The 115,343-nt window shown below is 60.9% G+C and carries 91 protein-coding genes, 2 tRNA genes and 1 pseudogene (2 of these 94 only partly in view); 36 read left to right on the top strand and 58 right to left on the bottom strand.

Features of this window, described 5'->3' with window-relative positions:
* Positions 1–1,291: the 3' portion of an L-lysine 6-transaminase gene (lat, locus tag RIE53_04330; GenBank protein ID MEQ9103902.1), read on the top strand. The gene continues 125 nt to the left of window position 1, outside the view; only the last 1,291 of its 1,416 coding nucleotides appear in the window; its start codon lies beyond the left edge, outside the window; its stop codon occupies positions 1,289–1,291.
* A gap of 152 nt (positions 1,292–1,443) precedes the next feature.
* Here lat and RIE53_04325 read toward each other — a convergent pair whose 3' ends face one another.
* Complete coding sequence (locus RIE53_04325) at positions 1,444–2,214, bottom strand: hypothetical protein (GenBank protein ID MEQ9103901.1); 771 nt, start codon at positions 2,212–2,214, stop codon at positions 1,444–1,446.
* A gap of 87 nt (positions 2,215–2,301) precedes the next feature.
* Positions 2,302–4,863, bottom strand: a complete 2,562-nt coding sequence (gyrA, locus tag RIE53_04320) for a DNA gyrase subunit A (GenBank protein ID MEQ9103900.1) — start codon at positions 4,861–4,863, stop codon at positions 2,302–2,304.
* Between the two features lie 232 nt (positions 4,864–5,095).
* Here gyrA and RIE53_04315 point away from each other — a divergent pair, with 232 nt between their 5' ends.
* The 6 genes from RIE53_04315 to RIE53_04290 all read left to right on the top strand — a co-directional run bounded on the left by RIE53_04315 (position 5,096) and on the right by RIE53_04290 (position 19,054).
* On the top strand, positions 5,096–5,947 hold the full coding sequence (locus RIE53_04315) for a glycerophosphodiester phosphodiesterase family protein (GenBank protein ID MEQ9103899.1): 852 nt from the start codon (positions 5,096–5,098) through the stop codon (positions 5,945–5,947).
* Positions 5,937–8,213, top strand: a complete 2,277-nt coding sequence (locus RIE53_04310) for a TonB-dependent receptor (protein MEQ9103898.1) — start codon at positions 5,937–5,939, stop codon at positions 8,211–8,213. The genes RIE53_04315 and RIE53_04310 overlap by 11 nt, the downstream gene beginning before the upstream one ends.
* 14 nt (positions 8,214–8,227) lie before the next feature.
* Positions 8,228–9,148, top strand: a complete 921-nt coding sequence (locus RIE53_04305; protein MEQ9103897.1) for a DUF4249 family protein — start codon at positions 8,228–8,230, stop codon at positions 9,146–9,148.
* A gap of 136 nt (positions 9,149–9,284) precedes the next feature.
* Complete coding sequence (locus RIE53_04300) at positions 9,285–16,349, top strand: carboxypeptidase-like regulatory domain-containing protein (GenBank protein ID MEQ9103896.1); 7,065 nt, start codon at positions 9,285–9,287, stop codon at positions 16,347–16,349.
* An 81-nt stretch (positions 16,350–16,430) separates the two neighbouring features.
* Positions 16,431–17,384 carry a hypothetical protein gene (locus tag RIE53_04295; GenBank protein ID MEQ9103895.1) on the top strand — a complete coding sequence of 318 codons (954 nt, stop codon included), beginning with the start codon at positions 16,431–16,433 and terminating at the stop codon, positions 17,382–17,384.
* Positions 17,381–19,054 (top strand): hypothetical protein, encoded by a 1,674-nt coding sequence (locus RIE53_04290; GenBank protein MEQ9103894.1) that lies wholly within the window; start codon positions 17,381–17,383, stop codon positions 19,052–19,054. Before RIE53_04295 ends, RIE53_04290 begins: the two co-directional genes overlap by 4 nt.
* Here RIE53_04290 and RIE53_04285 read toward each other — a convergent pair.
* On the bottom strand, positions 19,042–19,518 hold the full coding sequence (locus RIE53_04285) for a GAF domain-containing protein (protein ID MEQ9103893.1): 477 nt from the start codon (positions 19,516–19,518) through the stop codon (positions 19,042–19,044). The two genes, RIE53_04290 and RIE53_04285, sit on opposite strands and share 13 nt — an antisense overlap.
* A gap of 162 nt (positions 19,519–19,680) precedes the next feature.
* On the opposite strand from RIE53_04285, the gene RIE53_04280 reads away from it, so the two are divergent.
* On the top strand, positions 19,681–20,022 hold the full coding sequence (locus RIE53_04280; GenBank protein MEQ9103892.1) for an LPD29 domain-containing protein: 342 nt from the start codon (positions 19,681–19,683) through the stop codon (positions 20,020–20,022).
* A 21-nt stretch (positions 20,023–20,043) separates the two neighbouring features.
* Here the strand turns inward: RIE53_04280 and RIE53_04275 are convergent, their stop codons facing one another.
* The 3 genes from RIE53_04275 to RIE53_04265 are packed head-to-tail and all read right to left on the bottom strand — an operon-like array spanning position 20,044 to position 22,236.
* On the bottom strand, positions 20,044–20,535 hold the full coding sequence (locus RIE53_04275) for an N-acetyltransferase family protein (GenBank protein ID MEQ9103891.1): 492 nt from the start codon (positions 20,533–20,535) through the stop codon (positions 20,044–20,046).
* Entirely contained in the window at positions 20,532–22,016 is a 1,485-nt protein-coding gene (locus RIE53_04270) for a S8 family serine peptidase (protein ID MEQ9103890.1), read from the bottom strand. Before RIE53_04270 ends, RIE53_04275 begins: the two co-directional genes overlap by 4 nt.
* Position 22,017: 1 nt before the next feature.
* Positions 22,018–22,236, bottom strand: coding sequence for a hypothetical protein (locus tag RIE53_04265; GenBank protein ID MEQ9103889.1), 219 nt, complete (start codon positions 22,234–22,236; stop codon positions 22,018–22,020).
* 81 nt (positions 22,237–22,317) lie between these two features.
* On the opposite strand from RIE53_04265, the gene dnaG reads away from it, so the two are divergent.
* Positions 22,318–24,225 (top strand): DNA primase, encoded by a 1,908-nt coding sequence (gene dnaG / locus RIE53_04260; GenBank protein MEQ9103888.1) that lies wholly within the window; start codon positions 22,318–22,320, stop codon positions 24,223–24,225.
* 10 nt (positions 24,226–24,235) lie between these two features.
* Entirely contained in the window at positions 24,236–26,422 is a 2,187-nt protein-coding gene (gene ppk1 / locus RIE53_04255) for a polyphosphate kinase 1 (protein MEQ9103887.1), read from the top strand.
* 8 nt (positions 26,423–26,430) lie between these two features.
* On the opposite strand, the gene RIE53_04250 is transcribed toward ppk1, so the two are convergent.
* On the bottom strand, positions 26,431–26,859 hold the full coding sequence (locus RIE53_04250) for an SxtJ family membrane protein (protein ID MEQ9103886.1): 429 nt from the start codon (positions 26,857–26,859) through the stop codon (positions 26,431–26,433).
* A gap of 85 nt (positions 26,860–26,944) precedes the next feature.
* Between RIE53_04250 and RIE53_04245 the strand changes: the two genes are divergently transcribed.
* Both RIE53_04245 and RIE53_04240 read left to right on the top strand, forming a co-directional pair.
* Positions 26,945–27,448 carry a sulfurase gene (locus tag RIE53_04245; GenBank protein MEQ9103885.1) on the top strand — a complete coding sequence of 168 codons (504 nt, stop codon included), beginning with the start codon at positions 26,945–26,947 and terminating at the stop codon, positions 27,446–27,448.
* A gap of 23 nt (positions 27,449–27,471) precedes the next feature.
* Positions 27,472–27,951, top strand: a complete 480-nt coding sequence (locus RIE53_04240) for a cytochrome c (GenBank protein MEQ9103884.1) — start codon at positions 27,472–27,474, stop codon at positions 27,949–27,951.
* Positions 27,952–27,959: 8 nt separating this feature from the next.
* On the opposite strand, the gene RIE53_04235 is transcribed toward RIE53_04240, so the two are convergent.
* A complete protein-coding gene (locus RIE53_04235; protein MEQ9103883.1) occupies positions 27,960–29,156 on the bottom strand; it encodes a CaiB/BaiF CoA-transferase family protein in 1,197 nt (398 codons plus the stop codon).
* Positions 29,157–29,159: 3 nt separating this feature from the next.
* Positions 29,160–30,560: a class II fumarate hydratase gene (locus RIE53_04230; GenBank protein ID MEQ9103882.1), complete on the bottom strand. Its 1,401-nt coding sequence runs from the start codon at positions 30,558–30,560 to the stop codon at positions 29,160–29,162.
* Positions 30,561–30,639: 79 nt separating this feature from the next.
* Between RIE53_04230 and panC the strand changes: the two genes are divergently transcribed.
* The gene (panC, locus tag RIE53_04225; protein MEQ9103881.1) at positions 30,640–31,491 is read left to right on the top strand and encodes a pantoate--beta-alanine ligase; all 852 of its coding nucleotides are present in this window, start codon (positions 30,640–30,642) and stop codon (positions 31,489–31,491) included.
* Positions 31,492–31,601: 110 nt separating this feature from the next.
* Positions 31,602–31,994, top strand: a complete 393-nt coding sequence (locus tag RIE53_04220; GenBank protein MEQ9103880.1) for an aspartate 1-decarboxylase — start codon at positions 31,602–31,604, stop codon at positions 31,992–31,994.
* Positions 31,995–32,014: 20 nt separating this feature from the next.
* Here RIE53_04220 and RIE53_04215 read toward each other — a convergent pair whose 3' ends face one another.
* Entirely contained in the window at positions 32,015–32,992 is a 978-nt protein-coding gene (locus tag RIE53_04215; GenBank protein MEQ9103879.1) for a PhoH family protein, read from the bottom strand.
* A 68-nt stretch (positions 32,993–33,060) separates the two neighbouring features.
* Between RIE53_04215 and dapF the strand changes: the two genes are divergently transcribed.
* On the top strand, positions 33,061–33,912 hold the full coding sequence (gene dapF / locus RIE53_04210) for a diaminopimelate epimerase (GenBank protein MEQ9103878.1): 852 nt from the start codon (positions 33,061–33,063) through the stop codon (positions 33,910–33,912).
* A gap of 29 nt (positions 33,913–33,941) precedes the next feature.
* On the opposite strand, the gene RIE53_04205 is transcribed toward dapF, so the two are convergent.
* The 9 genes from RIE53_04205 to rplU all read right to left on the bottom strand — a co-directional run bounded on the left by RIE53_04205 (position 33,942) and on the right by rplU (position 42,114).
* Positions 33,942–36,020: a peptidyl-prolyl cis-trans isomerase gene (locus tag RIE53_04205; protein MEQ9103877.1), complete on the bottom strand. Its 2,079-nt coding sequence runs from the start codon at positions 36,018–36,020 to the stop codon at positions 33,942–33,944.
* Positions 36,021–36,159: 139 nt separating this feature from the next.
* Positions 36,160–36,927, bottom strand: a complete 768-nt coding sequence (locus tag RIE53_04200; protein ID MEQ9103876.1) for a FliA/WhiG family RNA polymerase sigma factor — start codon at positions 36,925–36,927, stop codon at positions 36,160–36,162.
* Between the two features lie 35 nt (positions 36,928–36,962).
* Positions 36,963–37,232 carry a hypothetical protein gene (locus tag RIE53_04195; GenBank protein MEQ9103875.1) on the bottom strand — a complete coding sequence of 90 codons (270 nt, stop codon included), beginning with the start codon at positions 37,230–37,232 and terminating at the stop codon, positions 36,963–36,965.
* Positions 37,233–37,476: 244 nt separating this feature from the next.
* A complete protein-coding gene (locus RIE53_04190) occupies positions 37,477–38,880 on the bottom strand; it encodes a sigma-54 dependent transcriptional regulator (protein ID MEQ9103874.1) in 1,404 nt (467 codons plus the stop codon).
* A gap of 57 nt (positions 38,881–38,937) precedes the next feature.
* Positions 38,938–39,672 (bottom strand): HAMP domain-containing sensor histidine kinase, encoded by a 735-nt coding sequence (locus RIE53_04185; protein MEQ9103873.1) that lies wholly within the window; start codon positions 39,670–39,672, stop codon positions 38,938–38,940.
* Entirely contained in the window at positions 39,662–40,372 is a 711-nt protein-coding gene (locus RIE53_04180) for an HDOD domain-containing protein (protein ID MEQ9103872.1), read from the bottom strand. The genes RIE53_04185 and RIE53_04180 overlap by 11 nt, the downstream gene beginning before the upstream one ends.
* An 8-nt stretch (positions 40,373–40,380) precedes the next feature.
* On the bottom strand, positions 40,381–41,223 hold the full coding sequence (locus RIE53_04175; GenBank protein ID MEQ9103871.1) for a hypothetical protein: 843 nt from the start codon (positions 41,221–41,223) through the stop codon (positions 40,381–40,383).
* A 282-nt stretch (positions 41,224–41,505) separates the two neighbouring features.
* Positions 41,506–41,760 (bottom strand): 50S ribosomal protein L27, encoded by a 255-nt coding sequence (gene rpmA, locus RIE53_04170; protein ID MEQ9103870.1) that lies wholly within the window; start codon positions 41,758–41,760, stop codon positions 41,506–41,508.
* A gap of 39 nt (positions 41,761–41,799) precedes the next feature.
* A complete protein-coding gene (gene rplU / locus RIE53_04165; protein ID MEQ9103869.1) occupies positions 41,800–42,114 on the bottom strand; it encodes a 50S ribosomal protein L21 in 315 nt (104 codons plus the stop codon).
* A 163-nt stretch (positions 42,115–42,277) separates the two neighbouring features.
* Here rplU and RIE53_04160 point away from each other — a divergent pair, with 163 nt between their 5' ends.
* Positions 42,278–42,952, top strand: coding sequence for a fumarylacetoacetate hydrolase family protein (locus tag RIE53_04160; protein MEQ9103868.1), 675 nt, complete (start codon positions 42,278–42,280; stop codon positions 42,950–42,952).
* Here the strand turns inward: RIE53_04160 and lysA are convergent.
* Both lysA and RIE53_04150 read right to left on the bottom strand, forming a co-directional pair.
* Positions 42,932–44,167, bottom strand: a complete 1,236-nt coding sequence (lysA, locus tag RIE53_04155; protein MEQ9103867.1) for a diaminopimelate decarboxylase — start codon at positions 44,165–44,167, stop codon at positions 42,932–42,934. The genes RIE53_04160 and lysA overlap by 21 nt on opposite strands.
* A gap of 36 nt (positions 44,168–44,203) precedes the next feature.
* Complete coding sequence (locus tag RIE53_04150; protein MEQ9103866.1) at positions 44,204–44,983, bottom strand: lysophospholipid acyltransferase family protein; 780 nt, start codon at positions 44,981–44,983, stop codon at positions 44,204–44,206.
* Between the two features lie 75 nt (positions 44,984–45,058).
* Here RIE53_04150 and RIE53_04145 point away from each other — a divergent pair, with 75 nt between their 5' ends.
* Positions 45,059–45,424, top strand: a complete 366-nt coding sequence (locus RIE53_04145; GenBank protein MEQ9103865.1) for a cupin domain-containing protein — start codon at positions 45,059–45,061, stop codon at positions 45,422–45,424.
* Here RIE53_04145 and RIE53_04140 read toward each other — a convergent pair.
* Genes RIE53_04140 through RIE53_04130 form a run of 3 tightly spaced genes read right to left on the bottom strand, consistent with a single transcriptional unit; the run spans position 45,369 to position 48,065 of the window.
* Positions 45,369–46,082: a TlpA disulfide reductase family protein gene (locus tag RIE53_04140; GenBank protein ID MEQ9103864.1), complete on the bottom strand. Its 714-nt coding sequence runs from the start codon at positions 46,080–46,082 to the stop codon at positions 45,369–45,371. The genes RIE53_04145 and RIE53_04140 overlap by 56 nt on opposite strands.
* Before the next feature lie 3 nt (positions 46,083–46,085).
* On the bottom strand, positions 46,086–47,258 hold the full coding sequence (locus RIE53_04135) for a galactokinase family protein (GenBank protein ID MEQ9103863.1): 1,173 nt from the start codon (positions 47,256–47,258) through the stop codon (positions 46,086–46,088).
* A complete protein-coding gene (locus RIE53_04130; GenBank protein MEQ9103862.1) occupies positions 47,259–48,065 on the bottom strand; it encodes an MBL fold metallo-hydrolase in 807 nt (268 codons plus the stop codon).
* A gap of 75 nt (positions 48,066–48,140) precedes the next feature.
* On the opposite strand from RIE53_04130, the gene RIE53_04125 reads away from it, so the two are divergent.
* The gene (locus tag RIE53_04125) at positions 48,141–48,935 is read left to right on the top strand and encodes an alpha/beta fold hydrolase (protein ID MEQ9103861.1); all 795 of its coding nucleotides are present in this window, start codon (positions 48,141–48,143) and stop codon (positions 48,933–48,935) included.
* Here RIE53_04125 and RIE53_04120 read toward each other — a convergent pair.
* The 3 genes from RIE53_04120 to RIE53_04110 are packed head-to-tail and all read right to left on the bottom strand — an operon-like array spanning position 48,919 to position 51,834.
* Positions 48,919–49,887 (bottom strand): polyprenyl synthetase family protein, encoded by a 969-nt coding sequence (locus RIE53_04120; protein ID MEQ9103860.1) that lies wholly within the window; start codon positions 49,885–49,887, stop codon positions 48,919–48,921. The genes RIE53_04125 and RIE53_04120 overlap by 17 nt on opposite strands.
* A 2-nt stretch (positions 49,888–49,889) precedes the next feature.
* Positions 49,890–50,915, bottom strand: coding sequence for an iron ABC transporter permease (locus tag RIE53_04115; GenBank protein ID MEQ9103859.1), 1,026 nt, complete (start codon positions 50,913–50,915; stop codon positions 49,890–49,892).
* Between the two features lie 4 nt (positions 50,916–50,919).
* Entirely contained in the window at positions 50,920–51,834 is a 915-nt protein-coding gene (locus RIE53_04110) for an ABC transporter substrate-binding protein (GenBank protein ID MEQ9103858.1), read from the bottom strand.
* A 40-nt stretch (positions 51,835–51,874) separates the two neighbouring features.
* Between RIE53_04110 and RIE53_04105 the strand changes: the two genes are divergently transcribed.
* Genes RIE53_04105 through RIE53_04095 form a run of 3 tightly spaced genes read left to right on the top strand, consistent with a single transcriptional unit; the run spans position 51,875 to position 54,215 of the window.
* Positions 51,875–52,819, top strand: coding sequence for a diacylglycerol kinase family protein (locus tag RIE53_04105; protein MEQ9103857.1), 945 nt, complete (start codon positions 51,875–51,877; stop codon positions 52,817–52,819).
* Positions 52,816–53,685 (top strand): deoxyribose-phosphate aldolase, encoded by an 870-nt coding sequence (gene deoC / locus RIE53_04100; protein MEQ9103856.1) that lies wholly within the window; start codon positions 52,816–52,818, stop codon positions 53,683–53,685. The genes RIE53_04105 and deoC overlap by 4 nt, the downstream gene beginning before the upstream one ends.
* 2 nt (positions 53,686–53,687) lie before the next feature.
* Positions 53,688–54,215 carry an SPOR domain-containing protein gene (locus RIE53_04095; protein ID MEQ9103855.1) on the top strand — a complete coding sequence of 176 codons (528 nt, stop codon included), beginning with the start codon at positions 53,688–53,690 and terminating at the stop codon, positions 54,213–54,215.
* On the opposite strand, the gene RIE53_04090 is transcribed toward RIE53_04095, so the two are convergent.
* A complete protein-coding gene (locus RIE53_04090) occupies positions 54,199–54,939 on the bottom strand; it encodes an ROK family protein (GenBank protein ID MEQ9103854.1) in 741 nt (246 codons plus the stop codon). The genes RIE53_04095 and RIE53_04090 overlap by 17 nt on opposite strands.
* A 54-nt stretch (positions 54,940–54,993) precedes the next feature.
* On the opposite strand from RIE53_04090, the gene pgm reads away from it, so the two are divergent.
* Positions 54,994–56,667: a phosphoglucomutase (alpha-D-glucose-1,6-bisphosphate-dependent) gene (gene pgm, locus RIE53_04085; protein ID MEQ9103853.1), complete on the top strand. Its 1,674-nt coding sequence runs from the start codon at positions 54,994–54,996 to the stop codon at positions 56,665–56,667.
* A gap of 33 nt (positions 56,668–56,700) precedes the next feature.
* On the opposite strand, the gene RIE53_04080 is transcribed toward pgm, so the two are convergent.
* Complete coding sequence (locus RIE53_04080) at positions 56,701–57,807, bottom strand: hypothetical protein (GenBank protein MEQ9103852.1); 1,107 nt, start codon at positions 57,805–57,807, stop codon at positions 56,701–56,703.
* A gap of 221 nt (positions 57,808–58,028) precedes the next feature.
* Between RIE53_04080 and RIE53_04075 the strand changes: the two genes are divergently transcribed.
* Positions 58,029–63,485 carry a FlgD immunoglobulin-like domain containing protein gene (locus RIE53_04075; protein ID MEQ9103851.1) on the top strand — a complete coding sequence of 1,819 codons (5,457 nt, stop codon included), beginning with the start codon at positions 58,029–58,031 and terminating at the stop codon, positions 63,483–63,485.
* Positions 63,486–63,603: 118 nt separating this feature from the next.
* On the opposite strand, the gene kbl is transcribed toward RIE53_04075, so the two are convergent.
* Together kbl and RIE53_04065 are read right to left on the bottom strand one after the other, a co-directional pair.
* Positions 63,604–64,794 (bottom strand): glycine C-acetyltransferase, encoded by a 1,191-nt coding sequence (kbl, locus tag RIE53_04070; protein ID MEQ9103850.1) that lies wholly within the window; start codon positions 64,792–64,794, stop codon positions 63,604–63,606.
* 58 nt (positions 64,795–64,852) lie between these two features.
* Positions 64,853–65,821, bottom strand: a complete 969-nt coding sequence (locus RIE53_04065) for an NAD-dependent epimerase/dehydratase family protein (GenBank protein ID MEQ9103849.1) — start codon at positions 65,819–65,821, stop codon at positions 64,853–64,855.
* Between the two features lie 138 nt (positions 65,822–65,959).
* On the opposite strand from RIE53_04065, the gene RIE53_04060 reads away from it, so the two are divergent.
* On the top strand, positions 65,960–67,042 hold the full coding sequence (locus RIE53_04060) for a YncE family protein (protein ID MEQ9103848.1): 1,083 nt from the start codon (positions 65,960–65,962) through the stop codon (positions 67,040–67,042).
* Positions 67,043–67,046: 4 nt separating this feature from the next.
* Positions 67,047–68,882 carry a VCBS repeat-containing protein gene (locus tag RIE53_04055; GenBank protein MEQ9103847.1) on the top strand — a complete coding sequence of 612 codons (1,836 nt, stop codon included), beginning with the start codon at positions 67,047–67,049 and terminating at the stop codon, positions 68,880–68,882.
* A gap of 8 nt (positions 68,883–68,890) precedes the next feature.
* Here the strand turns inward: RIE53_04055 and RIE53_04050 are convergent, their stop codons facing one another.
* The 7 genes from RIE53_04050 to RIE53_04020 are packed head-to-tail and all read right to left on the bottom strand — an operon-like array spanning position 68,891 to position 76,026.
* Complete coding sequence (locus RIE53_04050) at positions 68,891–70,510, bottom strand: sterol desaturase family protein (GenBank protein ID MEQ9103846.1); 1,620 nt, start codon at positions 70,508–70,510, stop codon at positions 68,891–68,893.
* A 25-nt stretch (positions 70,511–70,535) separates the two neighbouring features.
* Positions 70,536–70,958 carry a hypothetical protein gene (locus tag RIE53_04045; GenBank protein ID MEQ9103845.1) on the bottom strand — a complete coding sequence of 141 codons (423 nt, stop codon included), beginning with the start codon at positions 70,956–70,958 and terminating at the stop codon, positions 70,536–70,538.
* A gap of 7 nt (positions 70,959–70,965) precedes the next feature.
* The gene (locus RIE53_04040) at positions 70,966–71,976 is read right to left on the bottom strand and encodes an agmatine deiminase family protein (protein MEQ9103844.1); all 1,011 of its coding nucleotides are present in this window, start codon (positions 71,974–71,976) and stop codon (positions 70,966–70,968) included.
* A 1-nt stretch (position 71,977) separates the two neighbouring features.
* Complete coding sequence (locus RIE53_04035) at positions 71,978–72,895, bottom strand: carbon-nitrogen hydrolase (GenBank protein ID MEQ9103843.1); 918 nt, start codon at positions 72,893–72,895, stop codon at positions 71,978–71,980.
* On the bottom strand, positions 72,892–74,847 hold the full coding sequence (gene speA / locus RIE53_04030) for a biosynthetic arginine decarboxylase (GenBank protein ID MEQ9103842.1): 1,956 nt from the start codon (positions 74,845–74,847) through the stop codon (positions 72,892–72,894). The genes RIE53_04035 and speA overlap by 4 nt, the downstream gene beginning before the upstream one ends.
* Positions 74,844–75,839, bottom strand: coding sequence for a deoxyhypusine synthase family protein (locus RIE53_04025; GenBank protein MEQ9103841.1), 996 nt, complete (start codon positions 75,837–75,839; stop codon positions 74,844–74,846). The genes speA and RIE53_04025 overlap by 4 nt, the downstream gene beginning before the upstream one ends.
* Before the next feature lie 7 nt (positions 75,840–75,846).
* The gene (locus RIE53_04020) at positions 75,847–76,026 is read right to left on the bottom strand and encodes a hypothetical protein (GenBank protein MEQ9103840.1); all 180 of its coding nucleotides are present in this window, start codon (positions 76,024–76,026) and stop codon (positions 75,847–75,849) included.
* A 181-nt stretch (positions 76,027–76,207) separates the two neighbouring features.
* Between RIE53_04020 and RIE53_04015 the strand changes: the two genes are divergently transcribed.
* Complete coding sequence (locus tag RIE53_04015) at positions 76,208–77,440, top strand: GAF domain-containing sensor histidine kinase (protein ID MEQ9103839.1); 1,233 nt, start codon at positions 76,208–76,210, stop codon at positions 77,438–77,440.
* Here RIE53_04015 and RIE53_04010 read toward each other — a convergent pair.
* Both RIE53_04010 and RIE53_04005 read right to left on the bottom strand, forming a co-directional pair.
* A complete protein-coding gene (locus tag RIE53_04010; protein ID MEQ9103838.1) occupies positions 77,412–78,557 on the bottom strand; it encodes a DUF3095 domain-containing protein in 1,146 nt (381 codons plus the stop codon). The genes RIE53_04015 and RIE53_04010 overlap by 29 nt on opposite strands.
* Before the next feature lie 111 nt (positions 78,558–78,668).
* The gene (locus RIE53_04005) at positions 78,669–79,274 is read right to left on the bottom strand and encodes an NAD(P)H-dependent oxidoreductase (protein ID MEQ9103837.1); all 606 of its coding nucleotides are present in this window, start codon (positions 79,272–79,274) and stop codon (positions 78,669–78,671) included.
* 51 nt (positions 79,275–79,325) lie between these two features.
* Here RIE53_04005 and RIE53_04000 point away from each other — a divergent pair, with 51 nt between their 5' ends.
* Entirely contained in the window at positions 79,326–80,165 is an 840-nt protein-coding gene (locus RIE53_04000; GenBank protein MEQ9103836.1) for a sulfite exporter TauE/SafE family protein, read from the top strand.
* A gap of 279 nt (positions 80,166–80,444) precedes the next feature.
* On the opposite strand, the gene RIE53_03995 is transcribed toward RIE53_04000, so the two are convergent.
* From RIE53_03995 to RIE53_03985, 3 genes are all read right to left on the bottom strand, one after another.
* Positions 80,445–80,516, bottom strand: a tRNA-Asn gene (locus tag RIE53_03995).
* Between the two features lie 76 nt (positions 80,517–80,592).
* Entirely contained in the window at positions 80,593–82,500 is a 1,908-nt protein-coding gene (locus RIE53_03990) for a M1 family metallopeptidase (protein MEQ9103835.1), read from the bottom strand.
* 92 nt (positions 82,501–82,592) lie between these two features.
* Positions 82,593–84,803 carry a DUF5916 domain-containing protein gene (locus RIE53_03985; GenBank protein ID MEQ9103834.1) on the bottom strand — a complete coding sequence of 737 codons (2,211 nt, stop codon included), beginning with the start codon at positions 84,801–84,803 and terminating at the stop codon, positions 82,593–82,595.
* Positions 84,804–84,961: 158 nt separating this feature from the next.
* On the opposite strand from RIE53_03985, the gene RIE53_03980 reads away from it, so the two are divergent.
* A tRNA-Leu gene (locus tag RIE53_03980) sits at positions 84,962–85,046 on the top strand.
* A gap of 477 nt (positions 85,047–85,523) precedes the next feature.
* On the opposite strand, the gene RIE53_03975 is transcribed toward RIE53_03980, so the two are convergent.
* Positions 85,524–85,778, bottom strand: coding sequence for a hypothetical protein (locus RIE53_03975; protein ID MEQ9103833.1), 255 nt, complete (start codon positions 85,776–85,778; stop codon positions 85,524–85,526).
* Positions 85,779–85,794: 16 nt separating this feature from the next.
* Complete coding sequence (locus RIE53_03970) at positions 85,795–86,244, bottom strand: hypothetical protein (protein ID MEQ9103832.1); 450 nt, start codon at positions 86,242–86,244, stop codon at positions 85,795–85,797.
* A 573-nt stretch (positions 86,245–86,817) separates the two neighbouring features.
* Between RIE53_03970 and RIE53_03965 the strand changes: the two genes are divergently transcribed.
* Positions 86,818–88,290 (top strand): protein kinase, encoded by a 1,473-nt coding sequence (locus RIE53_03965; GenBank protein ID MEQ9103831.1) that lies wholly within the window; start codon positions 86,818–86,820, stop codon positions 88,288–88,290.
* A gap of 183 nt (positions 88,291–88,473) precedes the next feature.
* Here RIE53_03965 and RIE53_03960 read toward each other — a convergent pair whose 3' ends face one another.
* Positions 88,474–88,824 carry a hypothetical protein gene (locus tag RIE53_03960; GenBank protein MEQ9103830.1) on the bottom strand — a complete coding sequence of 117 codons (351 nt, stop codon included), beginning with the start codon at positions 88,822–88,824 and terminating at the stop codon, positions 88,474–88,476.
* Positions 88,825–89,244: 420 nt separating this feature from the next.
* Positions 89,245–90,702, bottom strand: coding sequence for a hypothetical protein (locus RIE53_03955; protein MEQ9103829.1), 1,458 nt, complete (start codon positions 90,700–90,702; stop codon positions 89,245–89,247).
* A 377-nt stretch (positions 90,703–91,079) separates the two neighbouring features.
* Here RIE53_03955 and RIE53_03950 point away from each other — a divergent pair.
* A pseudogene (locus RIE53_03950) lies at positions 91,080–92,232 on the top strand (IS3 family transposase).
* Between the two features lie 55 nt (positions 92,233–92,287).
* On the opposite strand, the gene RIE53_03945 reads toward RIE53_03950, so the two are convergent.
* The 3 genes from RIE53_03945 to RIE53_03935 form a co-directional block, all read right to left on the bottom strand.
* On the bottom strand, positions 92,288–94,693 hold the full coding sequence (locus RIE53_03945; protein MEQ9103828.1) for an ABC transporter permease: 2,406 nt from the start codon (positions 94,691–94,693) through the stop codon (positions 92,288–92,290).
* Positions 94,694–94,858: 165 nt separating this feature from the next.
* Positions 94,859–96,145: a site-specific integrase gene (locus RIE53_03940; GenBank protein MEQ9103827.1), complete on the bottom strand. Its 1,287-nt coding sequence runs from the start codon at positions 96,143–96,145 to the stop codon at positions 94,859–94,861.
* Between the two features lie 311 nt (positions 96,146–96,456).
* On the bottom strand, positions 96,457–96,981 hold the full coding sequence (locus RIE53_03935) for a GreA/GreB family elongation factor (GenBank protein ID MEQ9103826.1): 525 nt from the start codon (positions 96,979–96,981) through the stop codon (positions 96,457–96,459).
* A gap of 100 nt (positions 96,982–97,081) precedes the next feature.
* Here RIE53_03935 and RIE53_03930 point away from each other — a divergent pair, with 100 nt between their 5' ends.
* The 3 genes from RIE53_03930 to RIE53_03920 all read left to right on the top strand — a co-directional run bounded on the left by RIE53_03930 (position 97,082) and on the right by RIE53_03920 (position 101,204).
* Positions 97,082–97,432 (top strand): helix-turn-helix transcriptional regulator, encoded by a 351-nt coding sequence (locus tag RIE53_03930; GenBank protein MEQ9103825.1) that lies wholly within the window; start codon positions 97,082–97,084, stop codon positions 97,430–97,432.
* Between the two features lie 44 nt (positions 97,433–97,476).
* The gene (locus RIE53_03925; GenBank protein MEQ9103824.1) at positions 97,477–100,176 is read left to right on the top strand and encodes an FtsX-like permease family protein; all 2,700 of its coding nucleotides are present in this window, start codon (positions 97,477–97,479) and stop codon (positions 100,174–100,176) included.
* A 131-nt stretch (positions 100,177–100,307) separates the two neighbouring features.
* Complete coding sequence (locus RIE53_03920) at positions 100,308–101,204, top strand: universal stress protein (GenBank protein ID MEQ9103823.1); 897 nt, start codon at positions 100,308–100,310, stop codon at positions 101,202–101,204.
* Here RIE53_03920 and RIE53_03915 read toward each other — a convergent pair.
* Complete coding sequence (locus RIE53_03915; protein ID MEQ9103822.1) at positions 101,182–102,678, bottom strand: MFS transporter; 1,497 nt, start codon at positions 102,676–102,678, stop codon at positions 101,182–101,184. The genes RIE53_03920 and RIE53_03915 overlap by 23 nt on opposite strands.
* 74 nt (positions 102,679–102,752) lie before the next feature.
* Here RIE53_03915 and RIE53_03910 point away from each other — a divergent pair, with 74 nt between their 5' ends.
* The gene (locus RIE53_03910; GenBank protein MEQ9103821.1) at positions 102,753–104,219 is read left to right on the top strand and encodes a calcineurin-like phosphoesterase family protein; all 1,467 of its coding nucleotides are present in this window, start codon (positions 102,753–102,755) and stop codon (positions 104,217–104,219) included.
* On the opposite strand, the gene RIE53_03905 is transcribed toward RIE53_03910, so the two are convergent.
* The 6 genes from RIE53_03905 to RIE53_03880 all read right to left on the bottom strand — a co-directional run bounded on the left by RIE53_03905 (position 104,192) and on the right by RIE53_03880 (position 108,987).
* Positions 104,192–105,859, bottom strand: coding sequence for a DUF885 family protein (locus RIE53_03905; GenBank protein ID MEQ9103820.1), 1,668 nt, complete (start codon positions 105,857–105,859; stop codon positions 104,192–104,194). The genes RIE53_03910 and RIE53_03905 overlap by 28 nt on opposite strands.
* A 29-nt stretch (positions 105,860–105,888) precedes the next feature.
* The gene (locus RIE53_03900) at positions 105,889–106,374 is read right to left on the bottom strand and encodes a cupin domain-containing protein (protein MEQ9103819.1); all 486 of its coding nucleotides are present in this window, start codon (positions 106,372–106,374) and stop codon (positions 105,889–105,891) included.
* On the bottom strand, positions 106,367–106,846 hold the full coding sequence (locus tag RIE53_03895; protein MEQ9103818.1) for a YdeI/OmpD-associated family protein: 480 nt from the start codon (positions 106,844–106,846) through the stop codon (positions 106,367–106,369). Before RIE53_03895 ends, RIE53_03900 begins: the two co-directional genes overlap by 8 nt.
* Before the next feature lie 4 nt (positions 106,847–106,850).
* Entirely contained in the window at positions 106,851–107,681 is an 831-nt protein-coding gene (locus tag RIE53_03890; GenBank protein MEQ9103817.1) for a S1/P1 nuclease, read from the bottom strand.
* Positions 107,682–107,696: 15 nt separating this feature from the next.
* Positions 107,697–108,116, bottom strand: a complete 420-nt coding sequence (locus tag RIE53_03885) for a DUF1761 domain-containing protein (protein MEQ9103816.1) — start codon at positions 108,114–108,116, stop codon at positions 107,697–107,699.
* A gap of 64 nt (positions 108,117–108,180) precedes the next feature.
* A complete protein-coding gene (locus RIE53_03880; protein ID MEQ9103815.1) occupies positions 108,181–108,987 on the bottom strand; it encodes a 3'-5' exonuclease in 807 nt (268 codons plus the stop codon).
* A gap of 15 nt (positions 108,988–109,002) precedes the next feature.
* On the opposite strand from RIE53_03880, the gene RIE53_03875 reads away from it, so the two are divergent.
* Entirely contained in the window at positions 109,003–111,753 is a 2,751-nt protein-coding gene (locus tag RIE53_03875) for a PD-(D/E)XK nuclease family protein (GenBank protein ID MEQ9103814.1), read from the top strand.
* Positions 111,754–111,761: 8 nt separating this feature from the next.
* Positions 111,762–114,917 carry a UvrD-helicase domain-containing protein gene (locus tag RIE53_03870; GenBank protein ID MEQ9103813.1) on the top strand — a complete coding sequence of 1,052 codons (3,156 nt, stop codon included), beginning with the start codon at positions 111,762–111,764 and terminating at the stop codon, positions 114,915–114,917.
* Positions 114,918–114,923: 6 nt separating this feature from the next.
* On the opposite strand, the gene RIE53_03865 is transcribed toward RIE53_03870, so the two are convergent.
* Positions 114,924–115,343, bottom strand: the end of a protein-coding gene (locus RIE53_03865) for a fatty acid desaturase (protein ID MEQ9103812.1). 759 nt of this gene lie beyond the right edge of the window; 420 of the gene's 1,179 nt are visible here — the last part of the coding sequence; its start codon lies off the right edge, out of view; the stop codon is at positions 114,924–114,926.

The following is a 115,343-nucleotide window of genomic DNA, read 5'->3' as shown; positions in this document are numbered from 1 at the left end:
GAGTGGCGGCATCCGGCTCCATGATGAGCAGTCCGGACGGATGTTCATGGATTTCTTCGGCTTCTACGCGTCGAATGCCATCGGAATGAACCACCCGAAATTGACGCAGGATGCCGAGTTCAAGGAGCGTCTCCTGGACGCCGCCCTAAACAAGGTCACCAACTCGGATATCCGGACCATCCACATGGCGCGGTTCCTGGAGACGTTCGGTCGGGTGGCCATGCCCGCCCATCTGCCACATGCGTTCTTCGTTTCAGGTGGTGCCCTGGCCGTCGAGAACGCCCTGAAGACGGCATTCGACTGGAAAGTCCGGAAGAACTTCCAGAAAGGCTACCGGAAGGAGGTGGGCCACAAGGTCCTGCACTTCGACCAGGCCTTCCACGGTCGCAGCGGATACACATTGACGCTGACGAATACGGCTGACCCCCGCAAGACCATGTACTTCCCCAAATTCGATTGGCCCCGTGTATCCAATCCGAAGATGGTCTTCCCGGTGGACAAGCACATGGAGGATATTACCCGTCGCGAGGAGGTATCCCTCCAGCAGGCGAAGCATTATTTCCGCACCATGCCGGACGAGATTGCCTGCATCATCATCGAACCCATCCAGGGTGAAGGCGGGGACAACCACTTCCGGAAAGAATACCTGCAGGCCCTGAAGGACCTGGCCGTTGAAAACGATGCCCTCCTCATTTTTGATGAGGTCCAGACGGGCGTCGGGGCCACGGGTGCATTCTGGGCGCATGAGGCCATTGGCGTTGAACCTGATATCATCTCGTTCGGCAAGAAGACGCAGGTTTGTGGCATCCTGGCTGGAAACCGGTTGGATGAGGTCGAGAATCACGTGTTCGTGATGGGCAGCCGGATCAATTCCACGTGGGGAGGGAATCTGGTCGACATGGTCCGGTTCGATCGGATCCTGGAGGTCATTGAGGAGGACAATCTGGTCGAGAACGCCACCACCGTCGGGGCACATTTGATGACGCGGCTCCACGGAATGGCCGCCGATATGCCCTTCGTGTCGAATGTGCGCGGCCGGGGTCTTTTCTGCGCCATCGATGTCCCGACGGGTGAGTTCCGTGACCGGGTCCTGGATGCCTGCTACGAGGATGGCATGGTCATTCTGGGATGCGGCGATCGTTCCATCCGGTTCCGCAGCCCGCTGACCATAACGGCCGATGAGATCGACGAAGGACTCCAGATCCTGGGCACTGCGCTGCGCAAGGTCGAACAGGAATACCGTCCCTTCCGGTCCAACCACGGGCTGATGGATGCCTTGACGGATGGCTGAACGACCGGACCGTTCCGGTGAAAACCCCCGTGAAGGGATCCGGAAAGGGTCGCGAAAAAAGAAAGGGGCGGGCGCCGGATGGCGCCCGCCCCTTTTCCGTATGGATCGGTTTTCCGGTTGGATTCAGCTTGGATCCAACCGGTCCCGGTGATCTATTCGATGGACGTCTTCGGCTGCGACATCACCCGGATGTCCCGTGACGTGAGTCCCGTGTTGACTTCCAGGGTCTCCAGTTCCACGGTCTGCGTTCCCGCCTGACCCATGTCCCCGGACTGCTTGAAGGCGAAGACCAGGCCATCGCCGACATCCCGGTGGTCCGTGCTGGTCATGACGAACGTACCCATCTGGTTGCTCGTTTCGACGCCCACCTGATACAGGGTGGTGGTATCGTAGAACAGGGTATTGTCCTGTCCGAGTACATTCACAACCACCTCGTACGCCGTCGTCCCACCGTCCAGTTCGCGGGTTCCGACCAGCGTCAGCGATGAATCGGGGTAGGTCACATACGTCAACTCCGGCTTGGCCAGGAACTGGTTGCGGATGCTGGCCTGGGCCGCTTCCGGCATGTCGTTCAGATCCTGCTGGCCCTGGGCGGTTTTGATCCAGCCACCGTCGGGCGTGATGTAGACCGTCTGCTCAATGGCTTCGGCCGGAATGCCGTCCGGTCCTTCCACGAATTTGATTTCAGCGTAGATGTGACCATCCATGGTCGCATGGGACTCCAGCGATAATTTGATGAGTCCCATCATCATGTCGATGCTGACATTGGCTTTCTGATGGATGTCCGAGACGCTCTCCCAAGCGGCCTGGCCACCCGTGGCCTCAATGTTGGCCTCTATGACCGCGCGGGCCGAGGTCAGGTCCTGCGCCTGAAGCTGGGGAGCGAAGCACAGGAGGAAAAGGAATGGAATGAACCGCTTCATGGGTGTCTGGATTGGTTTCAAGTAAAGGGGGGTAGGATTTCCGCCATGGCCTACGCCCTGTCGCCCAAAAAAGTTTGGGGCGGAATATCAGGAGGGTGAATCCGTGTCGGGATCGGCGTCCTCGACATCATCCTCGATGACGATCCGCGTGACATCGGCAATGGAGTCGTCATCCTTCATCTTGATGACGCGGACGCCCTGTGTGTTGCGGCTTATCCGTGAGATGGAAGCAATCTCCATACGGATCATGATGCCCTTGACCGTCGATATCATGAGGTCATTGTGCTCGAATACGCCCTTGAGTGCTACGAGCGGACCCGTCTTGGACGTCGTCTTCATGGTCAGGATGCCCTTCCCGCCACGGGTTTGTACCCGGTACTCGGACAGGGGAGAGCGCTTGCCGTAGCCGTTGGCACTGATGGACAGGATGTCACGGGATTCGTCCTCAATGACCACCATGCCCACGACGCGTTCATTGGACCCCATGGAGATGCCCCGGACACCGCGGGTGTCCCGACCGGTGGAGCGCACATCACTTTCGGGGAATCGGATGGCCTTTCCGCCCGAAGATGCCAGTACGATCTGGGCATCCCCGTTGGTGATGGCTGCATCTATCAACTCATCCCCTTCATCAATCGAAATGGCAATGATGCCGTTCACGCGGGGACGGGAGAAGGCTTCCAGTTGAGTCTTCTTGACCGTGCCGCGCAGCGTGGACATGACCACGAAGTGGTTGTTCAGGTAGTCCTCGTCGCGGAAATGGTCCTTCGCGACCGGAAGCACGGCCCGGATACGGTCGTCGGGACCGATCTGGATGACATTCCGGATGGATCGGCCCTTCGTGGTCCGGGTCCCTTCCGGGATTTCGTAGATGCGAAGCCAATAGCATTGCCCCTGATCCGTGAAGAACAGGAGGTAGTCGTGGTTGTTGCCCACGAACAAGTGTTCGATGAAATCCTCATCGCGCATGGCACTGCCGCGCCGCCCCGTCCCACCACGGCCCTGGGCCTGGTACTCCGACGATGCGGTCCGCTTGATCAGGCCCTGATGCGAAATGGAAACGACCATCTGGTCGTCCTCAATCAGGTCCTCGATGAAAATGTCACCGCCACCCGTGTAGTCGATTTCGGTCCGGCGGGCGTCCGCATATTTCTCGCGCATCTCGAGCAGTTCGCTCTTGATGATGGCCATGCGGACTTCCTTGCTGCCCAGGATTTCCTGGAGGCGCGCGATTTCGGCCAGGACGGCATTGTATTCCTCCTCGATCTTCTGCCGTTCCAGACCCGTGAGCCGGTTCAGGCGCAGTTCCAGGATGGCTTTGGCCTGGATTTCCGACAAGGTGAACAGGGAATTGCCGTGGGTAGGCAGTCCCAGTTTGACCAATTGGTCCGTGGTCAGCTTGGACGGGAAATGACCGGCCATGAGGTTCGCCCGCGCTTCTTCCGTGTCCGCCGAGTGGCGGATGATGGATATCACCGCATCCAGGTTGTCGAGGGCGATGGTCAGGCCTTCCAGCACGTGGGCCCGCTCCTCGGCCTTGCGAAGATCAAAGGTGGTCCGGCGGAACACGACATCATGCCGGTGATCCACATAGTGCCCGATGATTTCCTTCAGGTTCAGGGTCTTCGGACGCCCCTGGACGAGGGCGACCATGTTGACGCCGAAGGTCCACTGCAGCTGCGTGAATTTGAACAGCTGGTTCTGGACGACCATGGGGAGCGCATCTTTCTTGAGCTCGATGACAATGCGCATGCCGTCCCGATCGCTCTCATCCCGCAGGTCGGAGATGCCTTCGATCTTTTTGTCGCGGGCCAACATGGCGATCTTCTCGATCAGCGAGGCCTTGTTGACCTGGTAGGGGATTTCGGTGGCGATCAGGGCATACTTGCCCGGCCGGACTTCCTCTTCATGGATCTTGGCGCGCATGACCACCCGGCCACGACCGGTGTGGTAGGCCTGGCGGACTTCCGTGTGCCCGTAGATGATGCCCCCCGTCGGGAAGTCCGGGGCCGGCATGATGTTGACCAGTTCATCGATGCCCACGTCCGGATTATCGATGTACGCCACGGTGGCATCGATGGCCTCACCGATGTTGTGCGGCGGAATCTTGGTGGCCATGCCGACGGCAATACCGTCGGTGCCGTTGATGAGCAGATTCGGAACGGCCGCAGGGAGGACCGTCGGCTCCTCGAGTGATCCGTCGAAATTCTCCTGGAAATCGACGGTTTCCTTGTTCAGGTCCCGGAGCATGTCCTCGGACAGGCGCATCATGCGGGCTTCTGTATACCGCATGGCGGCCGCCGAATCCCCATCGACCGATCCGAAGTTGCCCTGGCCATCTACAAGAGGGTACCGCATGGAAAACTCCTGTGCCATCCGGACCATCGTGTCATACACGGCGGAATCGCCATGGGGATGGTACTTTCCGAGCACCTCACCGACAATACGGGCGCTCTTTTTGTACGAGGCGCCCGCACTCAGATTCAACTCGTTCATGCCGTAGAGCACCCGCCGATGGACGGGTTTCAGGCCATCCCGGACGTCGGGAAGTGCACGGCTGACAATCACCGACATGGAGTAGTCGATGTAGGAGGACTTCATTTCCTCCTCGATATTGATCGGGATAATGCGGAGTTTATCCTGTTCCATGTGGTTGCGGGGCGACGGGGTCTGGTTGCGGGAAGGGACAGCACTCCAAGATACAAAACCGGGGCCCCGTCTTCCAGTTTTCGCGGTGGCTGAATTGAATCCGTAACCCTATGGGCGCCAGATGCTTATGCTATCAAATGAAACCTTCTTCCAGCACACGCGGAAAACCGCCATTGCGTGCTGTGCCGGTGTGCTCTGCCTGCTGTTCGGATCGGCTTGTGGAGATCCGGTCATGACGCCACTCCGGGTACCGTCCGACTTGGACATCCAGGGCCACAGGGGTGCCCGGGGCCTGTTGCCGGAGAACAGTATTCCTGGCTTTATCCGGGCCCTGGACCTGGGCGTCACGACCCTGGAACTGGACGTGGTGATCTCGGCCGACGGGCAGGTCGTGGTCTCGCATGATCTTGTAATGTCTCCGGTCATCTGCAGGCATCCGGATGGTCGGCCCGTGGAGGATGATGAGGTCATCCGACTGTATGACCTGGACTTCACCGAAATCTCAGGGTACGATTGCGGCTCCCGGGCGCATCCGTCCTTTCCGGACCAGGCGCTCATGTCGGTGGGCAAACCGTTGCTCCGGGACGTCATCAGGGCGGCCGAGCGGCATGCCCGGGACACGGGTCGGGAAGCACCCCGGTACAACGTGGAAACGAAATCCCGACCGGACGGAGACGGCGTCAACCACCCGGATCCAGGGACCTTCGCGGGGTACGTCTTGCTGGTGCTGCAGGGGGAGGGTGCAGCAGAGCGGAGTACATTGCAGTCGTTCGATCCCAGGACGTTGGCCGCTGCCGCGGCTTCCGGCTGGATGCATGACCTGGCCATCCTGGTGGGTGAGGATGAGGCCGCGATCCTGGATGTACCTGACGAGCAATGGAGGGAGCGGCTCGGCTTCCATCCCACCATCCTGAGCCCGAACTGGAAACTGGTCAATGAACGGTTGGTGGCTCGGGCGCATGAACATGGAATGAAAGTCATCCCGTGGACCGTGAACAATCCGTTGGACATGCAACGAATGATGTCGCTGGACGTGGACGGGCTGATTACCGATTATCCCGACCGGATTGTCCATGACCGTTGACTCGTTCCGATTGTTTGTCCTGAAGTCCCTCCTGGTGCTGGCTGTCGCGTCCACGGTTTCGGCGGTCCCTGTCCGCGCTCAGACGACGGCCACGATATCGGGCTTCGTTCGCGATGCGGAGACAAGGGAGACCCTGCTCCTGGCCAATGTCGTCCTGATGGGTACGGGCATCGGCTCGGCGACCAACAACAGCGGATACTATGCGATTACCGGGGTCCGCCCCGGACGCTACATGCTGTCGGTTTCGTACCTCGGATATACGACGTTCAGCAGGGAACTTGACCTCGTTGCCGGACAGGAACTCCGTCTGGACGTGGAATTGTCCCCGGTCGGATTCGAAACCGAAGAGGTCGTCGTGAGCGCCGACCGCGACACCGAGGCCGAACAGCGGCAATTGGGCGCCACGCGCATGAATACCGCGCTCATCAAGGAGCTGCCCACCGTCCTCGAACCGGATGTCTTCCGCTCCCTGCAACTGTTGCCCGGCGTCAAAGCGGCATCCGACTATTCCAGCGGTCTGTATATCCGGGGCGGTTCGCCCGATCAGACCTTGATCCTCCTTGACGGGACGACCGTCTACAATCCCAGCCATTTCTTCGGATTCTTCTCCACGTTCAATCCGGACGCCATCAAGGATGTCCGGTTGTACAAAGGGGCCTATCCGGCGCGTTTCGGAGGACGGATAGGCTCGGTCGTGGATATATACAACAAGGATGGAAACCGCAAGGAGACCAAAGCCACGGCATCCCTTGGCCTGTTGGCGTCCCGCGCCATGGTGGAGGGCCCCCATGGTCGGGGTTCCTGGATGCTCGCGGTGCGTCGTTCGACGCTCGAGCCCCTGTTGTCGTTCGCCCGGTCTCAGGACGTCGAGGGACTTCCGGACATGTTCTATTTCGTGGATGCGAACGGCAAGGTCAACGTGGACGTCAGTGCGAATGATTTCGTGAGCGTCTCTTTCTACGCCGGGCAGGACGTCCTGCGTCTGCCCCTGGCCAACTCGTTCGATGTCGGCCTGCGCTACGGCAACCGGACGGTCAGTGTGAATTGGACGCATCTGTTCTCGGACCGGCTGTTCTCGGACTTCACGGCCACCCGCTCTTCCTATTTTTCAGTTCCGCAATTCAATGCGGCCGGAACCGCCAGTCAACGGGACAACCAGGTGCGGGACTGGTCCGTCAAGGCGGATCTGGAGTATTTTCCCTCCAGCCGACGGACCGTCTCGGGAGGCGTCTGGGCCGGATTGTTTACGCTCCGCCTGAATGACACGTTCGACAGCCAGGACGTGCTGTCCCTGGAGGAAGCATCGCCCTATGTATCGGCATTCGTGGAAGAAAAGCGACGATTGGGTCTGCTCTGGACGGTTACCGGTGGCTTACGGGCCAGTTGGTTTGCCCGTGGGGACTACCTGCGGATTGAACCGCGTCTTTCTGTCGAACGACAATTGGCTCCGGGTCTGTTCGGCCAGCTTGGCTACGGGCGCTACAGCCAATACCTGACGCTCATCTCCAATGAAGCATTCAGTGGATTGGACGTCTGGCTGACGAGCGCGAATGGCGTTCCTCCGGCTTGGGGGGATCAGGTGGTCGCAGGTCTGAAATGGGACTCCGGCCGGGGAATCCGGGTTGAAGGAGAGACCTATTGGCGCACCATGAAGGACCTGTTCCAACTCGATCCGTTCGTGCCCGATGTGGCCGGTCTGGACTACGAGGAGTTCTTCCACTTCGGCGAAGGCTATGCCTACGGCGCAGAACTGTTTGTGGAAAAGCAGGTCGGACGACTGTCGGGTTTCCTCGGATACACGTTCGGGATTACGCGCCGCCGGTTCGAGACGATTGACGAGAACGCCTGGTATGCGCCGAAATATGACCGGACACACGACCTGAACATGACCGCGTCGGTGGATGTGACGCGAAAGTGGCGGTTCACGTCCGTGTTTTCGTACGCCACCGGGCAAGCCTATACGGAACCCGCCTCACAGTACCGCTTGTCCCACTCCCCGTTCACACGGACCAGTGTCGACGTTCTCGTCAGCCCGTTCAACCGGGCCCGATTGCCCGCCTATCACCGCCTGGACATTGGTGCGACCCGACGCGGGAAGGTGTTCGGCGCCGATCTTGAACTGCTGCTGCAGGTGGTCAACGTTTATGCGCGCCGCAATATCTGGTTCTACTTGTTCGAGTTCGAGGATGACGGAACCGTGACCCGCGATGTGGTCCCTCAGATTCCGGTTCCGATTCCCAATATCTCGGTCACGCTGACGCTGTGAGGTGGAATGACGCCATGAAGAATTACGCTGTTGCCTTACTCTTTATCGTACTGCTCGCCGGTTGCGATTCCACACAGCCATCGGACCACGTGGAGGACGTGGTCGTGGAAGCCTACCTGATTGCCGGAGAGCCGCTGCCGGATGTCTGGCTGTCTCGGTCCATTCCCGTGAACGGTGTCTTCGATGCCGACCGGGGCGGTTTTCCGGGCGCTGACGTCCGGATCCATTTATTGGGATCGGATGGGCAGCCCGAATCCACATGGTCCTATGAGGCCGTGTTCGGTGCGGCCGGGCAGTACACGCCTCCTTCATCCGATGCACGGATCCTGCCCGGTCGCAGGTACCGGCTGGAAGCGGTAATTCCGGACCGGGATCCAGTGACGGCAGAGACCACGGTTCCCGGCGATTACCGATTGGTCGAGGTCGGTCCGCTGGAGTTGGCTTACCGACAGGCCGACCAGTTGGAGTTCGTGGTGACGCCCATTGAGCGCGGGAATCGCGCCCCGGTCTACATTTTTTCCATCGAAAGCCTCGACCCGCGGCCATCCAACCTGACCCCGTTGTATCTGGATTTCATCTATGACCTGGGTGACGGGGATCCGGTCGTGGACGAAGAACTCGACCCCTCGGAAATGGACGCCGTGCTGTTCAACAGCTCCCCACCCATCAATGAAGGCAATTACGAACAGCGACCGGACGGTCTGCTGAGTGTACGCCTGCCGTGGTTTGCCGTGGCGTTCTATGGACCGACCCGCGTCATCATGTCGGCCCTGGATGACAACGTGTACGATTTCGTCCGCTACCAGCAGGTCCAGGCCGGAGGTTCAACGCTGTCTCCCGGCGAAATCCCGAATGTCCTGGACCGAGTGGAAAACGGAAGGGGATTGTTCGGCAGTGTGACGCGTGTGGAGGCGACAGTCACCATCCAGCGGTAGCCGCGGGCAGGACCGGAAATGGTGTCCAGACGACCGCACGTCCCGTCGTGGTCCACTCGGAGTTGAAACCCCTAAAAAGCGGGATTCCATCGTACTATACGGGTGTATGAACCCGTTTTTGAATACTCGTTACCGTATGGCTTCCGGAGGACGTCGGCCGTTCGGCCAGGTCGCGTTCGTCGTACTCTTCGTGGTTGTCCAGATGGCGGTCAGCCTGGATGGCATGGCGCAGACCATATCGCTCCGGTCGCCGACGGTCCAACGGGGCGCATCCACGCTCACGACGGCCCTTATCCGGGCATCGGATACGGTCACGTTGAAGTGGGACCGGAACATCCCGGCCAGTCGCTTGAAGATCGGTACCCGGCCCGGTGAGTATGTCTTCCGGAATGTACCCTTGCCTGCCGGGCGGGAGGCCACGTTCACACCGGAGGTCGTAGGATTGCCGGTGGGTGTCTACCATGGCGTGATCACGACGTCATCCGCCAATACACTCGTGGAAATCCAGCTGGATGCCTCGACCGACAATTCGATCGAATATTCCGCCGAATTCCAGTTCGTGGTGGAGTCGCAGACGACGCCCAGGATTGTCGGGCCACGCTCGCAGGTGGCCAGCAGAACGCCCCTCTTTGAATGGGAGCCGGTATCCGGCGTCCCGGCGTATGCCCTGGTCCTTTCGTCTGCCCCGTTCACCATAGGCAGCAACCCGTCCACGGGGGAATTATCCATCGAGGGCATAAACCTCACGTGGGCATTGCTGACCACGGGTACATCGGCACTCTACGGCGAAAAAGCCACGGCGAATCCGGTCATCAGCTTCGAGGCCCAGCCCCTCGTACCGGGTCGGACGTACTACTATACCATCCTGAATGCCTACAGCACGACCGATACGTCGCTGCTGAGCCCGGTGACCGGGACCATCGTTTCCTTCAGTATACAGGATACCGGAGGCCTGCCAGCCGCGGAGCTTATTTCGCCCCGTGGCAATGTGTTGTTCCAGGACCCGGAAGTCATTGATCTGCAGTGGAATGCCGTTCCGGGTGCCACGTCCTACGACGTTTCCGTCTTCGAACGTCAGGTTACCGGTTCGACGACGGCCGATGTTCTTGTGTTTTCGGAACGTACGACGGACCGACGGGTGGCCATGCCCGCCCGGCAGACGCTCCGGTCCGGACGTCATTCGTGGTTCGTCATTGCCAACGACGGCAACGGTGCCGGAAGCGTGAGCGAGACCGCGTTCTTCCGGAACAAGGTTCCGATGGGTACCTTCACATTCCGGACGTCATCCGGACCGGAACGGTCGGATCTGCTGGGGGTCACGGTCACGGTCCGGTCGACGGATGGCGGCTACAGTCCTCCGAATCCGTTGGTGAATGCAACCAGTCTGTCTTATTCGGACAGTCTGCGTGCAGGACGGTATGTATTCCAGGCTCAGAAAGTCGGATTCGCCGACTCGAGTTTCGCCGTCCAAATACGGACGGGTGCCCAGACGGACGTGGACATCAATCTGCGTCAGCTTTCGGCACGGGTTTCGGGTCGGGTAGTCGATGAGGGCGGACAACCGCTGTCGGGTGTCCGCATTGCTGCCAGACATGTGGCCACCAGCCTGGTTCGGACGACTCTTACGACACTGGACGGGGGCTTTTCCCTGGCTTTGGCTCCGGGCACCTATGAGTTCACGGCGACACGGGAGGGCTACCGGCCTTCCACACCCATTGTCCTCACGTTGTCCCGGAATGCATTCATTGTGCTGCCCCAACCCATTCCCCTGGTCGAGGACAACATCCCCGTTTCCGGGCGCGTCTTGACGTCAACCGGCAGCCCCGTTGCCCTGGCAGACGTTTCTGCCCGTTCGGGGACCCAGCGTATCGTGACGACGACGAATGCGGACGGCGTATATACCATGTCCTTGTCGGAGGGTGAATGGACGCTCGAAGCCACGCGTCAAGGGCTCCTTTCATCCGGCTTCCGCAAGCTGACGGTTGCCAGGGGCGACGTCGTCTCCAATTTTGACTTCATCCTTGGAAGCGCATCGGCCAGTCTTTCCGGGACGGTTCTGGTACAATCGGTGGATACGGACGGCGCGATCGTGCAGACGCCGTTGGAGGGGGGGCTCGTCAAGGCTGTTCCGGCATCCGGTACGGTCGTGCAGACGGCCACCGATTCAAAAGGACGATTTTCCATGGACGTGTCCGAGGGGGGATATTCCCTGATGGTGGAAAAGGAAGGGGTAGTGCCCGGACGGCGCCTGGACCTGCACGTCCGGACCGGTGATCGGGTGGCCGACATCCTGCTGATGGTCGATCGAGCGACTGCTGTCGTGGAAGGTCGGGTCATTTCAACGTCCGGACAAGGTTTGACTGACCTGACGGTGGTTTCCTCATCGGGCGCCCATACCCGGACCACGTCCGGAGGGGGATTCCGGCTGCAGACGGATCCCGGACCGCAGGTCCTCCGGGTGGAAGGGCATTCCCGCTTCCTGCCGCGCACACTGCATGTATCGCTGGAGGAAGATCGCGTTGCACGCGTACCGGACATGGTTCTCGGCCCCAATGCGCTGAGGCTTGTCGGCCACGTCCGGTCGAATGACGGCCCGGCAGCCATGGTCCCAGTCCAGGCGGTAGCAGCCGCCGACACGTTCCGGACCGTATCGCTCTCGGACGGGGCTTTTGCGCTCGCGCTTCCCCCGGGACAATGGGAATTGCGGGCGGCGTCACCGCTGTACGGGACGTCGGAAGCGGTCGTGGTAAATGGGGCCGGGGGCCAAACGATCTCCGATCTGCGGTTGGCGCTGCCCGGCCAGGTTCGCATTTTTTCCGGGCATGTCCTGTCCGGCCCCCGGCCCGTCATGTTGGCATCGGTCCGTGTTGCGACGCCCCATGGAACGCTGCAGACGCAAAGCCGGTCGGATGGTTTTTTCTCCATGCTGGTTCCGGACGGCAAGGATCTCCAAGCAGAAACGTTGGCCGACGGTTTCCTGCGGGACGTGCGGCTGGTCTCGCTTGCCTCCACGGCCAAGGAAGTCATTGATCTCGTGCCCCACGCCGCCGTTCTCGGGGGGCGGGTGGTCGATCGCTCCGGTCGTGGCGTCCGGGACGCCACGATCCGGATTTCATCGACCACCCGCCCGGACACCGTCATCGTTCCGGATGGATTGGGAGAATTCCGGGTGGGACTCCCGCCCGGGTCGCTGGATATCGAGGTCGACGGTCCCGGATGGTTGCAAGCCTCCAGATCCGTGGATCTGGAGGCGGGTCAAACCAGGACCATTGCGCCGATTGTCCTGACGCGGACGGATGGATCGCTCATCGTGGACATCCGGACCGACGACAACGAGCCCTTTGACGGCGCGCGCATCCGGGCCGTCGGACACACCACCCGCGAGCGGACCACGGCTTCCAACGGGCAGGCGTCCATCGGGGGATTGGCGGCAGGAACCTGGTCTGTGACGGTGGAAGCAGCCGGGTACCGGACGGAGACGGGACAGGTCACCGTGCAGGCCGGGGAGGCGTCGGAAATCTCGTTTGTCATGAGCCCCCACGCCGGCAGCGTCGGTGGGCGCGTCACCGGAACCGATGGCACGCCCGTGCGGGGCGCCACCGTGACGTTGGACCAGGGGACGGAGCGGTTCCTGACAGAAACGGATGCCGATGGCACGTTCGGCCTTGCATCGGTTCCGCCCGGATCATGGACGCTTCACGTGTTCCGCGACGGGTATGCCACGTTCACGGAGGCCGCCATTCAGGTGGATTCGACCGGCGTGGACCGTTCCATTGTCCTGACGCCGTTTTCGGGCAGCCTGGCTGCTCTCGTGATTGATGCATCGAGTTCCGACGGAGTGTGGAACGCCCAAGTCGAGGTGCGGAGTTCATTGGGCATGTCAACGGCCCTTTCAGGGGCCGATGGGCGCGTTCAGTTGGGCGGGCTTCCTGACGGCCCGGCCGTCATCCGTACGACGCATCCCTCCTACAACGCAGCAGAACAGCAGGTGACGATTCCCATCCAGGATGAAGCCCAGATCACCGCGGTCCTCCGGCCGCTGCAGGCCGGTCTCACAGGAAGAGTGGTCTCGGATGCCGGCACACCGCTGCCGTTCAGCACGACGGTCGTCGTCGAAACCGCTACCACCCGCCGGGAAGTCCAAACGGACGCCGACGGTGCTTGGGCCGTGGACCGACTTCCCGAAGCCGTGCCCATCCGGGTCCTGACCCGAACGGGGCGGCCGGGATATACGGATGCGTCGCTGACCCTGACCATCCCGCCCGGAACGGTCCAGGTCCCGGTGGCCGATCTGGTTGTTCAACAACGGAATGCCACAATATCCGGATTCGTACAACTGGAAGAGGTCACCGTGGACGTGGCGAACGGGCGACTGGAGGCCCGGACCCTGAGTCTCTCGGACGGATCGTTCCGCCTGGACGGTTTGCCCGCAGGCACGTGGCGCGTCGTTCCTTCAAAGCCTGGATACACCTTCACACCGACGGAGCGAACCGTAGAAACCGGACGTTCCGGAACGGTATCGGCCTCCTTCGTTCCTGCGTCGGATATCGCCGCAGTGGAAATCCGCATTCGCGACGAGGCAGGTCTCCCCATTGAGGATGTCCCCCTCTCCATTACCAGTCTGGATCGTCGCATAGAGCGGCAGGCCGAGACCGGTGTCGGGGGGGTGGTCACGCCCGCCGGACTTCCGGGTGGTTTCGTATACCGGGTGGAGCCGGCAGAACCGCTGGCCCGGTTCGAGCCTCCATCCGCCCTGGTGGACGTGCAGACGGCCAGGCAAGCGACGGTCTCGTTCGTGCGGGTACCGGCAACGGCCCGGCTCTCCGGGCCCTTGCGCGACGAAGCGGGCACTACGGTGTTGAACGCTATTGTGGAGCTGTTCGACGACCGGGGCGATCTCGTCCAGACCCTGTCGACGGGCACCGGTTTGTTTTCATTGGGTCCGGTGCCTGCCGGTGCATATGTTTTACGCATACGAAGCTCAGGTCACCTGGATGTTGAGCGTTCCGTTGTCCTGGTGGCCGGGGCCGAACAGGTGTTGAACAACATCATCCTTTTCCGGCGGAACGTGCGTATTTCGGGGCGGGTCCTGCGGGCCGGAATGCCAGTGGAGGGGCAGGTAGTTGCCTTGCCGGGCATCGGGACTGCCGTGGTCCGGACGGGCATGGACGGGCGTTTCGCCATTCCGGACGTGCCGCTGGGATTGGCCGGCTCGGTGGTATTGGAACTGGTCATTCCACGATCCGGGCAGCCGGATGTCCGGCGGAATGTGGTGGTCGGCGAGTCGGATATCCAGACCGGCGTGGTCGTGCCGGATATCGTGCTGTCTTCGGGTCAGATCCGGATCCGTGCAACGCGGAACGGGCAACCCCTTGCGGGACTGCAACTTGCGGTCGGCGGTCCATCGCTCGCCCGATTGGATCTGGTAACCGACGCGTCGGGCTCTGCCGCGACACCCCGCCGTCTGGACGCAGGCGCCTACGCCATCACCACGTTGGCCGATACGTTGCTTCGGCCGGTTCCGTCTCCGGATGTACGGATTCCCACCGACACCAGCACCGTACAGATGGCGCTCGAGCTTCCGTACACGCATACGCCTGTCCCTGAGTCCGTCACGAGTATCGACAGCCTGGTGTTCCGGATCCGTGGTGTTCCGCGTCCCGGGGACCGGGCCTACCTGTTGATGAACGGCCAGGCCGTCGGCATCGCAATGACACCGGATGCGTCGGGATGGCACCTGGAACGTCCGCCTCCGGGTCCGGCGGCGTTCACTTATCGCCTGGAGGTGGCGGATTCCACGGGCCGCGTCGCCTACGCATCGCCGGACCATGAACGGGTGCCGCAGGTGGCCGGTCGCCTGGCCACCATCCGCCTGGAGCCCGATGTGTCGGGTCGGGTCCTCCGTCTGGGAGGGACCTACCGTACCCTCCTCGTGGTCCGGGATGAAACCGGACGGGACCTGGATTCCAGATTTCTTCCTGGATTGCCCGGCGCATCGGTCACCTGGAGCGCGGATGGACCCGCCGTGCAGGTTCAGCCCGATCCGGCAACGAGTGGCCTGTCCAGCGTACTCGTGGCATCGGCCATCGGGGAATCGCAGCTGGACGTACGGGTCCGGGTGGATGGCGTGGAGAGGCATTTGACGGTGCCGGTCGAAGTCAAGGATGTGACCGTGACCGACGTAGCCGTCAATGTGGACCGGCAACGCGTTTTCAACGACGGAGGGCGCGTCCAATTCACGGTGGCTGGAAAGGCCTCGTCCGGAGAGGACATCCTACTGGGCTCCGGATTCGGAATCCGGTTGGAGCCCGAAGGCGTGGGCACATTGGTCGGAAATACACTTCAGATGAATGCACCGGACTTCATTGGTCCGCTGACGGTCATGGTGAAAGACAATGAGTCGGGCCTGGAACGGGCGGTGGAATTGTCCGCTTTTGCCCGGGTCGACAACCGGTCGTCCATGGATTTCAGGGATCGGGAAGATGTGCGATTCCAGGTGCCACGGTACGCCTTTACGGAAGCGGGGGAATTGAGCTTGCGTCGGGATGCGGTTCCGGCCGGAAAACGGTTTGCCAACGGGGCCTCGGCCGTGCCGACGGCTCCGGCGGTCTCGGTGGCGGACAGGAGTGTGCGCTTCCTGTTCCGGAGCGAACGGGCATTGATCGGCGATTCACTCGCCGTGCCGGCGACGCTCAGCCTGTCGAACCGGTCCGGGCTTCGATTGCAGGAAGGGGCGGGCGAGATTGTCCGTTTCGACGACCGGAACCTGAAATGGTCCAGGCTGCCGTCGGAGGACACAGGATTCCAGGTCCGCTCGGATGATGTGACCCGTCTGGGGGAATATGCGATCGCGGTTTCGTCGCGGCCACTGGCCATCCGGCATGCGGCTCTCCTGCCCACACCGTTCTCGCCCCAGGATGGCAGCATGCGCATAGGATATCTCCTCGAATCCACGTCGCCGCCGGCAAGCGTCTCCATTTACATTGTGAACCTGCGTGGCGAGCGGATCCGCACGCTGTTGTCCCGTACTCCGCAGTGGCCGGGTCGGTACGGTTCGGATTCCGGATTGCTGCGCGTGGAGTGGGATGGACGGACCGATTCCGGCAAATGGGCGAGAAATGGACGTTACCTGGTATACATCGAAGCCGAGGATGACTCCGGGACAGCCCGGGAAGTCCTTCAGGCCGTCCTGGTCAAATAACGCATGCACGCATCGTCCACATATCCATCACTGCATTCAGGACCGTCCCCGCAAAGGCGGTCGGGGATGGGTAAACGGCTCATGCTCTTGGTGCTCATAGGGCTCATGCCATCAGGGCTCCTTGTGGGGCAGACGTCCCGTCAGGCCGGGGGATTCGTGGAAGTGGGTCTGGATGCATCGATTGCGGGTGTCGGATACGCGGGTGCCGGATCGGCGACCGGCGTCCGCGCGCTGGCATTCAATGTCGCCGGTCTGGCGCATGCCACATCGCTGGAACTCATGTTGTCCCACGTGGATCAGTTGGAGCAGGTTGCCTACGATCACCTGGCCGTGGCGGTCCCGTTCATTCGCGGCACGTCCGTGATCGGCGGTGCCGTGTCGGTCAGTGGGGACGATGCCTATACGGAATGGACGGCCCAGTTGGCCTATGCGCATCGGATGGCGTGGCTGACCGTCGGGGTGGGGGGGCGGTACCGTCGTGCATCCTACGGACGCAACGTACTGAATCCGGCCGACCTGACTGTCTTCGATCCGGACGAGATCGCGGACGGGATGGCCAGGAAAGTGTGGGGCGATGCCCGGGGATGGGGCCTGGATGCCGGAGTGGCGGTGCAAGCGCACAGGGACATCCGCATGGCATGGACCTTGCGCAATGTCGCGGCGCCCGTCGAGTGGGTTGCGACCAGCGGGGTGCGCGAGCGTGCATCGAGCACGGAACATGTCCCGGCAGACATGGACGTGTCCGTCAGCTATACACCGTCCGATTGGTTCACCTTCCATGCAGCCTGGGCCCCGGCCATGGACCGGGATGTGGCCGCCCGCTATGGCTTCGGTGCGGGCATCCGACCGGTCCGGGTCCTGGAGTTGCGTGCGGGTCGACAGCTGCTGCACGATGGCTACCGGAACGAATCCACGACCCTCGGCTTCGGATTGCGTGCCGATGATGTCTGGGGTGTGGGACTGCGCATGGACTATGCGTGGGTCTCTTCCGATCTGGCCGTTTCCCAGTTGTTCACCCTGGTGGTGGCGCCATGAAGAATATCCGCCTCTCCTGCCTCCTGGCCCTCAGCATGGTCGTCGTCGGGACGAGCATGGCACAGAGCTCCGATTTCCAGGCCACACGCTGGAACGGAGGTGAGTTGCAGTCGACCCTGCGCACCGGCGTAAACGTATCCGGTGCGGGAGTGTCCCGGTCCACCCTCGGCTCACTCCACGCCGCGTACGGGCCCTTCGATGCCGCATCGGTTTTCGGGAATCCGTCTGCCCTGGCCTTCGTCGACATTCCTCAGATGGCCATTGATTTCCGGCTGCCCATGGCCAACGGCACCTTCGGCGTCGGTCCCCGATCGCTGCTGTCCACGGGCCGGATCCGGCGAACGACGGACGGCCTCCTGGAGGACTTGTCCTACAATACCGGCAGCGCGCCCGTGTATACGCGGGCAGATCGCATCCAGGCCGGGCAACCCCGCCAACTGTCTTCTTTTTCAGCGTCGTATCCCTTCGATGAATATGCTGTCGTCGCGGTAGGATTCCGTCAGCCCATGCTCATGGAGGCGGCGCTGGCTGCCCGGGGCAATGAATTGCTTCTGCAGGGCGTGCAGGATGACGGATCGACTGCAACCCGGATTGACATCAACGCCGCGCTGAACGTGGATGCCGGTGTGGAGGTGTCGCTTCGCGAAATGGCGTTCGGAGCGGGCGGACTGCTGGACCACTATGCGTTCGGAAGCATCTGGTGGGGTGGCTCGGCGTATCGCACGCACGCTTCAGTGGGCCTTTCCATGCACATGCTGCCTCAGGCAGCCATTGCCCTGGGTGGAGGGGATCCGGTCTACTTCAACAATCCCGACGACCCGAATCTGGACCGTTCGGCGGGAGAGACGAACGATTTCTTCTGGAATGTCACCGGTGCGTACGCCGGTGCGGGCTGGGGATTCCGGGGAGGGCTCGTGTATCGTCCCTATTCCCAACGATGGGGAGCAACGCTGACCCTGAACCTGGCACCCCGCCTGGACATGGTGGATCGGGGGGCGTTCGCCGAAGGATTCCTTCCGGCATTCCTGGACATCCGTGGAGCCACGAACGATCCCTTCCAGCCGGAAATGTTCGATGTGGAAGCGGTGGATCTGTCCCGTCCGAACGTGACGACCCGCACGCGCGATGCCATGGGTTCGACGATGCGGATACGGCTTCCGTCGTCCCTCGCGCTGGGTTTGGACCGGGTCATGGGTCGTCACCGGATATCGTTGAACGCCATCCGGTACGAAGGCGAACTCGCGGGGAGCGGGATGTATGGCATCCGGGACGGGCAGTTGCAGCCGTATGTGATCGGGAAGCGGACCACGTGGGGTGGCAAGGTTGCGTTGGATCTGGCGCGACCGCGTGCCTGGATCCTGGCCCTTCCGCTCCGGCTCATCACGCTGGACGTGGACGGGGTCCTCATGGAATTGCTCCCCGGTACGTCGTTCGACCAGCCCCGGTATCGCTTCAGCGGAGGATTCGTAACGGGACCCGCCCGAACAACGGGGATCGACAATTCATTCGCCGATGATCTGTCCCGGTGGATTGGTGGCACTCTGCCCATGTCCCTCGGCGTTGCCCGTACGTATACCCTCTTCAACTCCGTTCATGTGGGCGTGAACGTGTACAGTGTGCCGGACCTGCTGTTCAGGTTCACGATTTCGGCGGGTGGCTATCCGTTCTGACGGGACGCGCTCCCGAGCCAGGCACACAGGGACTCCAGCGCTTCCTGGTCCGTTCCGTCAAACGCGGCGGGCCAGTCGGAATCGACATCCAGCACCGCAATCACCTCTCCTGAATTCGTAACCACAGGGGTTACAATTTCGGATCGGGTCGTGGACGAGCAGGCAATGTGCCCTGGAAACGAATCCACATCGTCCAGCCGGATGGTGCGCTTTTCCAGCGCGGAAGTACCACACACGCCCCTTCCGAATGCAATGTCCACACATCCGTGACCGCCCTGGTACGGGCCGACCTGGAGGTGCCCGGGCCGGACCACCCGGTAAAAGCCGGTCCAGTGGAAGTGTTCGAACGCCGCGTGCAGCTCGCAACAGACCGTTGACAGCGTGGCTATCCAGTCGGTGTCGTCCTGTACAATGGCTTCAATGCGTTGCCGCACATCCTTGTAGATCTGCTGTTTGTCACTCATGCCCGTCGTGGGGTTGTATGGGTGGTTCAGAACGGCAGTGATCGCCGGCGGATCCCGGGAGGATCGGTCCATTCGAACAGGACGTCGACCGCGAATACCGGGTTTTCAGTCGTACTCTAATGGCAGCAAGCAACGTTCCATTTCCGAGTTCAGAGACGACCCATGGAGACCGTACTGGTACCCGCCGCAGACGCGGTTGAACAGATTCAGGCCGCTCTTCAGGCCCATTTCCCTTCGGCCGTATTTGCCGTACGCCTGGAGGACCCGCTGCTGCATCAACAGGATGTACGGGGCGTGGACGTGATCTGGGTGGACGGGCCTACCCGCGACCAGGTGGAGGACGTTCTGGATCGATTCCAGGGTGTCCGTTGGGATCCCCGGACCGGTGAGTTGGACAGTCGATCACACTACATGGTGTCTGCCGAAGGCCGTCTGGTCCAGGTGTTCTACAACGTCGACTACATCTTCTGCGACGGTCCCTGCACGGCCATCCTCGAGCCGTAGGATCCACCGGTTCCGTCGGTCTCAATCCAACAGGCACTGCATGATGGCGACATCCCGCCACACGCCGTCGACGAGCCCGATTTCGCGCTGAATACCGACGAGTTCGAATCCGTTTTTCCGATGCATGGCCAGGCTGTGGGCATTGTCTGCCCAGATTTTGACGGCCACGTGATGGTATCCCGCCGATCGGCAGAACCCGAACAGGGCCTGCTGGATCCGGGATCCGATGCCCCGGGATGTCCAGTCCGGGTCAAGGTAGACGGACGTTTCGCAGGCTACGCGGTAGCCGACGCGGTCCGACCACGCCTTCACGATGCCCCAGCCCACGACGCCTGTATGGTCATCCACGGCCACGAGGACGGTTTCCCGGGATCCCAGCGCGTCCAGACGCGCCGCCATGGTGTTGCCCGAAACCGGCTCTGTTTCCATCGTACTGTTTCGGGCCAGGATGGCGTGCGAATAGATACCGGCAATCCGTTCGGCGTCGGCCGTCACGGCCGTCCGGATGATCATTGATGCCCACCCAGCAGCTCCAGGATGGCCTGCTCGGCATCCATGAGCCGTCCAATCCGGGGTGTATCCGGCACGTCCTGTCCGGTCGAGTGCAGCAGGGACCATGCATCCGCCGCCGAAAGATCGGGCTGCAAGGCGCGCATGACTCCGATCATGCCGCTGACCACGGGAGTGGACATGGATGTGCCGCTCATGGTGACGTATCCCCCGTTCGCTTTCAGGGAGAGCATGTTGACACCGGGTGCCGTAATCGGCATGGCCAGCGTCGGTGTGGTATTCGAAAAAGATGCCTTCCGCAGTTGCTCATCCACCGCGGTGACCACGATGACGCCGTCGATATTGGAGGGGATATGTGTCCGGGCATCTTCATTGGCATTGCCGGCCGATGCCACGACGATGACCCCGGAACGAAGGGCCCAGGAGACGGCATCGGCCACGACTTTCGGGGTGGCGGGCACTTTTGCCCCGAGGCTCATGGAAATGACGTCCACGCCGTCTTCTGTGGCATCCACGATGGCCTGGGCAATCAATTCCAACGTGCCCGATCCGTTCGATTCCAGCGCCTTGTAGCCGACCACCTCCACGAACCTGCCCTCCCAGTTCAGGCTTGCCATGCCGATTCCGTTGTTGGTGACGGCACCGGCCAGACCGGCCACATGCGAACCGTGACCGTGTTCGTCCGTGGCCGCCGGCGAGGACGAGAAGCTGCCTGCGAGATCCTCATGCCCGCCGTCCACACCGGTGTCGAGGACGGCTACGATGGCCCGACGTCCGGGCTCGATCGATGCGAGTACGGCATGGGCGTCGTGGCCCCGGATGGCGTGCAATCCCCATTGCTCGTTCACAAGCGGATCGTTCTCCAGGATGCGCCCTGCTCTGTACGGGGTGGAAACCGGAGGGGCGGCGGATACCGGGTCCAGGAAATCCAGACGTCTATTCGGCTCCAGGTGATCCACGTTCTCCACGTCCTGTGTCAGGATGCGCCGGGCACGCCAGAGGGACCAGGCGGTGCCCCGGAGGACATGGACCTGGGAAAGATCTTCATTCTCGGCAAGGGAAACCGACGGGAAGGCCTGTTCCGCAGTCACGCCATACCGGTCGAGAACCGGCTGGATTTCGGCCAGGGTATCGTCCGGGCCCAACTCCACGAGCCATTCCACGCGGAACGCATCGTTCAGTCGACCGGCCGCCAGCGCGAAAACAACAAAAGCCAGCAACGAACCTCCCACAAAGAACCAGGCACGTGCCGCTTCCGGTGCTCGACGCAGCAGGCCGGCCAGGATCAGACAACCAAGGCCATATTCGCTCGCTGTGGTCACGAAGAACATCAGGCTCCACTCGAAGCGGAGTACATGGATGACCACGGACGCAGCCAACGCGATCAGTCCGAAGGCCATGAGCGGTGCCGACCGTTCCCGCCCGGAAATGGCGCGTCCCATGAGAAGAAACGCCGAAAGGGTGATGATGCCGGAAGCCATCATGTCAGTCGGGGAAGTCCAGTCGGTCCACGTGGATGTACGTGCCCCACATGGTAACGCCCAGTACGTTCGCGGGGCGAACCGTTGCCCGGACCGGTCGTTTTTCCCGCCGCCATTCAGGCGGGAGAGGCTCTACGGGTACGTAGCGGGCGCCGTCTTCGGCAACAATTCCCCAGAACCCGCCTTCGATGTCCTGGTACGTGATGTGGCCTGTTATGGTCATGGTTTTGGCGTGTCCGTTGGGTACCTTGTTTTCCGGCTACGGCAGTCCCAGGCCGGGGTTTCAGACGGCAACAGAATGAGCATGATTCCGGAGACATCGATTGAGGAAGTTCGTTCGCTCACGGATATCGTGGACGTGGTTTCCGACTATGTCCGTCTGAAAAAACGGGGGTCCAATTTCATCGGTCTTTGTCCGTTCCATTCGGAAAAGACCCCTTCGTTCAACGTAAATCCGTCCCTGAACATCTTCAAGTGTTTCGGATGTGGTGAGGGCGGCGACGTCTTCCGGTTCGTGGAGCGTACCGAAGGCCTCTCGTTTCCGGAGGCCGTGCGGCTCCTGGCGGACCGGGCGGGTGTCAGCCTTCCGGAGGACGATGTTCCGGACGACACGGCATCGGAAACCGAGGCGGTCCATCATGCGCTTCGCTTCGCTGCCCGATTCTTCCATGACCGGCTGACCAAGGGGGACGATGCAAAAGATGCGCGTGATTACCTGAAATCACGGGGATTCACGGCCGCATCCATTCGCACCTTCGGAATCGGGTACGCACCGGATTCCTGGGATGCGCTCCTGGAGGCCGCCACCGCTGCAGGCATCCGCTCCGATTTCCTCGAGCAGGCCGGCTTGATTGTCCCGCGCAAGGATGGATCGGGTCACTATGACCGGTACCGCCACCGATTGATCTTCCCCATTTTCAGCCATGTGGGCAAGGTACTGGGCTTTGGCGGACGCATCCTCCGGGCGGACGATGAACCGAAGTACATCAATTCGCCGGAAACCCGCGTTTACAACAAAAGCCGGGTCCTCTATGGGCTGTACCATGGCAAGAACGCCCTGCGTTCGCGGGAAGAGGCCATTCTGGTGGAGGGGTATACGGATGTGGTGTCGCTGTACCAGGCAGGAACACACCATGTGGTGGCCTCCAGCGGGACCGCCCTTACCGTGGACCAGATCGCGCTCCTCGGACGATACGTCAAGACCCTGGTGCTGCTCTACGATGCCGATCAGGCCGGGCTCCGGGCTACCTTGCGGGGCATAGACCTGGTCCTGGCCGCCGGGCTCGTGCCGTACGCGGTGCAACTGCCGGATGGCGAGGATCCGGATTCGTACGTGCAGCGCCACGGCAGCGCGGCATTCGAAGCCTACCTGAAGGAAAACCGCGTCCACTTCGTGGATTTCGTGCTTCAGAACGCCCGGGCGGCGGGAAGCATGGACTCGCCGGAAGGGCAGGCCCGGGTGCAGCGTACCATCCTGCAGTCGATCTCCGCCATTCCGGATCCACTCATGCAGGAGTCGTATCTGCGGGTGGCTTCGGAACGCCTGGGCATTCCGGATATGCAGTTGCGACCCATCCTGGAGGACATGAAAGCAGGGGACCGGCGGTCCCGGCAACGGTCCGCGGAGCGCGCTGTGCTTCGCGAGGCGGCAAGCCCGGCACCGTTGGATCCCGAGCATTCTGCCCGTTCTGCGAGCCCGGATGAGCCGGAAATGCCTGGCGCGGAGCCCATTCCGGCAGAAAAATTATTGCATTTCCTCATGTTGCAGGGGGGGCTGCCGTTGGTGGAGTTCATTCTCGGGCACATGGCCGTGGAGGAATTCACGCCGGGTCCGAGCCGGGCGTTGGCCCAGGAACTGGTCCGCCAATTCGAAGCCGGACGCATTGATCGCAAGGCCCTGGCACGGGGTCAGGCGGGCACGGGGGTCCAGCGTCTGGTGGCTGAGGTTTTGACACAGACGGATGAACCCAGCGAAAACTGGCTGCGGATGAAGAATATTTCCGTCCCGAGCCTGACGGACCACTCGCATGAGGCCGCGGCGTCAGCCATGGCAATCGTGAAACTTCGCAGGGTGGATGTGGAACTGCGCAAGGTGGCAACGAAGTTGTACAAGACACAGCAATCCGGACAGGACGCCCGGGAACTGCTGCAAACCCAAATGCAACTGCAGAAACTGCGTCGAAGCATAGAAGACAGAGCGTTCATCGACTGAGGATACCGGGATGGAAGAGATGGAAACCAGCTACAGCCTGGTCGACGTGGTACCCACTTCGACGGCACCGCGTGTTGTCCCGCAACGGGTAACGCTCGACGACGCACGCCTGTACTTCAACCGGGAGATGAGTTGGCTGGACTTCAACTGGCGGGTACTGTACCAGGCCAGGGACTGCCGGGTGCCGGTACTGGAACGCGCCCGGTTCCTGTCGATTGCCGCCACGAACCTGGACGAGTTCTTCCGCAAGCGGATTGGCGGGCTCAAGCGGCAGGCTGCTGCCGGCGTGGACCGGCCGTCGCCGGACGGGCGCTCTCCCCAGGATCAGCTCCAATTGGCCCGGGAAGCCACGGCCCGGATGGCCGTTGCGTTGGCCGACGCCTGGGAACGCGAACTTCGACCCACGCTGGCCACGGTCGCACAGGTCCGGGTGACAGATTTCGAGGACCTGGATGACGACGGGAAAATGTACGTCTGTCACTGGTTCCAGCAGCACATCTTCCCGATCCTGACGCCCCTGGCCGTGGATCCGGGCCATCCGTTCCCGTTCATTTCGAACCTGAGCCTGTCGCTGGCGGTCACCCTTCGCCACCCGACCCGCCACACGGAGCATTTTGCCCGCCTGAAGGTGCCCACCAGTCGTGGACGCTTCGTACCCCTGCCCGACGGCGAGACGTTCGTGCCCATTGAGCAGGTCATATCGAACAACATCGGCGACCTGTTCCGGGGCATGCAGGTCATTGGTGTGCACGCGTTCCGGATTACACGGAATGCGGACATAGAGCGGGACGAGGAGGAAGCGGATGATCTCATTGCCATGATTTCCGACGAACTCCGGGAGCGGCGGTTTGCCCCCATTGTCCGTCTTGAAGTCGACGCCAATATGCCCCGGGACGTCGTGGACCTGCTGAAGCGGGAGCTGAATCTGACCGAAGCCGACACGTACCGCTCGAACGGGGCGTTGGACCTGGGGTCGGTAGGTGCGCTGGCCAATGTGCCGCGTCCAGGGCATCAATACGAGCACTGGGAGCCGGTCGTCCCCACACGGTTGTTGCACGAAGGGGAGGCCAAGGACCGGTTGGACATGTTCGAGATCATCCGCCGTGCAGATCTCATGGTGCATCACCCGTACGAATCGTTCACATCAAGTGTGTTGCGCTTCCTGGACGAAGCCGCAGACGATGCGCACGTCGTGGCCATCAAGCAGACCCTGTATCGTACCTCCGATGAATCGCCCATCGTCAAAGCCCTCATCCGTGCGGCGGAGAAAGGCAAGCAGGTGGCCGTTCTCGTGGAAGTCAAGGCCCGGTTCGACGAGAAGAACAATATCGAGTGGGGACAGAAGCTGGAGGAGTCGGGCGTCCATGTGACCTATGGTCTCGTCGGACTGAAAACCCATTCAAAGACCACGCTCGTCATCCGGGAAGAAGCAGACGGGCTCCGTACGTATTGCCATATCGGCACGGGGAATTACAATCCCACGACGGCACGGCTCTACACCGACACCGGGTTGTTCACGTGCGCTCCGGACATTGGTCGGGACATGATCAACCTGTTCCATTACCTGACGGGATACGCCCCCGAACAGCATTATTTGCGCCTGATTGTCGCCCCGCGTGAAATGCGGCGCCATTTCATTGACCTCGTCCATGCCGAAGTGGCGCATCACAAGGCGCATGGAAACGGGCGCATCATCGCGAAAATGAATGCGCTGGATGATCTGGTCATGATCCGGGAGCTCTACCGGGCAAGTCAGGCAGGCGTGCAGGTGGACCTGATTGTGCGGGGGCATTGCCGCCTGCGTCCCGGGCTGAAACGATACTCGGAAAACATCCGGGTCGTGAGCATCATCGGGCGGTTCCTGGAGCACAGCCGCGTCTATTACTTCCAGAACAACAACCATCCGCGGGTCTTCATTGGCAGCGCGGACTGGCAGCGCCGGAACCTGGAAGACCGGGTCGAGGTGGTCGTCGAGATCGACGATGCGTCCATCCGGGCACGCTTCATCCGGAGCCTTCAGCTGGCACTAAGCGACCCTGCCTCGGCGTGGGAATTGCAGTCCGACGGACGGTGGCTGCTCAGGATGCCGGAAGATCCGGACGCCCCTATCCATGGATTCCAGCAGGTCCTCATGGAGCGGGCGCGATCGCGCACGGAGCAAGCCGATTCACCGTGGGACATCGGGCCGGCGGCGTAGAAGGCTGTTCAGAACAGGCGCCGGAAACGGGTGGCAGGCGGCTCCGCGGGCTCTTTCGGGATCCAGTAGGTGGCCAATGTGGCATCGGGCCGTTTTTTCAGCGGATCCTTCCCCAGAAGCCGCATGAAGATTCCGATGGGCGTGACGACGAGCGCGAACACGATGAACAGGATGACCCGCGTCATGACGAATCCGAGCAGCACGGCCAGCATCATCCAGGATCGATGGATGGGGCGGAGGAGTCCGGGCAGCCATCGGCCCGTCACCCAGAGGGTCGTGGCGGCCGAAATTGCGATCAGGACACCGGGTTGGACGACGGATCGGGTTTTGTACAGGAGATACGCGGCGACGAGCAGCCCCACGATGGCCATGAGCCGCGCGAACCCGTAAACGGCGATGTCAGATGCGTCAATCTGTTTGAACTCGTCCCGAATCATGCCGGAAGATACGTCCTGGATTGCGATCGGGAGGTATATTGCAGTGTGTGGCTCTTATTTGGTCCAGGATATTCCTTGCCGGTCCGTGATGCTCATTCCAACGCTTGAAACCCTTCGGTATGAGGGCGAGCCCACGGTGGCCGCGCTCATTGAAAAACCCGCCCCGGGCGTCCACGTCCGCGTATCCCGCGTGGATGTGTTGCAAGGCGCAGGGTTTGCGGGCGACCACGCCAGGAAATCGTTCTGGAAAGGAGAGGATGTCCCCGGTCGGCACGTGACGGCCATCGCCCGGGAAGTCCTGGATGTCCTGGGCACGGCCTGGGACGTTCCCGGAGACAACCTGGTCACCTCGGGCGTGGATCTGTCCCGGTTGAAGGAAGGGGACCGGTTGCGCATGGGCAACGTCACGCTCATCCGGACCGCAAAGCCGCACCGTCCGTGTGATCTGTTTGCCCGCCGGACATCCGAGGAGGCCCGCCAGGCCGTATTGGCGACCGGGACCCGGGGAGCGTTGTTTGAAGTGGAATCGGGGGGCAGCCTCGTGACCGGTCAGCGGGTGGATGTGGCCCCCCTCATCACATCACCGTAATGAAAACAGGAGTGTGGGATAGCATGAGAAGTGAATGGAACGGTTCGGGACACGGCGCCGGTGGCAGCTTCCCGTTCGGTGTGCTGGTCATCGTATTGATGACCGGTTGCAGTCCTACGTCCGGGCAGGTGGCCGGCCAGGACGTCTTTGCCCGGTACTGTGCCTTGTGTCATCAGCCTGACGGTGTGGGCGTCCCGGGTGCCTTTCCGCCCCTCACGGACAGCGAGTGGGCGCAGGGTGATGAAGGCAGACTCATACGTCTTGTATTGAACGGCATGCAGGGTCCCATCACCGTACATGGCCAGGAATACAACAACGTGATGACCCCGCATGCCTTCCTGACCGACGAGCAGATTGCCAACGTGTTGACCTACGTCCGGTCGTCCTTCGGCAACGATGCCGGTCCGGTCTCGGTGGAACAGGTGGCGCGTGTCCGGGAAACCAATACCCAGGAAGGACTGTGGCTGGTCAGTGAACTGGAAGGCACCGTCGGCATCGATTGAGCGACTGATCAGTCCGTACCGAGGTATGTTGACCCCTCGCCGGAAAACTCGGTCCGGATGGCTTCCGTGTGTGCGCCCAGGACGGGGGGCTCCGTCAGGTGTGGCATGGGGCCGGACGAGTCCCGGCGGATGCCGAGCCGACTCCGGAGGCCTTTCCGGCGACCCGCGGTGTCATGCAGGAAGAGCGCATCGTGCGCATGTGCGAGTGCTGTTTCCAGGTCGGCGACGCGCCCGGCAGGCACCCGTGCGGCGCGGCAGTCGGCCAGGAACGCATCTGTTGATCGCTTCCCGATGCTGTCCTGCAGACGCTCCTTGAGTATCGTCCGGTTCCGGACGCGGGCTGCATTCGTGGCGAAGCGCGGATCCCTCGACAGGGGCACCTCCAGAAGATCGCACAGCGCATGGAACTGGCCGTCCGACCCGACCGCGACTACAACGGGTGTCCCGTCCGTGCAGGTGAATACGGTTCCATAAGGCGCAATCATGGGATGATCCGATCCTTCCGGTCCGGTGTCCACACCCGTGTGCAGGAATCCGGTGGCGCGATTGGCGAGCGATGCGAGCGCGGCATCCATGAGGCTGACTTCTACGACCGCACCCCGCCCGTGAGTCGCCCGATTCAGCAAGGCTACGAGGAGCTCCTCCTTGAGTCCATGTGCCGCAAGGAGATCCATGAGTGCGACCGGCATCTTCTGCGGTCCGCTGGCCGATCCGTTCAGGTGGTAGAACCCGGACTCCGCCTGGATGAGGGCGTCAAATCCTGGTCGCTCCGGGTCGTCGGCGTATCCGGAAATCAGGCCGACAATCAGGCGCGGCCAGGCCTGTCGCCAGGCTTCGATATCGGTGCCCGTGCGCGCGCGGGCGCCGGGCAAGGCGTTCACGAGAACGATATCCGCGCGCGCCACCAGACGGTCCCGGACAGCGCGCCCTTCCTCCGTGGCCAGGTCCAGCACCACGGACTCCTTGCCCCAATTGCACGCATGGAAGTACGCCGAGCGCCCATCAGATTGTTCGCCGGACTGAAGCCAGCTCCGCGTCACGTCCCCACCCGTGTGAGGGTTTTCGACCTTTATGACGCGGGCGCCGAGTTCGGCGAAGTACTGGCCGACACTCGGCCCGGCAAGCACCGAGGCCAATTCCACGACCAGGAGGTTCGCGAACGGGAAGCCATCCGGCCCGGGCGGGACCTGTGAAACCGGGTCCACGGCTCAGGCCCCGGGGATGCCGGGCTCCGTCATGTGGCGGACATCCAGGACGGCGTCCAGTTCATCGGCGGGAATGAGCCCCATGTCGAGCACGATGTCCCGGACGGATCGCTTCTCGGCAGCGCTCCGCTTGGCCACTTTGGATGCCATGTCATACCCGATGGTCCGATTCAAGGCCGTTGCAATGGACGGATTGAGTTCCAGCAGCTCACGGCATCGTTCCCGGTTCGCGGTAATCCCTTCCAGGCAGCGGGTCCGGAAGGCGGCGAGACCACCCGACAGGATGGATACGCTCTCGAGCATGGCGTGGGTCATGACGGGCATCATCACGTTCAGCTCGAAATTTCCGTGCTGTCCGCCGACGGTGATGGTCGTATGGTTGCCCATGACGCGGGCCGCCACCATCATCATGGCTTCGCTCATGACCGGATTCACCTTGCCCGGCATGATGCTCGATCCGGGCTGGATGGCAGGGAGCTGGATTTCAGAGAGTCCGGACGTGGGGCCGGAAGAGAGGTGCCGGATGTCGTTCACGATTTTCATGAGCGAGACGGCCAGGGTATTCAATGCGCCAGATGCTGAAACGTAGGCATCCTTGGCCGCCTGGGCCTCGAAATGATTGTCGGCCTCCCGGAACGTGTGTCCGGTCAATGCGCTGATTTCGCGGATGGCGGCCTCGGCAAAGCCGGGAGGGCAGTTGATGCCCGTGCCGGTCGCTGTTCCACCGAGCGCAAGTTCGGACAATTCGTCAATGCCGGTCTGCACGCGCGCCATACCCTTGCGGATCTGGGCGGCGTATCCACCGAACTCCTGTCCAAGACGTACCGGCGTAGCATCCATGAGATGGGTCCGCCCCGACTTGAGGACATCGTCGAAAGCGTCCGCCTTGGCCGCCAGAGCATTGGCGAAGTCATTCAGGGCGGGCAGGAGTTCGTGTTTCAGCGCCAGTACGGCGGCTACATGCATGGCCGTGGGAATGACATCGTTCGATGACTGCGACATGTTCACGTCATCGTTCGGGTGCACGAGCTTGCTGCCCCGGTCGCCCCCCATGGCCACGCTGGCCAGGTTGGCGAGCACTTCGTTGGCATTCATGTTCGTGGACGTTCCGGATCCCGTCTGGAAAATATCGAGCACGAACTCGGCGTCGAATTCGCCCTTTCTGACGCGGTCAGCGGCATCCAGGATGGCGTCGCGTTTGTCCGCGGACAGCAGTCCGAGGTCTGTGTTGGCCCGGGCAGCAGCGGCCTTCACGACGGCGATCGCTTCAATGAATCGGCGCGGGAACCGGATTCCGGAGATGGGGAAGTTGTCGTGTGCCCGTTGGGTCTGGGCCGCATACCACGCATCGGCCGGCACCTGCACGTCGCCGAGAGAATCTTTTTCTGTCCGAAAATCACGCATTCCTGTAACCATGTGTTGGGTTCATCCTCTATAATACGCTCTCTCTCGAAGCCGACGTGTTGATCTTTCCTGAATATAGATGGACCTCATCCATGCCTCCGATGCCATGTCCGCCTGGACCCGGGACAGGCGGAAAACGGGCCATACGGTGGCCCTTGTTCCCACCATGGGCGCCCTGCATCCAGGGCACTTGAACCTCGTGGAGGCGGCGTCGAGGGAGGCCGACCGGGTGGTCGTGTCCATCTTCGTGAACCCGACGCAGTTCGGTGAGGGGGAGGATTACGATGCCTATCCTCGGACCCTGGATGCGGATGTAGCCGCTCTGCGTGCGCAAGGGCTGGCGCACGCGGTATTCGCGCCCACGGTAGAGGATATGTACCCGATTCGACCGAACCGGACCTGGGTTGCCGTCGATGGCTTGGATGAATGGCTCTGCGGCCGGTCCCGGCCGGGTCACTTCCGGGGGGTGACGACGGTCGTTTCGCGGCTCTTTGCCCGGGTTGAGCCCGATGTGGCGGTGTTCGGGATGAAGGATGCGCAACAGTTCTTCATCCTGCGGAGGATGACAGCCGACTTCGGATTCCCGGTGCGGCTCGTGGGCGTACCCACGGTCCGGGCCGCTGATGGACTTGCGCTGTCATCGAGGAATGCCTATCTGACGACCGTCGAGCGGGCCGATGCGCCACGTCTGTTCCGGTCCTTGACGGCGGCGAAGAAGGCACTGGAGGCGGGTGAGCGTCGGCCGGATCGGCTTGATGCGTCCGTGCGGGACGTACTCGGAGATGTAGACATCGATTATGTGTCGATTGTGGACACAGAGCACCTGCAACCCCTGGAAGCGCTGGTGTCCGGACAGGAGATCATGGTTGCCCTGGCGGTGCGCTTCGGGGCGGCCCGCCTCATTGACAACGTGGTTGTGGAGGTTCCGTGAGGCGGAAACCTTCCCCTGCGCCCGCAATATGACGGGCGTTGCTGCGGCCGTCATATCAGACAGTCAGCGAATCAGCCCGTCCGTTCGTCAGCCAGCTCAGCCCCGCTTCCATGCTATTGACCCTGTTCCGTGCCAAAATCCATCGGGCCCGCGTAACGCAGGCCGAGCTCTACTATGAGGGCTCCATCACGATCGACCAGGAATTGCTGGAGGCGAGCGGAATCCTGCCCTACGAAAAGGTGCAGGTCGTGAACGTGAACAACGGTGCCCGGCTGGAAACATATACCATACCGGCCGAGCCGGGTAGCCGGACCATCTGCATGAACGGGCCGGCTGCGCGCCTGGTAACGGTGGGCGATGAGGTGATCATCATTGCCTATGCCCGCCTGACGCCCGACGAAGCCCGGTCACACGCGGCGCGCGTCGTGCACGTCGATGCATTGAACAATCCCGTGGACATCCGGGACCTGCACGTATCGAACCCGGAATTCGCCCCGGGTTGACGGGACACGGCGCATGTGCCTCAGTCCCGACGCGACGACTCCTCTTCGGAATGACGGGAGTAGGCTTCGATGATGTCCTTGACCAGGCGATGGCGTACGACGTCCGACTGGTCGAACTGGATGAAGGCGATCCCCTGGATACCCTGCAACACGTCACTGGCCTGCACCAGGCCTGAGGTCTCGCGGATGGGCAGGTCGGTCTGGGTCACATCCCCGGTGATGATGGCCCGGCTGTTGGCTCCCAGACGCGTCAGGAACATCTTCATCTGGAGGGCGGTGGCGTTCTGCGCTTCGTCAAGGATGACGAAGGCGGAGTTCAGTGTGCGCCCTCGCATGTACGCCAGCGGCACGATCTCCACGGTATTCTGCTCCAGATAGGATTTCAGCTTGTCGCGAGGAAGCATGTCCTCCAGGGCGTCATAGAGCGGGCGCAGGTATGGATCGACCTTGTCACGGAGATCACCCGGTAGAAACCCCAGCCGCTCACCGGCCTCCACCGCCGGACGACACAGGACAATCCGCTTGGCTTGCTTGGACTTCAGGGCAGCAACCGCCAGGGCGACGGCCGTGTAGGTCTTGCCGGTACCGGCAGGACCAATGGCGAACACGATGTCGTTCTGACGGGCGGCCTCGACCAGACGCAATTGGTTGGCCGTCTTGGCCTTGACACTGCCGCCCGACGGCGTGAACAGGATGGTGTGCCCACTCGCTCCGTCGCCTGCGTTGGCCGGCGAGTGTCCCCGGTGCGACAGCGCCAACACGGTGTGGATGTCGTTTTCGGTCAGATTCCCGTTCCGGTTCAGCAGGACCGTCAGTTCGTCAAGGACCCGTTCCACGGAAGCGATTTCCGAATCGTCCCCGCTGAGGTGGACTTCATTGCCTCGTGCCGTTATCCGGACTTCCGGGAAGGATTCGTCAATGAGGCGAAGGTAGATATCGTTGAAGCCGAACAGCAGCAGGGGCTCGGCTTTATCAATAACAATGCGTTTTTCGGGCAAGGAGGCGTATTATGATGGTTCGTAAAACAGGGCCCGTGCAGACGGGGCCAAGATTGGATACCCAGCCCATGCAGAGAGCGCTTGTCGTCGAATTTACGAAAATGAATGGCGCCGGTAATGACTTCATCGTTATCGACAACCGGTTTTATCATTTTTCAGATGCCGAGCTGCAGAAGCTGGCTGTCCGTTATTGTCCCCGACGGACCGGCATCGGTGCAGATGGCTTGCTGGCGCTGAATGCTTCGCATACGGCCGACTGGCGCATGCGATATGTAAACGCTGACGGATCCTTCGGCACCATGTGCGGGAACGGCGCCCGCTGCCTCGCGCAATTCGCGCGAGCAGCGGGCATACCGGCATCCGGCGAGCGCTCCGGTGTCCCGGTCAGCAACTTCGTCACGGATGCCGGTGTCTACGCGGCTCACGTGTCCCCGGAGGGGTGGGTGCGCTTGTTCGTTCCGCCGCCCCGGGCGTTCCGGTCCGACGTACCCATGGCCGCGGAGACGCCGTTCCCGACCGCCTGTACCATTTGGACGGGTACCGAACATGCCGTCGTTTTTTCTGACGATGTAGCGCGCCTTGACCTTGAGGTTTACGGTCGGCCCATGCGGTACAGTCAGGCGCTCGGTGACGCCGGGGCCAACGTGGACTACGTTCAAGTCACAGGCCCGTCCCGGGTGAAGGTCCGTACGTGGGAAAAGGGGGTGGAAGCGGAAACCCTGGCGTGTGGAACCGGGGCCGTGGCGTCAGCCCTGGTGGCTGCCCACCTGGGTCTCGTTGAAGGTCCTGTCGTGACCGTGGTCATGCCCGGGGGGAAACTGTACGTGGGGTGCGGGGGCGAGCCGCTGAACCCCACGGACGTCCATCTGGAAGGACCGGCTGAGTCGGTCTATCGGGGCACGATTGAAATCATGCCGTGAACCCGGAAATCGACGATCAGGCCCTGCCCTTACTGAAGGAACAGACGGCGGTTGTCGGTGATGTCTGCTGACTCCCGGAGCGTCGTAAGCCACTGCTGGCGAACCTGGTTCTGACGCTGGGTCAACAACTGCTGGCGAGTGGACTCCATTTGTGATGGCTCCATGGGAGGCGCCTCGTTGACACCGGTCACGCGGAGTACATAGACGGCTGTTTCACCCTGGATGACCGGGCTGACCTCACCCTCGGCCAGTCCAAAGGCCGTTCCCACGAACTTGGGATCGCGTCCGATTCCGGGTACAACCATATTGGCGAATCCGATGGACTCTGCCGTGCGGAGAGGCACACCCACCGCGGCGGCGGCACCGTCAAATCCCGAGGCATCCAGGGCGGCCTGCAGACGGGCTTCCTGTGCGTCGGCTTTCAATTCATTGCGCAGTCGGGGCTCCAACTGGGCCTTGACGTCCTCGAAAGACTGGTAGCCGGCTTCCGTGATACCATCCAGCTGTGCGACCAGGAACACGTCGTTCAGTTCTATGACCTCCGTAACGGCGCCCTCCTTGGCGGTTTCCAGGAAAGTCTGCAAAGCACGGCTGTTGCCGATTCCGGGGATGAACTGTTGCTCCTCTTCCACCTGCACCACCTGGACCTGGAGTCCCCGGCGCTCGGACTCGGCCGCAAAGTCGCCTTCTTCCGAGGCAAAGTACTGCAGATCATCCAGCGTACCTTGTGCCGTGTTCAGGGTAGCCACGCTGGCACGCAGCGGGAGGGCGAAGTCAGCGATCTGAGCTTCCACCGTGGCACGCTCCGTTACCTCGATGAGGTGGTACCCGAAATCGGTTTCGACCGGGCCGACCAGGCGCCCGACCGGAGCATCGAAGGCGGCTTCTTCAAATTCCGCTACCATCCGGCCGGGGCCGAACCATCCAAGGTCGCCCCCACGGGCCGATGTGCCATCGTCCCCGAACTCCCGGGCCATGTCCGCGAAGTCTTCACCAGCCAGGATGCGACGACGCACATCATTGGCTTCCTGGCGAGCAGCAGCACGTGCTTCGGCATCGCCGTCGGCGGCGCGGAACAGGATGTGTCGGGCGCGTACAGCTGGATCCTCGGGCGGACGCACATCCACGATTTTCACCAAATGGACCTCATTGCCTGAAATGATGGGGCCAACAACCGTCCCTGCCTCGGCATTCTCGAAAACAGCGGCGGCAATATTCTCATCCAGTTCGTCTGCGCGGAAATACGAATCGTTCCACGGGCGCTCCGAGCCGTTCCGGGCCAGGAACGTGGAGTCGTCTTCGGCCTCGGCAAAGAGATCGCGGAGTCCTGCGACATCGGCCATGACAGCCGCCGTGTCTGCCGCCGTCGGCGCCTTGGAAATGGTCACATAGGACAGGCTGAACGACTTCTTGCGCGCAAAGTCCTCCTTGTTCCGTTCGTAGAATGCGCGGAGATCACGGTCGGTATAGGCGACGGAGTCGTCAGGAAGGGCAGCGTGACGCAACGCCACGAATTCGACATTGACCGTACGATTCCGACGGCGGTGGTCCGCCAATACTTCCGCATCCGATACGCGGACAGTGGCCGTGATCAGGTTGTCCAACTTCGTCCGGCGCCGTTCCTGGCGCAGGTAGTCCTCGATGTTGATCCAGTCCTGGGCGGCTTCAGGGTTGTCAATGAAGTTCTGGAGCAGGGTACGGTCAACGCCACCTTCACCATCCGAGAAATACTGGGTGATGATGAAGTGCGGATCCGGTCCCTGGACCATGTCAATCAGCTCCTCATCGGAAACGCCAATGCCCAAGCGGTCCATTTCCTGCTCGCGCAGTCGCGCTTCGACGAGCTGGTCGAACACGCGTTCGCGGGTCTGGTCCAGCATCTGCGGGGGCATGCTTTCGCCCACCTGGTTCTGGTAACCCTGTACTTGCGCGTCGATGGCGTTATTGTATTCCTCCACCGAAATCACGTCACCGTTCACGGATCCGATCGTGTTTCCGACGTTGCCGATGGTATCGAGACCACCGGAGTCCTGCAGGACCCAGATGACACCAAAGGCGAAGACGAGAATCCAAAGAATAACTCCGGTGTTGTCCCGGATCTGATTCATGACACCCATGTACAGTAGGGGTTTCGGTCAATAAAAGGAGGGAGGACACCCGTTGTGGGCGTACTGTGCGAAGCTCGGAAATATACGGCACCGCACATTATTTGTCTGTATTTGCCGTCTCCTTCTTTGACAATTCGGCTTAGGCCGCCCGGTTCGACATGTAGGCCAGCTGTGCGCGGAGCGTCTTCAGGACTTTGGCCAGGATCTGGGAGATGCGGGCTTCGGTCCGGTCCATGAGTTCGGCGATCTCGCGGAGCGTCAGGTTTTCGAAGTAGTACAGGGCCAGGATGGTCTGTTCGCGCTCGGGAAGCTCGTTGATGAGCGTCTGGATGTAGTCCTTGAGGCTCTCCCGGTCAATGGCCTCGAATGCTGCGAGCGTGTCTTCGTTCGGGATGGACTCGATCACGGTCTGGCCGTCATCATCACCGGTACCCGATGGGGCGTGCAGCGAAAGGGAGAAGCGGGATTGGGCGTCACGCAACAGCGTGTGGTATTCCACGAGGGACATGTTCATGTGGGCAGCCACGTCCTGGTCGGAGGGCTCGTCGCCCAGTTCCTGGCGAAGCGTATCCATGGCATGATGCGCTTCGGCCAGCAGTCGCCGGCGTTCGCGCGGGAGTGCATCGATCGAACGGAGATAGTCCACGAGCGCCCCACGGATGCGTCCGTAGGCATAGGATACGAACGGCGTGCCCCGTTCCGGATCGAATCCGTCCAGCGCCTGCAGCAGGCCGAGCTGACCCACGTTTTCCAGGTCTTCCCGTGAAGCCAGAGGGTGGTCGGGGATATTCAGTCTTCCCACTATGGAGCGTACCAATGGCAGGGCGGCCAGTACGACCGCTTCGCGATTGCGGGCCGAAGGGTCTTCGACGAACTGGACGGCGACGGTTTGGAGATCCTGTGACATGACGGGAGGGGTCGAGGGGTTTGAGGGGACCGCGGTCAGGCGGCGGCGGTTTGCTGGTTGTCTTCCACGGCATCCCGTTCTTCGACCTCTACATAGGGCGCCCCGTCAGCAATGCGCGCCGATGTGGCGGCATCTTCCAGGAAGCGATGTACCGACCAGTCGCCAAGCAGCAGGACGCCGTACACAAGCAGACCGGCTGAAATGCCCCACAGGATTGCGGGAGCGGTAGCCGTACCAGCCGTCATCAGGTGCGTCCCGGTGAGGGCGCCGACGAGAAGACTGAATTGTGTAAAGAGAGCTCGCATGATGGAATCGACGGTCAGATCGTTGGAATTGGAACCGTAGTCGATTGCCAGAGGAGCAAAGCGTGTGCCACAGGGGCGGCGACAGGGCAGAAATCGGCTCCACGGACTTAACAAGCGTCCGATTTGAGCCGATACGGCTTTTTTGAAGCGCTCGCATCACACGGACCGGATGGGAGACCGGCAGGGGAAAACAACCGCGGGGAGGAAAATATTTCCTCCGACCCGCGGCAAATCACGCCACATCTCAGTCTAGCAAGCCTTCGTCGCGGTACTTCTTCAGCTTGTTCCGGATGGTCCGTGCGCTGACCCCCAGTTTGTCGGCTGCCTGCTGCTGGTTCTGGTCGGATTCGGCCAGCGCTTCGAGGATCATGTACCGCTCCATGTCTTCGATGGTCTCATGTTTTCCGATCCCCGGGGCGTCCGTGGCCCGGCTCGACGCGTCGGCATCGGCAAAAAAATCATCGTAGACATCGTCTTCCTGCACCATGGGTCGCTCAGCGGACAGCAGCACGCCACGCTGGATCATATTCTCCAATTCCCGGACATTCCCGGGCCATGTGTGCGCCTGGAGCCGGGCCACGAGGGCGGGATCGAGTTGCTTGTCCTGTAATCCATAAAGGGAACAGTACTTCCGGACGAAGTGCTCCGCGAGCACGGGAACGTCAGTCATCCGGTCCCTGAGCGGAGGAACGGACAAGGGGAACACCGCCAGTCGGTGATACAGGTCCTCTCGGAAAATGCCGTCAGCTATGGCGTCGGACAGATTGCGGTTGCTGGTGGCGATGACCCTCACATTCACGCGTCGGACCTCCGATGCGCCGATTTTCTGGATTTCCTGTTCCTGGAGTACCCGCAGGAGTTTGGCCTGGATGGGCAGGTCGATCTCGGTGATCTCGTCGAGCAGCAAGGTCCCGCCGTCCGCCCGCTCGAAAGCTCCCGTCATGTCCTCGATGGCGCCGGTGAATGCGCCTTTCCGATGCCCGAAGAGATGGCTCTCCACCAGGTCCCGGGGAAGGTTCGCACAGTTGAGCGTCAAATACGGACCGGACGCCCGATCGCTGGATTCGTGGATGAGTCTCGCCAGAATTTCCTTGCCGGTTCCACTCGCCCCCTGGATGAAAACCGGAGCCTTGTTCTGTGCGACCCGCGGAATCATGTCCTTCAGGCGCTGGATGGGCGCGGACTCGCCTACATACGATGTAGTCGGTGCCGGTGCAGGTTTGGTTGATGCGCCTTTGCCCGTCGAAACCGGTGCAGGATCTGCTTTCGGCGCATCGATGGGCGTGGCCAGCGATTTCTTGACGCGGTCCACCAACTCGGCGGCGGTGAACGGCTTCGGAATGTAATCGATGGCACCATGCTGCATCATCCGGACGGCATGCTGCACATTCGCGTGGGCCGTGACCATGATGACCCGGGTGGACGGATATTTCTCGCGGATGTGGGAGAGCAGCGAAAACCCGTCCATGTCCGGCATCATGAAATCCGTGACGACCATGTCGTAGGACTGCTCGGCCATGAGTTCCATGGCACGCAACGCGCTGGCGCAGCAGGTCACATCGAACCCGTTGCGCGTAAACAGGCGCTCGAACAGGTTGTGGAGCAGGTGCTCGTCGTCAACGAACAGGAGATGCGGTTTGTCGGCCATCGGGAGGGGCGGTTCGTCACGGGAAGTCCGTGAATATACCCCATTTTCCGACATCCGTCAGTCTGTCGACAGCGGAATGCGCAACGTGAACTCCGTTCCCAATTCCTCTTCACCGGAGGTCAGGTTGATGCTGCCTCCGTGCAGGTGCAGGATCCGACGGGCAATGGTCAGGCCGACGCCCAGGTTGTGCGCCTTCGTCGTATAGAACGGTTCGAAGATCCGGGCCCGGACGGTGTCCGGTGACAGGGGGCCGACATTGTAGACCTGGATCCGGAGTTCATGCGTGGCCTCGACCACGTCCACGGTCACCGAAACCGGTGCGCTGTCCGCGTCGGTGGCTTCCATGGCATTGCGCAAAACTGCCAGCAGGGCCTGCCGGAACGGTTGAGGGTCGGCCAGTACGTGGACCCCCTCCGGGAGGCTCACGTGCAGCTTCGTGCGGGACGCCTCGACGTCCGACAACAGCCGGAACGCATTGGCTACGAGCGTGTCGGCCGGAAGAGGGCGGAGTTGGACCTGAAGGTCGTTCCGGAACGATTGGATGTCCTCAAGGACGGCCTCCATGCGACGGACGCCTTCCAGGATCCTGAAGGCATTTTCCCGATCCTCGGTCTCCGGAATGGCGTCAAGAAGCAAATCCGTATAGCCCTCGATGGAGCTGATGAGACTTCCAATGCGATGCGTGACCACCTTGCTGAACGCGGAAAACGAGACCATTTCCCGGCCGGAGATGTCGCGGACGCGACGGATTGCGGGCCTGGATTCCGCTGGGAGGCTGGTTTTAATGGCCATGTCCGTGGAGGATATTCGTGGAGAAGGATCGGTTTATGAGGCTGGCCAGGGGGGAGGCGGGCGTGTAGCCGGAGGCGGGGGCGGGGTGGCCACCCGTGGCCATGACATTCACGAGCGCATCCGGCAGACACAGGCGCCGAGCCGCGAATTCACCGGCTTCGGCGGCGTCCATCCCGAACTGCAATTGCTCGGGCGTCCGCCAATCGTCGGGGTCGAAAAGGATGGTGCTGCGGCTGGAGGCGAACAGGGCCGGTGCCTGGTACGGGAAGGACAGGGCCAGGATGATCTGGCCGTAATTGTACATCAAGCCGGCAGTGAACTCCGTTCCCGGAGCAGCAGGACGACTCGGAGCCATCTTGTGGGTGGCCCACGCCGTGTCCCGGGCCTGCCGGAGCAGCGTCTGAACAAGGGCCGTGTCGGCGTTGTCGCGGGCGGTCCCGATGACCATCTGTGCAACATGGGCCGGCTCGAGGATTTCGATGGCGTGCGTCAGGCTGCTGACCGTCTCCCGCAATCCGTAGTAGGCATTGTTGGCACGCTTCAGGATGGCGGCGACCGTGATGGCGTCCTCACTCAGGATCCGGGCCAGATGCACGGCATCCAGGGGCAATCCCGATGCAATGATGGCCTGAAGCTTTTCCGCCAATTGGCGGTCGGGAGGGCGGAGGATGGTCAGTCCGCTGAAAAGGGGCTTGTTCATGGCAGGGCTCAAGCGGCGAGGCGCAGGGCGCCGGTACGGGTCAGGCGACGTGCTTCTTCAATGTTGCCCTGCTTGATGTTGAGGGCGACCAGACGACGGCGGAGGAGCTCGTTGTCGGTTCGGTGCGTGAAGGCCTCCGTATAGATGGGAAGCGCCTGTTCCATCCAGCCGTTCTGGACCATGGTCTGGAGGATTTCATCCCCACGATCCACGGGAAGTTCGGTGACGAGCAGGGCGGCGACTTCGGCCGCATCCTGGGCCTGGCCACGGTAAAGGGCAAGGCGGAACCAGTCTTCGCGCAACGGAGCCGGCATCTGGGCGGGGCCCTCGGGCCATGCCGACAGCAGATGATCGGCGACCTGATCCCATTCACCAAGTTGCCATGCCCAGGCGGCCAAGGCGGTGTGGGTTTCCACGTAGTCCAGTGGCGAGTCCCATGGGGTCCCGGTATCGCCCACGGCATGATTCGCAAGATGCAGATAGGCGGCGGTGAAGTCCTTGCGTCCCAGATGTACACTGATCAGGATGCGATGCGAGGCATGCTGATTGGCAAACAGGTCGAGGGAACGACCCGCAAGGCGTTTGGCCGAATCGGTGGCTCCCAGCCGTCGTTCGGCCTCGGCCAGTGCCATGTTCATTGCGGCGCGTTCTTCCGGATGGAAGATGCGGCGTTCGTCCATGGCTTCCCGTGCCAGTGAACCGGCTGTGTCCCATGCGCCGTTGCGCATGGCTTCCCAGATGGGGGTCAGGGAAGAGTACGGGAGATCGGTCTGCTCGAACGAGATGTCGGAGAGCCGGTACCCGGTCAGGTACGATTCAGGAGCGGTATGGAGTTGTACTTTTCGCAACATGGCAGTATTCCGTTGATAGGTCGGTAGCCCCGAGGGGCGTGGTGTCCCGGGCATTGGTTGCCCGACCCGAACCATACAAAGGGCCTGCCAAGGTGTGAACCGGCCTCAATTGCCGGAAAACGCCTGTGTACGCGTTCCAAGGGCGGTAAAACTTTCCGCTCGGGCACCAAACTTTCCGCTCGGGCACCGAGTGCCATGAAAAATCCCCTGCCCGGAAAGCCGGACAGGGGATTCATGGAGTCTGGTAGAGGAGCGTCAACGGGACGCTGCATTCCTCCGGGGTCAGTCGGCGTCGACGTGAACGAACTTGCGGTTCTTCGCGCCACGCGAGAAACGGATAACGCCGGTCTGCATGGCGAACAACGTATCGTCATTGCCACGACCCACGTTGGTGCCAGGATGGAACTTGGTGCCACGCTGACGGACGATGATGGAACCCGCCTGTACGAACTCGCCACCGAATGCCTTTACGCCGAGCATTTGGGGGTTTGAATCCCGACCGTTCTTGGTCGACCCCATTCCTTTCTTATGTGCCATTTCGGTCTCCGAATGTGTTGTTTTCGACTACGGTTGGGTTCAGCCGGCCGTTACGGCCGTAACCTTGACTTGCGTGTAGGGTTGGCGGTGTCCGCGCTTCACTTTGTAGCGTTTGCGGCGTTTTTTCTTGAATACCAACACCTTGTCTGCCTTGACATGGTCAAGAACCGTGGCTTCCACGCTTGCGCCGTCCACGGTCGGCTTTCCGACGGTTACATTCGACCCGTCCGAAACCAGCAATACCGAATTGAACGTGAGCGTGGTGTCGGCGTCTGCCTGCTGGCGGGGAATGTACAAGGTATCGTCCTTGGCGACCTTGTACTGTTTTCCGGCGATTTCAACGATCGCGTACATATCTTTCCTCTTCTTTGGTGCACCGGATTGGTTACCGGCGCGAGAGACAAACAAGTCTGGTCAATCCCGACCATGCAATACAGGGCAGGAATGCCGTGGCGGTGAATTACCGTCAAGCCCCATAATATAGGTCAGAACCTGACCCGAATCAATTGACAATCCCATGGAAGAATTGAGAATTCAAGGTGCAGATGCCACGTATCGTCCCGGTAAACTGGTCTGTGTGGGACGGAATTACGCCGAGCATGCCCGTGAAATGAGGAGCGAATTGCCGACGGTCCCCATGCTTTTCCTGAAGCCGGCATCCGCGCTCATCCCGGACGGGGGAACCATTGTTCTTCCGTCCATGTCCCGGGATGTGCACCATGAAGTGGAATTGGTGGCCTTGATCGGCGTCCGCACACGAAATGCCACGCCGCAGGAAGCCCGATCGTCGGTTGCTGCCTTGGCGGTGGGACTGGACATGACGGCGCGGGATCTGCAGCAGGCCGCCAAGGAAGCCGGACACCCCTGGTGCGTGGCCAAGGGATTCGATACGTTTGCACCACTTGGGCCCTTTCAAGCCGTGGACGCGGACACCTTTCCCGTGTCCATGGACATCAGCCTGACGGTCAACGGGGAACGCCGACAGTCCGGGCATACGTCGGATATGATTTTTTCCCTGGAGGACGTCATTGCGTACGCTTCCGCCATCTTCACGCTGGAGCCCGGCGACCTGATCTATACCGGCACCCCTTCAGGGGTATCGGCGGTGCGTCCAGGCGACCGGTTGGAGGCCCGGGCGGGCGGGCTGCCGCCGCTTCGGGTCGACGTCCAGTCAGGTGCCGGGCACGAATGACGCCATGTACTCGCTCACGAACTCCTCCGGGGTAAGGCGCTTGCGGAGCAGACGGGGCGGACCGTCGACCGGGATCCACACTTCCGCCGGAAGCGGACGCATGTTGTACGTGGAGGCCATGGACATGCCGTAGGCGCCCGCATCCAGGATCCCCACGATGTCGCCTTCGGCCAATTCGGCCACGTGCCGGTTCTTCGCGAAGAAGTCGGCCGACTCACAGATGTTGCCCACGATATCGTATTCGCGGACCGGCCCGTCCGGCCGACTCAGGTTGACGATGGTATGCCAGGCATTGTACATGGCGGGGCGTACGAGGTGGCCCATTCCCGAGTCCAGTCCGGCGAATACACGGGAGTCTGTCGGTTTGATGGTATTCACGCGGGCCAGGAGGACGCCGCATTCGGCCGTGAAGAACCGCCCGGGTTCGAACCGGAATTCCAGCGCTGGATTCGGATGTGTGGCCCCATACGACCGCAGGGGGGCGACGATGAGCGACTCGAAAGTGGCCAGATCCAGGGGTTGTTCTTCCGGCTTGTATGGTACACCCAGGCCGCCACCGACATTCACGAACCGAAGCGTATCAAACGTACGCGCGGTTTCCAGCATCACACTGATGGCCTTCCACAGCGTCTGCGTATCCATGATGCCACTTCCGATGTGTTGATGCAGTCCGACAATCCGCAGGTCATGGGCGGCCGCGAGGTCACGGATGCGATCAATCTGTTCGACCGGAATGCCGAATTTGCTCTTTTCACCTGCGGTGATCACGTGTGCATGATGCCCGGCGCCCACCTGGGGATTGACCCGGACACAGACGTCCGATCCGGGATGGGCGGCGCCGAAGCGTTCCAGTCTTGAGAGCTCGCCGATGTTCATGACGACGCCGGATCGGACGGCCGTGTCCATCTCGGCATCCGTCATGTTGTTGGCTGAATACAGGATATCCGAGGGCTCGAACCCCATCCGGAGGGCCAGTTCCAATTCGGCCGGCGATACGGCATCGATGCCCAACCCACAGTCCCGCATGACCTCCAGGACCGGCAGGGCATGATTGGCCTTCATTGCATAGAGCAACCGGACCGGGACGCCTTCCAGGTGCGTTCGCAGAGCGTCAATACGTTCGCGGATGGTCTGCTCCCGGTACACGTATGTGGGCGTTCCGTGCGTATCGGCGATGGATAACAGGGTAGCGGGCAGGAAAGCCGATGTCGACATGGATCAATGGGATGGGTGAGGGGCGGAAGTTCGCGGTCAATCGGGAACCGGACCGTGAAAATTACGCGACGCACGTTCGCGCAACACCCGGGTCATGCGCTCCGCATCGGTGGCCAGTTGCTTCCGGTCCGTGCCCTGGATGACCTCGCTGCCGAATACAATCCGCGCTTCGAATCCGGGAAGCCCGAGCAGGTGATAGAGATGGTCCGTAAAGGTCACGTCTCCCCACCAGCAGATTTCCGAAGTCGCATTGCCCGCCTGGCGGTAATAGGCGATGGCGGCCGTGTGGACCGGCATGCCCAGTTCAACCGGGACATTGAGCAAGGGCGACCGGAAGGGCAATACGTCCTGTCCGGACGAGGACGTCCCCTCCGGGAAGAAGACCACGCCGTCTTCCTCCTGCAGGACCGCCTTCATCTGGTCGGCCACGTAGGGAATGTCCCGCAGGCGCTTCCGGTCCAGGAAAAGGGTACCGAAGTGCCGGGCAAGCCACCCGATTGCGGGCCAGTGGGCCAGGTCGGCCCTCGACACCAGGCGCGCCTGTACCGTGGCGGCCATCACGAAAATGTCCATGTAGCCGAGGTGATTCGACACGAGACAGAACGGCGGTTGCGGAACGGGTCCTTCCACGGTCAGTCGACCGCCCATGATTCGCAGGATACCCCGTCCCCACACGCGCATGATGACGTGCCGCCATCTGTTCAGGCGTCGGGTGGAGCGGGACACGATCACATTCCCGATTGCCCACACCAAGACCAGCAGAAGGGTCAATATGGTCGCTGCAAGCAGCCTGGAAACGGCTCTGAGATGTCGCATGTCAGGGGGCTGGTATGATCATGTGGCGACGCAGTATACTGACGCTTCCGACAACATGAACAACACGGTGTGACCATGTCTGCTGTCCGTCACTTCGCCTGGGATGACCTTCCCGTAGAACAATTGTCCCCTTCGCTCGGCCGTCGCCTGATTTCCGGGGAAAGGGTCATGCTGGCCCACGTCTACCTGGACAAGGGCTGCATCGTGCCGAAGCATCAGCACGACAACGAACAGATCACGTATGTCCTGTCCGGCGTACTCCGCTTTTTCATCGGCGAGAACGGGGAGGAAGTCGTGGATGTCGGACCAGGAGAAGTGCTCCATATTCCGTCGAATGTGTGGCACAAGGCCGAGGCGCTCGAGGACACACTGGATGTCGACATTTTCAGCCCTCCGCGTCAGGATTGGTTGGACGGGACGGACGATTACCTGCGTCGTTGAGCTTGCGCAGATACGTCCGGAATTCGGGCTTGTCGTAATTCGCCATCCCGGCGTGCACCAGGCCAAGCGTTCCATCCGCCCCGATGATGTACGTGGTCGGCAGGACATTGCTGGTGTAGGGCGGAGGCAGCGGGGCGGCCAGACGGTACACCGGAAACGTGTATCCTTTTCGATCCAGGAACGCCTGAACGTCCGTGTCGGCGTCGTCCGTTGAAATCATGACGAACGCAACACCCGTTCCCTGCAGGTCGTCATGGAGGGACTGGATGTACGGCATCTCGGCCAGGCATGGAGGACACCATGTGGCCCAGATGTTCATGAAAATCGCGGATCCCCGGAATGATGCGAGGGAGACGGGCTCGCCGTCCAATGTCATCAAGTGTACGTTGAAATTGGCGGGCTCCGGGCGCATCTGGGCGAGCGGAATATCCGGCTGGAAGAATCCGGTACGGAGCAATTGTTGCTTCAGCCATCCGTTGACGTCCTTGCCCGTGTCGGTGAACAGCAGCAATGCCGCCAAGGCCAGGATGCCCAGCCACTCAAGCCCGGTCCGCAGCCACGGATGCCGGAGCCAGGGACGGGTGTGAGCCCCGCTCGGGGGGGTGTGTCGCAGATCATCCATGGCTCTTCCGTGACCGGGGTCGGGCTTCCGTTTCATGGGTCAACGTGTTGCAGACTCCAGACGGAGACCATCTGAAAGACCCGTATCCCATACCTGCAGTTCCGCGTCGAACAATTCCGTGTAGGTAGCCTTCAGTCGTTCGGGCAGGCCTTTGGGAATGCCGTCCGGACACCATGCGAGGACACTGCCTCCCCATCCGGCGCCCGTGAGCCGGGCACCGGCAATGCCCCGGAATGCGGTCAGCGTGGCCACGAGGGCGTCCAGTTCGGGTATGGAATTCTCGAAGAGGGTACGGGAACTCTCATGGGAGGCCGACAACAACGCACCGGCGGCCACCTGGTCGTCCCGGGACAATGCGTCCAGGAAGGCCCGGACCCGTTCCGATTCCTCGGTGATGTGGCGGGCGCGTCGGGCCAGCACCGGCTCCAGGGCATGTCCATAGACGGCAACGTCCAGCGGATGCAATTCGGCCAGGTTCCGCATGCCGGGAATGAACCGCTCCAGACTCATGGTCGCGCCCAGGCATTCGTTCACGCGTTGCTCATAAGGACTGTCTGCAAGTCGATGTTGCACATGGGACTGGGCGACCAGGATCCGCGTTCCGGCAGGAAGGCGGATGGTATGATGCCGCTGGAGCGCACTGTCGAAGACGACCAGTTCCTCGGGTTGTGCATGGGCGACCACGGTCTGGTCAAGGAGGCCGCACGGGACCCCGACAAACCGGTTTTCCGCCCGTTGTGAGAGGGCCGCGATGACGGAGCGGTCCAGATACAGGCCGAATGCCTGTGAGAGGGCCAGGGCGGTGGCGGTTTCCAGGGCCGCGCTCGATGACAATCCGGCACCGGCTGGAATGTCCGATACGACAGCCAGGTCGAACCCACCCATCTCCATGCCCTGTACCAGCAGTTCGTTGACAATGCCAAGGGGATACGCCGCCCAATCCGGCCAGGCGTCGGTAGCATGGCGCGAAATCGTGGTCAGCACCGGCGGATCCGGCATGATATCCGATGCCAACCGGATACCCGAATCGGATCGCAGGGCGATGGCCACGTACAGTCGCCGGTCGATGGCCGCGCCCACGACGCATCCACCGGTGTGGTCCAGGTGGTTGCCCAGGATTTCCAGGCGTCCGGGTGCAGACGTTATGACATCAGGGTCGGATCCGAACACCTTCCGGAAGTGAAACGCAGCGCGCAATTCAGGTCTGGACATTCACAACTCCCTGTGCATGCCTTCGGCGGCTGCAACGCAGGCAATCGAAGGACCGAGAATGGCGCGGGCTTGTGCCTGGATGGCGTCCAGTTCCACATCGGTCCGAATCGGATCGTGGTGGAACAGGATGAGCTCACGGACTCCGGCCTGCTCAGCGAGCCGGCAAACATCCGGTACGAAACTGTGACCCCAGCCCGTTTTTCGGGATCGTTCCGCTGCGGTGTATTGGGCATCGTGGACCAGTACGTCCGCATCCCGGCAGAACGCGACCACGTCTGCGTGCTCCGGGCCCAGCTCGTTGTCCGTCATGTAGACCAGATCACCCTCCGGTCCTGAAATACGGTAGGCGAAACACGTCCCGGAGTGGTTCACGGGCATCCAGGAAAACGCCACCCCCAAGGGGCCAAGGGTCGCCTGGCCCGATCCGGAATCCTGTTCCCAGCGGACAGGGAATGCGTCGGCCGGCACCGGAAAGTGGATCCCGTCCATCTGGGAAAGCAAATGGTCCATGAAGGACGGCTCCATCCCGGTCAGGAAAACAACCCGGGTGCCGGCCGCCATCAGGGGCGCGAACATGGGAAACCCGTGGATGTGATCCCAGTGGACGTGCGAAAGGGCAACGATGTACGTGTGCTCCCGCTCGGGAAGCGTGCGACCGTAGGCGGCAAGGCCCGTTCCGGCATCCAGGATGAGCGTGTGGGACTCGTCGAGGGATACCGTCAGGCAGGGCGTGTTGCCGCCGTATTTCATGGTCTCGGGACCCGGGACCGGAATGGAGCCCCGCACCCCCCAGAATTGAACGCGCATTCCGGACTGGATTCGTGTCCCGCCAAGGTACGGAAGGTCGGGGACATTGGACGCCGATCATCGTACGACGGCGGAATGCTGTTCCATCGTACATATGAATCGTCTCCCGACCATTCCTGGGTGGTCTTCATCCACGGTGCGGGAGGGTCTTCGGCCGTCTGGTTCAAACAGGTGCGGGCTTTTCGTCCCGATTTCAACATCCTGCTGGTTGACCTCCGGGGACACGGTCGTTCGGCCGATTACGACGGGCAAGGTCGGCCGTATACCCTCAACTCCATTGCCGAGGACGTGATGGACGTGTTGGATCACGCAGGGATCCGATCCGCCTACTTCGTGGGTGTATCCCTGGGCACCATCCTCATTCGGACCCTGGTCGATCTGTATCCCGACCGGATCCGGGCGGCCGTGTATGCGGGAGCCGTTGCCGGTTTCACACCGGTGGCCCGAGCGCTGGTGGCATCCGGTCACTTCCTGAAGTACATCGTGCCCTTCAGTACGTTGTACGGTATGCTGGCCTGGATCATCATGCCGGGGCGGAAAGCCCGCGAAGCCCGTGCCGTTTTCCGACGCGAGGCGAAGTCCGTGCGACCGGATGAATTCCGCCGGTGGATGCGCATGACTCGCGAGGTCAACGGACGGATGCGTGCCTGGGCCGACGCCGCGAAATCGTGCCCGTCCATGTATATCATGGGTGCCCGGGACTATCTGTTCCTGCCGCCGGTTCGTCGCATCGTGGCTGCGAGTCCGAATGCCCGGCTGGAAGTCCTGCAGGGAGCCGGGCATGTCTGCAACATCGAGCAACCGCGACGTTTCAACCGGCTGGCCACGGCGTATCTGTCAGAGATGGACGGCTCTATTTGGCCCGATTGATGGTAAACGTAACCAGGTTGTCCAGGGCATTCCTGGCCTCGGACTCCGGCAACTCCAGCAGTTCTTCCCGCGCCAGGGACGCATGGCGGTTCATTTCTTCCGTGGCGTATTCCAATCCCCCGCTGTTGCGGACGAAAGAAAGGATGGTCTCCAGATCCTTGGGTGACTTGCTGTCCGACCGCATCATCCGCAGGATGCTTCTCCGGTCCGATGCCGACGCATGCCGCAGGGCGTGGATGAGGGGCAACGTCATCTTTTTTTCCTTGATGTCGATGCCAAGGGGCTTGCCGACGTCATTGGCGCCGAAGTCAAACAGGTCATCCCGGATCTGGAACGCAATCCCGAGCGACTCCCCGAATCGGCTCAGTCGCTCCACCGTCTCTTCAGGCGCGCCTACACTCACGGCTCCGCATCGGGTACACGCGGAAAGCAGGGAGGCCGTCTTGTCGGAGATGATCCGGAAATAGGTTTCCTCGTCGATGTTCAGCTTCCGGGCTTTTTCAATCTGCAGCAATTCTCCTTCGCTCATCCGTCGGACCGCATCGGATACTACGTGCAACAAGGCATACTCCTTGGTATCGAGGGCCATGAGCAGACCCCGGCTGAGAAGGAAGTCGCCCAGCAGGACGGCAATCTTGTTCTTCCAGAGGGCATTGATGGAGAAGACGCCGCGACGGCGGTCTGCATCGTCAACCACATCATCGTGGACCAATGTCGCGGTATGGAGCAGTTCGACCAGGGCCGCGCCCCGGAACGTGGATTCGCCGACCTGCCCGGCGGCCTTGGCGGAAAGCAGTACGAGCGTGGGACGCAGTTGCTTGCCCTTCTGGCGCAACAGGTACTGGACAATCAGGTCCAACAGGCGCACGTCGTTGCGCATGGCCGTCCGGAAGTACGCACGGAAGTCGTCCAACTCGGCTGAAATCGGAGCCTGGATGTCTTTCAGTTTCATGTTCACGTATGGAAGCGGTACGATCCGCGACGCAGCAGCAAAAGGAAGAAGGGTACCCCGGCAAGGGCGGTTACGATCCCGACGGGCAGTTGTTGGTTGGGCAACAGGACCATGGACAGCACGTCGGCAAGGACGAGGAAAAGGCCCCCTGCCAGGAAGCCGGCAGGAATCACGTACCGGTGGCTCACTCCCGTGAACGACCGGACCGCGTGCGGAACAATGAGTCCGACGAATCCGATGGCTCCCGAAATAGCCACCAGTGTGCCCGTGACGAGCGCCGCCAGTACAACGAGTACATGTTTGACGTGCTCGACCGATACGCCGAGTCCCTGTGCGGGTTCTTCGCCCAGCAACAGGGCATCCAGGGAGCGGGACAGCAGGAAAAGCACGCTGGCACCACCCACGGTCACGACGGCGGCCAGCGGCAGGTCACCCGCAGTAATGCCGGACAGTGACCCCAACAGCCACCACAGCCCGGCACGCAACCGGTTGGCATCGGGATAGGCGAATGTCACGAACGAGGACAGCGAGGCCATGAGCGCGGCCATGGCCACACCGGCCAGCAGAAGGCGGGTAATCGACAAGCCGTCGGCGGTCCGGGCGACGCCATACACGATGGCCATGGTAAGGAGTGCACCGGCAAATGCCGCCATGGATATGGATGCGATGCCCGTCATGACGGCCGGAAAGACGCCCATATAAAACAAGGATGCTCCCGCCGAGGCACCACCGGATACGCCAAGGATATAGGGTTCCGCGAGGGGATTCCGGACCAGGGCCTGCATGGCAACGCCCACGCAAGCCAGACCCGCACCCACGAGCCAGGCGGCAAAAACGCGCGGAAGCCGGAGTTCCAGGACAATCAGGGACACCGACGGATCGGCGGGCAGGTTTCCGGCCATCCGGTCCCGGAGAACACGAGCCACGTCGGCAAGGCCGATGTCCACGGTACCGATGGTCACGGCGTAGGCCAGCACGAACGGGGTCAGTACGGCCAGGAAAAGGATGATGCGAACGGAACGGTTCATTTTGTCATGATCCGGGCGTTGCCTGTCGGATGGCGGCCATGTCCCACGCCGCCTGGATGGCCCTCGGTCCCGGACGCAAGGCCAGATCCGGGTCAATCCGGAAGACGCGTCCGTTGGCGACTGCGGGGACATGGCGCCACGCCGGATGGTGCTCGAGCAGGGCCTCCAGGGGATGTTCGTCCGAAAAGCTTCCGAAAATGTAGTCGGGCGCGGCCTGGATGACGAACTCGTCGCTCAATACCGGGGCCTCCGTGTCGAAATTCGCCGTAATCGATGCAAACCCCGCGTATTCCATGAGTTCATGGATGTGACTCTCCGGTCCGAAAGACCATGAGGTGGAGGACGAAATGAGGAAGAGTGCAGATGGACGCCGCGTACCCTCCACGACGGTATCCAACGCATCCAATCGGGATTGGAGGGAATCCGCCACGAACCGGGCCCGATCGGTCTGGTCCAGCAGCGTTCCGATCTGGAGAATGGCTTCAAGCAGATCTTCAATGCTGCGATTCTCCAGCAGCTCTACCGGAATGCCGAGGACCTCGAAGGCTTCCATGTCGCGCGGCGCATTCACCTGATGCGTTCCGATGACCACGTCCGGCTCAAGCACGACAATGGCCTCGTAATCGATGGGCAGCGCGCTGTAGGTGGGCAGTCCCTGGATGCCGGGCGGGAAATCGTCGGCGGTCGTGACGCCCGCAAGGGCCGCACGACCGCCGACGAGCCAGACCATTTCGGTGACACTGGGAGCCAGAGGAGCAATCCGTATGCTGCCGGTATGCGGGGCATCCAACGACGCATCAGGCGGTGTGTCCGGCGGGGTCTCAGGCCCGGACCGGGTGCAGGCGGCGAACATCATCGCGCCGAACACGACCAGGCCCGCCTTGCGAAGAAAAAATGGGCATCCAAGTACACGATTCATAGCGTGCGGAAGATAGGGCGCGGCCGTCGTAAGTTGCGGCATGTCCACGACCATCTCCATGATTGCCAATCCCGCGGCCCGATCGGGACGCCTGGGTCCCGATGTGGTACGCCTGCATGCCATGGCGCAGGAAGTGTTGGGTCCGATTGATCTCCTCCTCACCGAGGGGACACGCCATGCCGAGCAATTGGCCCGGAGCCTTCCGGCGGCGGTTCAAACCGTGATCGGTGTGGGAGGGGACGGAACCCTGAATGAAATTGCTGCCGGCCTGTGTGAGGCAGGACGGCCCATCCGGTTCGGTATCGTCCCGGCGGGTTCGGGCAACGATCTGGCCCGGGTACTGCACCTGTCCAGCCATCCGATGGATGCATTCAGGACCATTCGGGACGGGGTTCCCCTGCACATGGACTCCGGGACGGTTACCTGGCGCGACACCCACGGGGAAGGCACCCGACGGTTCGTGAACGCGTGCGGGATCGGGTTGGACGCATTTGCGGCATGGTATGCCCCCCGTTGGAAGCATTTGCCCTTCGGCGTGGGTTATTCGGTGGCCGTGCTCGTGGCGCTGGCGCGATGGATCCCGGTCGGGGCCACCATCCGGTCGACCGAGGGTACCGTCCTGCATACAGGCTCTTTGATGTTCACGACGGTGGGAAATGCCAAGGATTCCGGAGGGGGGTTCCGACTCAATCCACGTGCCCTGGTGGCCGACGGATTGCTGGATGCGTGTATTGCCCGGGGCATGAGTCGATCGCGCGCGTTGCAGATGCTTCCCAGGGCCCGGACCGGAGCCCATCTGGAGGCCCCCGAGGTGACGTATGAACAGGTGAAAGGTCTGACGATCGATGTGGATCGTGGCATTCCCATCCATGCCGATGGCGAAATGTGCACGCTGGAAGGTCGGGACATCCGGATTGCCGTGGATGCGGGCTCGGTAACGGTGCTTGTGGATGCAGACCGGATGGACCGTATCTTGCAGGCATGACAGACGTCGAACGACAGGAACTGCTGGGTCGGCTCGAGGCCCGGTACCGGGCCGCTGCCGACAGCGCCCCCGCGGGATCGGGACACGAATTGGACCCCATCGTGCATGCAGGGGCATGCCGCGTCGGCCTGCACGCCGACCGGGCGGGCGTACGCGGTTATTCGGCCTGTGACCTGGCCCCTCCATTGGCCCGGATGATTGATCACACGGCGCTGAAACCCGAAACGACGGAGGCCGAAATCCGCGCGCTTTGCGAGGAAGCGCGAAGCTATTGCTTTGCATCGGTATGTGTGAATCCAGCATACGTCCCCCTGGCGGCGGCAGAGTTGCAGGGAACGCCGGTCGCCGTCTGTACGGTCGTCGGGTTTCCGCTCGGTGCGACCAGCACGGCATCGAAGGCGTTCGAAACCGGTCAGGCTGTTCGTGACGGTGCCCGCGAGGTGGATATGGTCATCCACGTGGGCATGCTGCGTTCCGCAGCCCATGACTATGTGGAAAATGATATCCGTGCGGTCGTGCAGGCGGCCCGGGATGCCGGCCGTACCGTCGGAGCCGGGATCATTGTCAAAGTCATCCTGGAGACCGCTCTGTTGACGGATGAGGAAAAGGTCATCGCTTCGGTCCTGGCCCGGAACGCGGGCGCGGATTTCGTGAAAACATCGACCGGATTCTCAAAAGGGGGGGCCACCCCGGCCGATGTCGCCCTCATGCGACTGGCTGTGGGCCCGCGAATGGGCGTAAAGGCATCGGGAGGCGTACGATCCCGGGAAGATGCGGAAACCATGATCGCACACGGCGCTACTCGCCTGGGCGCGAGTGCATCGGTCGCTATCTTGAAGGGTGAATCATCAGACGGCACCTATTGATCATGAATCGTACCGTCCCCATCCTCTTTTTGCTGTCCGCGCTTTGGGTGTCCGCTTGTGCCCCGACCCGTCCGACGAGTACCGATACGGTTGACCCGGTCGCCACCGTGCGTCCGTGGAGCGATGTGGAGACCTGGGACGTTCCCCCGATGGACGAAATGCCCGTCCCGGCCGAAAGGGACGTGGATCATGCCGTTCCGGATTCCCTCATGCGCAGCCTGGCCGACCGGGGCATTGCCGTCGAGCGGGCCGGTTTCCGGGTACAGGTGTTCTCGTCCATCAACCGGCGGGAAACGGTTGAGACCGAAGAGCGCTTGCTCACCTGGTTGGAAACGCTGTCCCAGGAGGACCTGCGACGGTTGGGAATCCGTGGGGCGGAAGACGTCTACAATGTATTCGCTTCTCCGTACTATCGGGTCCGGATAGGTAACTTCACCACACGCAACCGGGCCATGGCCCTGCATGACGCCCTCTCCCGGACCTTCCCGAACGTCCTCGTGGTACCGGATCGCGTCAGGATTGTGCGCTGACCCAGGCGGCTCCGATGATGCCGGCTTCGTTTTCCAGGGCTGCGGTCAGGAGTTCGGCATTGGTTTTAAGGAAGGGCATGTATTCGGCGGCCTTCTGGGGACGCGAGATGCCGCCGCCAATGATGATGATGTCCGGTGCGAACAGGAATTCGACACGGTCCAGGTATTCCTGGAAACGCCCCGCCCAGGCTTCCCACGAGAGCCCTTCCTCTTCACGCACCCGGTTGCTGGCGTAATTCTCTGCCGGCATGCCCCGAAGCGAGAGGTGCCCCAGTTCGGTGTTGGGTACCAGATGATGGTCCATGAAGAGGGCGGTCCCGATTCCCGTGCCGACGGTTACGAAGAACACGAATCCGTCACGGCCCTGCCCGGCGCCGAACGCCATGGAGGCGACACCGGCGGCATCGGCATCATTCAAGGTATGCACGTCCAGCCCCGTCGCGTGTCCGAGCAATTCGTCCACGCGCGTGTCCACCCAGTCGTCATGGATGTTGGTGGCCGTCCGCACCAGCCCGTGCTCGACGCGGGCCGGCAGGGTGCATCCGAGCCGCCCGTTCCATCCGAAATGTCGCACGATTTCCGCCACTACGTCGGCGACGGCAGCAGGTGTGGCCGGTTGAGGGGTCGGAATGCGGTGCCGGTCGGTCACCAGCATTCCCGTGGTCACATCGACGACGGCTCCTTTTATTCCTGTGCCGCCGATATCAATGCCGAGAACTTCCATGAATGACATCCAGTATGTTTGCGGTCGTCAAGGTACATCCAATTCTGCTTTCCCATGAGCCCGACTTCTTCGAACGGTCTTTCCGACATCCACCCCCTCGCCGGAAGGTCTGTCCCGGCTGACATGGTCATGGACACGGCGGCCCTGGTCGATGCGTACTTCACGCGCTCGGCCGATGCCGCAGCGCCGGGTGGACCGCCGGTCGCCTTCGGCACGTCCGGTCACAGGGGCTCATCGCTGGACGCATCGTTCACCGAGATCCACATCCTGGCTACTACGCAGGCCATTTGCGAGTACCGGCGCGCGCAGGGCATTGACGGGCCGCTGTTCATCGGGGCCGATACGCACGCGCTCTCAGCCCCGGCCCTGGAAACGGCCATGGAAGTACTGGCCGCCAACGATGTCGCCGTTATCTACCAGGAAAACCTGGATCCGGTGCCGACGCCGGTCATTTCGTGGGCCATCCTGGGCTGGAACCGGACGCGGAGCCGCCGGGCAGATGGGATCGTCATTACGCCGTCCCACAATCCGCCGGAGGACGGCGGCTTCAAATACAATCCGCCCACCGGGGGGCCTGCCGATACCGATGTCACGCGGTGGATCCAGGATCGCGCGAATGAACTCATCCGGAAGGGGGCGGGCGGCGTCCGGCGCGTATCCTTCCAGGACGCGCTGGACGCCGCCCGCCCCATGGACCTTCGTCGTGACTACATTTCCGACCTGGGCGCGGTCGTCGACATGGAGGCCATTGCGGCCAGCGGCCTGCGATTGGGTGCCGACCCCATGGGGGGGGCTGGCGCGGCGTACTGGGACCTGATCGCCGAGCGGTATGGCATCGACATCACCGTCGTGAATCCGGGCGTTGACCCCACATTTTCGTTCATGCGGCTGGACCGGGACGGGAAAATCCGGATGGACTGTTCATCGCCGTGGGCCATGGCCGGCCTGGTGGACCTCAAGGACCGGTTCGATGTGGCATTCGGGAACGACCCCGATTTCGACCGTCACGGTATTGTCACGCCGTCGGCCGGACTCATGAATCCCAATCATTACCTGGCCGTCGCCATCCAGTACCTGTTCCGTAACCGGACGTCCTGGCCGCGGGACGCGCAGATCGGCAAGACCCTCGTATCCAGCTCCATGATTGACCGTGTGGCGGGTGACCTGGGGCGCCGTGTTGCCGAGGTCCCGGTCGGGTTCAAGTGGTTCGTGGACGGGCTCCTGTCGTCGGCGTATGGCTTCGGCGGGGAAGAGAGTGCGGGCGCATCGTTCCTGCGTCGGGACGGGACCACGTGGACGACGGACAAGGATGGCATCATCATGAATCTGTTGGCCGCCGAAATCACGGCCCATACAGGGAAGGATCCCGGGGAGCACTACACGGCGCTCACGGAACGATTCGGCGCACCGATCTATGCACGCACCGATGCTCCCGCCGGTCCGGCCCGCAAGAAGGCGCTCTCGGCCCTTTCCGTGGACGACGTGCAGGCCTCGACCGTCGGCGGCCATCCCATCACGCGCATCCTGACCCGCGCGCCGGCCAACAACGCGCCCATCGGCGGTCTGAAGGTCGAAACGGAGAACGGATGGTTCGCAGCCCGGCCTTCAGGGACGGAGGATATCTACAAGATTTACGCCGAAAGCTTCGTGGACCAGGCCCATCTGGAGCGCATCCAACGGGATGCCCGGACACTCGTGGACGACGTCTTCACCCGTGCAGGAATCTGACGCCCGGAAGCACGTCGCCGAGCGCATCTCCCATCAGGAAGCCGCCAGCGCGCATCGTTTCAGGTAGGCCTCGCGAACGATGGATACGTCCTCCAGGAATCGCCCCAGCTCCGGAATCCGGAGCGCCTGGGGTCCATCCACCAGGGCTTTGGCGGGGGCGGGGTGGAAGTCCACCAGGATCATGTTGGCGCCAGCGATGACTCCCTGGGCCGTGGCGTGCATGACATCGCTTATGCCGTCCGGAGCCATGTCGCGGGTCCCGACGGAATGGGATGGATCCACACAGACCGGCATCCGGGTCAGACGCTTGACGACCGGGACATGCGAGAAATCCACCAGATTGCGATGCGGGTCGCCCATGCTGGTCTTGACGCCCCGGAGCGTGAAAATGACATTCCTGTTGCCTTCACTGGCCAGGTATTCGGCGGCGTTCAGGCTTTCGTCGAGCGTGATGCCGAAGCCCCGCTTGAACAGGACCGGATACGTATTCTGACGTCCCACGGACTTGAGGAGTTCGAAATTCTGGGTATTCCGGGTGCCGATCTGGAGCATGACGCCGGTCGGATTCCCGGTTGCTGCGAGTGCCTGATGGATCTCGTCGACATGGGATTCATGGGTCACCTCCATGGCAATGACCTTGATCCCGTACTTGCCCGCCAGGTCGAATACCCATGGCAGGCAACTGGCACCATGGCCCTGGAAGGAGTAGGGGCTGGTCCGCGGTTTGTAGGCGCCCATCCGCGTCGTGACCTGACCGTGTTCCTGGAGCGCCTGCATCATCTGCTCGACGTGCTCCGGGATATCCACGGCGCACAGTCCGGCGAAAACGTGCAGCGTGGACTGGCTGAAGGTCACGCCATTGTAGGTGAATCCGGTCTGACGTTCTTCGTGCCCGTGACGACCCAGTATGCGGTAGGCTTCCTGTACCCGGACGGCGCGCTCCACACACGGGAGACTCTGCATGGCTTCCTTCTGCAGGGCTTTGGTATTGCCCAGCAGGTAGATCTCGGTGAGCGTCTGCTCGGTACCCTGGATGACGTGGGTCTTGTACCGGATGTCGTCCAGCGAATCCAGGTGGCGTACCAGCTGGGCATACGACTCTCCGTTGGGATCGGTATTCGGCTTGAGGATCAGGATCATGGTGGGGCGTTGCGCGTGTGTTCAGTTCCGGTTGCAAGCTACGTTGCTCGGTCAGGTCCGGAGGTGAAAATCCAGTATGGGTTGGACACAGGAGACACCCGCTCTTTTTGTGTGCACCGATTGCGAATTTCATACTTTCGTACGTACTCCATACCTGACATACTGTACCCGGAGTACCACCATATCCCGTCGCAACCCGCGTCTGGAGCCCCAGAAATACCATGAATTACCGTTACAATACGCTGCGGACCCGTTTTTCTACGTTTGCATGGACGTTCAGTCTGCTGCTCGTAGGTCTTGCATCGCCCGCATTGGCCCAGGACGTCGGAAACGCGGGCTTTGACAACACCGCATCCATTGGCGACGGTTCGATCATCAACACGCTGGGTCTGACGTACAATCCGGTACCGGATGGCGTGACCCAGGTGAGCCCTGTCGTGGCCAACGGTACGCTGTTCCTGGAAGTGGAAACCAAGGCTGCAGGACGTCTCAGCGTCTGGCCGGACACGCAGGACAACGCCACGTTCACTGACAATGCCCAGCAGATCTTCCTGATTCCAGGTGCAGGGACGCATCAGATCTCCGTGACGGGCGTGGGTGTGGCGAATCCGGCCCCGGGACGGTGGTTCCGGTTCATTTTTGAGGTTGGAACCGTCACGGTGGCCGATCCCAACACCAATTACGGTGCACCGGCTGTCGCACAGGGGGAGATCGAAGACTATCAATTCGAAGTCCTCGGCGCGGGTGGTCCGATTTCCTTCACGGTTCCTCCGGGAGGTGGTACGACCACAACGACCCTGACCGGTGGTACGGACATCCAGGTCGACTTCAACGGCAACCCGATTTTCCAGGCCCCGCTGGCCGATGTCACGTCCCTTTCCTTGACAGGTGACCCTGCAGCGAATGACAATTTCGTCATTGACCTGACCAACGGCGATCCGATTCCGGCCGGTGGTGTAGCGGTGGACGGCGGCGTCGGCGGGACCGACGACCTGACCGTGACCGACAACGTCAACAACGACCCCGTGACGCACACGTTCACAGGGCCGGGCGCAGGGACGATTGACGTCGACGATGGCACGATCACGTACAGCAACCTCGAAGACGTAGTCGACGACGTACCGGCGGTCACCCGTCTCTTCAACGGCACGGGCAACGATGAAATCATCGATATCACGGAAGGTGGTGGCGTCGGCGACGACGTGATCCTGGTCGATTCCGATGACGGAACTCCCATCCTCGTGAATGTCGCCGCGACGACGGACTTGAACATCGACGCAGGTGGTGGCAACGATACCATCAACATTGATGTCCTGGATTCGGCATTCACGGGCTCGAACATCGACATCCTGGGCGGAACGGGCAATGACGAACTCAACGTGGACATGGCCAGCGATGGCCCGCTGGCTACCGGCCCCTTGTCCTTTGACGGTGGACCGGGTGCATCGGACGACCTGAACCTGTCGAACAATTCGTACACGGCCGTAACCCATGACTTCGAAGCCGGTACGATTGACGTCGGTCTGCCCAACATCATCACGTATTCGAACACGGAGAACGTGGACGACGACCTGACGGTCGAGGATCGCACGTACTTCTTCACGGCCGGTGCGGACACGGGTACCATCGGCGACGACGGCGATGCCGGTGACGGCGAGAGCTTCATCAGCGACGGCAACACCGACGTAACCTTCAACAACCCGACCGGTGGGACGCCGACGCTCACGGTGGATGCTCGCGGGGGCAACGACACCTTGACGCTCCAGGCGTTCGACTCGGCGGCGGCACACGCTACGTCCATCCTGGGCGGAGCCGACGACGACGACCTGCTGGTCGATTTCCTGAACGGGATTCCCGTGGCGGCCGGTACGGTGGATTGGGACGGCGGTACCGGAACCAACTCTTTCCTTCTGGACAACGGCTCCGGCTTCATGACCATCACGCATGATTTCGCTGCGTCCACGGTCGACATTGACGGCGGCAATGACTTCACGTACCTGAACTCTCCGGTTAACGAGGACGATTTGGGTGCCACGAACAAGGTGTTCAACTTCTCGGCCGGTCCCGACGCCGTGGTCATCAGCGACGACGGTGATGCGGCTGACAACCAATCCCGGACCACCGATGGCACGCTTACGATGGATTACCGTCGCGCAGGTACCACCACGACCTTCAACGGTCTGGCCGGAAACGACACCTTTGCCTTCGGTCTCCTCGATGCCAACGTGAACAACGCGGTGGTCATCAATGGCGGTGACGACGACGACACGTTGACGGTGGACTGGTCGGCAGGCGATCCGCTCGCTGGTCCGAACCTGACGTACAACGGCGGTGCCGGTGGAACGAACTCCGACGACCTCATCCTGGACGACGGTCCGGGCATCGTGACCATCGATCACGTCTACGCCAACGCGAATGACGGAACGGTGACCGTAAATGGCAACCTCATGACCTACACCGGTCTCGAGCCCATCATGGACAACCTGACCGGTACCACACGGACGTTCACGTTCCCGGCTACGGATGACGACATCACGTTGAATGTCGATTTCTCCCTGACGCACAGCCAGATTTCCTCCGTGGCTTCCAGTGAAATCACGACGTTCGCGTTCGGCGGTCTCGACACGGTGGTCATCAACGGCGGTTCGGGCAGCGACATCTTCGACGTCGAGCCCACGGTGGAGTATGCCATCACGGTGAACGGCCAGGCGCCGACCACACTCACGCCCGGAGACCGGTTCACGTTGAATACCGGCTCGCTCGGCCTGGGAGACAAGGTCACCCTCGTCGAAACGAACAATACCGATGGGGTCTACTCCTTCGACTCCGGTGAGCAGGACGTGACCTACACCGGCATGGAGATCGTGGACCTGCGCTTCTCCGATCCGAATGCCTACCTCGGCAGCACCTACGAGGGTGACTGGATGTATCCGCTGAACACGGAAACGGGAATCTCGATCGAGCCGTACTTCAACTGGGACATCGAGAACTGGCCGGCCGGACCGCACCCGTCGTCGCTGACCACGCTGCTTCTTGAAGTGTCGCTGAACAGTGACCTGTCGGCACCCGTCTTCACGACGACGCTCAAGGAAGACGGTGTAACACCCCTTATTGCCACGGGACTGAATGAAGACCACTTCATCACGGATGCCGATCGGGATGCGGGCATTGTGCTCCTGAACGATACCCAGTATTACTGGGGACTGACGGCCGACATGTTGTCCGGCGCCGTGTTCTGCCAGACGGCCACGTTCCGTACGATCGACGAGCTGCAGCCGACGCTGAACTATCCGGCCGATGGTTTGACGCTCCACAACACGGACATCTTCAACTTCTCTTGGGATGTGGCCCACGCCACGTCACACGATCTGTACTGGCGCATGGACCTGGACCTGAACGACAAGCTGTCGTTCGATGGAGCCACGCCGGCCATCATGGGTGGGGACATCGAGAACGATGACAACACCAATGCCGCCGATGGTTTCACCGAGGTGACCATGTTCTCCTCGAACAACCTTCCGACCCCCATTCTGTATGGCTCGACCTACACGTGGCGTGTAGCGACCATGTGGCCGGTGCCTCCCACCGGTTGGGTGCCGCAGGAAATCCATGACCTGGATGAGACGGATCGCATGGTCGGTCTGTCTGAACTCGCCGAGTTCCAGACGGTGGTACGCGCCGTTGTGCCCATCCAGAGCTATCCGGTTGACGGTCACATCGTATACGTGAACGATCCGGTGCTGTCCTGGTACACCGGTGGTCCGTTCAACAACCTGACCTTCGACGTCGAAGTCTATCTGGCGGATGGCACGAGCACGCCGGCCGTTCCGGTTCCGACCGGTCCAACGGTCTGTTCGACCACCGGTCTGACGGGACTCCAGTTCGATACCGATACGTTCTGCGGGGGACTCGATCCCGGTGTGACGTATGTATGGCGCGTCCGGAGCAACCTTGGCGCACAGCAGTCCGCATGGTCCGGTTACGAAGAGTTTACCACGCAGGGTGTGGGAACGAACGTCGCGGTGACCCCGAGCTATCCTGTGGATGGCCTGGAAATCTATACCACGGCGCCGACGCTGCACTGGTTCACGGGCACCAAGTTCGGTGGTCTGGACTATACGGTGTGGTACCTGGACTACACGGGTGGCGCGGTTCCAGCGAGCTGTGCAGCCCTGAAGGTGGCCCCGGGTGCGGTGTCGCTGCCGACCGTTTCGGTCACGCAGACCCAGGTAACGGGCTTGCTGCCGGGCAGCGACTACGCCTGGTGCGTGACGTCGTCCAATGGCATCACGCCCGATCTGGACTCCGTCGTGGAGACCTTCCATGTCGTGGGTGGTGAGGACGATGCGTTCCCGGTTGCCAGCTGGCCGATCGGCAATCCGACGACCTACTCCCTGACCCAGCCGCTGACCTGGTACCTGAACGGCCCGGCCCTGGGTGTGTCCACGTACGATGTCCAGTACTGTGACGATTCCGGTTTCACCACAAACTGCACCACGGTCACGGGATTGACCAACACCCAGTACACCATCACGGGGCTGTCGTACGGTGATGTCGTCCATTGGCGCGTCCGTGCCAACTACACGGGTGGTGGACAATCAGATTGGACGAATCCGCAGTCCCAGGGCTCCTTCACGGTCACGGGTCTTTTGAGCACGCTGAACGCTGTTCTGACGTACCCGGTCGGTGGACTCATCCTGTCCGATGACCAGGCCGTGTTCAACTGGTATGTGAACGGGTCCACGCTGGGTCCGAACGCCTATCGCGTCCAGTGGAGCTACACACAGAACTTCATCAATATCGGTACGGTCACGCAGACCCAGGTCACGACAGACCAGTTCCTGGCCGTCAACGATCTGATTCCGGGTCATACGTACTGGTGGCGCGTGGCCGTCTCCAATGACGGTGGAGCCACATTCGGGACCTACTCGGCAGCAGAAAGCTTTGTCGTCGATGCCGGTGCCGTCGCTGTGCAGCCGCGCGTGGGCAGCCCGGTGGGTGGTGTTCGCGTTGGTACGCTGTCGCCGACCATCAGCTGGATCCTGCCCGTTGCAGCCGGTGAAGGGGTGACGTACGATCTGTACCTGAGCACGTCCCCGGACATGTCGAATCCGACGGTGTTCGAGGGTGTGGCCAACGCGTACTATCGTCCGGATGGCCTCGAGCCAGGCATGTACTTCTGGCAGGTCCGCTCCAGCGGCAACGGGGTCATCTCCGCGTTCTCCGACGTGGGTGTGTTCTCGGCGTCCGCCATGAGCACCGGAATCGAAGAGCCCGATGATGTGATTGACAACGGAAACGCGAAGCCGACCGACGATGAAACGGCGGTCGACGGAGACGTTGATGGTGTGGACGATCCGAAGTCCGATCTGGATGAACCGGCACAGGAAGTGCTGCCCGATGCGTTCATGCTCGGCCAGAACTATCCGAACCCGTTCAATCCGACGACGACCATCCAGTTCAACGTGGCTGAAGCCGCGAACGTGAACATCACGATCTACAACATGCTGGGCCAGCAGGTACGCACGCTGGTCAGCGGACAGATGGCCCCCGGTCAGTACTCGGTCCAGTGGGATTCGAGGGATGCAGCCGGACGCGCCATGCCGAGCGGCATGTATCTGTACCGGATGGATGCGGGATCCTTCAACCAGACCCGTACGCTGGTCCTGATGAAGTAACCGAAGGACCTGCTTGCAGAGCAGATTCTTACTGAAAGAAGAAGGGGCGGGGCGCTGAAAGCGCCCCGCCCCTTTACTTTTCATGGGCTGCAGTCGTCATGAAACGGCCGTCAGGCGCTCAGGATATCACGCCGTGCTTGCGACCGATCTTGACGAATGCGGCCACGCATTGGTCCAGGTGGGCATCCGAATGGGCTGCCGAAATCTGGACGCGGATACGCGCCTGGCCCTTGGGCACGACCGGATAGCTGAATCCGATGACGTAAATGCCTTCCTGCAGCAATTCGCTGGCCATGTCCTGGGCCAGGCGCGCATCATACAGCATGATGGGCACGATGGGGTGGACGCCCGGCTTGATGTCGAACCCTGCGTCCGTCATGGCGGAGCGGAACCGGGCCGTGTTGGCTTCCAGCCGGTCTCGCAACTGGGTGGTTTCCGTCAGCATGTCCAGCACCTTGATGCTGGTGTGGGCAATGACCGGAGCAAGGGAGTTGGAAAACAGGTAGGGACGCGAATGCTGCCGGAGCAGCTCCACGATCTCCTTGCGCCCCGTCGTGAATCCGCCCATGGCACCACCGAGTGCCTTTCCAAGCGTACTGGTAATGATGTCCACACGGCCCATGACGCCGCAGTGCTCGATCGCACCCCGGCCGGTAGGTCCGAAGAAACCGGTGGCATGGCACTCGTCGACCATCACCATGGCACCGTACCGGTCTGCCAGGTCGCAGATCTCGTCCAGCTTGGCCACGGCACCGTCCATGCTGAATACGCCGTCGGTCACAATAATCCGGCGTTTGGCTCCCTCGCTTTCCTTCAGGCACCGTTCCAGGTCGGCCATGTCGCCGTGCGCGTAGCGATACCGTGCCGCCTTGCACAACCGGACGCCGTCAATGATGGAGGCATGGTTGAGCGCATCCGAAATGACGGCGCATTCGGCATCCAGGAGCGGCTCGAAGACGCCGCCGTTGGCATCGAAGCAGGCCGCGTAGAGGATCGTATCCTCCGTACCATGGAATTCAGCGATCCTGCGCTCCAGGTCCTTGTGGACATCCTGCGTGCCGCAGATGAAGCGGACGGACGACAGTCCGAACCCATAGTGGTCCAGCCCTTCTTTCGCGGCTGCTATCAGGGCAGGGTGGTTGGCCAGGCCGAGGTAATTGTTGGCGCAGAAGTTGAGTACATCCTCACCCGTGGACACGTGGATTTCCGCGGCCTGCTGGGACGTGATGACGCGCTCTTCCTTGTACAGACCGGAAGCACGGATGTCATCGAGGATGGCCTGGATCTGGGGTCGGGCAGAGTCGAACATGATGGACGGGGGCTGGTTGCGGGCTCGGTGAAAGAAGTCGGAAAAGGCTGGAGGGAAATTAAGCGCCCAGCAGTCGCTTTTCGAGGGTTCGATGACCCAGGCGCCGCGCGACGTTCACGAGCATGTCGTGGGTCATGGCCGAAAGGTCGTATTCGGGTTGCCAGTTCCAGTCTCGGCGAGCCTCGGAGTCATCGATGGAGGTCGGCCATGAATCGGCAATCTGCTGCCGGTAGTCCGGTTCGTACGTGCACGTGAAATCGGGCAGCCATTGCCGGATGGCATCCGCCAATTCGGCGGGGGTGAAGCTGATGGCGGCGATGTTGTAGCTCGTGCGCACCGTCAGGCTCGCGGAGTCGGCCGAAATCAGGTCCAGGACGGACTTGACGGCGTCCGGCATGTACATCATGGGCATGCGGGTTTCCGGGCCCACAAAGCACCGGTAGGCGCCCTGCGAGATGGCATCGAAGAACATGGCCACGGCCCAGTCGGTCGTGCCGCCACCGGGAGGGGCCGCGTGGCTGACCACGCCGGGAAACCGCACGCTGCGGACATCCACATTGTAGTACGTGGCATAGAATTGGGACAGCAGTTCTCCGGTCACCTTGGTGACGCCATACATGGTGTCCGGCTCGGTGATGGTGTGTTGCGGGGTCCGTTCCCGCGGTGTCGTGGTGCCGAACGAGGCGATGGAGGAGGGCCAGAAAAGGGGAAGGTCGCGGCTGCGTGCCGCATTGAGCATGTTCCTCAGGCCGGTGACATTCACGGCCCAGCACAGGTCCGGATACTGCTGACCCGTCGCGGACAGGATGCCCGCCAGGTGGACAATGGACGTGATGTCGTGCGCATCGAGGATCCGGTCCACGGCGGACTGGTCCGTTACGTCCAGCACGGCGAACGGGACCGGAGGGGGATCGGCCAGCGGTGGACGGACATCGGTGGCCAGGAGGGCGTCTGTGCCATGCTGTTCGGCCAGGGCATCCATGAGATCGACGCCGATCTGGCCGTTGGCACCTGTAATCAAAATCATGTGGTTCTCCGTTTTGTTCGAAGATAGGATGCAAGCGGGGGATGGGACACGTGTTGATCCAAGGTTCACACTGGAACGAATTGATCGGCCTGACGTGAGAGGATGCACGTTTTCACACCACATGACGTCCTGAGTACCATGAGATTCCTTTCCCCTGTGGCCATTCTTCTGGCAGCCCTCATTGTCCTGCCGGCATGCGCCCAAACCGATGCCACCCGCGCAACGAGTAGTCAAGATGATTTCGTGTACGTCACGAATCAGGGCAGTGGCTCGGTCACCGTTATCAACGCCCGCACGCTCGAAGTGGAGACGACCGTGGATCTGGGTCCCTTCGGGTTCGATGTCAACTCCAAGCCGCACGATGTGGCCGTCGAGCCCGACGGGTCATTTTGGTACGTGTCGGTCATCGGGGCCAATCGGGTCCTCAAGTTTACGCGGGACAATGAACTCGTTGGACAGGCTGAATTCGAAGTGGCCGGATTGGTCAAGTTGGACGCCTCGAGTGACAAGTTGTACGTGGGACGGTCCATGGGCGCGGTCAACCCACCGCGTCGGATCGGAATGATTGACCGGGACACCATGGAGATCGAGGAACTGGATGTGTTCGTTCCCCGCCCGCATGCGCTTGCGGTCTCTCCGGACGGGGGCCACGTCTTCGTGGCCTCCATGGATGAAGATCGTCTGGTCACCATCGACATGGCCTCCGGCGATCTGGCGTTCACGGACATCGACGGCGGTCAGATGCACAACCACATGTTCATGGACATGTCCATTTCGCCGGTCGACGGGACCCTGCTCAGCCCCGGTCAGATGTCCGGCCGCATGTTCTTCTTCAACACGGACGAGGACGGTGCCTTTGAGTTGCCGATTGCAGAGCAGTTCGATGTGGGTGAAGATCCGTGGCACTCGGTCTTCTCCAAGGACGGGAAATATGCCTATGTTGCGCGCAAGAAGACGAACTCGGTCATTGAAATCGACGTGGAGGCCCGTGAGGTCACCCGCACCGTCGACGGCGAAGGCTTCAATGAGCCGCATGCCGTGGCCATGGACCCTGCCGGTCGGTACATCTTCGTAAGCAACAATAACCTGGACCACAGCCGGCCTTCAACGACGAACCCGGATGAATACCCGGGTACGGTCACGGTCATCGACCTGGAAACGTTCGAGGTGGTGAAGGTCATCGAGGTCGGGAATTACGCCACAGGCATCAATGCACGCTGATTCAATGAGACGATTGACATGGTTGGTTGCCGGGGGCGTGGTATTGCTCGCCGGCTGCCGTTCGACCGATTCCCTTACCATCCAGGACGACGCTTCTGTCTTCCCGCCCCGTTTCCTCCAGGAAGTTTCGCCGTTCGAGGTCCGGGGAGAGGAAGGGGCACCGCTCAGCATGCCCTTCCGCGGTGGGTTCAACGTTCCGCGGGCCCAATTCGCGGATATTGACGGGGACGGGGATCAGGACCTGTTCGTTCAGGAAGAAGCCGGTAGCGTCATCCATTTTGAAAATACGGGATCGGCGACATCGCCCGAGTTCACCTGGCGGACCGACGAGTATGCCGGCTTGGACGTCGGAGAGTGGTATCGAATGCTGGACGTGGACAGGGATGGCGACATGGACATCATGTCCGAGTCCCGCTACAGCTATGTCAAGTACTGGCGGAACGAAGGCACCCCGGAAGAGGCCCGCTTCGTGGTCGCGGAAGATTCGCTGAAGGATGCCGACGGGACACCCATTTTCGCGGACCGGCAGAATATTCCCCACCTCACCGACATCGATTGCGACGGGCATCTGGACCTTTTCATCGGGCGCGTTACCGGGACCATCACCCGGTACGAATCCGTGGGCATGGATGACGACCTGATTCCGCGCTTCCGCATGGTCATTGACCGGTGGGAGGACATCGAGATCGTGGGCGAGAACGCAACGCTCCATGGAGCCAACACCATGACGTTCGGGGATCTGGACGGGGACGGGGACGAGGACCTGCTGTGGGGCGATTTCTTCGAAGCCGGCCTGCTGCTCATCCGGAATCAAGGTTCCTGTGGTGCGCCGTCATTCCGCGGTGAGCCGCAGAATTTCCCCTTGGACAACCCGGTAGCCACTTCCGGATACAATGCGCCGGTCCTGGTCGATATCGACGGGGATGGCGATCTGGATCTGTTCATGGGGGTTCTGGGCGGTGCGTTCAATTCGAACGCGACCACCCGGGAGAATTTCTATTATTTCGAGCAGACGGGACCTGAGAAATTCGAGGTACGTACGGCCCGGGCCATCCGGGACCTGGACGTGGGAAGCGAGAGCATTGTCAAATTGGCGGACCTGGACGGCGACGGGGATCTGGACATGCTGGTCGGCAACAAGATCGAACCGACCAACCAGCGCACGTCGCTCCTGTTCTATTACGAGAACACCGGCACCTCCACGGCCCCTGAATTCGTCTTCCGCGAAGCCCAGGACTACATAGAAACCTACCATCAAAACCCGGCCATTGCGGACCTGGATGCCGATGGCGACCTGGACTACCTGATCGGCAAGTGGAACCGTGAGATGGCCTACTGGCGGAACGAAGGCAGCCCGTCCATGCCATCGTTCACGGAAGTGGATCCGGTATGGGTAACGCTTACGCGGGGCCAGAACACCACGCCGGCGCTGGTTGACCTGGATGGAGACGGGGACCTGGACCTGGTCTCAGGGGAAGCCTCCGGTAACCTGAATTACTGGCAGAACATCGGCACGCCCGAAGAGGCCGTATTCGAATTGGTCTCCGATGAGTGGTTGGGCATCAAGATGGGACGTCGGGCTTTCCCGTCATTCGTGGATCTGGATGGCGACGGTGACATGGATATGGTCATCGGCACCGAACTGGACGGATTGCAGTTGTTCGTGAACAATGGCACGCCCCAAGCGCCGGACTTCGAACTGTTCGGAGCACTGGACATTCCCGTCCAAGCGTTGTCCGCGCCGGAATGGGCGGATATAGATGGCGACGGGGACATGGACCTGTTCGTCGGCGGAGCATCCGGTGGTGTCCAGTTCTTCCGGAACCAGACCATCCGGTAGGCTCGGCTCTATTCAGGCAGCGTGACCCGGACCCAGGCCTCGATCGCGCCGGTAAAGAGCGGGCTGGGTCCGCCTGCGCCGCGTCCGCCGAAGTCCCGCCCTACGGCTCCGAAGCCGCCCGTATTGCCCCTGGCGCCGTCCATATCGCGTCCGCCCGTCCCGCGGTCGGTCGACGAGTCTCCGTCCGTGTCCTGGCCGACGGTCTCGAAACCGATCTGTACGGTAGATCCGGGCGGCAAATGGACATGGAATCCGTCGGGCCCGACATCGTGCCTGGGAATCCGCAGTTCCATGGTGAATGCTCCGAAGTCAAAGCCCATGTGCGCCTGGAGTCCCGGGGCCGATGCCACCGGTCTCCGGATGGGTTTGTCAACTTCGAAAAACAGATCGATCAGGCCCGGATCCCGCTCGGGGCCCGTGCGAGCTTGAGGACCTCCCTGTGGCGGCGGCCCCACCGGATAGCGTAAACCGTACCCGGTTTGCTTGCCCGCAGTCGTGTCGAACCAGATGGTCAGTCCCTCGCGGGCAATCTGCTGTACGGTGGCCCGTTGCGTGCTGACGACAGCCAGGTAGAGGTAGTCATCATCATGTTGTACGCCCACGCGAAGTCGCGTATCCGCGATCTCGTTGAAATGGTCGAACCACTCGACGACATCAGCGTCCACCTCGATCTCCCGCGAAACGGGTGCACTTGTCAACGCCGCCGAGCCCGCGCAACCGGACAGGAGCAGGAACAGCAGAATGAGCGCCACAGGTCCGGAATCCGACGGCCCTGGATGCGACGGGCCGGGATCGGAAAACTTGGCGCCTGTCGGCGGCCGGTACGTCTGGAACGGAATGCCCATCAGGTTGACCAGGTCATCGTGTTCCTCCGGATCCATGTGGGTATCGATACCGAAGCGGACCTCCGTCGCCGGCATCGGGTCATAGGTACCGAACCAGCGGTCCCACAGGGAGAAGATGTTGCCGTAATTCGTGTCCGTCTGGGGCTGAACCCAGTGATGGTGCACCTTGTGCATGTCCGGCGTGACAAAGACGAAGGACAAACTCCGCTCCAGCCAACCCGGAAGGGAGATGTTCGCATGGTTGAACTGGGAAAAAAGCGCCGAGAGGGTCTGATACAGGAACACAACGCCAATGGGTACGCCCGCCACCAGGATGGCCATCACGGTGAACAGCGCGCGGAAGACCGATTCTCCCGGGTGATGCCGCAGCGCCGTAGTGACGTCCACGTGCGTATCGGTATGATGGATGAGATGGAATTTCCACATCCACCGAACCCGGTGTTCCAGCCAGTGGATGAACCATGCGCCGATCAAATCCAGCAGGAGCACGCCACCGAGTACATGGACCCAGAGCGGCAAATCCACCAGATAGAGTACTCCGAATCCGCGTTCTCCTGTCCAATCGGCCGCCCAGACGATCAGAAACGCGAGACCCAGGTTGACCACCAGCGTGGTGAGCGTGAATACAAGGTTCAGCGCAGCGTGCCGATACCGCTTGTAGGCCCACGAAAACAACGGGATTACACCCTCGAGCGCCCAGAACAGCACGATTCCCGACACAAGCACGATTGACCGGTACGATGACGGAATGGTCTCGAAGAAGGTCAGGAAATCGTGCAGCATGGGCTCTCCGTTGGTGGGCGTCGCGTCAGTCTTCTTCTTCGGGCGCCTCGTCCTCTTCTTCCTCGTCCGCGTCTCCGCCAAGGGTGTCCAAGGCATCCGTCAGGTCGTCGCCACCCGTGTCCACATCGTCGTCATCATCGTCATCGACGACGACCGGGGGAACCACCAGGGTGGGATCGACATCCGGTGCAAGTCGATACCGGTCGCCCAGCGGGTGCTTCCCATCGGCAATCACGATACCCTGTTCAATCAGTCGCTTGGCCGTGATGATGGGACAAGGGTCGTATCCCTTGCCCGGCATGAAGAAATTCGCGCTTTTGCGGACGGGCGATACAATCAGCACATAGCCTTTGGACAGTTTGGCGTGTGCGTGCAGGGCCCACTTCTCACGGGACACCGACGGGGCGGCTCGGGAGTCCTTGAATTCGGAACTGGAGAGTTCGGACATGGGATGCTCAGGTAGTGCTAGGGTGGTTGCGGGGTACTTGTTGCGAGAGGCAATGGAGGGCGCCGAGCCCCCGAATGACCTCCGTACAGCGGATGGGTACCACGGTTCGATCAGGAAACAGTATGCCCAGCGTCGAACAGACCTCTTCATCGGCCGGGCAGCCATACACGGGTACGACCACAACGGAATTGCCGATGTAGAAGTTCATGTAGCTGGCGGGCAGTCGCACGCCTTCGTGCCACACAGGATCCGGGTGCGGCAGGGCAATCAGACGAATATCATCGTGAAAATTTGCTTCCAGGAGTTCACGGTTGCGTTCAAACCCCTTGAAGTGGACGTCCTGCTCCGCAACGACCGGGTAAACGAGCGTATCCGGATCCGTAAAACGGACCAGGTTGTCAATGTGACCGTCCGTGTCGTCTCCCGCCAGTTCCCCTTCCAGCCACACAATCCGCTCGACGCCGAGATACTCCCTGAACAGGGATTCTGCCCCGTCCTGGTCCAATCCGGGGTTCCGGTTCGGATTCAGGACGCAGGAGGCCGTCGTAAGCAACGTGCCCCGGCCGTCGGTTTCCAGCGCGCCGCCTTCCAGCGTGACGTCAACGGACACGCACCGTGCACCCGTCATTGCGGCCATCCGGGCCGCGACCTGCTGGTCGAGATCAAAGGGGGGGTATTTGCCGCCCCAGGCATTGTAGTGCCAGTCGAGCGCAACCCGATCCTCGCCGTCATAGACGAAGGTAGCCCCGTGATCCCGGCACCACGCATCGTTGGTCGGGATGACCGGATACACAATATTCCGGTCCGTACCGACGATGTTCCGGACATGACGGACGTGCGCGTGGTCCAGGCAATTCAACCACACCGTTTCGCCACTGGCCAGTGCGCGGACCGCCTCGGCCAGGGCCTGTTCGGTTTCGGGCAGGCCGGTCGGCCACGTATCGCGGTTCTGGGGCCATGAAAACCACGTACCCTCGTGCGGCTCCCACTCGGCCGGAAAGCGGCGCTTTGGGTTCACGTCAGTCGGCATCGATGAAGCGGCGCGTGATGTCGCCGTAGGCGTCTATGCGGCGGTCCCGGAAAAACGGCCAGCCGCCCCGTTGTTCAGCTATCCGATCAAGATCAAGCGTGTGCAGCAGGACGATGGGTTCGTCTGCCGGCGTCTCCTGCGGCCCTTTCTCGAGGATCATGCCGTCGGGGCCAGCCAGGAACGACTGCCCCCAGAATTCAATACCCTCGGGGTGCGCGCCGCCCGGGACGGTCGGCTCGAAACCGGACCGGTTGACCGCGGCCACGAAGCATCCGTTGGCGACGGCGTGGCTGCGCTGGATGGTCTCCCATGCTGCATGCTGGGCCTCCCCGTGGGACGCTTTCTCGTACGGGTGCCACCCGATGGCCGTCGGGTAGAACAGGACGTCCGCGCCCATCAGGGCCGTCAGTCGCGCCGCTTCGGGATACCACTGATCCCAGCACACCAGGACGCCTACCCGGATCCCGGCGGTCTCGAAGACCTTGAACCCCAGGTCGCCCGGCGCGAAATAGAACTTCTCCGAGTACAGCGGATCGTCCGGAATATGCATTTTACGATACTTTCCGAGGTATCCGCGCTTCGGGTCGATGACGGCAGCTGTGTTGTGGTACAGGCCTTCGGCCCGCTTTTCAAACAGGCTCGCGACGACCGATACGCCGAGCCGCGCGCACTCGGCAACCAGCCGGTCCGTCGTCGGTCCGGGAATGGGTTCGGCCAGGCGGAACAGGTCCACATCCTCCGCCTGACAGAAATACGGGGAGAGGAACAGCTCGGGAAGACACACGAGCGTTGCGCCGCCCTCCGCAGCCGTCTCCATGCCCCGGACGGCGCGTTCCAGATTCGTGGCCGCGTCCTCAGCGCATTGCATCTGGACCAGGCCAACAGTAACGGATCGGGAGGTTGTCATGCCCTGTCGTGCGTCGTGTAGTACGTATGTTGATCAAACGCCTTCTTGTAGCGCTCCAGGAGTTCGAATCCGATCCGGGGGCGCAGTGTTCCGTCATCGATCTTGGACCGGATGAGCTTGTTCATCCGGTTCTGCAGATCGTTCGGGAAGTACTGCACAAGCGCCAGCATATCCTGCACGGACGTTCCCGGAAGGATCTTCTCGATGTAAAAGCCCTCCGGTTCGTCGTCGTCGGCGTAGATGTGGGCTTCCGATACGCGTCCGAACAGATTGTGCGTATCGCCCATGATATCCTGGTACGCGCCCATCAGGAAAAACCCGAGGTAATACGGCTCGCCCGGTTCAATGGCGTGCATGTTCATGAACCGTTTGTCCGTCCCCGATGAGACATAGCTGCTGATCTTTCCGTCCGAATCGCACGTCAGGTCCACCAACACGGCGCGGCGCGTGGGCTCCTCATCAAGGCGCTGGAGGGGCATGATGGGGAAGCGCTGGCCGATGGCCCAGTGGTCCAGCGCCGATTGGAAGACGGAAAAGTCGCACAGGCACTGGTCCACGAGGTGGGTGTCCAGCGCATCCAGTTCGGGCGGCAGGATCTCGTCCTCGTCCATCGCATGGAGGAACCGATTCAAGCGGCGGCAAATGGACCAGTACAGGCGTTCCGCTGCCGCTTTTTGCTCAATGCTCAAGTACCCGAATCCGAACAGGGAGTCGGCTTCCTGACGCTTGCCGGCGGCATCATGGAGCGCCTCGAGCAACTGCGAAAGGTCCATTTCCTCACCCGCCGAGACCCAGGAGAGCGTCTCGAACAGATCCTTTACCACCTGGTGGTCATCCTCGGACGGTTCGAAATCATCATTGATTTCGTCCTTCCGGTACATGCCGAGGGTATTCACGACCAGCACGGAGTGATGGGCCGTGAGCGCGCGTCCGCTTTCGGAGATGATGACGGGATGCGGTGCATCGGCCGCGTCACACACTTCCTTGACCGTCTGTACGATGGCGTTGGCGTACTCCTGCAGGGAATAGTTGATGCCGTCTTCGTCACTGGCATACGATGCGCCGTAATTGACGCCGAGGCCACCCCCGACATCCAGGTAATCGACCGGAATACCCCGCGCCCGCATCTGGACGTAGACCTGGGTGATCTCCTTGACCGCCCGTTTCAGCGACCGGATGTCCGAAATCTGGCTGCCCAGGTGGAAATGCAGCAGCTTGAACGCATCCACCTCGTCCAACTCATGCAGCCGTTCAATGACGCGGAGGAGTTCGGGAATGGAGATGCCGAATTTGGACAGGTCTCCGCCGGAATCGGCCCATTTACCGGCACCGGCCGTTGTCAGGCGAACGCGCACGCCGAACTGAGTGGCGATTTTGCGCTTGCGCGACGCCGCCATCAAGGCATCGAACTCGTCATACTTCTCCATGACCGGGAGCACGTTCTTGCCGAGGGACTGCCCCGTCAGGATGAGGTCGACCGTGGTCTGGTCCTTGTAGCCGTTGCAGATCAGGAGCGTGTCATCACTCTCCAGATGAGGGAGGGCGGCCACCAATTCAGCCTTGGAGCCACACTCCAGGCCCATGCCGAAGGGCTTTCCGGCATCCAGCACTTCCTCCACCACTTCGTGGAGTTGATTCACCTTGATGGGATAGACCCCCGTATACCGGTTGCCGTATTCCATCTCCTTGATGGCCTCGCGGAACGCCTCATTGAGTTGCACGACCCGCCCCTTGAGTACATCCTGGAAGCGGATGAGCAGCGGGAAGGTGACACCCCGGTCAACGAGCGCATCCACGACCTGGCGGATGTCGATCGGGTTGCCAATCTGGGTGGCATGTACGTTTCCGTTGTCGCCGACTGCGTAGTACCCGTCGCTCCAGGTACCCATCATATACAACGCTTCCGCATCGTCAGTGGACCATGCGGTGACAGGGACAATTGGTTCTTTCAATGGCCTTTGGGATGAGCCTGGTCGCCCAGACGTTCGAGGACGTAGGTGAAGATGAGCGGTGCGACAATGGTCGCGTCGGACTCGATCACGTAGGAAGGGGTATCTGCGGAGAGCTTGCCCCAGGTGATCTTCTCGTTCGGCACGGCCCCGGAGTACGAGCCGTAACTGGTCGTGGAATCACTGATCTGGCAGAAATAGGCCCAGCGTTTCACGTCGTCGAGCTCAAGATCCTGCTCCAGCATGGGGACGACGCAAATGGGAAAGTCGCCGGCAATGCCACCGCCAATCTGGAAGAAACCCACGCCTGCCGAAGGGACTTCCCTGCGGTACCAGTCGGCCAGATAGGTCATGTACTCGATTCCGGACCGGACCGTGTGGACGTTCTTGACGGTCCCCTTGATGACGTGCCCGGCAAAGATGTTGCCCAGCGTGGAGTCTTCCCAGCCCGGTACAATGATGGGGAGGTTCTTTTCGGCCGCCGCCAGCAGCCAGCTGTCGGCAGGGTCAATCTGGTAGTGCTCCTCCAGGACGCCGCTGAGCAGGATCCGGTACAGGAACTCGTGCGGGAAATACCGCTCACCGGCCTCATCGGCGGCGACCCAATGATCGAGGACGGCTTTCTCAATGCGACGGATGGCCTCTTCCTCGGGGATGCACGTATCGGTGACCCGGTTCAGGTGCCGCTCCAGCAGGGCCTCTTCGTCGGCCGGCGTCAAGTCCCGATACCGCGGAATACGGACGTAATGGTCATGGGCCACCAGGTTGAAGACATCTTCCTCCAGATTGGCACCCGTGCACGTAATGGCGTGCACATGTCCCCGACGGATGAGCTCCGCGAAGGACAACCCCAGTTCGGCCGTGCTCATGGCACCGGCCAGGGTGACCATCATCTTACCGCCCTTCTGCAGGTGATCCACGTACCCCTTTGCCGCATCGACCAGCGCTGCGGCGTTGAAGTGCCGGTAATGATGTTCAATGAAATCAGAAATCAATCGATTGTTACCACTCGTCGTCTTCTTCGTCGTCTTCCCAGTCATCCTCGTCATCGTCCTCCCAGTCTTCTTCTTCGTCGTCTTCTTCCCATTCGTCGTCCTCATCCTCTTCGTCATCAAAGACGTACTCATCATCATCCTCGTCCCAGGCGGCGGTGATCTCCTCGAGTTCCAGTTCCAGTTCCATTGGTCCAGAAAGGTTGGTGTGACGCTGAATAAAGTACGACAATACCCATATTGACGATGCGTGAATTTTTCCGATGCCGACGGGGCGCCGAACATCCGCCTCTCGGGGACCTTCCCGGGTGCCGACTCGATTTGCCGCCGGGTTTCTCCTAAGTTTGGAAGACCCAAACCATTTCTCCTGCATGCCTCATTCCCCCATCCGCGACCGGCTGGTCCTCCAGCGACTGCTGGACGTGACCATCCAGTTGAATTCGGCCGGCAGTCTGGACGACTTGCTTACGTATATCATAGAAGCCGTTACCCAGCTGTTGGACTGCGAAGCCGGTTCGCTGCTGCTGTTCGACGAGCGACACCAGGAACTCCGGTTCGTGGCTTCGACCGGTACGAGCCAGGAGGATCTGGCCGCCATACCGGTTCCCCTCGAAGGCAGCATTGCCGGTCGGGTATTCACGACTGGCGATCCCGTCATCCAGAATGACCTGCGGGCCGCAGAACAGCATTTCAAGGTCGTGGGTGAGGTCGTGAACTTCAGGACCGACTCGCTCCTCGCGGTCCCGATGTCCATTGAGGGACGGGCCACCGGCGTTCTCGAGGCCCTCAACAAGCGGTCGGGACCGTTCGACGTCGAGGACGAGGCGTTGCTCAGCGGGTTTGCCAACCAGGCCGCACTGGCCATTCGGAATGCCCGGCAAATCCGGTATGTCGAGTCCGCCTATGAGCGGCTCCAGGCGTTCGAGGCCTTCCGGACCGAGTTCATGGCCATCGCCTCGCATGAATTGCGTACGCCGCTCGCTATCCTGAACCAGGCGCTCGATATCCTGCAGGAGGAGACCACGGGGATCCAACAGACGTTTGCCGGTGACGCCCGCGTCGCGGCCGATCGCATGGCATCCATCATCGAGTCCATGACGCAGCTCGAGGCGCTGCGGCTGGGCAATGTGGACGGGGCCCGTCGGGCGGTCTCCATCCGGGATGTACTTCTCAGGCTGGGGGAGGACTACGGGCCGGTCGTACGCAAGGCGGGCCTTTCATTCTCTGTCTCGGCGCCCAACATGGACGTCTCGGTTTGGTCCGACCTGGACCGACTGGTGCGCATTCTGGGCAACGCCATCCTGAACAGCGTGGCGGCCACGGAGGAAGGTGGACAGGTTCATGTGACCTGCCAACACGACGAAAACGGGCTGCAACTGTCCGTGACCGACACGGGTGCCGGGCTGTCCAGACAGGACCTGTCCCGTGCGTTCGATGAGTTCTTCCAGGCAGAAGACCACATGACGCGCAAGCAGGGCGGCCTCGGCATCGGTCTTGCGGTGGCCCGCAAGTTGGCGGAACTGGATGATGCGGTCGTCGGGCTTGAAAGTGACGGTCTGGGCCGCGGAGCACGATTTACGTTGACGTTTCCAGCCGACGTTTGAGGTCGGCGGCGGCCATGGCGTACCCGCCGTCCGATCCATCGACGAAGTGAACCTGATCGCCGAGGCGTTCGAACACCACACAGGTCATGATGGCGCTCCCTGCGACGTGCATCCCCCAGACCAGGTGTCCTGCGGCATGACGTTCTTGCAAAAAAGCATTCAGCTGCTCCCGTTGGGCGGTGGTGCCGCTCATGACCATACGGAGCATGCCGTCGAACTTGCGCACGTCCGACGTGTCCGAGAGGGTCGGCAGGTAGCGGTCCCATTCGACGCCGCCTACCGTCAGCTTCAGGCGGACGAAGAGCACCAGGAGGAACTGCTGCAGCCAGATCCGAATGGTGTACAGGGTGCGGTGTCCCGGCGAACGCCGGACCTTGGGTTCGTACCGGGCCAGCTTGAATGGATTGAGGGCGAGTCGAAGATTCCCGGGAAGGGTCGGGTGGCGCTCGGCGTCGGTGCCGTATATCCGGTCCAGTGTCGTGAACAGGCTGCGGTATTCCTCGGCTCGGTCAGCCAGTACGAGCAAGCTGACCGTCTCCCCCCGAGGACTGTCAATGCGTGACCAGCGGCATTCCACACCTGTGAAATCCGGTGGCCGCTCCGCGACATCATCCATGCGGTACACACCTGCACCGTCCGCCTTCTTGACCCGTCGTTCGGCTTCCGCAACGCCCGGACCACGCAGGATGGCCTGGGCATAGTGTGTGGACGCCTGATAGCGCGCCACCTGGATGTCGAGCCCCTCCGATCGCAGCGTACCCACCCGGATCATTCCCGCGTGCAGTTCCATCGAGAACAATTCCCGGGCCGACCGGACTACGCCCAGCAGGGTGCCCGCAATGCGCTCCCGGTCCGTTTCCGGCACGAGCAGCGTGGCCCCGTCACCTCCGAAAACAAAGGGGATATCGCGGTCCGTGGCGGCATTCCGGAGCGCGGCTATGGCACTCGCACCGACAAAGTTGACATCCCGGTAATGCCCGCGGCGTATCCAACCGGTCGAATCCTGGATGTCCAGAACGACGGCCCACCAGTCGTCCGGGACGGGCTGGAAATTCGCATCATCGAACACGCCCTCAAACACATGAACGGGTGGTAAATCGGTGTAGAAAGAGGGCATGGCATCGGCATCAGATGGATCGGCGGGGCATTCGTCCAGTAGGTCGAAGCGCAGGCGGGACCGTTACGGAAGGTACGGATTAATGCCTTTGACCAGTCGGACTCCGTTCCGTCAAGCCGGGTCCTTCCTGGAGATCGCATCTGCCGTTTCGTGTACGAATTCCTGGAATGTCACGAGGTATTCGCCAATGAAGCCCCGGGTCGCCTGGTCGGTCAATTGCCCATCATCGTTGAATTTATCGGCAGCTTTATTCACGGCGACCCCGGGATGCGGCATGACCAGAGCGAGCGATGCCATGAGGATCAGTTTGAGGTGTTCCTGGCCCCGGGTTGTTCCGAAAGCCCCCGGGGAAGCGCCCATGATGGCTACGGCCTTGCCAGCCAGCGGTGAGCGGAATGCCGGACGGGATGCCCAGTCGATTGCGTTCTGGAGTACTCCCGGAATGGCGGAATTGTATTCCGGAGTAACCACCAGCAGGGCACCGGCGTCGGAAATCGCCTTCTTGAAGCGTTCCACTTCCTCCGGCCGTAGACCATCCTTGTCGAGATTGCCGTTGTAGAAAGGAATCCCCGCCAGGTCGTACGGTTCGATGTGCACGCCGTCAGGGGCCAGCTCCATCGCGGCCTGCAGAAGTGCACGGTTGTAGGATCCTTCGCGAATGCTGCCAGCGAAGCCCAGCACGCGCAGCTTGGGTGGATTATTCGGGGAGTGCGACATGACTTGTGGCGACTGTTGGAGTGGACGGGGACCTTCCGAAGGTATGGAATAATGCCCCGGGACGGCCGTACTTTACGCCCATACGCCAAGGGATGGCATTCAATGGACCACATTTCAGTTGCACTGGTCGCCTTCTTGGCGTCCATTCTGACCCTCTACTCGGGCTTCGGATTGGGGACCGTTCTCTTGCCGGTCTTCGCAATGTTTTTTCCGGTTGAGGTCGCCGTCGCAGCCACGGCCGTGGTCCACGCCGCGAACAATGTTTTCAAGATCGCCGCGGTCGGACGGCATGCGGACTGGGCGCTGGTCCGCCGCTTCGGCATTCCGGCCATTGCTGCTGCCGTCGTCGGCGCGTCCCTCCTGGGTCTGGTATCGACCGCACCGCGGCAGTTGGCATGGTCGTTTTTCGGGTTGGACGCCACATTGACACCCGTGGGACTCATACTGGGCGTGCTGATGGTCGGATTCGCGTTATTTGAACTCCTGCCCGCGCTCCGCCGGTTGGAATTCGGACGCGATCATCTGGTTGCCGGTGGATTGTTGTCGGGCTTTTTCGGCGGTCTTTCCGGACACCAGGGTGCCCTTCGATCGGCATTCCTGGTCAAACTGGGCCTGGATACACCTGTTTTCGTGGGCAGTACCGCGCTTATCAGTTTCATGGTGGATGCGATGCGTATTGCGGTCTACGCCGCCACGTTCTTCCTGCTGGGAAAGGGGTCCCCGATCGGTTCGACGGAAGCTCCGCTGATGGCCACGGCCATAGTCGCCGCCTTCGCGGGCGTCTTCCTCGGCAGCCGATACGTCGCCAAAGTGACCATGGAGACGGTACAGCTGATTGCCGGCACGTTGTTGCTGATTATCGGGTTGGGTGTAGCGGTCGGCTTGATCTGAAGCGCTCGGGTACGGTTCGACTCCTGCCCCGAAATTGAAAAAGCCGGACCCCACGTCGTGGGATCCGGCTTTTTCATGCTCCCCGGGTAGGATTTACTCGCCACGACGGGGCGAGGAGGAAGAGAGAGCTTGTGCCACAAGGCTCGTAAGTCGCGTCGGCTGGCGCCGCCGCTCGTTTGAACCTCCCTCGCGCCTGGCGGCGCTCGGGTACGGTTCTCATCCTACCCGGGGGTAAATAATAAACGCCCGCCCAGCACGAGGCTGAGCGGGCGTTCATTGCTCCCCGGGTAGGATTCGAACCTACGACCCTGCGGTTAACAGCCGCATGCTCTACCGCTGAGCTACCGAGGAATGACAGACTGCCAAGATAGGGTGATCCCGGCATTCAGGACAACCCCCTTTATGCTGATTTCAAAATCGGAATCGGTCAGCGCACGGGCGATGCCGTCCAAACGTTGTTCGAGCGGTCCACGTCCGGAGCAAAGCCATCCGGGTCGATTTCCACCCGCACCACACGTCCGGGTTGGAACGTGACCTCTTCGAGGCGTGAGCCTTCGAGCCAGAAATCCGCGGAAATGGCCATTTCAATCGTCATGTCGTCGTCGTACGTGACCCGCACGTGAGCCGGATAGGGCGTAAGACCCCGGTCCGCCACGCGTACGACCACGCCCCCGGGGCCGGACGTCACCGACTCCACCGCGTGGTCCAGGGTCCACGTCTCGAAGAACAACGGCGTCCAGAACCAGTCCAGGTCCCGGCCCAGCACGTCTTCGAACGTATTGAACAGATCGTAGGGTTGCGGATGCCGGTACGCCCAGCGCCGGGCATACTCCTGATAGGCCTCATAGAACCGCTCGTCGCCGATCATGCCGCGCAGGGCGTGGAGCGCCACGGCCGGCTTGCTGTAGGAAGCCAAGCCGCGTGCCGCCCCATCCAACGGATACTGGTCGCCGTGGCGCATCGGTTCCACCTCGTCGCCGGTTCCGGCAATCCGGTAGTAGCCCTGACCGGCGGGATTCCATGCATCGACCCCCCAGAAATCGGCCGTTGCCTCATTCGTATTGAAGGATGTCAGTCCCTCGTCCATCCACGTGAAGGCCTTCTCGTTGCTGCCCACGATCATGGGAAACCACATATGGGCGATTTCATGGAAGGTCACGCCGAACAAGGCCCTGTCCGATCGGCTGCCACCAATATGGGTCATCATCGGGAATTCCATGCCGCCGCCAACGACACCTTCAACCGCCGTCATGTGCGGATAGGGGTAGGGAAGGCCCAACTGCCGCGACAGGAATTCTATGCTGTACCGCCCGAACTCGGCGGATCGTTGCCAGACCGCGGCCTCCGGACGATACAGCGCGTGGATCATGGACGTGCCGCCATCGCCCGTGTCGGCGTGCGTGGCATCCCACAGATAGCGATTGGACGATGCGAACGAAAAGTCCCGGACGCGTTCCGCGCGGAAATGCCACGTCAGGTGGCCCTCATCCGATGTCCGGGTAGCCGTACCCGACGCCAGATCCGATTCCGTGACCACGTGCACCACATCCGGCTCCGAAGCTGCTCTTCGAAGGCGATCCCGGGCGGCATCGGTGAGCACATCGTCCGGATTCGAAAGGACTCCTGTGGCCCCCACCAGCCATCCGTCCGGCGCGGTGATCCGGACGTCGTAGTCCGCGAATCCCATGTAGAACTCGCCATTGCCCATGTAGGCTTCGGCGTTCCAGCCCTTGACGTCATCGTAGACGGCCAACTGGGGATACCAGTACGCCACAAAGAACATTTCGCCATCCGTGCCCATGCGCGGGGCGCCCGGACCGGGGACCTCGAACGACCACGTGAAGCCGAGTCGTACCGTCTGGCCTGGAAGGACGGGCTCCGCCGGGACGAGGGTCATCCGCGTGCCGTTTACCACATAACCGGGCTGGCGCGCCGACGTACGCTCCACGAGCGGCGCATCGTTCACCGAGACGGTACCCAGATGCACACCGCCGGTCAATGCCTGGGGCCGGTTCCGGACCACGCCCTCCGCATGCAGATTCTGGCGCAGGTGGACAGGCAGCACGCGGAGCGTATCGGGCGAAGCATTCGTGTAGGTGACGACCGACGTGGCCCGGACCGTGCGGGTATCGGGCGACAGCACGACGTCCATGTCGTACGTCGCGGTGTTCAACCAGTAGTTCGGGCCCGGGTGCCCGGTCCGCGTCCGCGTTCCGTTCTCGATGGCCCGTTCAAATCGCGGGCCTTCCATGACCGGATAGGGCACGGGACGGACGGCCTGGGCCGTGCCCGGAGTGGCCATGAACAGCGACATCAAGAAAAGAACAGACAGCAAGGCCAGAACGCGTGTCATAGGAAAAACCGGTAATAAAATGGAATGGGGTCCAGTATATCCGGTTTGCTGCAGGAATGCTGTAGGGAAATCTTCTACAGCATGATCAAATACGTCACCTTGGCCACGCCGATGATATCGTTCATCAGCAGCTCCGCACGGGGATCGAACAGGTTCTCGTTGTCCCCGGGCACGTGATATGAGGTGTTGAACACCACGAACAAATCGGATCCGGGCGTGTGGATCCAGTTGATGCGGATGTTCGCGTTGATGTCGCGTGAGAAGTTGTCGGTCTGGATGAGCGCCTTCATGAACAACTTGCGGCTGATGCTGGCCAGCACGTCGACCGATGCGGTGAGTGCGCTGAATTCCCCGTTGGGAATGGGCAGGTCAATACCCGACCGACTCAGGCGACCTTCCAGGGTCAAGTGCTTGGATTGACGCCAGCCGCCACTCACGGTCCAATCGGTGCGCGTGCCGCTGAAGAAATCGCCCGTTTCGAACCGGAGGGAAGCCGAAATGACGCGTCCCGGATCGGCGGTGATGGATGCCCCAATCCGGTTGAATGTGTAGTCACCGGCCACGATTTCCGCATCGGGCCGGATGAAGAACGACGACTCCAGCCGCTCGAACTGCCGACTGCCGGAAATCGTGAAACTGTCCCGCTGGCGGAGCTGGAACGTCACGGAAGGGTCGATTTCCCACGTCTGCTTCTCGCCATCCTGCCCCGTGATGTTGATGCCCATGACGTGTCCCGTGATCTGGCGGAACGGACCGTTGTCAAAGAACGGGGAGTACGTGACCGTCGAAATGGCCTCCCGCATGTCGCGGCGCCGGACGAAACCGAGTCCCGGGTTATAGTTCTCACCAACGCTGGTATAGTCGAGGCTGGCGCCATAAACAGCATTCCGGAGGCTGACTCCGACGTGTCCAGCCGCATCCTCGAATGCCGGATTGCTGTCCTTGACGGTCGTGTACCAGGCTTCGAAGCTGCTCCGGCTCCAGAACCGGATCTGCGTATCGACGCCGAGAGCGCGGTTCCACGCGCCATTCCGGTCGAGATTCGTGAAGATGGCGCCGGCGGTAGCGCGGGGACCGACCGTCGTACGGACACGTGCCACGGAATTGTTGGCTGAACGGGTCCCGAGGAGCTCATCCATGCCATCGCCGGTTTCGATGTTGAGCAGCCCCACGGAAAACCGACCGATCTGACCGGTCATACGCGCGCCGGCAAGGATGTCTTCCGACAGTCCAATGCGTCGGGAAAAGAACGTCTGTGTGCGGCGGGACGATCCGTGCTCGAAGAGTCCGGATCGCTCCAGGAAGAACTCACGCTTCTCCGGGAAAAACAGGCTGAACCGGGTCAGGTTGAGCTGGGTGTTGTCCGCTTCCACCTGGGCAAAATCCGTGTTCACGGTCAGGTCCAGCGTGATGTTGGATGTGATGCCGTACTTCATGTCGACACCCATGTCCCGCGTGAGGTCCGATTCCGTGTCCTTGAACGCCAGGTCCGGACGGACATTCTGCGCCCCGGTGATCACGTAGGGTTTGATCTCGATGTTTTTGCCACGCCGGATGTTCTTGAGGCCGGTCAATCGGCCATAGCGGGATACGGTCCGGATGTCATCCGAATAGCCCGAGCCGTAGGTCAGCGGAATGAGGGGCCAGTTGAGCGTTTCGTTCTTCCGGTTGATTTTCCGGCGGAGGAACAGGCCGAAGTCCAGGTCATCCCCGTCCGGGAAGCGGAGTTGGCGGAAGGGAATGGATACTTCCATGGTCCACCCGGTTTCGTCGATGACCGTCTCACTGCGGAATACGGCATCCCAACTGTACGCGTCGAGCGAAAGGGATTCGTCCGAAATCATGGCATCGTCCTGCGTACCGAGTGCGTTCATTTCGAAGAGGTACGCATTCCGGCCGTCCAGGAAGGTGTCCAGGCCGATGTAGGCGTGGTCATCCCGGTCATTACGGCCGCCGCGCTCCATGTTCTTGGCGCGGATGAGGTGGGGCTCGCGGTCCGAGAACTTGAAGGCGAAGTAGAGATGGTCCCGATCGTAGGCGACTTTGGCCCACGTCTCCTCGGTAGGGGCTGCTCCTTCCTCGGGCCAGCGCTGGACGAAATCCGATACGATGGGGACGGCGTCCCAGACTACGTCGTCCAGATTGCCGTCAATACGGGGTGCGTCGTCGAGGAACGTAGCCTGTATGGACGGACGGTCTGCCGGTGGGGCAGAGGATGACTGTGCAAAGGCAGATGTGGCTAGTGCCACAAGGCACAGGAAGACCGGCAGAAAACGTCGCGTCATGGAGTTCGGCATTGTAGGTTCAGGGTAAGGACGCCCCGAAAGTAGGGACCACCGTGTAAATGTGCGCGAAATCCTGCACGGTCAAGGAGAGGTGAAATTGGTGTCAGGCGTTGACCGCAGTTGCTGCAACCCGTAATATTCCGTTCTTCGCCTTACCGGCCCTGGTGGCGGAACTGGTAGACGCGCTAGATTCAGGTTCTAGTGAGCATTACGCTCGTGGAGGTTCGAGTCCTCTCCAGGGCACAAGGGAGAGTGTTTTAAGTCGTTGTTATGTAACGACTTAGGATGCTCTCCCTTTTTCGTTGTGAAGGATGTGGTAAAGGATTAATTCTGCTTCCGTTTGGGTCCGGGCGCAATTTCCAGATCGTTCGTTCTGGACCGTGAGTGAATGATATTCGGAAAGAGAGAACCCGTTTTTGCCGGGCGAGGCACAGGAGGGGGCATGGTGCAGAGGGGGAGGGCTGATTTTCAGCTGGTTCTGGAGACCTCGGAAAGTCGTGGTTTCTTACCAATCGAACCGTAATGAAATTGTCGCGCGCCCATCGGAGAGGTTTGGTTCGGAGAATATTTTTGATCTGGCTGGCTTCTAGTATTTGAGAGAGGAGAGCTTATCCGGATTCATGGTCGAGGCTATAGTTACCACAATGCATTCCCCTGCGGAGGACATCACATTACTGAGCAGGTCCAGGGCGTTTGCAAATGGCTCAGACTCCCCCAAATTCACACTCCCCATTGAAATACATTTGCACACCCGTCCCCGATTATGTCATGCAGTGAATCCTCAAAGTTCTGCCAGTCCACTGGTTGAGGGCGTTCTTGATTATGATAAAGCTGTCGTGACATGAATGAAGAAAGTGAGTCAAGTGCACGTTCTGCACGAATATCATCATCTTCGGCAATCGCATGTAATGCGAGACCGATACTCGACTGGACTTGGGCTTCAATGTCTTCCACATACCAACTCGTGGCATTCATGGCGCCTCTGACACTTCTATTTTGGTATCTCGTGCTTGCCGTCCACCGTGATCCACGTGTAGGTGTTGGGCTCATCATCATACTTGCCCTCCTTCTTTTCGCGTTTGACCCTGCTTAGGAGGCCCTCGTATAGTCCCGTTTCCCAATGAATCTCATGCTTCTCTTCCTGCCCCTTCACAGGTAGTCCGAGCGCTGCTTGAGCCGTCTTCATTGTCTTTCGTTCCACGCCAACCATGGCCATGATGAGCGACCTGTCGACTCCGCCAGGCGTCTCGAGGTCGCCCAATACACCCATCAGATCTCTCATCCCGTACGCAATGGTCTTCTGGTCCTCAAAGTCGTAGTACAGCGCCAGTCCGCTGGATACAACTCTTCCTTGATCTCCAAACCTCTTTCGCGCCTCTTTCAATCCAGAATCAAAGTCGGTTGCACTTCGACCCGCGTATTGAGAGGGGATCTTGGACACGAACAGGATGATCTGTGCCGTCAGGTCCGACAGTTCCTGAGCAACGCTGGACATCTTGTCCAATCGAAAGCGCTGAACGGCGTCAGAGTGACTTTGTCGCGCTTGCCATTGAGCGATTGCCCAGCCGCCGGCCAGGCCAAGGGCTCCTGAGAGTAGGGCGATTGCGAGAGGGTTCATTGTCGGCTACGGTTCTATATTTCCACAGGTCTCTTGATCGTCTCGTTCATTCGCTCAAGCGGATAAATCGCAGCTATAACCCACTTCACCTCGAGCAGCAGCCCGCGCTCCCAATCTTGCCCTGCTTCCTACTTGAACTCCATTGAATATTTCCTTCTGCTTTGCGTGAATCACCTCCGAGACTAAGATCGGTCTTTTTGGAAGTGTACACTAAATTGGAGTAGAAGCCGCTTCCACGCGTCGTCTCAAGGTAAGCTACAGTACCTTTGGCGTTCTGCAGGAACGCTCAAAGCGAAAACTGCACATATTCCAGCAGTTCCAGACCGACTACTTTCGTACGTGATTGATTGTTTTCAGCAATGAAAAGTTGTTTTCATTTGGATTCCAAGGAAAGTGATGCACATCGAGGAAAGTGAAATACAGCCACCCTATGTGATCGGCAATTGGAGACTCGTCGAGCTACTCGGCAGAGGTGGACAGGCCGAGGCTTTTCGTGCCGAAAGCTCAGACGGGAATTCAAACTTCGTCTTGAAGCTGGCCCGACCATGGAGTCCTGACGGAAAGGCTAGTTCTGAAACCCAACAACGTCTTCGCTTTGAGTCGGAAATCAGAATCGTAAAGGAATTAGTTCATGCCGGATGTCCGCGAATTGGTCAGATTTTGGCTGACGGGGTGGTGGACGTAGCTGGGGCCGAGCTACCATATTACGTGATGCCACTATTTGGAGGTAGAGACCTAGGTGACCCAGAACGCCTAGAGCGCTTGCGTGGAAACGTGGATGTATGTCTCGAAATCTGCTATAGACTCGCTGAAACGCTCGAATTCATTCATGGTCTGGGGCATGTGCACAGAGATGTACACCCAGGGAACGTGCTGTTTTCCACGATCAATTCTGACGAGCCTTTTTTGGTAGACTTTGGGCTCGCATACAGTCGCGACGATAGCAGAGGCATTATCACGTCGAAGGGTGAGGCTATTGGTGCTTGGCAGTTTAGGCCGGAAGAGTTTTCGTCAGTCGGACGAGACGCGTACAAAGGTTCAGAAAAAGGCGACGTTCACATGTTGGGTATGGTTCTGTATTGGATACTCAGCGGAGGAGACTATGTTGATGTTGTTCGACTCCAATCCGGCGAGTGGGGTCATGAGTCTGAGAGCAAGCATCTTGGTCAGTACACAGACGACCCACGTATTGCTGTATTGAACAAGGCGTTACAGTTTGTCTTTATAGCTGCCGAGCAACGCATTGATGCACATTCTCTCAAAGTCATCATTGGTCAAATAATAGAGATGAGCGTACCTGAACACAGCAAACCGGAAGAAGTAAGAATTGAGTCTGTCAAGGAAGTCGAGAACGCACTCGCAGAATTCAGAGCAAGGAACGCGGTATACAAAGCCAGAGAGACTGAGGCGCAAGCTCTCCGAGAGGCACACGACCGGTTTTACGGAGTAGATAGGATGGTTAACACGGCAGATCAAGGAGGGTTATCGTACTCCTTCCACGTCGGCAAAGGAGATGGACTTGCAGACTTTTCCGAGTCGGTGTCTAATAAGGGCAGTATCCCGGATGTTGGTTCGTCTCCGGATAGTTTGGTGTTCAAGGCATCATTGACAGTCACCGCGATTGAGGAGCGCAGTTTAGTAGGTTCTATGAACTCATACTACTGGTTATGGCTTCGACCTGATGGACAAGAAACTCTGTTTGTGTTTCGCCGAGAAAATGAAAATCGACCAAAGTCATTTATCTGCGACGTGCTGTCAGAAACTGTTCGAAATAGTCCGGAAACGGTTGAGTTGCTACAGGCGGATGTTCGAGGTGAAATGGGACGGCTAACCTCGATTTACGCACAATACCTGCGGTCGATAGCTTAAATGTCACCGCTGATTAAATGACTCGCGGATCGAGTGTCTCCAGACGAGAGTAAAACTCGTTCCGGCCACACTCCTCTCTGGGTGATCTGACCCCATACGAATTCACCGCAGAATACCACCGCAACACGCCCGATTCTCTACTTCTGACTGGGTGAATTAACGGGGGGAGCTCACTTCAAATTGCTAACTGATCCAACTCCCCCGAATGCTGATCGACTTGACGGCATCATTCTCGAAAGAAACATCCCAATTCCCACCGTCTCCTGCAAGAGGCCCAGCCTGGCAGCCAAAGCCGATTCTAAAGTCTGATTCAGTTGAATTGTAGATTGAAATACTAAAACCGAATTCGTCACCAGTGTAAAATATCTCATCTAATGTGAGTCCCTGGTCTAAATCACTGCAAATAATATCGACCGCGAGTATGCCCGGGTCGTTAACAAGAGCGGCGCGAAGGAATGCGCCTAGCCGGTTGTCAGAGATTATCTCGCGTGCATCGATGATCTCTAGTTCTCTTGTGGTCGGATGAGATTTCATTGGGGAAGGTCAACTGTTAGACGAAATACAAGGAGCAAAAGAGCATGAACGGAAGGTTATCTGCCATCATCCCATCAGGAGAATGCCCGTCCATCAAGGAGTTCTGAGACGTTTTGCAGGAGATCGAGAAGATTGAGGGACTTGTACTTAACTCAACCGTCCACCGAATCGGGGTAGAACCCGGAGGGCATGGGACAGAGGGGGGTGGGTCGTTTTCACCTGGCTCTGGAGACCTCAGAGAGTAGCCGTTCTTTTGATGTGATAAGCTATATGCAATTTCCGGAAATGCATGAACACGTTGCTTCTGAGTCGTTTGCTTGAGGTTCTTTTTGACCAATTCGTGTAGACCCTTTCCAGCAGGAGACAGTAGCGGAGATTCTGCCAAAGGCTGCGGCAGTGGAGATGCCTCTGTCGATGCCCCTACATGAAATACCTGAATTGATACGTACCATTTGAGATCGAGGGAAACCGTTTAAGCACATCAGCCAGTGCGTCAGAATATGCTAGAGTCACTGGGAGGCGATCATACAGACCGTCATTATTCCAGTTCATTTTGGTCAGCCCAAGGGTTGCCCTGCACGTCTCGTCCCACGATCCGTGACCCGCGTATCGACGGAGCATGAGAGGTCTAGGAATGCCCTTACCCTCCTTGTAGAAATCGCGGCCTCGTGCAGCCTCGGGTACATTTCCCTGGGTCCAGAGCAGAGCGTCCCGCCCGGACAACGTGACGAACGACCCCCGTCGACATGGAAAACTAGCGGCATGCCCTTTGTTGCCTTTCGTAGGCTCCTCAATTAGAACGCCTTTCCAAGAAGCGCTCTTCACGACTTGAATGAGATCAACCTCACCGGCCGACCTAAAGGCGTCGAAACAGCCCTTGATCTCTTCTGGTTTAAATTCGGTCGTTTTGTGTACAACGATCCGCTTCGGGCATCTTCCGCCGTGGCGGAGTTGGTACAGGCTCAGGCTCCTCGCCATGACCCGCATCATTTCGTTTCTGGATAAGTAGGGATTCCGCCGCTCGATGTGAACTCCTGTCTCGTTAGTGTCATACGTTAAGAACTCCAGCCCGGCCCCGTCGGAGTCAAAAACCTGGCTACAACAGGTGATGAAACGTGCTCCTTCTGAATTCCTCGGCCTTACAGAATAGCTGAGCCCAATGAATGCGGTCTCGGGAGCCGACCCCGCCAGTTTCCACGGGACGCCTCCTGCCTTGCAATAAAGGGCTATTCCAAGTCTCCACATGACGCTTGCCCGACATCTGTATGTCAGGGCGCTCTCTTCTTGGATAATCTGCGTGGGCACGTTGAGTTGGGCAGCCACCGCCTTTACATGGTCGTGAAGGTCGAAATCGTCACCCTTCGGCCCATAAAAACCTGACTCCCACCTGTCCGGGAGATAAATCAATAGAACGTCACACTCCTGCCGACCACTGTTCCAGATTGCCTTAACGGCCTTAGTTATCTCCTCTGCTAGAACTAAATGCGGTTTCTCCGCGTCTGCGATCCGGCTATCAAGGTCTTCGGGAAGTTGAATCCACGTAGACGAGGCGGCTGGGACGACTCGGACTCCAAAGACGTTGGCGAAGCCGGGAAAGGGTGGCAGATACTTCTGCCTTTCTTGTGGCTGCTGGGTGGACTCTAATTCCTTAAGGAGGTGGCTAATCACTCCGCGCGTGTCGTGAGGTACCACTAGCCCAACTCGGATGGGATCTATGACGCTATTGATGAGCGCGCGGCTGTAAGGGCCGAATCGAAGCAGCCCTCTCAAAGGATGAATGTCTGTGTCCCCGCTCCTCTCTGGGTGGAAAAGCAGCTCCGGTTCTTGAAGGATCCCGTGAGCCGGAAGCGCGAATGCCTGCGTGGTGCTCTCACTCATGCTGCTCGGTGACTATATGCAGTGACAGAACCGATAGTGAACACTGCGTCAACACCATCGCCGATCGAGAACGCCTGGATCCTGATTTGGCTACGGCCCCCGCAGAGTATGAAGGCCCAGCCGTAGATTAGGTCGTTGAAATGGCTGTTGTAGAGCTTGGCAAGCTTCTCGCGCCTGAACTCTTTTGCCCGATCAGGTAAAGGAGAGTCATCGGAGGAGTCGAACCACAGCGTCGGATTTATTAAGAGCCACAGCCTGTCGCTCTTGTAGTCAAGCCTAATTTCAGCGGCGTGCGCCCATTTCAATTTCGTATCGGGTTCTACCCCGATTTGGTGGACACTTCCAAAAAGACCGATCTTATTCGGTGGAGGTACACCATGCGTACGAGAAAGACATACTCGAAGGAGTACAAGGAGGAAGCGGTCAAGCTGGTCCGGAATACGGGATCTACCATTGCTGAGATTGCCAGTGATCTGGGCCTGAACCCGTCCAATCTGGCCCGATGGTGCCGTGAGTTTGATTCGGATCCGAAGAAAGCCTTTCCTGGCAAAGGATCGGCTCGTGACGAAGAAATGGCGGCGCTCAAGCGTGAGCTGAAGCGTGTCAAACAGGAGCGGGACTTTTTAAAAAAAGCGGCCGCGTTCTTCGCGAGCGAATCCACGTAAGGTTTAAGGCGATTGCTCGGTTCTCTGATGACTATCCCGTCGGGCTCATGTGCCGTTGTCTGAATGTGTCGAGGAGCGGTTATTACGCTTGGAAAGGGCGTGAACCGTCGCCACGAGCGATTGAGAACGATGCCCTTTTGCAGGAAATCCGTTCGTTGCATGAGCAGAGTGACGGTGTATGGGGCAGCGGCCGGATATTGGATGAACTGATACAGGCTGGCATGGCATGTGGACAGAATCGAGTGGCTCGTCTCATGCGCGTTGATGGATTGCGGGGAATCCCGCAGCGTCGCCGCTGGGGCCAAAAGCCAAGCGGAGACCGTCCTGACGGCGTCATGAATCACCTGAGTCGCGAGTTCCACAGCGACGAGCCAAACCGAAAGTGGGTGATAGACATTACGTACATCAGGACGCAGGAAGGATGGCTTTACTTGGCGTGTGTGCTGGACTTGTTCAAGAAAAACGTGGTCGGTTGGTCCATGAGCGCCGTCCAGGACACGCACTTGGTCCTACAGGCCGTTCTAATGGCCATCAGACAGCGTCCAGATGGCGTACAGACCATTCTCCACTCCGACAGGGGGACCCAGTTCACCAGCCGAGAATACCAGGCGTTCCTGCGGGACCACAACCTCATATCGAGCATGAGTGCCGTAGGAAGCTGTGCGGACAACGCCGCAGCGGAAGGGTTCTTCGGAATGCTGAAGAGAGAACGTGTGAACCGTCGGAATTACCGGACGCGGGACGAGGCCAGAAGCGATATCTTTGACTACATAGAGCGGATCTACAACCCGACGCGACGCCGGGACGGATCCGTATTGAACGGAGTGAAATACTCTTAACTCAAGTGTCTACGGAATCGGGGTAGAACCCCTCTGACAACAATTGATCAACACTTACGGATAGTCGAACACCGGGTCGTCTCAATGGTCGTTAAGCACCTGAACGATCGACTGGTGCCCGATCTGAATGAACACAAAAAGTGACACAACACCTACCATTGCCGTCCCTACCACCATCGATGTGGCAATACTGGATATCATTTCGGCGTGTTGGTAAGCGTATTGGGACAGCCATTCCTTGCCGAGATAGACGCCAGGAATGAGACCCAGGACCGTGGCCACGGAGAAAATGGCTATATCCACTCGAACTGCTTCCAGCAACAGACCCTCTCGCGTGGCTCCCAGAATCCATCGGATGGATAGTTCTCTGTCTCTCGAACGCACATCTGTCGCCAGCACCGCAAACTGGGCGACAACACCGTAAAGCATCGCCAAAAGGGAAAATGCGAGGAGCATTGAGATGATTCTGGTTGAATCGGCTGTGCTATCGGATATGACATCCGATAGAGGATGGGTCGTGACAGTGGACGCGTTACCGTAACGTTGTGCGATCGACCGGACCATCGCTTCCACTTCGGCTTGCGAGGCATCTCTGTTCATGCGGAGGAGCACATCACTGAACGCATACCCACGAACGATAACCAAAGCCACTGGGGGAATTTCTTCGGTGAGGGGTTCGACATGAAAGTCTCCAATCGTTGCCACAATTTCATACGACTTCGATTGCTCATTTGTCAGCGGAGATAGTCCAATCAGACGATTGCCAATCACGCTTCCTGCTTCGTCAAGTAGGCGAACCGCCGACTCATTTACAACGATCGCACTTTTCTCGTTGCTTATCGAGGCGTCGTCAATGCGTCCTCCGATAATGTCGAGTCCCAACGCTTCGAAGTAATCGATATCAACGAATGCAACGCGTAGGCGATGCTTCGAGGTCGTTTCAGCGTTTTCATAGGAATATTCGATACTGGAATTGAACCGACCGGGAATGGCCGAGACCACGCTGGCAGCAGCGACATGATCGTCAGCCCGTAAGCTCTCGGTGAAGCCTTCAATCTGGTCGCGAAGCGGAGCCGTATTACTGACGACAAACGTCTTTTCGGTCTCCAACCCCCAGTCATGGTGATCAACGAACAGAGATTGTGACATCACGATGACAGATAGGACGACTACAGCGGACGTAAGGAAATACAAAACAAAAACAAGACCTCTCCGCATCAAGGGCATACGAAGGCGTGGACGTCTTGCCATCAGGTAGTCAATGGGAGAGATCGATTTGACTCCTGAATACGAATAGGAAGCTGCAAGGATGGTGGCAATAATGCAGTAAAAGAGCACAGCAGCCGCGTTACTCGCTGATAGCACCTGACGCACTCCATACTCAAGTTGAAACAGATCTCGGAGTGTCGAGAATGAAATCACGACCATGAGGGCTGCAATACCTGCGGATACCACAAAAACGCCCAACAACGGGACGTAGATAGAAAGAAATTCGGCAAACGGATTCGCTCCGCATAATTTTCTGATGAACAGCTCCATTCGTCTTCGCTGGGTACTTCCAAACGCGAACAAGCATGAAACGAGGAGGCTCATCAGAAGAACAGCGAACCCTACAGCGCCGAGGGTAAACAAAATGTCAGAATCTACCTTGCTGGCATAATCGCGATCGTATTGAGGCCCAGTACGGATGTCGCTTACCGATTGAAGCGAGTAACGGAAATAGTTGTCTTTCGAAAAATCGGCAAACGAGAGGCCATATGCTGTTTCTACGGCGAGCGCAAGCTCGGGGGATACGATGGCGTTGATGTCATCGACGATACCCGATATGTCAGCAGTGACGCCGGACTGTTCCAACGTCACGTATGTAATCACGTTGTTTGCGACCCAGTTGTTCTGACTCGCAAATGGGACTTCAACGGACGGTAGCAGACCGTCGAACAAAAGGTTGGACTCGCGTGGCGGCGTTCGAATGACGGCTCCCACTTCGTACGTGGCGAAACCTCCAAACTGTAGCGATTTGCCGACCGCATCGGATGTCCCGAAATATTTCTGTGCTGTTTCTTCGGTAAGCACAAGGAAGCCCGGCGTTTCCAGGCTCTGGACGGCGTCGCCTTCCAGCGTTGAAATGCTCAACAGGTGGATGAAAGACGGATCCACGTAGAAGAAATCATCACCGAAGAACTTCTCCTCGCCAACCGACACTGTTACGTCTGTTGGCGGAGATACCACTCGTGTTGCTGATTTGACAGCAGCAGCCTTTTCTTCGAGCAGACGCGCCATTGGCGCAGGCGACATCGGGCCCTCAAGGGATTGGCCGCCAATTTTGCCGTCCAGTACAACCCGATATACAGACTCTCCCAAATAATCGTCAAATGACAATTCCCACCGGACGTGATTCAGAAGGAGGCCTGCACATGCCAGGCCAATCGAGAATAACAGAATCAAGACCAAGCTGTCGGTACGGCGGCGTCCTCTTGGGATCATCATGGCGATTCTGATTTCTGTTTTCGGTCGATGGCGTGACAGAACCAAGGGCTCGTGCTGGAAAATAGTAGCACGTAGCAGTTGACGGTGTCAATCGAATTGGAAATACCCCCTCAAGCTGTCCTAAAAAGAGCTATGACACTCCTTCTGGACGATGAAAGCACCTTGCTAGGGCGTGGATGGCTCTCCGCGCTTCCCTCTACCGGGCGCGGGCGCAACATTTTGTATCCTTCGGCCCGGAAACATGTTTGCAATCTCTCTTACTGCTTCGATATCCCAGGGCTGCAGGTAACGCTCTGTGACACTGACGTTACTGTGCCCGAGCATTTTCGAAATGTTGTACACCGGGATGTTGCGGCGGCGGGCTAGGTCTGCAAAGCTATGTCGAGCCATGTGGAAGGTTACAGTTGCATGGACACCTTTCTGCTCGGCAACGACTTTCAGTGCACGGTTCACCGAGGAGTTGCGTGATCCGGTCGCCTTCATTTCCAAGACAGACGTCGACAGGTCATATCCGTCAAGGAATGGAAACAGAAAACCATCTCGTATCTGGCCATCAATCCGGGGAAGTCTCACTCTGGCTGGATCCGGAATAGGTACCCTTTTATTGGCCCCAGTCTTCGACACCTTGAATGAGAGCATCATGCCCAGATCAGGGTCAGAAATGATATTGTCTGAAGTAAGCCTACATAGATCGCCGAACCTTACACCGCCACAGTAGAACGAAAATGCGAATGCAGCTATTGCCAGGTCCTGAAATTCGGTTTGGCCGCCGGCTGACAACATTGCCCTGAGCTCATCAGGGGTTAGAAAGCGTTTCTCAGCGACCTTGTCACTGATTTTGATATGAGCGAAGGGGTTAAGATGATCTTTTGTGTGTCCATCTCGCTCAGCTATCGAGTACATGGCCTTAAGGGCTCTCAGGTTGCTCGAGACGGTCGAGTTCTTATTTCCTAGCTCCTTTACCAGGTGCGCCTCGAAGCGGCGCAGAAGGGCAGGAGAGAGCTCTGAGATGGGTAGGACGTTTTTGCCTAAAAAGCGAACGAATTTGCGGAGTATCGAATCATATCTCTTGGCCGAATGGACTTTGTTCATGTCCGTCAGTTGGGCAATACGGCTTCGACACAACTGGATGAAGTCAGCATCTCGAGTAGGTCTTCCTTGCGTCACACGTTCCTTGATCAGCGCCGGTGTCACAAAGACACCTTCTGCTTCCAGCTCATATGCCGCTGATTTGTGGGCGAATACGTGCTGTTCGATGATGGAATTGATATCGGAAGAATGAGGGTGTTTTGCGCGCACCGTTTTCCTCTCAATGTGCCAGTGTGTTTCGGATACGTGTATGCCGGTTCCATGGTAGCCGGTCTGGCCGCCAGCTTCTATTCGAATGCGAATCGCATGCTGACCGTCCTTGTTCGAGCGATACGTCCACAATACAGGGGTAATCGTTGCCATGCCAATCTTGTGAAGGATTATGTAAAGGATGATAATCGATATCAGCGTAAAGTGCACATGGCAAATGCGGCTCTAAAACGGCTATTATTATCTATAATTGCGAAACAAGGGTCTCATGCAGGTTAAGTTGTGCCCCTCTCCAGGGCACATCCTTCGGGATACACGGAACGCCGATTTTCCTCCGGGAGAATCGGCGTTTTTCGTGGTGGCCACCGTCGGCGCCGAAGTCGTCGTCACGGTGTGTGCCCTTCGCCCCAAGTCGTTGGTGGCGTTGGCATTGTGTAATATACAGCTAATATATCAGCTGGATATCACGCGTCGTCGTACGAAATCCCCACGATCCGGAAGGAACGATTCCCGTGTTCCGGGGCCAACTTCACGGTATGGCCGACCCGGGCACCCGTCAAGGCTCTGGCAATCGGGGCCGTGAATGCAATGCGTTCCGGAGTGTGTCCGGACTCGTCGACACCCACAATCCGGATGTCCTGCTCCTTGCCTTCCATGGGCCCGTCCAGGAATGCCACACGGACGCGGGCTCCGAAGCGGACTTCTTCGGTCGGTTGGGTGGCGGGTTCAATCACGCGGGCGCTGGACAGGCGCTCACCCAGCAAACGGAGCTTTCCGTTGATGATCGTGAGTTGACGGATCCGGTCATGGTTCTGCTTGTCGCCGCTGGACAAGGCCGCTTTCTCCGCGTCCAGTGCCGCCTGCTCGTCCTCCAGGAGTTGCCGGCCGAACGGTGTGACGTAGTTGATGGCCCCGGGCGGGAGAGGAGCCCGCGGAGGGATCATGACCTCCCCGACGTCGGCGTCTTCATTGGTAAATGCACGGCTCATGCTCCAAGGTACGCACCGTGCAACCCGGTGGTCCCGGTACCGTAGAGCATCCACATGTAGATCATCAACACTACACGTTTCATCAACGCGTGCCACCACCATGCCTGCAAAAGCCCTGACCGGCGCATCGGCCCAGACCATCGTGCTGTCCATCCTCGAGGATGGAGAAACCTACGGATACCATATCATCCGGCGCGTCGAACAACTCTCGGACGGGGAGGTCACCTGGGTGGCCGGTTCGCTCTATCCGCTGCTTCATCGCATGAAAACCAGTGGACTCGTGACGTCCCGCTGGGTGCAGCCGGAGGGGGAGCGGCGGCGCCGCTATTACGCCATCACGCCCAAGGGGCGGAAGAAGTTGGAAGCCGAACAGGCGGAATGGATGTCGGTCCACACCATCCTGGCCCGGCTCTGGGGTCTCCAGCCCGGCCTGAGCCCTGTCCAATCCTGAACGAGAATCCGATCAGTCCCGCCCAATCCTGACCACAAACCATCATGAACAAACCATTTGATCTTGAGGGCGCGCTCCGCACCTGGCGTGCGTTCCTCTCGAGCGATACGTCCCTTTCCGCCGATGATCTGGACGAATTGGTATCCCATGTCCGGGACGAGGTCGACAGGCGTGTCGCGGAAGGCAAGGGGCTCGAGGACGCGTACCGGGCGGCTGTGGCGTCGGTGGGTACGCTCAATGAGCTGAGCGCCGGATATCGTTCCGTGAAGTGGGCCAAATTGCAGGATGAGAAAGGGATGGCCGGAGGCCTGCGTGTCCTGTCGGCGCTCTGGGCGTCGAATATCCGGACCAGTTCCCGTCATCTGCTTCGGAGCCCCGGATATGCCGCCGTGAATGTACTCGGTCTCTCACTCGGGCTGGCAGCCTGCCTGCTGGTGTCGCTGTTCGTCCTGGAAGAACGGTCCTTCGACCGGTTCCACACCCAGGCGGACCGGCTGTACCGGGTATACACTATCCAGGAGCGCCCCGACCGGGTGGATCGGCAATCGGGGATGTCGCTGCCTGTGGGCCCGGCCGTCCAGGAGGGGGCGGCCGGCGTGGAACACGCCGTCCGGATCCTGGACGGCCCGGCCTTCCTGACGACGGATGCCGGTACGTTCAGCCAGGAAATCCTGTACACGGATCCCGGCTTCTTCAGCGCATTCTCGTTCGAGTTGTTGCAGGGGCAGGCGGACCGCGTACTCGCCGACCCGGGCAGTATTGTCCTGACCGGGGAGACGGCGGCGCGCCTGTTCGGTGATGCAAACCCGGTGGGCCAACTGGTGCGCGTAAAATCCGGAGCGACGGAGTCGGATTTCGTGGTGTCGGGCGTGGTCCGGTCGGTCCCCTCGAACTCCACGATTGATTTCGAAGCGGTTGCACGGATGGAGAATCATCCGACGTGGATCACGGACGGTCAGAATCCCGATTCCTTCAACCACGAACTGTATGTCCTGTTGGAAGCGGGCGTACCGCTCGATCAGGCGAGGGCTAAGATCAATCGTACGGGTCGTACGGTGTTGTCCGGGTATTCCTCCTATCTGAACAGTCAGATGGGATATGACCAGGTGGAGGGTACAGCGCTGACCCTGGGATTGCAGCCTCTTGTCGACATGCATCTGGACGAATCCCTGCCGTCCAACCGGTCCGGGAATCCCGTGGCCCTGCTCGTCCTTTCTTTTGTGGCCCTTGCGGTTCTTGGCAGCGGGATCATCAATTTCGTGAACCTGGCCATCGGACGGGCATCCGGGCGGACGCGGGAAATCGGCATCCGCCAGGCCATCGGGGCGGCCCGAAAGGACATCGGCAACCAGTTCTGGGCGGAGACCGGGCTTCTGTGTGCTGCGGCGCTGCTGGTGGGTGTGGGATTGACGGCATGGATCCTGCCGGGATTCAACGGATTCCTGCGGCGCGATCTCAGCCTGGATCTGCTGGGCAGTTTCCGGACATGGGGCCTGATGGCGTCGCTGTTGCTTGGTACCTCGCTTGTGGCCGGACTGTGGCCATCCTGGATCCTCACACGCCTGGATCCGGTGGTTGCGCTGAAAGGGGGGACCATGAGTGGACGTACGTCCCTGACCGGCCGCATCCTGGTGATTGTGCAGTTCAGCGTGGTGGTCCTGTTTGCCGTAACGCTCGTCACCATGACTCGTCAACTGCAATTGCTCCACGCAGCGAATCCGGGATTCGACGAAGAGCAGGTGGTGGCCATACCGGTGTCCATGGGCCTCCCTGAGAACGAGCAGAGGGCATTCATGGAACGGGTACGCGTCATTCCCGGTGTCGCCCACGTGGCGTCGGCGTCCCTGGGTTTGGGCGATTCACGGGCAGGCGGACGGTCGACGTCCATTCGCACGTTCAACACGAACGGCGTGGAAATTGCGGCTCATCTCATGGATACCGACCCCGAATTCGTGGCTGCATTGGGTCTGGAATTGGTTGAGGGAAGGGCCTTTTCGGGCCTGGACTCCGACCGGAGGGGGATCCTGGTGAACGAACGGCTTTTCGAGCGCATCCGCGGACACGTTTCCGTTGGAGAACCCCTGACGGATTTCGAGCCCGAACCGGAGGACGCGCCGATCATCCTGGGGGTGGTCAAGGATTTCCACTTCCAGTCGCTCAGGGATGAGATGAAACCGCTCATCATCACGTCCGGCATGGGCTTCACCCGCATGCGGATCTACATCCGGGTCATTCCGGACGACGTCCTGGAAACGCTCGCCGCCATCGAAGCCGTCTGGCGGGATACCTGGCCGGACGTGCCGTACATGGGCTCGTTCCTGGATGAGGATGTGGACCGGCAATATCTCCAGGAGACCCGGCAAATCCAGCTCGCGGGCGGGGCCATGGGAGTCGCCGTCATCATTGCCTGTTTCGGTCTTCTGGGACTTGCCGTTCAGTCCACGACGCGCCGACGCAAGGAAATCGGCGTCAGGCGGGTACTCGGCGCATCGGTGGGCGGGCTCGTAATGCATCTTTCCAAAGAGTACCTCATGCTGGTCGGGATAGCGATTGTCATCGTATCGCCCCTGGCATGGTTGGCCATGTCGGCCTGGTTGGACCAATTCGCGTACCGGACAGCGCTTGGGCCGGGCATTTTCCTGGTCGCCGGACTCGGCGTTGCAACGTTGGCTTGGTTGGCCGTGGGTTGGAATACCATCCGGGCGGCACGGGCGAATCCGGTATCCTCATTGCGGAGCGAGTGACAGGCGGAGGTTGACGGGGTATCGCCCACACGCGAAACCGGGAATATCCCGGCATCCGAGGGCCGGGAGTACTTGCATGGGGCGGGGCATCCGCTCCGTATGGTACAGGTGAATCATCCGGAGGTATCGCCATGAAAACCACGCTTCTTGTTCCCACTGATTTCTCTGACAATGCCAAGCAGGCCTTGGAATGGGCGTACTGGATGGCCGAACACATGGATGCCCGCATCCGGCTGCTCCATGTGGCCGAATTGCAGACCGTCGCCATTCCGGAAATGCCGGCCGACATGTTCGATGAGGAAGAATCGAACGCCTTGGCCGCGGCGAAAGACGTGATCCGCGAACTGGGCATGGACGCCGACCGGATTGATATTGAAGTGACATCGGCCAACCTCTACCGGCCTCCTGCGCGCGTCATTCAGGAAGTGGCGCTGCGGATAGGGGTCCGGATGATCGTCATGGGTACGCACGGACGACGGGGCCTGCGCCGGTTGCTGCTGGGCAGTGTTACGGAAGAGGTTGTGCGCCATGCCGCCAGCCCGGTTCTGGTCGTGCCGCTTTCGAAGAAGCCTTTCTCGAAGGCCCCGGTGTCGCGGCTGTTCGTGCCGCTGGATTTTTCCGGCAGTACGGAGGTCTTGGTTGAAGAGGCCGGGACGATGGCGCGGGTGTTCGGCGCGAAGGTGGACCTGTTCCACGCGGTGGACATGCCGTATTTGCCGTATGTCGGTCTGGCCAATGATCCGCTGAAGGACATCGAAAAACGGGCGCTCAACGCGGCCGGGGAGGAGCTTCAGGAACTTGCCGCCGCGCTCCATGAGGACGGACTGGAGGTCGAGGTCCACAAACGGACCGGACCGGCCGGTAATACCATCCTGGAGGCCGCGCGGGACAACGATGCCGACCTGATCGTGATGGCGTCGCACGGTCGCCACGGTCTGGACCGGATGCTGCTCGGCAGCGTCACGGAAAAAGTCCTGCGCGGCGCGGAATGCCCCGTGCTGGTCGTCAGGACTCCACCCGAATCATGAGCAGGGCGGCGATGAGGAACGAGGCTCCGCCCGTAATGAGGACCATGATGGATGCTCCGCCAAAGACATGATCCAGGAGGGCACCGTAGATGGTGGAAGCCATGATCTGCGGCAGCACGATGAAGAAGTTGAAGATGCCCATGTAGATGCCGAATTTGCCGCTGGGAAGGGCATCCGTCAGGATGGCATAAGGCATGGCCAGAATACTGGCCCAGGCCATGCCGACGCCGATCATGGAAATGAGCACGGCCTCGGGGCCCGGCATGAAATACACACTCATGAGACCGAGGCCGCCCGCCGTAAGGCCAACGATGTGCGTGCGTGACCGGCCTATCCGGCGCGCCAGTACGGGTAGTGCAAATGCGAAGAGGGCCGCCACGCCGTTGTAGGCCCCGAACAGCACGCCGACCCAGTCTGCTCCGTCATTGTAGGCCTGACTGGTGGTATCGAACGCCTGGTAGATGTGACTGGTGATGGCCGGGGTCATGTAGATGAACATGGAGAACAGGCCGAACCACGAAAAGAACTGGACCCACGCGAGTTTCCGCATGGTCGGGGGCATCTGGAACAGGTCACTGAAGACCTCCACGAGTCCGCCGGTGTTGCCGGCGCGCGTGCGGGCGGCGACGAACCACAGCAGGAGGGCGAACACCATGAGGCCTACGCCCAGGATGTAGAGTTCCTTTTCCAGGGCGCCGGACAGGTACACCAGCCCCGTCAGGAGCGCGCCGCCAATGAACCAGCGCGGGGCGAGGCGGCTGTATCGATCGGCAGGCAGGAGGTCGTGGGATGGTGCTCGTGGCGTGGCGTCGGCGGCATCGAATGCAGCCATCTCCTCCGGCGAATACTCCTTCACGCGGAAGACGGTCCACGCCACGGCACCCAGGAAGACCGCGCCGCCGGCGTAGAACGCATACATCACCGATGGCGGGATTTCTCCGGACGCCGCGGTGTTCGGAACGCCGAGCCAATTGGTGAGCATCCACGGAAAAAGCGATGCCACGACCGACCCGGTCCCGATGAAGAAACTCTGCATGGCGAATCCCATGGTGCGCTGCTCGCTGGGCAACATGTCGCCGACGAAAGCCCGGAACGGCTCCATGGACACGTTGATCGACGCATCCAGGATCCAGAGCAACCCGGCGGCCATCCACAGGGCCGACGAATTCGGCATGGCAATCAGGGACAGGGAAGCCAGGATGGCCCCCACCAGGAAGTAGGGACGTCGCCGGCCGAACCGGCCCCATGTCCGGTCGCTCATGTGGCCGATGATGGGCTGCACGATAAGGCCGGTCACGGGCGCCGCAATCCACAGGATGGCTATGCTGTCCACCTCCGCTCCCAGCGTCTGGAAAATCCGGCTCAGGTTGGCCAATTGAAGGCCCCAGCCGAATTGGATGCCGAGGAAGCCGAAACTGATGTTCCAGATCTGCCAGAACGACAGATGAGGCTTGGTCTGGGAAGGAATGGACATGAGCGCGACTTGTTTAATCTGCGGTAATATCCGGCCTCGTATGTTCCCTGTCCACGAACTGAAAGAAAATACCCATGGCTGTTATTGATCGCCGCGCCTTCCTTGCCAGAACGTCCGTGTTTGCCGCGATGGCGGCAACGGCCCCGACCGCCCTCGCGCGTGTCCTGAGCCCGCAAACCATACGCATTCGCGGACATGTCACGGACGGACGCCGCGGCGTACCGGGCGTTGCTGTCTCGGACGGACTCCAGATCGTGGAGACGGACGCCGATGGACGGTATTCAATGGTAACCACATCGCGCCAGCCGTTCGTATTCATGGGTGTGCCAGCTGGATGGCAGATCCCGGTCTCGGATGTCGGGACGGCCCGCTTTCATGCACCCATCACGTCTGCGCCCGAACAGCGTCTGGACTTTCGATTGACGCGTGCGCCCGGCACCGACCACGCGTTCGTGGTGCTGGCCGATACGCAGACGCAGAACCAGTTCGAAATGGATCGTCTGCATGCCGAGACCGTGCCGGACGTGGCCCAGACGGTTCGCGATCTCGGCATGGAAAACGTGTTCGGGGTGGCGTGCGGGGACATCATGTTCGACGACCTCTCCCTGTATCCGCAGTATGAGAAAGCCGTGTCCGACATGGGGATACCGTTTTTCCAGGTGGTCGGAAACCACGATCTGGACTTCTCGGCATTCGTGGATGTGGCATCCACCGACACCTTCTCACGGCATTTCGGGCCGCGCTACTACTCCTTTGACCGGGGAGACGTGCACTATGTCGTCCTGGACGATGTGTTCTGGAACAACCGCACGTACATGGGCTATGTGGACGCCGATCAATTGGTGTGGCTGGAGGCCGACCTCGGTCGGGTGGCACCGGGGCTGACAGTCGTCGTGTTCGCGCACATACCGCTCCACGGAATGGGCTATGCCCGAAACGGGCAGTCTTCGCCCAGTGCAGGCGGGTCGGTATCCAACCGGGCCGCCCTGTACCGGCTGCTGGAGCCGTTCAATGCCCATGTCATCCAGGGACACACGCACGAGTCGGAGCACATCTTCGAGGGCGGCGTGCACTCGCATGTGCTGGGCACGGCGTGCGGGGCCTGGTGGAGTGGCGACATCTGCCACGACGGCACGCCCAACGGGTATGGCGTATTCACCGTTCGCGGCAGCACCGTGTCGTGGCAATACAAAAGCACCGGCCAACCCATGGAACACCAGCTGCGTGTTTTCGAGCGCGGCGCAGATCCTGCTGCCCCCGACGAAATCGTGGCCAATGTCTGGAATTGGGACCCCGAGTGGGCGGTCGTCTGGTACGAGGGGGGCGACCGTCGGGGGGTAATGGCCCGGCGCCGCGGCACGGACCCGCGCGCCGAAAAGGAGCAACGCGGGCCCGAGTTACCGGAATGGCGTTCGTGGGTCGATCCCGTCCCGACAGACCACCTGTTCTATGCGCCCGTTGCGGAAGGCGCGGGCCCCGTCATTGTCGAAGCCACCGACCGGTTCGGAAACGTCTACTCGGCGTCCACGATGGAGCGGTAGTGGCTGTCCGTGCCCGTCATCTCCCAGCGGATGAGGGACACCGGAATGAATCCGGCATCGTTGAACCGATCCATGAAGGAGGGGAGTGAGAAGTCCACGCCCTCGCGCCGTGCCACGTCGCGGATGAGATCCTCGATCTGGACCTTTCCGGTCACGTAGCTCGACCCGTACCCCGGCTGCTGCAGATACAGGTGCTGTTCGAACTGGACCAGATCGCCATCGGGCTGCATCCAGCCGCGTGGCGTCCAGTTGACGGCGAACTCGGAGGCCTCCAGCATGGTTTTCTCGTTGCCGTGCATGTAAAGTCCACCCAGGGCGCGCGCAGCACGTTGTGCCAGAAGGATATAGACGAGTTCACGGGCACGGGGGCGATCGTCGAACAGGCCGGCCGCCATCATCATCTCTTCCATACCGGTAGCCATGCCTTCAGCCCGGCCGTCAAATATGTTGTAGAGCGATGGTGTGGCACGGATGACACTGTCGTGCGGCTCTTCCGCCATCCGGGCGATGTCAATCCAGTGGTAATGATGCGTGCGCATGACGAGACCATCCCGGTAGTTCACTTCGCTGAAGAAGCTGCGGGGGCCGTCGGAGGGTGAGAACCGGCCGATGCGTTCCCGCAGGGCCTGGTCCATCCACGGAGCGGTCGTCATGATGTCGGCATCATCCAGGAAGGCCAGGTATTCGTCGACCGCTGCGTTCAATTCACGGTCATAGGTGTCCGCGTCGGCGAACGGCTCCAGCTCCGGCAGTGCGCGGTTCCGATGCTCGCTCAGTTTCAAGTAGGCCCAGGACCGTGCCAGTTCACGCTCCATGATCGTGACTTCCTCCTCCCAGGACCAGGGCATGAGATGCACGTTGCGGAGGTACCACGTGTAATTTTCCTTGCCGACGCCCGATGCGCCCCGCTTCTCGGGGAGCCGGTCCGACAGCCACTCGTGGAACGCGGCCGTGGCTCCCAGCGCTTCCAGTGCGGCGTTCTTCACGGATTCGTTGTTCACCGTGTCGGCAATCCGTTGCAGAGCATCGCGTTGACGTCCAATGACCCGGACCCCGGCTTCCCAGAGATCCCGGGCATCACCCGTCAGATTCTGTTTGGCCTGTTCATAGAGGGGCTGGATGGTACGCAGGCGGGCGGCGGCTTCCTCGGCATCGGCCGGGGACAGGGGCTGCTCGTAGGCCCACCATTCGATGGCGGTGTCGATGACCGGCCCTTCACGGGCAGGAATGTCGGTCGGGGACGGATAGACCATGACATAGAACGCGGGGTCCCGCTCCCAGGGACGACGGACACGGTGGTCGAAGTCCAGGCCATTCATTTCGGCGCGGACCAGCTCGAAATCAATGCGCTCGGCGTCGGTCCAGCCGGTCGTATCGAAGGCGGCCAGCCGGTCCATCCACCCGGGCAGGTCCCGGTGCTGCCGCTCCATGGATTCCACCGTGTAGTCGGGTACGCCGTCGGTGAGGTCGGCGGCTTCGAAGGCGCGCCAGGCCAGGAAGAATTGCTCCAGGTCATCGTGGTTGCTGCCGGCAGGAACGCCGGGATCGGAGGGCGTGGTACATCCGTGCAGCAAGAGGCTTGTCACGAGCAGCAGGACAGCGGAAAAGGCCGTATGCCGTGTTAATGCGGAGTCAGACATGACAGTAGGGTGGGATGGAGGGTGGAACATCAAATATACGCGGCCCAGGCTTCGTTCAGTACCTGCATGCGGCGCGGCCCGCCGGGCTCGTCCGAGAGGAACGCGAAGTCGGCGAAGTCGAAACCGGGGCCGACCGTGCACGCGCAGAGGGCATGGGCCCCGGCGGGCCGCGCCGCTTGCCACCACCCCGCAGGAACGACGTGCATGTGCGTACCACGTCCGACGCTGTCCAGTCGGATGATTTCGAACGCATCGAGGGAGGGAGGAACGACCGCCAATTCGAGGGGATGACCGTGCATATGGTGCCAGACTTCGCATGAGTGCACCCGGTGCCAGCGGCTGAACGTGCCTTCCGGAAGCAGGAAGTCGATGGTCGTGATCGCCGAGCGGTCGGCGCGGTCGTCGTGCGGCGTGACGGAACGCGTGGACCGGTACGTCTCCCGGAACCAGCCCCCCTCGGGATGGGGCGCAAGGCCGAGCGTATCCACGAGTTCGCGCCAATTCACATCATTCATTTCGATCACCATACAGGGAGTGGGTCCGGAGTTTCCGGCAGATATCAAGCGACCGGCGGATGCGGGTCTCCTCGCGCTTGCCCGACGCAATATAGCCGGCCAGCCCACGGCGTTGTCCAACGGTCAGGCCTTCGAAGCGCTCGGCGGCTTCGGGGTCCTGGTCCAAGGCAATCCGGAACTCCTCACAGACGTCTATCCGGTCGGGTTCGGGGTCCACCTGGAGGTCCACCTCGGCCATGTCTCCCCGGGCCAGTCCCATGTCTCGCAATGCGGCGAGCGAGACAATCACGGCGTGCTCCCCCTGGTTGTTCTGGAACAGGTAGCGCCGGAGCTCCACGCCGTTGACGTGGATGATGACGCGTCGCTGGCCTCCGGCAATCACGTCCTCTGCGATGTCCGGAGGAATGGGGAGATAGTGATACGGCATGGCGTTCGCATCCATGCGCAGGACCGGGGCCGGGAACGCATACATGGGCTCAGCTGGCAAACAACCGGTTCAGGAGCGCGCCAAGGCGGACCCCGCCCATCTGCAGGCGCTGTTCGATGATGGCGGTGTTGCGCTCCATGTAGGCATCGTCGACCGGCAGGTCATAGGCCGAGTCGTACACAATCCGGAACGATTCCTCCGCCCAGTGGGTCGGGTTCTGGTCCTCCCATGCCTTGCGGTCAGCATCCGAAATATCGAACCAGAGGAGGGATGCATGATCCAGCCAAGCGCGACCAATCCGTCCCCAGAGGACGGAGTCCCAGACCCGGTGCAGGTTGTATTCCTCGCCCTCCACCATGACCATGGTGTCATTGCCGCCCCGGTCATCGGCATATCCGGCATGCATGGGTTGATGCAGGTCGCCCACGAAGTGCGACAGGAATTTGAGCGCATCGAGCCGCTCGGCGGTCGGCGCGGCCGGATTTTCGAGGACGGCACGGGACTCCTCAATCCCCTCTACCACACAGAAGGTGTCGGCACAGTCCCGTTCAAGGTTGAAGGATGTCTCCCCGCGGGGAATGTTGACGTAGTGGGCCGTGGTATACCGGTCGTACCGCGCATCCCGTCCGCGAACCCGGTCCGCCCATACACAGCTGTCCATGAAGCGGTCGTAGGTGGGATCGGCATCCAGGAGCTGACGGATGCCGTCCCTGGCTTCATCCGTGAGCTCCCACCAGGCGATGGCACATACGATCTGGTGCCCATCCGCGCCCCACCGAGCCGACGGTGCCTGTGGTGTCACGTCCACGTCCGTCGTTGACCCGAACGGGAAGATCGAAAAAACGAGCAGCGACAGGAAGGGAAGCAGTGCAGCAATCATGGGGCGGTGCCTGGCCTATCGCCACACACCCAGGATGGCGCCCATTCCGAGCAGTGCGGCGAGGTTGTACGTAACGTTGATGAGCCAAAGTACGACATGCTTGTCGTCGAAGGCCACCTCCTGCCAGGTCACCCAGACGACATAGCCGAGCCAGACCCAGAAGGCACCTTGCATGCCATATGCCCAGCCATCCATTCCGTAGGCATCGGCAAAGGCCTGCAGGCCGTGGGCCAAAACGAATGCCGCAAGGAGGCCTGCCACGAACGTCAGACCGTACTGTCTGAGTGGGTTCATCTCTGCGCGGATCTGCTCCTCGGTCTTGTTGGACAGGTCCATCCACTTCTGGCCGAACAGCGGGCCATACCAGATGGCGCCGACGACCATGGGAACGAGGCCGGCTACGAGAACGGCGAACAGGTCGGGAAAATAGTCCATGAGGCGTTCCGGGTTGGTGATGCCCGAAATAACGTGATTTGGAAGATCAGCGCAAGTCCCCCCTTTATTCCACCGGAGGTCCGCCGAGGGTCGCGCTGATCCGCGCATTGAATTCCTCTTCCGGAACACCGGCCAGTGCACCCCTGCACACGCTCACGACGTGCTTGGGGAAGTCCGCGCCCATCATCCAGGAGAGGTAGGACGGGTCCGATTTTGCCACGTCCAGGATGGGGCTGTCCATGTATTTCTTCCCGAACGCAATGATGACCCGGCCTTCGCTCCATTTCAGGTGATTCGTCGGACCGACCCAGCTGTCCATGTCCGGGTTCGTCATGCGGGCCAACTCCTCCCAGGTGGCTTCTTCCAGGTTGAACGTCCTCCGCATGCCACGCAGTACGTTCACGGCCGCCTGCACGTCGGCCTCGGCGCTGTGCGCCTCCTCCAGGTCGCCACCCACGAAACGCCGGTAGGCATCGGTCAGGGACCGCGGCTCGAGCGTCTGCCAGATCCTGAACGGATCCACCACCAATTTGTCCGTCAAATCGACCGGCTGTCCAATACGTTCGAATTCCCGTTCAACGCATCGGATGTCGAAACGTACGTTGTAGCCCACCAGGACAGCCGCACCGTCCAGGAAGTCGCGGACCTTCGGGGCGATCTCGGCGAATGACGGCGCATTGGCCACATCTTCCATGGAAATCCCGTGGACGGCCTCGGCACCTTTCGAGATCGGGATGTCGGGCTTGACCAGTGTGGTGTATGTTTCCTCCTTGCCGGCCTCGTAGAGGCACATGGATATTTCGACGATCTGATCCGTTTCTGGATTGCGTCCGGTGGTTTCCACATCGAACGCGATCATGATTTTGCTCATGTACCTGTCTTGAAAATGAATGACCTGGATGGCCCCCGCCTGGTTGACGAGATTGACCAGGCCCTGCGTGAAGGGGGACGGCTCTCGGCCCTCAAGATACTGATTGCGCCGACAGGTGCCGAGGGGCGGGCGCTTCGGGTGGGACTGGCGCGTCACGGCGTGTCATTGGTGAACGTGGAAGCCGTGACGCCTCGTTCGCTGGCCCGGCTGGTCCTGCGGCCGACGGGCCTGTTGGACGGCTGGCTGGAGTGGGACCATACGACCGGAGTCCGCATGACCTCCTGGTACATGGAGCAGCTGGACTGGCCGGATGACCATGCGCTCCGGCATGCCCATGCCCCGTTGTACAGGTTGCTGCAGGCCTTGCGCATGGAGGGCATTCGGCCTGATGGTTGGGTGGAGGCCGGCGGGGATCCCCGGATCGGGGAATTGATGCGGGTATGGGATGAGGGATTGATGCGTGCAGGGGCGGTGGACGGGGCCCGGGTAGCGTGGATGGCGCTGGAGAACGTAGATGCGTTCCTGGCAGCCCGCAAACCCACACTGCTCATCCGCCTGGCCGACATGGCCCTCAGCCGGGAGGAAGCGCGACTGGTGGATGCGCTGTCCGGATCGGTCCGGACCGTCACCGTGGGAGGCGGTACGGGCGTCGCAGCGGGTCGGGCCATCACCGGCGTCGACCGGCATGACGAGGTCCGTCGGGTCTGGTTGGACGTGGTGGAAGCCGGCATTCCGTTCGACGACGTGCAGATTGCCATGGCCCAGGCTGACGTGTATGAACCGGAGTTGGTGGCGGCCGCAATGGAGGCGGGTATTCCGGTCACCCTGCAGCAGGGCCGACCCGTCACGGGCCGACCCGAAGGACGCCTGGTGCAGGCGGTCCTGGACTGGATGGCTGACGGATTTCCGTCCGACGGGCTCTCGGCGTGCATCCGGTTGGGCATGATGCCCGTGGATGCCGTCCGGAAGGGCGAGATCCTGGATGTGCTGGCCGCGTGGCCGGTGCGCACCGGTTCCATCCACGACGAGGCCTGGGTGGCGCGATGGATCCGTGCGGTGGAGCGGGAGCGGTTGTCCGCTGCGGCCGCGCAGGATGTGGTGGACCTGTTGCGGCGCGTGGTACCCGTCTCCAATGCACCGCTGGTGTGGCCGGCGGACGTCTGGGATACCCTGGTGGATGTCGTCGGGGTTCAAGCGGCCGCTCGAGGAGCCATCCTGCCCGGACTGGATGCCGGGGTGCGACTGCCGTGGTCCCGGTGTGCATCCTGGCTGGCCGACTGGTGGCGATCGGTACGGGAGCAGGAGGAGACGGACGCCGGGGGCGGCGTATTGCTGGTGCCGCTTCACCGATCCATGTTCACGCTTCGGGCCGCAACGTGGGTGGTCGGGTTGGACCATGAAGCGGTAGTGCCCGAGAGTGGCTCCGTTCTCGAAGGCCTCCCGATGGATGTTCAGCGGACGGCCCGGAAGCTGGTCCGGGATCTGGACAGCGTGCCGAAAACGGCGTCGCTTCAGGACATGGTGGGCCAGTTGGCCCGGCATTCGAAATTGGAGGCGCTTTCCTTTGCGGCATTCGACATCGTCAATGCGCGTTCGCAGTTCCCGCACCGCGCGTTCCGGGCGTGGACCCGTAGGGGCAAGTTGCAGGATAACCCCGCGAATGGGGATGGCGGAGCAGGAAAGGCGGCTCGACTTTGGGACATGACCGATATCATCCGGGCCGTTCCGAGGGATCATGCTGTTCAGTGGGCCGGAGAGGCCCATCCGGAGTTGGCGCCCCTTCTGGCCGCCCAGGCGGCCCGGAGCGGCCCGGAATGGACCCCGCACGACGGGATGGTCGGAACGCACCCTGCACTCGCGGTATGGCCCAGGCGAACGAGTGCGTCGGCCCTCGAAGACCTGTCTGAGTGTCCGTTCCGGTATTTCATCCAGAACATTCTCCGCGTGCGGCCGGTCCGGGAGCGGACGGAGTTCCTGGACGCAGCCGAGCGTGGGCTGATGGCCCATCGTCTGTTCGAGTGGGCCGTGAAATGGCAACGCGAAACGCCCGACCGGGCCGCTTTGGCTGAACGGCTGGAAGCCGCATTGCTGGACGCGCTGCGCACACACGCCGAGGTGGCACCCAAACCCGGTCCGCACGCCTGGAAGGAATCGGTTCGCGACCTTCAATTGATGGTGGACACGCTGCTGGCCGTGGACGAACATGCGTTGTCCGAGGTGGTCGAGACCGAATGGACCTTCGACGGCGCTGCCATGGGAAGGTGGGCGGTGGCCGGTCGGATTGACCGGATAGACCGGAATGACGAGGGCATGGAAACCATCCTGGATTACAAGACGGGCGGGGCCGGGAAGTACACTGTTTCCAAGCTCCAGGACTTGCAGCGATACCTTCAGTGGGCAGTCTATGCCGTTGTGCGCCAACAGGCGCAAGAGCCGGGCGCGCAGGCGAATGTGGCGCGATCGGGGTATCGGTTCATGCGTCCCGGCGAGTGGGGGACCGAGATCCTGGTTCAGGCCCCTGACCCTGGCACCGTGGGGGACGTCCTGGACCGGTTGGCGTCCCGTGTGGAGGACGGCTGGTTCATCCAGATCGCGGACCCGAATGAATGCCGGTATTGCCCGGTCCGGAAGGCGTGCGGGGATCTGGAACTGAGGAAACAGGACATGGACAGCAAGGAGCAGGCCGGGATCATCCCCGCCGACACGTTTACGGAGCATTTGAATGGATGGATGTTCGCATCCAAACTCGGAGGAGCATCGGAATGACGGATGCCATGGAACGCTTGCCTGAGGACCATTCGGATCGTCGAATGATTACCGAGGATCTGGCATCGAACATGATTGTACGGGCCGGTGCAGGGTCCGGAAAGACCACTGCACTCATCTCCCGGATTGTCGCCCTCCTGGAATCGGGCGTCACGCCCTCCTCGATTGTGGCCATCACCTTCACGCGACTCGCGGCCGCCGAGTTGAAAGTCCGGCTGTACGACGAGCTTGCGGAACGGGACATGGCGTTCCCGGAAGAGCTGTACATGGGCACCATCCACGCTTTCTGTGCCCGACTCCTTCGCCAGCGACCGTTCGATATCGGAGTTGCACCCGATTTCATCCAACTGGAAGCAGAGGATGCAGCGGAAGACGGGCGACGGTTCTGGCAGCGTTACCTGTCGCGGGCAAATACGTCCCAGGCGTTGGACGAGCTGACGGCGGCAGGCTGCACGGACGACATGCTCACGGATCTCTTCCGGCGGGTCTCGGAATACAGCGATCTGGTGCCGGTCGTGGATGAAGTCGGGGATGATATGGACCTGGAATCGGCCGTGGAGCACGCCATGGAGGTGGTTCGCGGCCTGGAGACCCTCGGGCCCTTCCATCCCGATCCCGATGCGGTTCAATCCGGGGTGCGCAAGGCGCGGATGGTCCATGGGATGATGGATGCCACCCGGGATGCGGACAGAGTGGCCGTCCTGCAATTGGTGGACGGATTGCTGAACAAGAAGGGCGATGCGCTACCGGTGACGTTGTACAAGTGGCAGCGTCCCAAAGCGCTCATGAAATGCGTCCGGGACGGGCTGGATCATGAGGAATCGCCTCTCAATTTCGTTGACGTGATTGCCCGGCACGTCCGCCCGGCCGTCCAGGCCTGGAATGCCCGCGTGCACGCTCGGGCTACGTACTTCGTCCAGCAGGCCGTGGCGGAGTTCGACCAGGAGCGCCGGCGTTCGGGACGGCTGACCCACGATGACCTCCTTCGCCTGGCCGCCGAATTGGTCGGCCGTTCGTCAGAAGCCCGGGCGGCGTTCCAGGCATTGTACCGCCACCTGCTGGTGGATGAGTTCCAGGATACCGATCCGACCCAGGCACGCATGTTGTTCTGGCTGGCATCGGGGACTCCGGATCTGGAAGCCTGGTCCCGGAGTCCGCTCCTGCCGGGCCGGTTGTTCCTTGTGGGAGACGACAAACAGTCCATCTATCGGTTCAGAAGGGCGGATTTCGAGGTATTCGGCCTGTGCGAACAGGCCATCGTGAATCAGGGCGGGCGCAGCCTGGAGTTGACGGTGAACTTCCGTTCGACCCCGTCGGTGTGTGCGTGGATAAATCAGGCCCTTTCTGAACCCTTCACGGAAAGCAACCATCAGGCCCCCTGGCAGCCGTTGCTGCCTTTCCGGCCCGACACGGATGCTTCCCGGGTCGAGTGGATGACCTACGACGGCAAGATGTCCGCCCAGGAGGAGGCCCGGAATGAGGCCCGGACCATTGCACGCATGATCAAGGATGACGTGGACGCAGGCCGGGCGGAACCCGGGGACTTCCTCATCCTCATGCGGACCGCCAAACGCATTTCCGTGTATGTGGCTGAGTTGTCCATGGCGGGTCTGCCGGTATCGGTATCGGGAGGCACGTCCACCGGCGGGTCGGATGTGTTGGCCAGTGTGTGCAGCATCCTGGAATATGCGGCATCGCCCCACGATCTGCTGGCCCAGGTCAGCGCGCTTCGTTCCCCGATGGTGGGGGTCTCCGACCGGGAATTGCTCGATTGGGCTACCGAAGGCAGCGTCGCGGTGCAAGCGGCACTGGCGCGACTGGACGGCATGGCGTCCGTCCTGCACGACCATGGGCCCCATGCGGCACTCTCCAGGATAGCCTGGGAGCAGGACTGGTGGCTCTTCCTGTCGACGCGATCGACGGCGGATGTGGATACGGGCATGTTGCAGCGGATTCTGGCGCTGTTCCGGGATGTGGAAGCGGCGGGAAAATCCTGGCTGCACGCGCTCGGCCTGCTGCAGGCCGCCCGGGACGACGCGCAGAAGATTCCGCTCCACACCAGCCGGAAATCGGGACTATCGGACATCCGGATCATGACGGTGCACGGGGCCAAGGGCCTGCAGGCACGGACGGTCTTCCTGGCGAATCCGAGCCATGTATCTGCCCGGACGCCGGATTGCCATTTCGATTCGACGTCCGAATCCGCGCGGGTGGTCCTTCCCGTCGTGGAGCGGCATGGATTCTCACCCGTCGTCCGCTTTGCGCCCCGGAATTGGCCGGACATCCGGTCGACGGAGCAGGCCTTCCAGGATGCCGAGGCGGTGCGTCTGCTGTACGTGGCGTGCACGCGGGCTGTCGAGCGGCTCGTGGTCACCGTACGGGGCACGGGGCGCGCCGGGTACTGGAATACGCTTTCCGGCGCACTGGAGCGGAGTGCTGAAGGACCCATCCTGATCTCCGCGCAGACGCCGGGCGTCCGGGATGATCGGCCGTCCCCGGCCACCTCGGTGTGGGCCAACGCCCAGGCGGTATTGGATGCGCGTCGGGCGCGCATCCAGTTGTTGTCCAGGGAACGGTACCGGGTGGTCCGACCAAGTGACCTGGGCGCACTTTCCGCAGGCCATGCACTCGGGGAACGCGCCTTCATCCCGGAAGGGCATGGACCCGGTGGCAAGCTCTTCGGCCAGGCCGTCCACACCATGTTTGAATGGTTGGTCAATCAGCGGGAACAGGTCCCCGACAGCGCTGCGGTCCGCGACCATATCCAGTCGTTCCATGCCCAGCCGGAGTGGCTGCCGTCATACGACGACGGCATGCTGGCCGCGGCCCGGGGACTGCTGGATGGCCCGCTATGGGCCCTCATCCGGGAGGCCCAGGATGTGCTGGTGGAGGTACCTTTCACGACCGGGCTGGCCACCGATGGCGACATGGTCCAGGTGGTTTCCGGCACCGTGGACCTGGCCCTTCGACGGGGTTCGAAGTGGACGCTGGTGGACTTCAAGACCGATCGACAGGAGGCGCGGGACCTGGTGGCCCTACACGGCCCCCAGATCCGGACATACGTGACCTGCTGGCGTAACATGTTCGACGACGACGACGTGGAGGCCTGCCTCTGGTCGACGTGGTTGAACAGGCTTGTTCCTGTTCAGGAAGAAGCGTCCTGACCCGGATCAGGCCCGCTGACGGGCGGGCTCCAGGGCTGGCTTCATTTCCAGCGTCTCATTGACAAAGTCCTTCCAACGGTTCAAGTCCGAACCGAGTGACTGCTTCAGTTCCTTGATGCGAGCCCGGAGCACCACCATTTCCTCGTCCTTCCGCTTCTTGGCATCCTGATAGGCGTCCGATGCGGTCTTGAGGGCGGTGTATTTGGCCGTCAATTCGGCCGCCATTTCCTCGGCGCGGTGGACCAGGACGTCATGATGATGCTGACCGAGCGACTTGACGTGGGCAACGAGCATGTCCAGATCGGCCTTGATCAACTTGCGTCGGATGGTCAGATGGTTCACCTGCTTGAGGTCCCGGGCCAAGCCGAACTTGTTCAGGATCCAGATGACGTACTTGGGCGGGTCGAACTGGTACCAACGCACGCC

The sequence above is a fragment of the Rhodothermales bacterium genome (assembly GCA_040221055.1).
Taxonomy (GTDB): domain Bacteria; phylum Bacteroidota; class Rhodothermia; order Rhodothermales; family UBA10348; genus 1-14-0-65-60-17.
The sequence above is the reverse complement of the archived record's forward strand: the minus strand, read 5'-3'. Positions and strand labels throughout refer to the sequence as shown.

Excerpts from the sequence above, each read along its gene's own strand:
- RIE53_03935 (MEQ9103826.1), bottom strand. The coding sequence starts at position 96,981 with ATGAGCCGTGCATTTACCAATGAAGACGCCGACGTCGGGGAGGTCATG.
- deoC (MEQ9103856.1), top strand. The coding sequence starts at position 52,816 with ATGACAGACGTCGAACGACAGGAACTGCTGGGTCGGCTCGAGGCCCGG.
- RIE53_04220 (MEQ9103880.1), top strand. The coding sequence starts at position 31,602 with ATGCTATTGACCCTGTTCCGTGCCAAAATCCATCGGGCCCGCGTAACG.
- RIE53_04265 (MEQ9103889.1), bottom strand. The coding sequence starts at position 22,236 with ATGACCATAACAGGCCACATCACGTACCAGGACATCGAAGGCGGGTTC.
- gyrA (MEQ9103900.1), bottom strand. The coding sequence starts at position 4,863 with ATGGAACAGGATAAACTCCGCATTATCCCGATCAATATCGAGGAGGAA.
- RIE53_04125 (MEQ9103861.1), top strand. The coding sequence starts at position 48,141 with ATGCTGTTCCATCGTACATATGAATCGTCTCCCGACCATTCCTGGGTG.
- pgm (MEQ9103853.1), top strand. The coding sequence starts at position 54,994 with ATGAGCCCGACTTCTTCGAACGGTCTTTCCGACATCCACCCCCTCGCC.
- RIE53_04190 (MEQ9103874.1), bottom strand. The coding sequence starts at position 38,880 with ATGGCCGACAAACCGCATCTCCTGTTCGTTGACGACGAGCACCTGCTC.
- RIE53_04015 (MEQ9103839.1), top strand. The coding sequence starts at position 76,208 with ATGCCTCATTCCCCCATCCGCGACCGGCTGGTCCTCCAGCGACTGCTG.
- dnaG (MEQ9103888.1), top strand. The coding sequence starts at position 22,318 with ATGATTCCGGAGACATCGATTGAGGAAGTTCGTTCGCTCACGGATATC.
- RIE53_04230 (MEQ9103882.1), bottom strand. The coding sequence starts at position 30,560 with ATGCGTGATTTTCGGACAGAAAAAGATTCTCTCGGCGACGTGCAGGTG.
- RIE53_04135 (MEQ9103863.1), bottom strand. The coding sequence starts at position 47,258 with ATGTCCAGACCTGAATTGCGCGCTGCGTTTCACTTCCGGAAGGTGTTC.
- RIE53_04315 (MEQ9103899.1), top strand. The coding sequence starts at position 5,096 with ATGACGCCACTCCGGGTACCGTCCGACTTGGACATCCAGGGCCACAGG.
- RIE53_03930 (MEQ9103825.1), top strand. The coding sequence starts at position 97,082 with ATGCCTGCAAAAGCCCTGACCGGCGCATCGGCCCAGACCATCGTGCTG.
- RIE53_04005 (MEQ9103837.1), bottom strand. The coding sequence starts at position 79,274 with ATGTCGCACTCCCCGAATAATCCACCCAAGCTGCGCGTGCTGGGCTTC.
- RIE53_04300 (MEQ9103896.1), top strand. The coding sequence starts at position 9,285 with ATGGCTTCCGGAGGACGTCGGCCGTTCGGCCAGGTCGCGTTCGTCGTA.
- RIE53_04080 (MEQ9103852.1), bottom strand. The coding sequence starts at position 57,807 with ATGATCCTGATCCTCAAGCCGAATACCGATCCCAACGGAGAGTCGTAT.
- RIE53_04305 (MEQ9103897.1), top strand. The coding sequence starts at position 8,228 with ATGAAGAATTACGCTGTTGCCTTACTCTTTATCGTACTGCTCGCCGGT.
- RIE53_04095 (MEQ9103855.1), top strand. The coding sequence starts at position 53,688 with ATGAATCGTACCGTCCCCATCCTCTTTTTGCTGTCCGCGCTTTGGGTG.
- RIE53_03955 (MEQ9103829.1), bottom strand. The coding sequence starts at position 90,702 with ATGAGTGAGAGCACCACGCAGGCATTCGCGCTTCCGGCTCACGGGATC.
- RIE53_04175 (MEQ9103871.1), bottom strand. The coding sequence starts at position 41,223 with ATGTTGCGAAAAGTACAACTCCATACCGCTCCTGAATCGTACCTGACC.
- RIE53_04240 (MEQ9103884.1), top strand. The coding sequence starts at position 27,472 with ATGAGAAGTGAATGGAACGGTTCGGGACACGGCGCCGGTGGCAGCTTC.
- RIE53_04035 (MEQ9103843.1), bottom strand. The coding sequence starts at position 72,895 with ATGACAACCTCCCGATCCGTTACTGTTGGCCTGGTCCAGATGCAATGC.
- rplU (MEQ9103869.1), bottom strand. The coding sequence starts at position 42,114 with ATGTACGCGATCGTTGAAATCGCCGGAAAACAGTACAAGGTCGCCAAG.
- RIE53_03900 (MEQ9103819.1), bottom strand. The coding sequence starts at position 106,374 with ATGAATGATGTGAATTGGCGCGAACTCGTGGATACGCTCGGCCTTGCG.
- RIE53_04115 (MEQ9103859.1), bottom strand. The coding sequence starts at position 50,915 with ATGAACCGTTCCGTTCGCATCATCCTTTTCCTGGCCGTACTGACCCCG.
- RIE53_04280 (MEQ9103892.1), top strand. The coding sequence starts at position 19,681 with ATGGAGACCGTACTGGTACCCGCCGCAGACGCGGTTGAACAGATTCAG.
- RIE53_04205 (MEQ9103877.1), bottom strand. The coding sequence starts at position 36,020 with ATGAATCAGATCCGGGACAACACCGGAGTTATTCTTTGGATTCTCGTC.
- RIE53_04195 (MEQ9103875.1), bottom strand. The coding sequence starts at position 37,232 with ATGCGAGCTCTCTTTACACAATTCAGTCTTCTCGTCGGCGCCCTCACC.
- rpmA (MEQ9103870.1), bottom strand. The coding sequence starts at position 41,760 with ATGGCACATAAGAAAGGAATGGGGTCGACCAAGAACGGTCGGGATTCA.
- RIE53_04150 (MEQ9103866.1), bottom strand. The coding sequence starts at position 44,983 with ATGCGACATCTCAGAGCCGTTTCCAGGCTGCTTGCAGCGACCATATTG.
- RIE53_04160 (MEQ9103868.1), top strand. The coding sequence starts at position 42,278 with ATGGAAGAATTGAGAATTCAAGGTGCAGATGCCACGTATCGTCCCGGT.
- RIE53_04200 (MEQ9103876.1), bottom strand. The coding sequence starts at position 36,927 with ATGTCACAGGATCTCCAAACCGTCGCCGTCCAGTTCGTCGAAGACCCT.
- RIE53_04060 (MEQ9103848.1), top strand. The coding sequence starts at position 65,960 with ATGAGATTCCTTTCCCCTGTGGCCATTCTTCTGGCAGCCCTCATTGTC.
- RIE53_04020 (MEQ9103840.1), bottom strand. The coding sequence starts at position 76,026 with ATGGAACTGGAACTGGAACTCGAGGAGATCACCGCCGCCTGGGACGAG.
- RIE53_04275 (MEQ9103891.1), bottom strand. The coding sequence starts at position 20,535 with ATGATCATCCGGACGGCCGTGACGGCCGACGCCGAACGGATTGCCGGT.
- RIE53_04000 (MEQ9103836.1), top strand. The coding sequence starts at position 79,326 with ATGCCCCGGGACGGCCGTACTTTACGCCCATACGCCAAGGGATGGCAT.
- RIE53_04120 (MEQ9103860.1), bottom strand. The coding sequence starts at position 49,887 with ATGAAACTGAAAGACATCCAGGCTCCGATTTCAGCCGAGTTGGACGAC.
- RIE53_03940 (MEQ9103827.1), bottom strand. The coding sequence starts at position 96,145 with ATGGCAACGATTACCCCTGTATTGTGGACGTATCGCTCGAACAAGGAC.
- ppk1 (MEQ9103887.1), top strand. The coding sequence starts at position 24,236 with ATGGAAGAGATGGAAACCAGCTACAGCCTGGTCGACGTGGTACCCACT.
- RIE53_04250 (MEQ9103886.1), bottom strand. The coding sequence starts at position 26,859 with ATGATTCGGGACGAGTTCAAACAGATTGACGCATCTGACATCGCCGTT.
- RIE53_03890 (MEQ9103817.1), bottom strand. The coding sequence starts at position 107,681 with ATGATTGCTGCACTGCTTCCCTTCCTGTCGCTGCTCGTTTTTTCGATC.
- RIE53_04045 (MEQ9103845.1), bottom strand. The coding sequence starts at position 70,958 with ATGTCCGAACTCTCCAGTTCCGAATTCAAGGACTCCCGAGCCGCCCCG.
- RIE53_04105 (MEQ9103857.1), top strand. The coding sequence starts at position 51,875 with ATGTCCACGACCATCTCCATGATTGCCAATCCCGCGGCCCGATCGGGA.
- RIE53_04270 (MEQ9103890.1), bottom strand. The coding sequence starts at position 22,016 with ATGATGGCTTCCGGCATCATCACCCTTTCGGCGTTTCTTCTCATGGGA.
- RIE53_03985 (MEQ9103834.1), bottom strand. The coding sequence starts at position 84,803 with ATGACGCGACGTTTTCTGCCGGTCTTCCTGTGCCTTGTGGCACTAGCC.
- RIE53_04285 (MEQ9103893.1), bottom strand. The coding sequence starts at position 19,518 with ATGAGTGACAAACAGCAGATCTACAAGGATGTGCGGCAACGCATTGAA.
- RIE53_04055 (MEQ9103847.1), top strand. The coding sequence starts at position 67,047 with ATGAGACGATTGACATGGTTGGTTGCCGGGGGCGTGGTATTGCTCGCC.
- RIE53_03870 (MEQ9103813.1), top strand. The coding sequence starts at position 111,762 with ATGGAACGCTTGCCTGAGGACCATTCGGATCGTCGAATGATTACCGAG.
- RIE53_04145 (MEQ9103865.1), top strand. The coding sequence starts at position 45,059 with ATGTCTGCTGTCCGTCACTTCGCCTGGGATGACCTTCCCGTAGAACAA.
- RIE53_03960 (MEQ9103830.1), bottom strand. The coding sequence starts at position 88,824 with ATGAAATCTCATCCGACCACAAGAGAACTAGAGATCATCGATGCACGC.
- RIE53_04140 (MEQ9103864.1), bottom strand. The coding sequence starts at position 46,082 with ATGAAACGGAAGCCCGACCCCGGTCACGGAAGAGCCATGGATGATCTG.
- RIE53_04180 (MEQ9103872.1), bottom strand. The coding sequence starts at position 40,372 with ATGAACAAGCCCCTTTTCAGCGGACTGACCATCCTCCGCCCTCCCGAC.
- RIE53_03905 (MEQ9103820.1), bottom strand. The coding sequence starts at position 105,859 with ATGTCTGACTCCGCATTAACACGGCATACGGCCTTTTCCGCTGTCCTG.
- kbl (MEQ9103850.1), bottom strand. The coding sequence starts at position 64,794 with ATGTTCGACTCTGCCCGACCCCAGATCCAGGCCATCCTCGATGACATC.
- RIE53_04090 (MEQ9103854.1), bottom strand. The coding sequence starts at position 54,939 with ATGGAAGTTCTCGGCATTGATATCGGCGGCACAGGAATAAAAGGAGCC.
- RIE53_03875 (MEQ9103814.1), top strand. The coding sequence starts at position 109,003 with ATGAATGACCTGGATGGCCCCCGCCTGGTTGACGAGATTGACCAGGCC.
- RIE53_03965 (MEQ9103831.1), top strand. The coding sequence starts at position 86,818 with ATGCACATCGAGGAAAGTGAAATACAGCCACCCTATGTGATCGGCAAT.
- RIE53_04310 (MEQ9103898.1), top strand. The coding sequence starts at position 5,937 with ATGACCGTTGACTCGTTCCGATTGTTTGTCCTGAAGTCCCTCCTGGTG.
- RIE53_04010 (MEQ9103838.1), bottom strand. The coding sequence starts at position 78,557 with ATGCCCTCTTTCTACACCGATTTACCACCCGTTCATGTGTTTGAGGGC.
- RIE53_04290 (MEQ9103894.1), top strand. The coding sequence starts at position 17,381 with ATGAAGAATATCCGCCTCTCCTGCCTCCTGGCCCTCAGCATGGTCGTC.
- RIE53_04185 (MEQ9103873.1), bottom strand. The coding sequence starts at position 39,672 with ATGGCCATTAAAACCAGCCTCCCAGCGGAATCCAGGCCCGCAATCCGT.
- RIE53_04075 (MEQ9103851.1), top strand. The coding sequence starts at position 58,029 with ATGAATTACCGTTACAATACGCTGCGGACCCGTTTTTCTACGTTTGCA.
- RIE53_03915 (MEQ9103822.1), bottom strand. The coding sequence starts at position 102,678 with ATGTCCATTCCTTCCCAGACCAAGCCTCATCTGTCGTTCTGGCAGATC.
- RIE53_03920 (MEQ9103823.1), top strand. The coding sequence starts at position 100,308 with ATGAAAACCACGCTTCTTGTTCCCACTGATTTCTCTGACAATGCCAAG.
- RIE53_03895 (MEQ9103818.1), bottom strand. The coding sequence starts at position 106,846 with ATGTATGCGTTCCCGGCCCCGGTCCTGCGCATGGATGCGAACGCCATG.
- panC (MEQ9103881.1), top strand. The coding sequence starts at position 30,640 with ATGGACCTCATCCATGCCTCCGATGCCATGTCCGCCTGGACCCGGGAC.
- RIE53_03885 (MEQ9103816.1), bottom strand. The coding sequence starts at position 108,116 with ATGGACTATTTTCCCGACCTGTTCGCCGTTCTCGTAGCCGGCCTCGTT.
- RIE53_03925 (MEQ9103824.1), top strand. The coding sequence starts at position 97,477 with ATGAACAAACCATTTGATCTTGAGGGCGCGCTCCGCACCTGGCGTGCG.
- RIE53_03975 (MEQ9103833.1), bottom strand. The coding sequence starts at position 85,778 with ATGAATGCCACGAGTTGGTATGTGGAAGACATTGAAGCCCAAGTCCAG.
- RIE53_04110 (MEQ9103858.1), bottom strand. The coding sequence starts at position 51,834 with ATGAATCGTGTACTTGGATGCCCATTTTTTCTTCGCAAGGCGGGCCTG.
- RIE53_03910 (MEQ9103821.1), top strand. The coding sequence starts at position 102,753 with ATGGCTGTTATTGATCGCCGCGCCTTCCTTGCCAGAACGTCCGTGTTT.
- dapF (MEQ9103878.1), top strand. The coding sequence starts at position 33,061 with ATGCAGAGAGCGCTTGTCGTCGAATTTACGAAAATGAATGGCGCCGGT.
- lysA (MEQ9103867.1), bottom strand. The coding sequence starts at position 44,167 with ATGTCGACATCGGCTTTCCTGCCCGCTACCCTGTTATCCATCGCCGAT.
- RIE53_04295 (MEQ9103895.1), top strand. The coding sequence starts at position 16,431 with ATGCTCTTGGTGCTCATAGGGCTCATGCCATCAGGGCTCCTTGTGGGG.
- RIE53_04065 (MEQ9103849.1), bottom strand. The coding sequence starts at position 65,821 with ATGATTTTGATTACAGGTGCCAACGGCCAGATCGGCGTCGATCTCATG.
- RIE53_04130 (MEQ9103862.1), bottom strand. The coding sequence starts at position 48,065 with ATGCGCGTTCAATTCTGGGGGGTGCGGGGCTCCATTCCGGTCCCGGGT.
- RIE53_03880 (MEQ9103815.1), bottom strand. The coding sequence starts at position 108,987 with ATGAGCAAAATCATGATCGCGTTCGATGTGGAAACCACCGGACGCAAT.
- RIE53_03945 (MEQ9103828.1), bottom strand. The coding sequence starts at position 94,693 with ATGATGATCCCAAGAGGACGCCGCCGTACCGACAGCTTGGTCTTGATT.
- RIE53_04050 (MEQ9103846.1), bottom strand. The coding sequence starts at position 70,510 with ATGCTGCACGATTTCCTGACCTTCTTCGAGACCATTCCGTCATCGTAC.
- RIE53_04325 (MEQ9103901.1), bottom strand. The coding sequence starts at position 2,214 with ATGAAGCGGTTCATTCCATTCCTTTTCCTCCTGTGCTTCGCTCCCCAG.